The 82,816-nt window shown below is 72.6% G+C and carries 60 protein-coding genes and 1 pseudogene; 27 read left to right on the top strand and 34 right to left on the bottom strand.

Going from position 1 to position 82,816, the window contains the following annotated elements; translation table 11 throughout:
* Positions 1–42 precede the first annotated feature (42 nt).
* From AWQ68_RS08950 to AWQ68_RS08960, 3 genes are all read left to right on the top strand, one after another.
* Entirely contained in the window at positions 43–885 is an 843-nt protein-coding gene (locus tag AWQ68_RS08950; protein WP_066937528.1) for a MetQ/NlpA family ABC transporter substrate-binding protein, read from the top strand.
* An 81-nt stretch (positions 886–966) separates the two neighbouring features.
* A complete protein-coding gene (locus AWQ68_RS08955) occupies positions 967–2,094 on the top strand; it encodes a Fic family protein (protein WP_066937764.1) in 1,128 nt (375 codons plus the stop codon).
* Between the two features lie 238 nt (positions 2,095–2,332).
* Positions 2,333–3,601 carry a S1C family serine protease gene (locus AWQ68_RS08960; protein ID WP_066937531.1) on the top strand — a complete coding sequence of 423 codons (1,269 nt, stop codon included), beginning with the start codon at positions 2,333–2,335 and terminating at the stop codon, positions 3,599–3,601.
* Between the two features lie 213 nt (positions 3,602–3,814).
* Here AWQ68_RS08960 and cydC read toward each other — a convergent pair whose 3' ends face one another.
* From cydC to AWQ68_RS08975, 3 genes are all read right to left on the bottom strand, one after another.
* Complete coding sequence (gene cydC / locus AWQ68_RS08965) at positions 3,815–5,593, bottom strand: thiol reductant ABC exporter subunit CydC (RefSeq protein ID WP_245655812.1); 1,779 nt, start codon at positions 5,591–5,593, stop codon at positions 3,815–3,817.
* Positions 5,590–7,290: a thiol reductant ABC exporter subunit CydD gene (cydD, locus tag AWQ68_RS08970; protein ID WP_066937534.1), complete on the bottom strand. Its 1,701-nt coding sequence runs from the start codon at positions 7,288–7,290 to the stop codon at positions 5,590–5,592. The genes cydC and cydD overlap by 4 nt, the downstream gene beginning before the upstream one ends.
* A gap of 295 nt (positions 7,291–7,585) precedes the next feature.
* Positions 7,586–9,175 (bottom strand): pentapeptide repeat-containing protein, encoded by a 1,590-nt coding sequence (locus AWQ68_RS08975; protein ID WP_066937537.1) that lies wholly within the window; start codon positions 9,173–9,175, stop codon positions 7,586–7,588.
* Between the two features lie 170 nt (positions 9,176–9,345).
* On the opposite strand from AWQ68_RS08975, the gene AWQ68_RS08980 reads away from it, so the two are divergent.
* Positions 9,346–9,714 carry a thioredoxin family protein gene (locus AWQ68_RS08980; RefSeq protein ID WP_066937540.1) on the top strand — a complete coding sequence of 123 codons (369 nt, stop codon included), beginning with the start codon at positions 9,346–9,348 and terminating at the stop codon, positions 9,712–9,714.
* A gap of 150 nt (positions 9,715–9,864) precedes the next feature.
* Here AWQ68_RS08980 and AWQ68_RS08985 read toward each other — a convergent pair whose 3' ends face one another.
* The 8 genes and pseudogenes from AWQ68_RS08985 to AWQ68_RS45670 all read right to left on the bottom strand — a co-directional run.
* Positions 9,865–11,205: a class II 3-deoxy-7-phosphoheptulonate synthase gene (locus AWQ68_RS08985; protein WP_373281512.1), complete on the bottom strand. Its 1,341-nt coding sequence runs from the start codon at positions 11,203–11,205 to the stop codon at positions 9,865–9,867.
* 87 nt (positions 11,206–11,292) lie between these two features.
* Entirely contained in the window at positions 11,293–12,297 is a 1,005-nt protein-coding gene (locus AWQ68_RS08990) for a phosphotransferase family protein (RefSeq protein WP_066937543.1), read from the bottom strand.
* Positions 12,298–12,316: 19 nt separating this feature from the next.
* Positions 12,317–13,195: an aldose 1-epimerase family protein gene (locus tag AWQ68_RS08995; RefSeq protein ID WP_066937546.1), complete on the bottom strand. Its 879-nt coding sequence runs from the start codon at positions 13,193–13,195 to the stop codon at positions 12,317–12,319.
* 73 nt (positions 13,196–13,268) lie between these two features.
* Complete coding sequence (locus tag AWQ68_RS09000; protein ID WP_306306801.1) at positions 13,269–14,579, bottom strand: GH1 family beta-glucosidase; 1,311 nt, start codon at positions 14,577–14,579, stop codon at positions 13,269–13,271.
* A 28-nt stretch (positions 14,580–14,607) separates the two neighbouring features.
* Positions 14,608–15,843 (bottom strand): 2-oxo acid dehydrogenase subunit E2, encoded by a 1,236-nt coding sequence (locus AWQ68_RS09005; RefSeq protein WP_066937552.1) that lies wholly within the window; start codon positions 15,841–15,843, stop codon positions 14,608–14,610.
* Positions 15,840–16,817: an alpha-ketoacid dehydrogenase subunit beta gene (locus tag AWQ68_RS09010; protein WP_066937554.1), complete on the bottom strand. Its 978-nt coding sequence runs from the start codon at positions 16,815–16,817 to the stop codon at positions 15,840–15,842. Before AWQ68_RS09010 ends, AWQ68_RS09005 begins: the two co-directional genes overlap by 4 nt.
* The gene (locus tag AWQ68_RS45665; protein ID WP_281217601.1) at positions 16,814–17,344 is read right to left on the bottom strand and encodes a thiamine pyrophosphate-dependent enzyme; all 531 of its coding nucleotides are present in this window, start codon (positions 17,342–17,344) and stop codon (positions 16,814–16,816) included. The genes AWQ68_RS09010 and AWQ68_RS45665 overlap by 4 nt, the downstream gene beginning before the upstream one ends.
* A 118-nt stretch (positions 17,345–17,462) precedes the next feature.
* Positions 17,463–17,867 (bottom strand): annotated as a pseudogene (locus AWQ68_RS45670) (thiamine pyrophosphate-dependent enzyme); the annotation flags it as partial.
* A 491-nt stretch (positions 17,868–18,358) separates the two neighbouring features.
* Between AWQ68_RS45670 and AWQ68_RS09025 the strand changes: the two are divergent.
* From AWQ68_RS09025 to AWQ68_RS09060, 9 genes are read left to right on the top strand one after another with little or no spacing between them, the layout of a single operon-like run.
* Positions 18,359–24,013, top strand: a complete 5,655-nt coding sequence (locus tag AWQ68_RS09025; protein ID WP_157545043.1) for a non-ribosomal peptide synthetase/MFS transporter — start codon at positions 18,359–18,361, stop codon at positions 24,011–24,013.
* Positions 24,010–25,551, top strand: coding sequence for a class I adenylate-forming enzyme family protein (locus AWQ68_RS09030; RefSeq protein WP_066937562.1), 1,542 nt, complete (start codon positions 24,010–24,012; stop codon positions 25,549–25,551). Before AWQ68_RS09025 ends, AWQ68_RS09030 begins: the two co-directional genes overlap by 4 nt.
* A 1-nt stretch (position 25,552) precedes the next feature.
* Positions 25,553–27,139 carry a condensation domain-containing protein gene (locus AWQ68_RS09035; protein ID WP_066937565.1) on the top strand — a complete coding sequence of 529 codons (1,587 nt, stop codon included), beginning with the start codon at positions 25,553–25,555 and terminating at the stop codon, positions 27,137–27,139.
* On the top strand, positions 27,133–27,408 hold the full coding sequence (locus AWQ68_RS09040; RefSeq protein ID WP_066937567.1) for an acyl carrier protein: 276 nt from the start codon (positions 27,133–27,135) through the stop codon (positions 27,406–27,408). Before AWQ68_RS09035 ends, AWQ68_RS09040 begins: the two co-directional genes overlap by 7 nt.
* On the top strand, positions 27,405–28,835 hold the full coding sequence (locus tag AWQ68_RS09045; RefSeq protein ID WP_066937572.1) for a condensation domain-containing protein: 1,431 nt from the start codon (positions 27,405–27,407) through the stop codon (positions 28,833–28,835). The genes AWQ68_RS09040 and AWQ68_RS09045 overlap by 4 nt, the downstream gene beginning before the upstream one ends.
* A gap of 1 nt (position 28,836) precedes the next feature.
* Positions 28,837–29,025, top strand: coding sequence for an MbtH family protein (locus AWQ68_RS09050; protein WP_066937575.1), 189 nt, complete (start codon positions 28,837–28,839; stop codon positions 29,023–29,025).
* Complete coding sequence (locus AWQ68_RS40595; RefSeq protein ID WP_169808882.1) at positions 29,022–30,482, top strand: condensation domain-containing protein; 1,461 nt, start codon at positions 29,022–29,024, stop codon at positions 30,480–30,482. The genes AWQ68_RS09050 and AWQ68_RS40595 overlap by 4 nt, the downstream gene beginning before the upstream one ends.
* A 45-nt stretch (positions 30,483–30,527) precedes the next feature.
* Positions 30,528–32,456 carry a non-ribosomal peptide synthetase gene (locus tag AWQ68_RS40600; RefSeq protein ID WP_084463780.1) on the top strand — a complete coding sequence of 643 codons (1,929 nt, stop codon included), beginning with the start codon at positions 30,528–30,530 and terminating at the stop codon, positions 32,454–32,456.
* The gene (locus tag AWQ68_RS09060; RefSeq protein WP_066937578.1) at positions 32,453–35,611 is read left to right on the top strand and encodes a non-ribosomal peptide synthetase; all 3,159 of its coding nucleotides are present in this window, start codon (positions 32,453–32,455) and stop codon (positions 35,609–35,611) included. The genes AWQ68_RS40600 and AWQ68_RS09060 overlap by 4 nt, the downstream gene beginning before the upstream one ends.
* Before the next feature lie 29 nt (positions 35,612–35,640).
* Here AWQ68_RS09060 and AWQ68_RS09065 read toward each other — a convergent pair whose 3' ends face one another.
* Positions 35,641–39,111 (bottom strand): indolepyruvate ferredoxin oxidoreductase family protein, encoded by a 3,471-nt coding sequence (locus AWQ68_RS09065; protein WP_084463781.1) that lies wholly within the window; start codon positions 39,109–39,111, stop codon positions 35,641–35,643.
* Positions 39,112–39,266: 155 nt separating this feature from the next.
* Between AWQ68_RS09065 and AWQ68_RS09070 the strand changes: the two genes are divergently transcribed.
* The gene (locus AWQ68_RS09070) at positions 39,267–39,779 is read left to right on the top strand and encodes an Lrp/AsnC family transcriptional regulator (protein WP_084463782.1); all 513 of its coding nucleotides are present in this window, start codon (positions 39,267–39,269) and stop codon (positions 39,777–39,779) included.
* 47 nt (positions 39,780–39,826) lie between these two features.
* Here the strand turns inward: AWQ68_RS09070 and AWQ68_RS09075 are convergent, their stop codons facing one another.
* The 9 genes from AWQ68_RS09075 to AWQ68_RS09115 form a co-directional block, all read right to left on the bottom strand.
* On the bottom strand, positions 39,827–40,846 hold the full coding sequence (locus tag AWQ68_RS09075; RefSeq protein ID WP_066937581.1) for a LacI family DNA-binding transcriptional regulator: 1,020 nt from the start codon (positions 40,844–40,846) through the stop codon (positions 39,827–39,829).
* A 28-nt stretch (positions 40,847–40,874) separates the two neighbouring features.
* Positions 40,875–42,311 carry a GH1 family beta-glucosidase gene (locus AWQ68_RS09080; RefSeq protein ID WP_245655813.1) on the bottom strand — a complete coding sequence of 479 codons (1,437 nt, stop codon included), beginning with the start codon at positions 42,309–42,311 and terminating at the stop codon, positions 40,875–40,877.
* Positions 42,308–43,192: a carbohydrate ABC transporter permease gene (locus AWQ68_RS09085; RefSeq protein ID WP_306306802.1), complete on the bottom strand. Its 885-nt coding sequence runs from the start codon at positions 43,190–43,192 to the stop codon at positions 42,308–42,310. The genes AWQ68_RS09080 and AWQ68_RS09085 overlap by 4 nt, the downstream gene beginning before the upstream one ends.
* Positions 43,189–44,163, bottom strand: coding sequence for a carbohydrate ABC transporter permease (locus AWQ68_RS09090; RefSeq protein ID WP_066937584.1), 975 nt, complete (start codon positions 44,161–44,163; stop codon positions 43,189–43,191). Before AWQ68_RS09090 ends, AWQ68_RS09085 begins: the two co-directional genes overlap by 4 nt.
* 84 nt (positions 44,164–44,247) lie before the next feature.
* Positions 44,248–45,597, bottom strand: a complete 1,350-nt coding sequence (locus AWQ68_RS09095; RefSeq protein ID WP_084463783.1) for an ABC transporter substrate-binding protein — start codon at positions 45,595–45,597, stop codon at positions 44,248–44,250.
* 330 nt (positions 45,598–45,927) lie between these two features.
* Complete coding sequence (locus tag AWQ68_RS09100; RefSeq protein WP_066937587.1) at positions 45,928–47,391, bottom strand: sulfatase family protein; 1,464 nt, start codon at positions 47,389–47,391, stop codon at positions 45,928–45,930.
* A gap of 113 nt (positions 47,392–47,504) precedes the next feature.
* Positions 47,505–48,323, bottom strand: a complete 819-nt coding sequence (locus AWQ68_RS09105; protein ID WP_066937591.1) for an aldo/keto reductase — start codon at positions 48,321–48,323, stop codon at positions 47,505–47,507.
* Positions 48,320–48,919, bottom strand: a complete 600-nt coding sequence (locus AWQ68_RS09110) for a TetR/AcrR family transcriptional regulator (RefSeq protein WP_066937594.1) — start codon at positions 48,917–48,919, stop codon at positions 48,320–48,322. The genes AWQ68_RS09105 and AWQ68_RS09110 overlap by 4 nt, the downstream gene beginning before the upstream one ends.
* Before the next feature lie 51 nt (positions 48,920–48,970).
* The gene (locus tag AWQ68_RS09115) at positions 48,971–49,873 is read right to left on the bottom strand and encodes an oxidoreductase (protein WP_157545047.1); all 903 of its coding nucleotides are present in this window, start codon (positions 49,871–49,873) and stop codon (positions 48,971–48,973) included.
* A gap of 150 nt (positions 49,874–50,023) precedes the next feature.
* Here AWQ68_RS09115 and AWQ68_RS09120 point away from each other — a divergent pair, with 150 nt between their 5' ends.
* Positions 50,024–51,103 carry a hypothetical protein gene (locus AWQ68_RS09120; RefSeq protein WP_245655814.1) on the top strand — a complete coding sequence of 360 codons (1,080 nt, stop codon included), beginning with the start codon at positions 50,024–50,026 and terminating at the stop codon, positions 51,101–51,103.
* 5 nt (positions 51,104–51,108) lie between these two features.
* Positions 51,109–52,368 (top strand): DUF6716 putative glycosyltransferase, encoded by a 1,260-nt coding sequence (locus tag AWQ68_RS09125; RefSeq protein WP_245655820.1) that lies wholly within the window; start codon positions 51,109–51,111, stop codon positions 52,366–52,368.
* 33 nt (positions 52,369–52,401) lie between these two features.
* Here AWQ68_RS09125 and AWQ68_RS09130 read toward each other — a convergent pair whose 3' ends face one another.
* The 6 genes from AWQ68_RS09130 to AWQ68_RS09155 form a co-directional block, all read right to left on the bottom strand.
* Entirely contained in the window at positions 52,402–53,784 is a 1,383-nt protein-coding gene (locus AWQ68_RS09130; protein ID WP_169808883.1) for a DJ-1/PfpI family protein, read from the bottom strand.
* A gap of 138 nt (positions 53,785–53,922) precedes the next feature.
* The gene (locus AWQ68_RS09135) at positions 53,923–54,894 is read right to left on the bottom strand and encodes a GlxA family transcriptional regulator (protein ID WP_245655815.1); all 972 of its coding nucleotides are present in this window, start codon (positions 54,892–54,894) and stop codon (positions 53,923–53,925) included.
* Between the two features lie 149 nt (positions 54,895–55,043).
* Positions 55,044–56,339 (bottom strand): polysialyltransferase family glycosyltransferase, encoded by a 1,296-nt coding sequence (locus AWQ68_RS09140; protein WP_066937608.1) that lies wholly within the window; start codon positions 56,337–56,339, stop codon positions 55,044–55,046.
* A gap of 13 nt (positions 56,340–56,352) precedes the next feature.
* Positions 56,353–57,306: a glycosyltransferase family 2 protein gene (locus AWQ68_RS09145; RefSeq protein ID WP_066937610.1), complete on the bottom strand. Its 954-nt coding sequence runs from the start codon at positions 57,304–57,306 to the stop codon at positions 56,353–56,355.
* Between the two features lie 40 nt (positions 57,307–57,346).
* The gene (locus AWQ68_RS40605; RefSeq protein WP_084463784.1) at positions 57,347–59,413 is read right to left on the bottom strand and encodes an N-acetylneuraminate synthase family protein; all 2,067 of its coding nucleotides are present in this window, start codon (positions 59,411–59,413) and stop codon (positions 57,347–57,349) included.
* A 145-nt stretch (positions 59,414–59,558) separates the two neighbouring features.
* Positions 59,559–61,016 (bottom strand): ATP-binding protein, encoded by a 1,458-nt coding sequence (locus AWQ68_RS09155; protein ID WP_066937613.1) that lies wholly within the window; start codon positions 61,014–61,016, stop codon positions 59,559–59,561.
* 421 nt (positions 61,017–61,437) lie between these two features.
* Between AWQ68_RS09155 and AWQ68_RS09160 the strand changes: the two genes are divergently transcribed.
* Both AWQ68_RS09160 and AWQ68_RS09165 read left to right on the top strand, forming a co-directional pair.
* Positions 61,438–61,851, top strand: a complete 414-nt coding sequence (locus AWQ68_RS09160; protein WP_066937616.1) for a DUF488 domain-containing protein — start codon at positions 61,438–61,440, stop codon at positions 61,849–61,851.
* Positions 61,852–62,093: 242 nt separating this feature from the next.
* On the top strand, positions 62,094–62,753 hold the full coding sequence (locus AWQ68_RS09165; protein ID WP_066937619.1) for an ACT domain-containing protein: 660 nt from the start codon (positions 62,094–62,096) through the stop codon (positions 62,751–62,753).
* A gap of 34 nt (positions 62,754–62,787) precedes the next feature.
* On the opposite strand, the gene AWQ68_RS09170 is transcribed toward AWQ68_RS09165, so the two are convergent.
* On the bottom strand, positions 62,788–64,062 hold the full coding sequence (locus AWQ68_RS09170) for an ABC transporter ATP-binding protein (RefSeq protein ID WP_084463785.1): 1,275 nt from the start codon (positions 64,060–64,062) through the stop codon (positions 62,788–62,790).
* A gap of 587 nt (positions 64,063–64,649) precedes the next feature.
* On the opposite strand from AWQ68_RS09170, the gene AWQ68_RS09175 reads away from it, so the two are divergent.
* The 6 genes from AWQ68_RS09175 (at position 64,650) to AWQ68_RS09200 (ending at position 71,533) form a co-directional block, all read left to right on the top strand.
* Complete coding sequence (locus AWQ68_RS09175; RefSeq protein WP_066937791.1) at positions 64,650–65,942, top strand: extracellular solute-binding protein; 1,293 nt, start codon at positions 64,650–64,652, stop codon at positions 65,940–65,942.
* Positions 65,943–65,945: 3 nt separating this feature from the next.
* Positions 65,946–66,962, top strand: a complete 1,017-nt coding sequence (locus AWQ68_RS09180) for a carbohydrate ABC transporter permease (RefSeq protein ID WP_066937624.1) — start codon at positions 65,946–65,948, stop codon at positions 66,960–66,962.
* Positions 66,959–67,825, top strand: coding sequence for a sugar ABC transporter permease (locus AWQ68_RS09185; RefSeq protein WP_066937626.1), 867 nt, complete (start codon positions 66,959–66,961; stop codon positions 67,823–67,825). Before AWQ68_RS09180 ends, AWQ68_RS09185 begins: the two co-directional genes overlap by 4 nt.
* A 76-nt stretch (positions 67,826–67,901) precedes the next feature.
* Positions 67,902–69,530, top strand: coding sequence for a glycoside hydrolase family 13 protein (locus AWQ68_RS09190; protein WP_066937629.1), 1,629 nt, complete (start codon positions 67,902–67,904; stop codon positions 69,528–69,530).
* Between the two features lie 10 nt (positions 69,531–69,540).
* Positions 69,541–70,563: a LacI family DNA-binding transcriptional regulator gene (locus AWQ68_RS09195; RefSeq protein WP_066937631.1), complete on the top strand. Its 1,023-nt coding sequence runs from the start codon at positions 69,541–69,543 to the stop codon at positions 70,561–70,563.
* 34 nt (positions 70,564–70,597) lie between these two features.
* Positions 70,598–71,533: a carbohydrate kinase family protein gene (locus tag AWQ68_RS09200; protein ID WP_084463787.1), complete on the top strand. Its 936-nt coding sequence runs from the start codon at positions 70,598–70,600 to the stop codon at positions 71,531–71,533.
* A 115-nt stretch (positions 71,534–71,648) separates the two neighbouring features.
* Here the strand turns inward: AWQ68_RS09200 and eda are convergent, their stop codons facing one another.
* The 4 genes from eda to zwf are packed head-to-tail and all read right to left on the bottom strand — an operon-like array spanning position 71,649 to position 76,813.
* Positions 71,649–72,260 (bottom strand): bifunctional 4-hydroxy-2-oxoglutarate aldolase/2-dehydro-3-deoxy-phosphogluconate aldolase, encoded by a 612-nt coding sequence (eda, locus tag AWQ68_RS09205; protein WP_084463788.1) that lies wholly within the window; start codon positions 72,258–72,260, stop codon positions 71,649–71,651.
* A gap of 43 nt (positions 72,261–72,303) precedes the next feature.
* The gene (locus AWQ68_RS09210) at positions 72,304–73,281 is read right to left on the bottom strand and encodes a glucokinase (RefSeq protein WP_066937637.1); all 978 of its coding nucleotides are present in this window, start codon (positions 73,279–73,281) and stop codon (positions 72,304–72,306) included.
* Positions 73,278–75,170: a phosphogluconate dehydratase gene (edd, locus tag AWQ68_RS09215; RefSeq protein WP_084463789.1), complete on the bottom strand. Its 1,893-nt coding sequence runs from the start codon at positions 75,168–75,170 to the stop codon at positions 73,278–73,280. The genes AWQ68_RS09210 and edd overlap by 4 nt, the downstream gene beginning before the upstream one ends.
* Complete coding sequence (gene zwf, locus AWQ68_RS09220; RefSeq protein WP_218006813.1) at positions 75,167–76,813, bottom strand: glucose-6-phosphate dehydrogenase; 1,647 nt, start codon at positions 76,811–76,813, stop codon at positions 75,167–75,169. The genes edd and zwf overlap by 4 nt, the downstream gene beginning before the upstream one ends.
* A gap of 144 nt (positions 76,814–76,957) precedes the next feature.
* Here zwf and AWQ68_RS09225 point away from each other — a divergent pair, with 144 nt between their 5' ends.
* Positions 76,958–78,112, top strand: coding sequence for an ROK family transcriptional regulator (locus tag AWQ68_RS09225; protein WP_066937643.1), 1,155 nt, complete (start codon positions 76,958–76,960; stop codon positions 78,110–78,112).
* Between the two features lie 271 nt (positions 78,113–78,383).
* Here AWQ68_RS09225 and AWQ68_RS09230 read toward each other — a convergent pair whose 3' ends face one another.
* A complete protein-coding gene (locus AWQ68_RS09230; protein WP_066937646.1) occupies positions 78,384–79,358 on the bottom strand; it encodes a DUF2470 domain-containing protein in 975 nt (324 codons plus the stop codon).
* 62 nt (positions 79,359–79,420) lie between these two features.
* Between AWQ68_RS09230 and rpsD the strand changes: the two genes are divergently transcribed.
* Positions 79,421–80,035 (top strand): 30S ribosomal protein S4, encoded by a 615-nt coding sequence (gene rpsD, locus AWQ68_RS09235; RefSeq protein WP_066937800.1) that lies wholly within the window; start codon positions 79,421–79,423, stop codon positions 80,033–80,035.
* A 283-nt stretch (positions 80,036–80,318) separates the two neighbouring features.
* On the top strand, positions 80,319–81,107 hold the full coding sequence (locus tag AWQ68_RS09240) for an ion transporter (protein ID WP_066937651.1): 789 nt from the start codon (positions 80,319–80,321) through the stop codon (positions 81,105–81,107).
* 736 nt (positions 81,108–81,843) lie between these two features.
* Here AWQ68_RS09240 and AWQ68_RS42230 read toward each other — a convergent pair.
* Positions 81,844–82,425 (bottom strand): HNH endonuclease signature motif containing protein, encoded by a 582-nt coding sequence (locus tag AWQ68_RS42230; RefSeq protein WP_157545051.1) that lies wholly within the window; start codon positions 82,423–82,425, stop codon positions 81,844–81,846.
* Between the last annotated feature and the right edge of the window lie 391 nt (positions 82,426–82,816).

Genomic DNA, 82,816 nt, shown 5'->3' on the forward strand with positions numbered 1-82,816 from the left:
CGGTTTTCCGCACACACCGACCCACCAAGGAGTGGTCACACCATGCGCAAGTTGTTCGGGCTCGTGCTCGCCGTCGGGCTGTCGCTCGGCCTGGCGGCCTGCGGCTCGTCGTCGTCCCCGTCCTCGTCCGAGGCGACCGCGTCGGGCACCGCCGCCGCGAGTGAGCCGCTCAAGGTCGGCGTGAGCCCGGTGCCGCACGCGGAGATCATGAAGTTCGTCGCGGACAAGCTGGCCCCCGCCGCCGGGCTCAAGCTGGAGATCGTGGAGTTCAGCGACTACGTCCAGCCGAACCTCCAGCTCCAGGACGGCCAGCTCGGGGCGAACTACTTCCAGCACAAGCCGTACCTCGACGACTTCAACGCCTCCAAGGGCACCAAGCTGACGTACCTCACGTCGGTCCACCTGGAGCCGCTCGGCCTCTACTCCAAGAAGATCAAGGACGTGGCCTCGATCGGGCAGGGCGCGACCGTGGCCGTGCCGAACGACGCCACCAACCTCGGCCGCGCGCTCAAGCTGCTCGCCGACAACGGCCTGATCACCCTCAAGGACGGCGTCGGCACCGCCGCGACCGAGCGCGACGTCACCGGCAACCCCAAGCAGATCAAGTTCCAGCCGCTTGAGGCCGCCCAGCTCCCGCGCTCCCTGGAGGACGTGGACGCCGCCGTCATCAACGGCAACTACGCCCTCGAAGCGGGCCTGAACCCGAGCGGCGACGCGCTGGTCCTGGAGAAGGCCGAGGGCAACCCGTACGCCAACGGCCTGGTCGTGGCCGAGGGGCACGAGAGCGACCCCCGGATCGTCACGCTCTCGAAGCTGCTGACCAGCCCCGAGGTGAAGCAGTTCATCGAGGACAAGTACAAGGGCGCCGTGATCCCGGCGTTCTGATCGCCGCTCACAAAGCCGACATTCATGGGCGAATCATTCGGTCGCTTGACCGAATGATTCGCCCATGCTGTTATGGGCTGCATGCTGTACGGAACGCCGGACCTCGAACCGGCCGATGAGAAGATCCTCGGCGAGGTCGAGGAGATGCGGCGGGACCTGAAGTACCGCCTGGCCGAGACCCATCGCTGGGACGGCCAGCTGCGCCGTCAACTCCAGGCGCGCGCCATCCAGGGGTCCAACTCCATCGAGGGCTATCGCGCGAGCGTCGAGGACATCGAGTCCATCATGGTCGGCGAGGAGCCGCTGGAGGCCTCCGCCGCGGTGGCCCGGGAGATCGCGGGGTACCAGCAGGCGCTGACCTACATCTCCCTGCTGGCGAAGGCGTCGTCCTTCCGGTTCGACGTCGGCCTGCTCAACGCGCTCAACTTCATGATGATCGGCCACCACGTCGACAAGACGCCGGGTACCGTCCGCCCCGGCGGGATCTACGTGCGCAACGCCGCGACCGGCGAGGTCGTCTACGAGGGGCCCGACCACGAGGCCGTATCGGCCCTGCTCGACGAGCTGGTGGACTGGCTGAACGCCGGCGACCTTGACGCTCCCAACTACGTCCGCGGCGCCATGGCCCACCTGAATCTCGTGAAGATCCACCCGTGGAGGGACGGCAACGGGCGCATGTCCCGCGCGCTGCAGACCCTGGTGCTCGCCCGCGACCAGATCACCATGCCGGAGTTCTCCTCCATCGAGGAGTGGCTGGGGGAGGGGCGGACGACGTACGACTACTACGACGTCCTCGGAGAGGTGGGCCGTGGCCGCTGGAGCCCCCACGGGGACACGCTTCCGTGGGTGCGGTTCGTGCTGCGCTGCCACCACATGCAGGCGCAGCGCGTCCAGCGGCGGCTGGCCGAGGCGGGCGAGGTCTGGATGCTGCTGGAGGAGCGGGCGGACGCGGAGGGGCTGCATCCCCGCTGCGTCTCGGCGCTCTACCAGGTCTTCGTCTCCCGACGGCTGCGCAGGAGCATGTACCAGGCCGACGAGTCCCTCAGCCAGGGGCAGGCGGCCCGCGACCTGCGTGAGCTCGCCGCGCACGACTGGCTCAGCCCGTACGGCGAGACCAAGGGACGCTTCTACGCCCCCGGGCCCAAGATGCTGGCCATCCGGGAGGAGTTCGCGGGCCGCGCCGTCCCCCTGCGCGACCCGTACGCGTAGTGCGGCGTGCCGATCCGCGGCGGGGCGGGAACAGTCGGAGAACGGCAAGGGTTGGGAAGGGCAGGCGGTCGGACCGCCGAAGCCGGACGAGCGCCGGAACCCCGCTGTCCACAGGCATGAGGGCGCGGAAGTCCCCGGCTCCCGCTGATCGCTTAGCGTGACCTTACAGGTCGTTTGGCATGGTTGAGACGTACCGGAAAAAGAGACCGGAAGACCTGGCAGCACGAGGGGGAAGACGATGAGCTCCGAGGAGCGGACGCCCGAGAACGAGAGCACGACGGGCCACGGATGGAGCCAGTTCGGCAGCACCCCGCCGCAGCACGGACAGTACGGCACCTACGGCGGCCGACCCCAGCAGGGCGACACGGCGGCGTTCGCCGCGCCCTCGCTCCAGCAGCCCGTGAAGCAGGGATGGACCGGCGGGCAGAAGGCGATCGCCGGGCTCGCCCTCGCCGCGGTGGCCCTGGGCGGCGGGGTCGCGGGGGCCTTCGTCGCGACCGGTTTCAGTGGAAGCACGACCGTCGTCTCCTCGCCGGTCCTCCCCGTGTCGAACAGCTCGGGGAACAGCATCGCGGCGGTGGCCAAGGCCATCCAGCCGTCGGTGGTGTCGATCAAGGTCAAGACCCGGACCGGCGGAGGTGAGGGGTCGGGCGTCATCCTCTCCGGCGACGGTCTGATCCTCACCAACAACCACGTGGTCGCCGAGGCCGGGCAGGGCGCGATCGTCACCGTCAAGTTCAGCGACGGGAAGACCGCCTCGGCCACGATCAAGGGCACCGACCCGGCCACCGACCTCGCGGTGATCCAGGCGCAGGACGTCTCCGGCCTCACCCCGGCGAGCCTCGGCGACAGTGACCGGCTCCAGGTGGGCGACTCGGTTCTCGCGATCGGCAGCCCGCTCGGCCTGGAGGGCTCGGTGACCTCGGGCATCGTGAGCGCGCTCGACCGTACGCTGACGGAGGGCGGCCAGGAGCAGCAGCCGCAGTTCCCCTGGGGGCAGGAGCAGCAGCAGCCGGCCCAGCAGGTGACCATCGGCGGCATGATCCAGACCGACGCGGCGATCAATCCGGGCAACTCCGGTGGCGCGCTGGTCAACGCGGCCGGTCAGGTGATCGGCATCAACACCGCCATCGCGACCTCGGGCTCCAGCTCCGGCAACATCGGCGTCGGCTTCGCCATCCCGATCAACACGGCCAAGCAGGTGTCCGAGCAGCTCATCAAGACGGGCAAGGCGACCCACGCCTGGCTCGGCGTGAGCGTCGCTGACGCGACCGGCGAGGCGGCCGGCGCGGTGATCGCGTCGATCACCAAGGGCAGCCCCGCCGACAAGGCCGGCCTCAAGGAGGCCGACCTGATCACCAAGATCGACAACACGCTCGTCGGTGACGCGGAGACGCTGGTCGGCGTCATCCGCCGCCACCAGCCGGGCGACGAGATCACCCTGACCTACACCCGGAACGGCCGGCCCTCCACCGCCACCTTCACCCTCACCGAGAACAGCAACTGACCGGACCCCATCGATTCGTCCCCGCCCGGGCTCCGCGCCGACCTCCGAGGTCCGGCTGCCGCCCGGGCGGTTTTTCGTCGTCCCCCGGTGACGGCCGGAAGGGGACCACGCGGGGAAGTCCGGGCCGACGGAGCTCGCCTTCCCGCCGAGAGCGTTCCGAGCGGACGACGCGCGGGACCAGGCGCGCACCGGCGTATCGGGACGCAGCCGAGGTCAGCTGTCGGAGGCGCGGGATGACGCGATCAGGGTCTCGGACTCCCACAGATCCCGGTAGTAGCCGGGTGCCGACACCAGCTCGGCGTGCGTGCCGCGCTGGGTCACCCGGCCGTCCTCCAGGACCACGATCTCGTCGACCTGCTCCAGCCCGCGCAGCCGGTGGGTGACGAGCAGGGTCGTCCGGCCCCGCGTCGCGTCGAGCAGGTCGGCGGTCAGCGCGTCGGCCGTCTCCTCGTCCAGAGCCTCCGCCGGCTCGTCGAGCAGCAGCACCGACGGGTCGAAGAGCAGGGCCCGCGCGAGCGCCAGACGCTGGAGCTGGCCGCCCGACACGGTCCGGCCGTCCTCGCCGAGCACCGTGTCCCAGCCGGTGCGGTCCGCCCACGCGTCCAGCCGTGCCCGCCGTACGGCCTCGGCCAGCTCGCCTTCGGACGCCTCCGGCCCGGCGAGGCGCAGGTTGTCGCGGAACGGCGCCTGGAACACGTACGGATCCTGGGTCAGCCCCGTCATCACCGCGCGGACGTCGTCCGTGGCGTAGGAACGGATGTCCGCCCCGTTGATCCTGATGGTTCCCGACTCGACGTCCACGGTGCGCATCAGCGCGGACAGCAGGGTGCTCTTCCCGGCTCCGCTCGGCCCGACGACCGCCATCCTCCGGCCCGGGGTGAGGGTCAGGCTGACCCCGTCGAGCGCGGGGGCGCGGTCGCCGTGGCGGACGACGAGGTCCGCCACCTCCACGGTCAGCGGCGCCTCCGGCGGCGGCGCGGGCGCGTCCGGTTCGGTCACCGCCACCGGGGTCGCCCGGATCTCCGCCAGCCTGCGCAGCGCGGCGGACACCCCCGCGAAGCGCTCCCCGGCCGCGGCCAGCGGCAGCACCGGCTCGAAGGAGACCAGCGCGGTCAGGGCGAGAACGGCGGTCGCCACCTGGCCGAGCCCGGCGGACTGGGCGATCAGCGTGATCGCCGCCACGGTCGATCCCTGGAGAAGGACGCCGAGACCGAGGGCGGTCGCGTTGATCCTGGACTGCCCCCGCTCCAGCGCGGCGAGACGGGCGTCCGCCGCCATGCCCTCTGAGAGCGCCCGCTCCTTCGCCCCGTACGCGGCGAGGTCGGCCGCGCCGTGGACCAGGTCGGCCACCCGGGCCGCCAGCTCGGCTCGCGCCGGGGCGATCCTGGCCGACCAGCGGCGGGCGGCGGCGGCCGTGCCCGCGGGGAGGAGCACGCCCGCGACCAGCAGCCCGAGGGCGAGCACGAGCGCGGCCACCGGCAGCAGGAACGCGCCGATGACGACGGCCGCGACCCCGGTGAGCAGCGCGGCGATCGCGGGCAGCAGGCAGCGGACCAGCAGGTCCTGCACCGCCTCGGTGTCGTCCACCATGCGGCTGAGCAGGTCGGCGCCGCGCTGGCGGAGCGGCCCGGCGGGGATCAGCGACTCGTACAGCCGCTCCCGCGTGGCCGCCTGCGCGCGCAGCGCGACGTCGTGCCCGGTGAGGCGCTCCGCGTAGCGCAGCACGCCCTTGCCGGTCGCGAACGCGCGCACTCCGACGATCGCGACCGAGAGCGCGGCCAGCGGCGGCTGCTCGGCGGCCCGGGTGATCAGCCACGCCGCCGACGCGATCAGCGCGACCCCTGCCAGGTCGGCGGCCGAACCGGCGAGCGCGGCGACGACCAGCCTGCGGGCCATCCCCGGGCCGAGAAGCGTCCTGATCATCCGGGCTCCCCGGACGCTCCCGCCGGCGCGGCCACTCGCCGTGCCGGTGGTGTCGGTCGTGGCGGTCATCGGGCGTCGCCCCCTTCCGCCGCGAGGGCGTCGGCGTGGCGGTCGTGGACGATCCGGCCCGCCCCGATGCGGACGACCCGGTCGGCGAGGCCGATCATCGCGGGGCGGTGCGCCACCACGATCGCCGTACGGCCCTCGGCCAGGGTGCGGGTGGCCTCCACCACGGCGGCCTCGCTGCGGCCGTCCAGGCGGGCGGTGGGCTCGTCGAGCAGCAGAACCTCCGCCGACGGCCGGCAGAAGGCCCGGGCCAGCGCGACCCGCTGGCGCTGCCCCGCCGACAGGTTCACACCGCGCTCGCCGAGCACCGTCTCGTAGCCCTGCGGCATCGCCTCGACGAAGCCGGCGGCCTGCGCGGAGGCCGCCGCCGCGCGGATCTGCTCGGGGGAGGCGTCGCCGCCCAGCCCGATGTTGTCCGCGACCGACATGGCGAACAGGTGCGGCCGCTGCGGCACGAAGGCCAGTCTGCGGCGCCATTCGTCCGGGTCGAGGGTGGCGAGATCGACGCCGTCGACCAGCACCCGGCCCTCGGACGGCGTGACGAACCCGAGGAGCAGGTGGAGCAGCGTGCTCTTCCCGCCGCCGCTCTCTCCGACGAGCGCGACCCGCTCGCCGGGCGCGACGACGAGGGACACGTCGTCGAGCGCGGGCTCTTCCCGGCCGGGATAGCGGACGGTCACGTGCTCAAGGCGGATCTCCGGGGGCCGCGTGCCTTCGCGACGGGCCTCCCGGGGCCGGGCGTCCCGCGTCCCCGCGGCCCGGTCGTCCCGGTCCCCGGACGCCGGGGTGAGCAGGGCGAACGCCTCGTCCGCGGCCGCCACACCTTCGACGGACGCGTGGAACTTCGTGCCCATCGCCCGCAGCGGCAGGTACGCCTCCGGAGCGAGCAGGAGGACGAGCAGGGCCGTGTCGAGGTGGAGCGAGCCCGACAGCAGCCGGAGCCCGACGGGAACGGCCACGAGGGCGAGCGAGAGCGAGGCGACGAGCTCCAGCACCAGGGACGACAGGAACGCCACCCGCAACGTGCGCATCGTGGCCGCCCGGTGGGCGGCGGCGACCTCGCGGATCACCGTGGACTGGTAGCGCGCCCGCCCGAAGGCCCGGAGCGTCGGCAGGCCGCGCACCACGTCCAGGAAGTGCCCGCCGAGCCGGGACAGCGCCCGCCACTGCCGTTCGGTCACGGTCTTGGTCGTCCACCCCACCAGAGCGCCGAAGACCGGGATGAGCGGAAGCGTGACCAGGACGATCAGCGCGCTGGCGAGGTCGGCGACGAAGAGCCGGGCCAGCACGGCGATGGGCACGACGGACGCGACCGCCGCCGCGGGCAGGTACCCGGTCAGGTAGGGATCGAGCGCGTCGAGGCCGCGGCCCACGAGCGTGACCAGCTCACCCGAGCGCGATCCCGCCGGTCCGGACTCCTGGAACCGCCGCATCAGCCGGGCGCGCAGGACCGACTTGACGCCGGTGGCCGTACGGCCGGCCGACACACCCTGGAGCCAGCCGAGCGCGCCGCGCACGACCACGACCCCGACCAGGGGGAGGAGGGCCGCCACGGCGAACCTCCCGGACAGCACGCCCGAGAGCAGCTCGGCCTGCGCGAGCACGAGCAGACCGGCGAGGACGGCGGCGGCGAGGCAGACGGCCAGATGGCGCCGCACGGCCGGTTCCGCGCGGGCGAGCCGCAGGAGATCTTTGTGCATATATCCTTCAGTATTCCCGAAAGCCCGCAGTGCCCCCGACGTGCGCGATCTCGTGAGCCGGAGAGAGCGTGCACGATCGCCACGGCGCCCGGGCGGCCTCTCGGACGGAAACGATCGAGGCCGCGGGACCACCATGGCATCCGGTGGGGCCGGTGCCGATTTCGGGGCGGGCGTTGCACCGCCGTCGCCGCCGAGGTGAGCCGGTTCCCGATGATCCCGAGACCGTGGTGCGCAGCACGTGGTGCTCGACGGGATCGCGGCCGGAGGTAGCGGCCGTCTCGGTCAGGGCCGGAGGTCAGGGCCGCGGCCGGGGAAGATCGCCGGAATCGCCGGGCCGGCGCGCCACCCGGGCCGTCAGATCGGCGCGTACGGCGACGCCGGAGCGAGTGGGACGCGTACGGGACACAGTGCCACGGACGGCGGATGCCCCGGCACGCGGGCGGGGCACGACGGCGCGCGCGCCGGGCGGCGGCGCCTGCGCGGGAACGCCGCTCCCCGTCCACGGCGGGCGGCGGGCCACGTGCTGGGGAGCCGAGGACGACCACAGCAGGCTCCCGGCGGCGACCGCGGCGACGAGGACCAGCCAGGCGAGCGCGCGGCCGGTCCGCAGGCCGTACCCGCACAGCAGCCAGTAGACGCCGAGGACGGCCCGGGCGGCGGGACCGGCGGCGGCCATCCGGCGCATCTCCATCGCGCCGAACGCGAAGTCGGTCGCGGTGCGGTCGTCGTCCACCCGCAGGCCCGTGTACAGATGTTTCAGACGGCCGGGATCGAGCGCCGGCCGGGCCGGGCCGAAGCGCCAGGCGTGCTCGTCGGCGAGGATCTGGCGCCTGCTCCACCACCGGACGGGCGGCCAGCTCAGCCGGAGCTGGACGCCGCGCGGGGTGGTGGCGAACACGCAGCCGGACAGCCGCAGCCGTCCCGGGTCGGGCACCCCGGCGAGGTGGCATCCGCTCAGGTCCGCGCCCGACAGGGTCAGCCGGTCGACGTCGAGCCGTTCCAGGGACAGCACCCGCACCCGGCCGGAGCGGCGCACGACGCTCGCCTGGCCGCGGGAGACGAGGCCGTGCAGGTCCACGTCGGCGTCGTCGAGCCGGAGCGTCAGCCGTCCCTCGGTCCGGGCGTTCCTGAGGTCGACCAGGCAGCCGGACGCGTCGATCTCCAGCTTGCCGTCGGCCCGCGCCCCCGCGAGGTTGAGCCGCCCGGCGACCGATCTGGGAGACAGGAACGCCCCGTCCGTGAACCGCGCGCCCTCGAACGCGGCGGCGCCGTCGAACCAGGCACGGGACAGGGAGACGGCCCGCCGGAACCGGGCGCCGCGAAACCGGGCCTCGCCGTGGAACAGGGTGCCGTCGAACGAGGTGAACCCGCGGAACTCGGCCCGGTCGAAGGACGCCGACGACAGGCAGGCGTCGCCGAAGAGCGCGTCGCTGCCCACGCTGGACCGGTCGAACGAGGCGTGGCCGTGGACGCGGGAGCCGTGCATGGTCAGCTCGCGGGCGAACACCGCCTCGCCGAAGGAGGCGTTGCCGGTGAACCGGGCGCCGAAGAACGAGGCCAGGCCGTCGAAGCGGGCCCGGTCGAACGTCGCGTCGCCCAGGAACTCCACCCCGGCGAACCGCGCGGGACCGGTGAAGCGGGCCAGGTCGAAACGGGCCCGGCCGAGGCGGCGGCCGGCCGCGTCCAGCACGAGGTCGAGCAGTTCGGCGCTCACCGCCGTGCCGCGCAGATCGACGGCGTGTCCGGGGGAGAGGGCCCGGAGCGCGGACTCCAGCTCGCCGGGGTCCAGGTGCGCCAGACAGCGTCCGTACGGCGGATGCGCGGCGCCGGGGCAGTCGTCGCGCGCGCACGTGATCCAGCCGACGTCGAGAAGGCTTGGGGGCATAGGAGAGACATACCCGCATTCGCCGGTGTACAGGACGTTCGCGGTGAGTGAGGCTTCGGTCCCGGAAAGGTGAGGTGGTCGGTCGCCGTGCGCGCCGGGGGCGGCCGGATGGAATGCTGGGCGGTGGGCACGTGGTTATGCGGGCGAAAACGCAGACGAGAGGAGTCGCCGTGGCGACCATCGAGGTAACCGAGAAGAACTTCAACGACATCGCCGACAAGGGCATCGTCCTGCTGGACTTCTGGGCGTCGTGGTGCGGCCCCTGCCGTTCGTTCGCGCCGATCTTCGAGAAGGCGTCGGAGCAGCACTCCGACATCACGTTCGGCAAGATCGACACGGAGGCCCAGCCCGCTCTGTCGGAAGGGTTCGACATCACGGCGATCCCCACGATCATGGCGATCCGGGACGGCATCGTGGTCTTCGCCCAGCCGGGGGCGCTGCCCGCTCCGGCGCTCGAGGACCTGATCAAGCAGCTCCGCGGGCTCGACATGGACGCCATCCGCGCCGAGATCGCGGCGGAGGTGGAGCAGAAGAAGTAAGGCCCGTACCGGCCCGCGTGCGCGCGGGCTGGTGGCCGGGCCGTCCCGAGCCGTCGGCGAAGATCCGACGGCCCGGCGAGGGCCGCCGGTTCACGAGCGGTGCTCGGAACCGGCGGTTCGGCGTCGTACGGCGCCGCCGAAGCGCACCGCTCAGTGCTGCGAGCGGTAGAGCTCCGCGACGCGGAAGGCCAGATCCAGCGACTGGCCGCGGTTGAGGCGCGGGTCGCAGGCGGTCTCGTAGCGCAGCGCCAGGTCCTCCTCCACTATCGGGTGGCCGCCGCCCACGCACTCGGTCACGTCGTCACCCGTGAACTCGATGTGGATGCCGCCCGGGTGGGTGCCCAGCGCCCGGTGCACCTCGAAGAACCCGGCCACCTCGTCCAGCACGTCGTCCAGGTGGCGGGTCTTGTGGCCGCTCGGGGCCTCGAAGGTGTTGCCGTGCATCGGGTCGCAGATCCACGCCACCGAGGCGCCGCCGGCCGTGACCTTCTCCACCAGCGTCGGCAGCGCCTCGCGGACCTTGCCGGCGCCCATGCGGCTGATGAAGGTGAGTCGTCCGGGCTCGTTGTCCGGGTTGAGCTTCTCGACCAGCGTGAGCGCCTCCTCGGGCGTGGTCGTCGGCCCGAGCTTCACCCCGATCGGGTTCTGGATCTTGCTGAAGAACTCGACGTGCGCGCCGTCGAGCTGCCGGGTGCGCTCGCCGATCCACACCATGTGCGCCGACACGTCGTACGGCAGGCCGGTCCGGGAGTCGATGCGGGTGAGCGCGCGGTCGTAGTCGAGGATGAGCGCCTCGTGCGAGGAGTAGAAGTCCACCGTGTGGAACTCGGCCGGCTCGGGGCCGCAGGCCCGCATGAACGCGAGGGCCTGGTCGATCTCGCGGGCGAGCTGCTCGTACCGCTGCCCCGCCGGGGACGCGGCCACGAAGTCCTGGTTCCACGCGTGGACCTGGCGCAGGTCGGCGTAGCCGCCCTTGGCGAACGCGCGGGCCAGGTTCAGCGTGACGGCCGAGGAGTGGTAGGCGCGCAGCAGCCGGTCCGGGTCCGGCGTGCGGGCCTCGGCGGTGAACTCGAAGCCGTTGACCATGTCGCCGCGGTAGGCGGGCAGCTCCACACCGTCGCGGACCTCGGTGTTCTTGGAACGCGGCTTGGCGAACTGGCCCGCCAGCCGGCCGATCTTGACGACCGGGACCTTCGCGGCGTAGGTGAGCACGATCGCCATCTGGAGCAGCGTCTTGAGCTTGTTGCGGACGTTGTCCGCGGTGGCGCCGGAGAAGGTCTCCGCGCAGTCTCCGCCCTGCAGGACGAAGGCCTCGCCGCGGGCCACGGCGGCCAGGCGCGCCTTGAGATCGTCGCACTCCCCGGCGAACACCAGGGGCGGGAGCCCCCGCAGCTCGGCCACGACCTTGTCCAGTTCGGCACGGTCGGGCCAGTCTGGCTGCTGGGCCGCAGGCAGGTCACGCCATGAATCGAGATTGTTTGCGCTCACGATATACCAGGCTATTGCACACGGTCGGTGAATCTCACCGCCCTGTCCACGGAATGAGATCACGTCGCGGACGGCCGCGCCGGGCCGGCGTCACCGGCCGCGAAGGACGTCGAGCGACCGCGCGAGACACTCCGCCGTGCGCGCCCGGACGGGCGCGTACGACTCTTCAGGATACTGCCGGGGGCCGTCCTCCACGAGCATGATCAGATACAGGTACGCCCGGTAAAGGGCGTCGCGGATCGGCGCCTCCGGATCCGCGGGCACGATCCCGCCCGCCTCCCGATAGCCCGCCAGCATCGGGTCGTCGTCCCGCAGGTCCTCGAACAGCGTGGGCGTGACGAAATCGGCGAGCGGATCGCCCCAGAACGCCCGTTCATGGTCGATCAGGGCCTGGATCCGCGGCGCCCCGCCACCGGCGTCTCCCGTGCCGGTGAGGAAGACGTTGCCCGGCCAGACGTCGAAGTGGACGAGCGCGGGCCGGGTCACCCGGTCCAGCGCGTACGCGTTGGCGTGGACCAGGCCGGCGATCTCCAGGAGCGAGGCGGGCAGCGGCGTCCCGTAGCGCACCGCGTCGTCGAGGATCGCCCCCACCATGGCGAGGAACGCCTCCCGCCAGCTCCGCCCGGTCAGCCCCGCGTACGGGTAGCCGAAGACGCCGTCGCCGGGGATCGTGTGCAGGCGGGCGAGGTGGCGGCCGAGCTCGAACCGTAGGTCGCTCTCCTGTTCAGGAGAGAGCGAGGCGCGGTTCCAGGGCACGCCGTCGAGCGCCGTGAGGATCAGATAGTCGCCGCCGACCATGGGGTCGTCGTAGCGCGCGTGCAGCAGGGTCGGGAGGGGCAGGCCCGCGGCCGAGGCCAGGTGGTAGACCATGGCCTCGGTCCGCAGCAGGTCCCGCTCGTACCTCAGCAGCTCCAGGTCCGGGGGAGGTCCGACCTTGAGCACCACGTCGCGGCCGTCGTCCAGCCCGAGCCGCCACACGGCGTTGGCGAAGCCGTCGGGCAGCTCCCGCGCGGACACGACGCCCGCCCCGAGCGCGTGGAGCACCAGGGTGCTGAGCTGAGCGGGGGAGAGCCTCCGCTTCGTCCTGCTATCCATTTGTATTTCCTGAAGGGGGTTAGAGGGCGGTTATCGTCCAGGCCGCCTCGTGCGTGTCCCCCGGCTTGAGCACGACGAGGTCGGTCCCCGAGTTGAAGGCGTCCGGCGGGCAGCTCATCGGCTCCACGGCCACGCCCCGGTGGCCGAGCCCGGTGCCCGTGCAGACCTGCGCCCACGGCATCGTCGCCGTGTCCCAGGAGATCTCGACCCCGCCCTCCGGCCCGCGCAGCCGCACCCGGCCCTCGGTCAGGCCGGTGAACGCGTGATCGATCGCGGTGGCCCCGATCGGGCGGGGCCGCCGGAAGTCGTACGGCGTGGCGGAGACGTCCGCCAGCTCGCGCGGGCGGAGCAGGTCGTCCGTCAGCAGCACCCGCCCGGCGGGCAGGTCGAGCTCGTACGCCTCGACGTCCGGGCCGGCGAGCAGCCAGGGGTGCGGGCCGCAGCCGTACGGCGCGGCGGTGTCGCCGACGTTCTCGGCGGTGAGGGTGGTGGTCAGCCCGTGCGCGGAGACCTCGTGGCGCACCTGGAGGGCGAGGCGGAAGGGGTAGCCGGGCGTCGGCTCGACGGTGTGGGTCAGCCGGACGAAGCCGTGGTCGTCCTCGGCCCGCAGCAGCTCGGCGACCGTCCAGGCGACGTCGGCGACGAGCCCGTGCAGGGCGTTCCCGCGGTCGGGCTCGTTGACGGGCAGCTCGTGGCGCGCGCCCTCGAACTCGTACGCCGCGCCCGCCACCCGGTTGGGCCACGGAGCGAGGATCGTGCCGCTGTAGAAGGGGATGGGCCCGTCCTCCGGCCAGCTCGTCACCAGGTCGCGGCCGCCGTGCCGGAGCACCCGCAGGGCGGCGCCCAGGGGGCTGATCTCGGCGTGGTAGCCGCCGCCGATGATTTCGTACTGGGCCACAGGGGGTGTCCTTTCGCCGGAGGGACGGTCATATCAGCGTAAGCGAGCCAAAACCGCGCGGTCGGGCCGTCCGTCAGCGGACCTCGCCCGACTTGATGACGTCGCGGTACCAGAGGGCGCTGCCCTTCGGCGTGCGGCGCTGGGTCGCGTAGTCGACGTGCACGATGCCGAACCGCTGGCTGTACCCCTCGGCCCACTCGTAGTTGTCCAGCAGCGACCACACGTGGTACGCCTCCACCCGGGCGCCCTCCGCCATCGCGTGGTGCATCGCGCGCAGGTGGCCGTGCAGGTAGGCGATCCGCTCGTCGTCGCGCACCCGCCCGTCGGCGTCCGGTTCGTCCACGGTCGCCAGGCCGTTCTCGGTGATCACGAGCGGCACGCCGTCGTAGTCCCGCCTGAGCCGGACCAGGATGTCGTGGAAGCCCTCGGGGTAGATCTCCAGCCACTCGGCCTGCGCCCTCGGGTTGCTGATCACCCGCTCGCCCGCGCCGTCCACGAAGATCGGCGTGTAGTACTGCACGCCGAGCAGGTCGATCGGCTCGCTGATCACGGCGAGGTCGCCCTCCCGGATGTGCTCGGGCATCGGGCTCCGCTCCGCGATCCAGGCCAGGGTGTCCTCGGGGTAGCTCCCCTTGAGGATCGGGTCGAGGTAGAGGCGGTTCTCCACACCGTCCTGGTGCCGCGCCGCCGCGAGCGCCTCCGGGCTCTCGTCCGCCGGATAGCTGGGGTGCAGGTTGAGCGCCGGGCCGATGCGCCGCCCCGGGTGGGCGGCGTGCAGCCGCCGCGTGGCGAGCCCGTGGCCGAGCAGCAGGTGGTGCAGCGCGACGAAGGCCCGCGCGTCGTCCTGCACGCCCGGGGCGTGGCTGCCGTTCCGGTAGCCGCACTCCACGACGGTCTTCGGCTCGTTGATGGTGAGCCAGTCCCTGACGTGCAGTGCGTCGAACACGATCTCGGCGTAGTCGGCGAAGCGCTCGGCCGTGTCCCGGTTCTCCCAGCCGCCCCGGTCCTGGAGCTCCTGCGGCAGGTCCCAGTGGAACAGCGTGGCCATGGGCCGGATGCCCCGCTCCACCAGGCCGTCGACCAGCCTGCGGTAGAAGTCCAGACCCTTCTGGTTGGGCGCTCCGGAGCCGGTCGGCTGGATCCGCGGCCACGCGACGGAGAACCGGTAGCTCTGCAGTCGCAGCTCGGCCATGAGGTCGAGGTCCTCGGCGTAGCGGTGGTAGTGGTCGGCCGCCGTCTCCCCGGTGTCGCCGTCGCGCACGTTGCCCGGCACCGCGCTGAAGGTGTCCCAGACGGACACGCCGCGGCCGTCCTCGCGGGTGGCCCCCTCGATCTGGTACGCGGCGGTGGCGGCGCCCCAGACGAAGTCCGAGGGAAATCTCACCGGTGAATTCATCAGGCTCGTCCAATTCTCATGTCGTGAAATGTCCGGGGGTTTCGAGCGCCGTTCGGATCGCGGCGAGGAATTTCGCGGCCTCGCGTCCGTTGACGAAACGGTGGTCGTAGGAAAGCCCCAGTCCACAGACCTTCCGTACGGCGAAGCCGGCGCCGTCCTGGACCACCTCGGAGCGGGGCGCGGTGAGCGCCAGCGCGCACGTCTGGCCGGGAAAGACGATGGGGGTCGCCACGGCGACGCCGTCGTGCGTGTGCAGGGTGAGCGTGATCACGCCGCCTCGGAGATCGCTCTCCCGGAAGGCCCCCTCCAACGCCGTACGGCGGAAGCCGGTGAGGTCACGGGCGATCTCGGCGAGGGAGCGGCCGCCCGCGTCCCGGACCACCGGGATGAACAGGCCCCGGCCCACGTCCACCGTCACGCCCACGTCGGCGGCGGTCGCGCGCCGGGCGCGCAGGCCCTCCGCCGGAGCGGCGAAGAAGAGCGGGAAGGCGTCGAGCAGCCCTCCGACGGCCTTGACGACCAGCTCCGGCAACCCGACGAGGGCCCGGAGCCGCCGGGTGAGGTCGCGGGTGAGCGGCAGCGCGTCGGTCACGTCGACGTTCACCAGGGTGAAGGCCGAGGGGATCTCGCGCCGGGACCGCTCGACGACCTCCGCCGTCCTGAGCTGCGCCAGGGACAGGGAGATCAGCTCCCCCGCCGCGCCCCCGTCGGGCTCTTTCCTGTCCTCGCCGCCGCGGATCGCCGGGAGGCCGGGCGTGGGCGACCGCCCGGGCTCCGCCGGCCCTCCGGGCGGCGGAGCCTCCCGCGAGCCCCCGGCGGCGAGGTGCTCCAGATCCGCTCGTCTGACGACCTTCCTGCCGAGCGCGCGGATCTCGTCCGGGGAGACGCCCAGCTCGTCGATCAGCTTCCGGGCGGGAGCGGTGATGACGATGTCGCCGGGCATCGCGGCGTCCGGCGCCGTGCCGGGGGAGTGCCCGGCACCGGGTTCTACGCCGGGTTCGGCATCGGTCGCTTCGGCGCCGCGGGCGAGCAACCGCGCGATGGCCTGCCCGGGGACGCACTCGGCTCCCGCCTGGAGCAGCCGCCGCAGCACGCCCGCCTCCTCGGCGGCCAGCTCCTCGACCGCCTTGGACGTCTCCACCGTCACCAGCGGATCCCCGGCCCGTACGGCGGCGCCGTCCTCGGCCAGCCACTCCAGCAGCACGTACGCCGAGTCGTTGTTGTTGAGCTTGGGCACCCGGAACTCGCTCACGACACCGCCTCACGTACGGCGGCGCGGATGCGGTCGGCCTGGACCAGGACGTCGCGTTCGAGGTGGGGAGCGGCGGGGATCACCGCGTCCGCCGAGTTGACCAGGGTGATCGGGCGGCGCAACCTGCCCCACAGGCGTGGATAGAGCACCCGGGCGACCTCGGCGCTCCAGCTGCCGCCCTCGCCGCCGTCGTCGATCACGCAGACGTGCCGGGCGTTCTCCAGCCCCGGCAAGTGCGGAACCGGATAGAGCCGGGCGGGCACCAGCAGCTCGCAGACCACCTCGTCCTCCACGAGGAGCGTCCGCATGGCGTCGAGCGTCCGGTGGACCAGCCCCCCGTGCGTGACGAGCGTGCAGTCGGGCTCCGCCGCGCCGCCGACGAAGACCCGCGCGGTCTCCCCGGTCAGCTCGAACCGGAACAGGTCGTCCAGCCGGTGCATGTGCCGGGTGTAGAGCACCTTGTCCTCGAAGAACAGGCACGGGCGGCTCAGCGCGAACATCCGGGCGAACAACTCGCCCGCGTCGTGGAACGGCGTCATCTCGAACAGCGAGAGGCCGGGCACCCCGATGAAGTGCTTCTGGAGGCTCTGGCTGTGCGTCGGGCCGTATCCGCGGTTGCCGCCGGTCGGGCAGCGCACGATGAGCGGCACGGGCACCGCCCTGCCGTACATGGCGGTGGACTTGGCGGCGAAGTTCGCGATCTGGTCGAACGCCAGCGTCACGAAGTCGGAGAACATGATCTCGACGACGGCCTTGTCCCCGGCGAGGGCCAGCCCCGCGCCGACGCCGACGATGCCCCCTTCGCTCAGCGGCGTGGACCTCACCCGGGAGCCGAACCGGTCGGACAGCCCTCGTGTGATCTTGAACGCGCCGCCGTACGGGTCGGAGACGTCCTCGCCGAGCAGGTGCACGGCGGGGTCCGACTCCATGAGGTCGTGCAGCGCCTGGTTGAGGTGTTCGGACACCCGGGTCACGACCGCCGTCCCGTCGCGCCGGCGGCGATCCGGCTCGACTCCTCCGCGAGCGCGGGCGGAACCGCGAGCGCGGGCGGAGCCGCGGGGGCCGCGAGCGGGCGCGCGGCGACCTCGGCGACGAGCCGGTCGACGAACGCCCGCTGCTCCCGGTCGATCCGGGCGAACCGCTCCGGGTCGGCCGCGGCGTAGCGGGCGTGCCAGTCGGACCGGCGCGCCCGCTCGATCTCCGCCAGGGAGCGCGTGTCGTCCCCCTTGCTGTGCGGGCCGATCCGGTGCGTGACGAACTCGGCGACCAGCGGCGACGGCTCGGAGCGTACGGCGGCGACGAGCGGGGCGAGCTCGGCCCGGATCTCCTCGACCTCGGTGGACGTGATCCGGTGGTGGCGGACGCCGAACGCGGCGGCCCGCGCGCCGATCGTCCCGGCGAGCTGCGCGGACGTCGGCGTCGACTGCGCGATGCCGTTGTGCTCGACCACCACGAGGAGGGGGAGCCGCCACAACGCGGCCATGTTCAGCGCCTCGTACACGGCGCCCTCGCCCCACGTGCCGTCGCCGACGTACGCGCAGGCGAGCGCTCCGGAGCCGGCGCTTCAGCGCCACGCCGGTCGCCACGGGCAGGCTCTCGCCCTGGACGCCGGTGGACAGGAACCGCCGGTGGTAGACGTGCTGGCTGCCGCCGACTCCGCCGCACAACGCGCCCTCGCGCCCCATGATCTCCGCGAGCAGCCCGTACGGCTCGGCGTGGCGGGCGAGGAAGTGCCCGTGGCCCCGGTGGTTGCTGAACACGAAGTCCTCGTCGAGGAGCAGCGGGGCGAGCGCGACGGGGATGTACTCCTGCCCGAGGCAGGTGTGCGTGGTGCCGCTGACGGCGCCCTGCTCGAACAGCCGGAGCAACGCCAGCTCGAAATGCCGGATGAGCAGCAGCGACCGCAGGTCCTGATCCGAGGGGGGTGGCCGCAGGCTCTGAGGAGATGCAGCGGTGACGATCACGGGTGATGCGCTCCTGGGGGCGTCGGCGATCGAACGTGCGCTCAACCGGGCATTGGCCATGTCTTTTGGGAGCGCTCCCACCGGAGCGTAGATTCGCGCCTGTTCGCTGTCAATCCCGGTCGGAGAGTCGGAGGGTGTTGAATCCGCACGATCCGCCCGCTGAAGTGCGTAAATATTAGAATCTTTCACAGTAATTCACTAATAACGGCGTGAAACCTGCATGACTCTTGACGAATCAAAGTCGTCATCTCTAGCCTCCATTGACGTGGGAGCGTTCCCACTAACTTCCGGCAGTCCGGGACCGAACACGAGCGGCGGCGGCCTCAGCGCCCCCGCGGATCGGCCCGGCGCCGGCGGCATCACCATGGCTCCCGCCGGTGTGGCACCACGATCCGGCTCGCCATGACGACTCCAGCACCACTACGCGCGAACGCCACCCGGGCCGGATTCACCGCCGCCCGCTTCGCGGCGTCATCGCGGCCCGCCGACGGATCCGGTCGCAAGGGGAATGTCATGTCAAGAACGCTGGAACCCGCCGAGACGGCGGCGCCATGACGCGGAGCGCCCTCTCGCCGGCGAAGCAGGCGCTGCTCGCGCAGCGGCTGAACGCCGCGAAGGCCGCCGCCGTGACGGTGCCGCCGCGCCCGGCCGGAACCCGCCCGCCGCTCTCCCACGCCCAGGAACGCCTCTGGTTCCTGGAGCAGTACGCCCCCGGCACCACCGCGTACACCGTCGCGTTCGCCGTACGGCTGGCGGGCGAGATCGACGAGGACGCCCTCGACCGGGCGCTCATCGAGGTCGCCCGCCGCCACGAGAGCCTGCGGACGAGATTCGTCACCACGGACGACGGCACGCCCGAGATCGTCGCCGACGCGGAACCGGTGGCCGAACTGCGGCTGTCGGAGGACGCCGGCAGCGTGCGCGAGGAGATGGCGCGGCCCTTCGACCTGGAGACCGGCCCGCTGCTGCGCGCCCTCCTCGTCCGGCTCGGCCCGGCGGAGCACGTTCTGCTGCTCACGATGCACCACGCCGTCACGGACGGCTGGTCCTGCGACATCGTGATGGAGGAGCTCCTCGCCCTGCACGAGGCGTACCGGACCGGAACGGACGCCGGGCTGGCGCCCCCGCCCCTCCAGTACGGCGACTACGCCGTGTGGGAGCGGGGACGCTCCCACGACGACGACATCCGCTACTGGCGGGACCGGCTGGCCGGGCTGCCGCCGCTGGAACTGCCCACCGACCTGCCGCGCCCGCCCGAACAGGGCTGGGACGGCGCCGCGCACGGCCTGGAGCTGGACCGCGAGCTCTGCGACGCGCTCGCCGAGCTGGGCCGCGCGCACGGCGCGACGCCGTACATGACGCTGCTCGCGGCGTTCCAGGTGCTGCTCTCCCGCCTCTCCGGCCAGCGCGACTTCGCCGTCGGATCACCCGTGTCGGGGCGGGAGCTGCCCGAGCTGGAACGTGTGGTCGGGCTCTTCGTCAACTCGCTGCCGATGCGGGCGGACCTGTCCGGCGACCCTCCCTTCACCGAGCTGCTCGCCCGCGTACGCGAGACCGCGCTCGACGCGTACGCGCACCAGGAGCTGCCCTTCGACCGGCTCGTGGGCGAGCTGGGCGTCGAGCGCGACGTCAGCAGGTCGCCGGTGTTCCAGGTGATGTTCGCCCTGCAGAACTACCGCTCCGCGCCGCTGCGGACCCAGGGCCTGGCCATGTCGGCCCACCCGATCGAGGTGTCCGCGAGCCGGTTCGACCTCGCCCTCTACCTGATGGAGACCGGGGACGGGCTGCGCGGCAACTTCACGTACCGGACCGAGCTGTTCACGCCCGAGACCGTCCGGAGGACGGCCGCCTGCTTCGAGCGGCTGCTCCGGTCGATCGTCGCCGACCCCGGCGCGCGGACGTCCGAGCTGGAGATGGTCCCGCCGGAGGAGCTCCGTGAGGTGCTGGCCTTCGGCGCGGCCGCGCCGGCGCTTCCGGAGCCCGGCGCCCCGGACGGCGCGCTCCTGCACGAGGTGATCGCCGCGCAGGCCGCGCGCACCCCCTCCGCCACGGCCGTCGTCTCCGGGGACGTCTCCCTCACGTACGCGGAGCTGGACCGGCGGGCCGAGCGAATCGCGCGCCGCCTGCGGCGGCTCGGTGTGGGGCCGGACGACCGGGTCGGCATCTGCCTGGAGCAGTCCGCCGGCCTCGCGGTCGCGGTCCTCGGCGTGCTCAGGTCGGGCGCGGCCTATCTGCCGCTCGACCCCGAGCACCCGCCCGATCGGCTCGCGTACGTGCTGGCCGACGCCGGCGCCCGGATCGTGGTGACCGGCGGCGACCTGCGGGACCGGCTTCCCGCCGACGTGACCTCCGTCCTCCTCGCGCCCGACGGGATCGTGGACGACGCCGACGACGAAAGTGACGGAGCCGCCGCCGTCCGGGGCGCTCCCGGCGACCTGGCGTACGTGATCTACACCTCCGGGACCACCGGCCGGCCCAAGGGCGTCGCGATCCAGCACCACGAGGTCCTCGTCTACCTCGCGGGCGTCCGGGAACGGCTCCGCGTAGAGCCGGGTTCGTCGTTCGCCCTGCTGCAGTCGCTCGCCTTCGACTTCGGCGTGACGGTGTTCTACCTGTGCCTGATGACCGGCGGGACGCTGCACCTCGTCCCGTCCCGTACGGCCGGGCCCGAGCTGGCCGACGCGTTCCGCCGGGTCCCGATCGACTATCTCAAGATCACCCCGTCGCATCTGGCCGCCCTGCTCGCCGACGCCGACCCCGCCGAGCTGCTGCCGCGCAAGCTGCTGCTTCTCGGCGGGGAGGCCGCGCCACGCGGCTGGGCGGCCGAGCTGGCCGCCCTGGGCAGGTGCCGGGTGGTCAACCACTACGGCCCCACCGAGGCGACGGTCGGCGTGACCACCTACGAGGTCGCCGCGGAAGGCGAGGATGTCCCCTTGCTCGGACGCGGCGGCGCGGCGGGCCTGCCGATCGGGTCGCCGCTTCCCGGGGCGCGCGTCCATGTGCTCGACGAGCGGCTGCGCCCGGTCCCGATCGGCGTCCCCGGCGAGATCCACCTGGGCGGGGAGCGTCTGGCCCGCGGCTACCTCGGCCGGCCGGGACTCACCGCCGACCGTTTCGTCCCCGACCCGTACGGCCCGCCCGGCGCGCGGATGTACCGCACCGGCGACCTCGGCAGGTGGCTGCCCTCCGGAGAGCTGGAGTTCCTCGGCCGCCGCGACCTCCAGGTGAAGATCCGCGGCTACCGGGTCGAGCCGGGCGAGGTGGAGTCGGTGCTCGTGGAGCACGCCGACGTGGCCCAGGCGGTCGTCGAGCCGCGCGGCGAGAGGCTCGTCGCCTATCTCGTCGGCCACCCCGACGCCGGGCCGGACGCCGTCGCCGCCCGTCCGGACGCGACGGAGCTGCACGCGTGGCTGGCCGACCGGCTGCCCGCGTACATGATCCCGGCCGCGTACGCCTGGCTGGACGAGCTGCCGCTCAAATCGCACGGCAAGGTCGACCGCGCCCGGCTTCCCGAGATCGGCGCGCAGACCCCGGCCGCCGCGTACACCGCCCCGGCCACTCCCGCCGAGGAGGCGGTCGCGGGCGTCTGGGCCGAGGTGCTCGACCTGGAGCGGGTGGGCGCGCTCGACGACTTCTTCGCGCTCGGCGGCCACTCCCTGCTGGCCATGCGGGTCGTCGCCCGGCTGCGCCGGGCCTACCCGCGGCGGGCGGTCACGGTCCTCGACCTGTTCAAGCACCGGACGGTCCGCGCGCTGGCGCTGCTCCTCGAATCCGAGGACTCCGGGCCGCGCGCGCTGCTGCACCGGCTCACCCCGGCGCGGAAGGCCACGTCCACGCTGGTCTGCGTGCCGTACGGCGGGGGCAGTGCGGTGGTCTACCAGCCGCTCGCCGACGCCCTGCCCGCCGGCTGGGCGCTGTACTCCGTCGCGGTGCCCGGCCACGAGCTGGGCGAGGAGGCCCGGCCGTTCGACGAGGTCGTCCGCGACTGCGTGGCCGAGATCGTCGAGATCACGGACCAGGCCCCGGGGCCGCTCGTCCTCTACGGGCACTGCGGGCTCGGCGTCATGCTCGTCACCGAGATCGCCCGCCGGCTGGAGGCGGCCGGACGCCCGGTGGAGGTCGTCTACCTGGGCGGCATCTTCCCCTTCGCCCGGCCGGGCCGCGGTTTCGGCCGGCTCGGCACGCTGATGGACCGGCTGACCAGTGACCAGGGCAGGGTCAACGCCCTCACCGCGGCCGGGCTCGACGTCGAGGACCTCGGCCGCGACCAGATCCGGCTGATCGTGGAGAACCGCCGTCAGGGAACCCGCGCGGCCGAGCGGTACTTCACCAGGCTCTTCGAGGAGGAGGGCGGACGGCTGCGCGCCCCGATCATCTCGGTGGTGGGGGAGCGGGACCCGGCGGCCGAGTTCTACCAGGAGCGCTACCTCGAGTGGCACCGGCTCACCGGCACGGCCGCCTGCGCGGTGATCGACGAGGCCGGGCACTTCTTCATGCGGTACCGCGCCGCCGAACTCGCCGAGATCGTCACCGGCACCCACGAGGCCATCGAGTCGGGCCGCACCGCCCCGCTGGAGCGGTCACCGGACGGCGACGACCGGACGTGGTGGCTTGAGGCTGTGTCCCGCGAGCCGGCCGATCCGGTCGAACCGGCGGCTTCGGACGAACCGGACGAACCGGCCGCCGCAGGACCGGCGCGGCGGCAGGGCCCGCCGCCCAGCATGCGGCGGTTCCTCGTGGTCGCGGCGGGACAGCTCATCTCGATCACCGGCTCGGCGCTGACCGAGTTCGCCATCCCCATCTGGATCTATCTCACCACCGGGTCGCTCGCCCGGTTCGCGCTCTTCGCCGTGCTCGGCCTGGTGCCCGGAATGCTGGCCGCGCCGCTCGCCGGCGCCATCGTGGACCGGTACGACCGCAGGAAGGTCATGCTCGCCGGCGACGCGGGGGCGGGCGGCACCCAACTGGTGCTGGGGATCCTGCTCTGGACCGGCAACCTCCAGATCTGGCACATCTATCCCCTGCTGGCCGGCCTCTCCGTCGCGCTCACCTTCCAGCGCCTCGCGTACGGCTCGGCCATCCCGCAGCTCGTGCCGAAACGGTTCCTCGGGCACGCCAACGGCGTCGTCCAGATGGTCACCGGAACGGCGCAACTGGTCGTGCCGCTGATCGCGGTCGGCCTGATGTCGGCGATCGGGCTGGAGGGCATCCTCGCGATCGACGTCGTCAGCTACGCGCTGGCCACGCTGGCCGTCCTCGTCGTCCGGTTCCCGGCGGCGATGGCGTGGCGGCGGCGGGAGAGCGTGCTGGCCGAGATGGCGGGCGGCATCCGGCACTCCTGGGGCAACCGGGGGTTCCGCGCGATGCTCGTCTACTTCGCGGTGCTGAACGTCTTCCTGTCCCCGCTGTTCCTGATGATCTCGCCGCTGGTGCTGTCGTTCGCGTCGCTGGCGGACGTGGGCCGGGTGTCGTTCGCCGCCGGCCTCGGCGTCTTCCTCGGCGGGCTGGCGATGACCGTGTGGGGCGGCCCCCGGCGCCGCCGCCTGTACGGCGTGCTCCTGGCGACGCTCGCGCTCGCGGTGTTCTGCCTGCTGACCGGGCTGCGCGCGAACCTGGTGACGATCGCGGCCGGCGCGTTCGGGATGTCGCTCTCGCTGACCCTGCTGAACGGCGTCTACGCCACGATCATCCAGGTCAAGGTGCCGCAGCGCTTCCACGGCCGGGTCATCGCGCTCAACACTCTGGTCGCCTGGTCCACGCTGCCGATCGGGTTCGGCCTCGGCGCGCCGTACGGCGCCGCGGTGTTCGAGCCGCTCCTCGCCCCGGACGGACCGCTCGCGGGCACGGCCGGCCTGCTCCTCGGCACCGGCGATGGACGCGGGATCGGCTTCATGTACGCCTGCTTCGGCCTGGCGATCGCCGCGATCGCGCTGGTCGCCATGCGGACCAGGGCGCTGCGGCGGTTCGACGCGGAGGTGCCCGACGCCCTGCCGGACGACCTGGTCGGGTTCCAGGCCCTGGGGAAGCGGGCCCGGCGCGGGACCGCCCCGGCGTCCCGCTCCGACTCCACGCACGATTCCGGCTCCACGCACGATTCCGACTCCACGCACGATTCCGGCTCCACGCACGATTCCGGCTCCGCGCCCGATTCCGGCTCCACGCACGATTCCGGCTCCGCGCACGAGGCCGAGGAGGTGCCCGTATGACGGGCGCGCCCGCGTACACCGTCCCTGACCTGCTGCGCATCCGCGCCGAACAGGAGCCGGACGGCGTGGCGATGATCGTCGACGGCCACGGGGCCATGACGTTCGCCGAGTGGGAGCGGCGCTCCGCCCTCGTGGCGTACGGGCTGACCCGGCGCGGCGTCGCGCCCGGCGACCGGATCGGGCTCCTCTTCGGCAGCCGCGACTGGATCGACTACGCCGTGGCGTTCTGCGGGGTGCTGAAGGCCGGGGCGGTGGCCGTGCCGCTGTCCGACCGGCTCGCGCCCGCCGAGACGCGCTACATGCTGGAGCACTGCGCCGCAGTGGCCGTGCTACATGGCCGCGACCTCGTCGCGCCGCCCGGCGGTCGCTGGACGGCCGCGCCCGCCGACCTGGAAGCCGGTTCGGAAGCGGCGCGGGGAGCCGGGCCGGGAACGGGCTCCGCGCCGGCGCCGCCCGCCGAGGCGCGGGTCCGGCCCGGCGACCTGGCTCAGATCCTCTACACGTCGGGCACCACCGGGCGGCCCAAGGGGGTCGGCGCCTCCCACGCCAATCTGGCGTACGGATGCGTCACCCGGCCGCACCGGCGCAGGTTCGCGCACTCGCGGCACCTGCTGCACGCCTTCCCGATCGGGACCAACGCCGGGCAGACCATGCTGCTGAACGCCCTGGACGCGCGGCCCGCCGTGCTCACCCCCGCGAGGTTCACGCCGGGCCGGTTCGCCCGGCTGATCGAGACGTACCGGCCGGGCACCGTGTTCATGGTGCCGTCCATGGCGATCGAGCTGCTCAACGCGGGGCTGCCCGAGCGGCACGACATGTCGAGCGTGCTGCTGCTCGGCTCCGCCGCCGCGGCGCTGCCGCCCGCGCTCTCGGAGCGGCTGGCGGCGGCGTTCCCCAACGCGACGCTGACGAACTACTACACGTCCACCGAGGCCGCCCCGGCGCAGACCATCATGATCTACGACCGGGAGCGGCCCGCCGCGCTCGGACGGCCCGCGTTCGGCGGCGCGCTGCGCGTCACCGACGAGGCGGGGAACCCGCTGCCGCCCGGCGAGGTCGGCGAGATCTGGATGCGGTCGCCCACCGCCCCCCGCTCCTACTACGGCGACGCCGCCGCGAGCGCGCAGGCGTTCCGGAACGGCTGGGTGCGGATGGGCGACCTCGGTCACGTCGACGCGGACGGCTACCTCTACCTGGTCGACAGGGAGAGCGACGTGGTCAAGACCGGAGCGTTCAAGGTCTCCACGCTCCAGGTCGAGGCGGCGCTGTACGAGCATCCGGGGGTCGCGGAGGCGGCGGTCTTCGGCGTGCCGCACCCGGTGCTCGGGACCGCGCTCGCCGCCGCGATCGTGCCCAGGGACGAGGGGATATCGGCGGCCGAGGTGCGCGAGTTCCTGAGGGACCGGGTGGCCGGGCACGAGCTGCCCGAGCGGGTGATCGTCCTGGACGACCTGCCCCGGAACCGGTCCGGAAAGGTGATCAAGAGGGAGTTGCCCGCGCTGCTCGGCGACTCCAGGCTCCATACGGAAGGCGACTGAGATGTCAGTGACGCTCGTCGGCGAGGGAGAACAGGCCTCCCTCGCGCAGCACGGCATGTGGATCACGGAGCGGATGGGAGCGGGCGGCCGGGTCTATCACATGCCGGTCGCCATGTGGTTCGACGGTCCCCTCGACACCGACCGGCTCCTGGCCGCGTGCGACGCGGTCGTCGAGGCGCATCCCGCGCTCGCGATCGCCCTGGTCGAGCGGGACGGCGCGCCGGCGAGGGTGCCGGCCGCCGTGGCGCCCCCCGTCCGGTTCGAGGACGTGTCGGGGCGCGACCCGGCCGGGCTGATCGAGCGTGAGACGGCCCTCGCGCTGGACCTGGGCACCGGGCCGCTGGCCCGGTTCACGCTCCTCCGCCTCGCCCCGGAGCGGCACGTCCTCGTGTTCGTCGCCCACCACGCCGTCTTCGACGGCATGTCCAAGGACATCCTGGTCCGGGACCTCGCCGCCGCCTACGCCGGCCGTCCGCTCCCCGCCGCGTACGGCGACGCCGTGGCGGAGGAGAACGCGCTGGTCGCCGAGCTGCTCGACGCGGCCGCCGAGTTCTGGCGGAGCCGCTGGCGGGACCGGCCGGGACTCGCGCTTCCCGGGCTCGTCGCGCCCTCCGTCAGGGCGGCGGCGGGAGAGGTCGTCGACTTCTCCATCGGGCCGGACGTCGCCGCCGCCGCGGAGCGGATCGGCGTCACCCGGTTCGAGCTGGTGCTGGCCGCGCTGCACACCCTGCTCCGCGCGTACGGGAACGACGGGGCGGCCGTGGCGGTGGACCTGTCCACCAGGACCGAGCGGACCCGGGACCACATCGGGCTGTTCGTCAACGAGCTGCCGGTGACCGTCCCGTCCGCGGGCGCCTTCGACGGCACGTTCGCGGATCTGGCCCGCGCGGTGCGGGAGGAACTGCGCGCCGTCTACCGCTTCCGGGGGGTCCCACTGGCCAGGGCGGTCGGCGGGGTGAGCCCGCGCACCGCGCTCACCCCGGTCTCGGTCAGCTACCGCAGGCGCGACGGGGACGATCCCGCGTTCCCCGGCCTGCGCGTCTCGGTGGACCGGATGATGTTCAACCAGGCGGTCCGGGGCACGTTGCACCTCCAGATCGTGGACGGGCCGGACGGCATCGCCGCCCGCTTCCAGTACAACCCGGAGATCCTCGGGCGGGCGCACTGCGAGAGCGTGACCGGTCACCTGCTGGCGCTGCTCGACGCGATCGCGGCCCGGCCCGGCAGCGACATCGCCGATCTGCCCGTGCCCGAGCCGGTGCCCGAGCCGGTGGCCGAGCCGGTGCGGGAGCCCGCGGGGGAGGCCACCGCGGACGCCTCGCTTGCCGGGGCCGCGCCGCCCGCTGGGGAGGTCTTGCCGTACGCCCGGGAGGTGGGCGAGATCTGGTGCGAGGTGCTCGGCCGTGACGTCGGCCCGGACGAGGACCTCTTCGACCTCGGAGGGCACTCCCTGTCGATCACCGAGATCATCGCGAAGGTCCGCGAGCGGCTGGACGTCGAGCTGTCCTTCGACGTGTTCTTCGACGCCCCGACGATCAACGGCGTCGCCGAGGAGATCGCCCGCCTGAAGGAGGAGGAGGGATGCTGAGGGAACGCCTGGCCGAGCTGGTGTCCCGGGCCAGCGGCGGAGAGCTCGCCGCCGCCGACGTCCTCGCCTCGGACCGGAGCCTGCCCGCCCTCGGGGTCACCTCGCTCGTCTATCTACGGCTGATCGACGCGATCGAGGTCGAGTTCGGGTGCGACGTCGATCTCGACGGCCCCTTCCTCGACACGCTGGACGGCCTCGCCGACCACCTGGCGAACCGGCTGGCGGGCCGGCTGGCGGACGCGCCCGGCGGCCGGGCCGGGGACCGATGACCCCGCTCACCCCGGAGACGGTCGAGTTCGCCGGCGCCCGGGGCGGTGAGGCTCCGCTGACCTGGGGCCAGCGGATGATCTGGAGCTCCACCCGGTGGCTGCCCGACGGCGACCCGTACTTCAACCTGTCCTGGACCCTGCCCGTCGCCGGAGCCGTGGACCTGCCCGCCGTGCTGCGCGCCCTCCGCCGTCTGATCGAGCGGCACGAGACCCTGCGCACGGCCTACGTGAAGACGGGGGAGGGCACCGTCCAGCGGGTGGCCTGCGCCGGACGGCTCACCGTCGGCGTGTACGAGACCGCGTCCCGGCCGATGTCGGCGGCGACGACCCTCGCCGCCGAACTGGCCGCGACCGCGTTCGACTACGCCCGGGAGCTGCCCGTACGGTGCGCCGTCGTGATCAGCGGGGGACGGCCGCGCGCGGTCGCGCTCGCGCTGTCCCACCTGGCGGTCGACGGCTGGTCGCTCAACCTGCTCGCCACCGAATGGCCGCGGCTCCTCACCGGCGACGACCTGCCCGCGCCGGGACGGCAGCCCCTCGACCAGGCCGCGTACGAGAGCGGGGACGAGGCGGCCGCGCGGTCCGCGCGGGCGGTGCGGCACTGGCGGGCCGGCCTGGCGCGCGCGCCGCGCTCGATGTTCGACTTCCCCGGGAGGGAGCCGGAGGAGCCGCGGTTCGTCCGGTACGGCATGCGGTCTCTCGCGACGGCGGTCGCCGCCGAGACGCTCGCGGCCCGCTGCTCCGCCACCACCGCCAGCGTGCTGACCGTGGCGAGCGCCGCGCTGCTGGCCGCCGTGACGGGACACCGGACGGCGGCGCTCCAGCTGATCGTCTCCAACCGGCACGACCCGTGCGTTCGCGACATGGCCGCCCCCGCCGCGCTCGACGGGCTCTTCGTCCTCGACCTGGCCGACGGCACCTTCGCCGACGCCGTACGCCGGGGGCACGGGCAGGCGATGGCCGCCTACCGGAACGGCCACTACGACCTGTCGGCGGTCGACGCCGTACGGGCCGAGGCCGCGCGGGAACGCGGCGCGGACCTCGACCTGGACGCGTTCTTCAACGATGTCCGGCCGGACGGCCGCTGGCGGGACCTGCCGCCGGTCGACCGCGGCGACCCGGCCGCGCTCAGGGAGCGGACCAGGACGTTCTTCGTCGGCGGCTATCCCAAGGTCAAGGCGCACGTCTTCTTCGCGACCGGCCCCGCGTCGGCGACGTGCGAGTTCTTCGTCCTGGTCGACACGGCCTTCCTGCCCGGCGAGACGGCCGAGCGGATGCTGCTCGGCCTGGAGACCCTGCTGGTCCGGGCGGTCGCCGAGGAGGTGCCGCTCGACCGGGTGGCCGAGGTCTGCGGCCTCGCCCCCGTACGGCGGCCCGCCGGCTGGACCCGGGTCGGCGACGACTGGATCGAGAACACGGAGAGGTGACATGACGGACTCCCGGATGCGCGTGGTCGTCAACGACGAGGAGCAGTACTCCGTCTGGTGGAGCGACCGCGAGCCGCCGGCCGGCTGGACGGCGACCGGCTTCGAGGGCACCCGCGAGGAGTGCCTGGACCACATCGACACCGTGTGGACCGACATGCGGCCGTTGAGCGTCAGGGGCCGGGACCGGTGACCGTGCCGGACCGGCGCGAGGCGCTGCGCAGGCGGCTCGCCGATCTGCCGCCGGACCGCCGCGAGGCGCTGCTGCGCTCCCTCGGCCGCCTCCCGGACGCGGAGCCCGCCGGGCGGGCCTGGCCGCTGTCGCCCGGCCAGGAACGCCTGTGGTTCCTCAGCCGGTTCGCCCCGGGGGACACCGGCTACCACACCCCCTGGTGCGTACGGCTGCGCGGTCCGCTGGACCCGGGCGCGCTCGAGGCGGCCTTCACCCGGATCGCCGAACGCCACGAGGTGCTGCGGACCCGCTTCCGGATGGTGGCCGACACGCCCGCGCAGATCGTGCTGCCGCCGTCACCGGTCCCGGTCGAACGGATCGCGATCCCCGGCGTTCCGGAGGATCCGGAGCAACCGGACACGGAGGGCGCGGAGGGCGCGGAGGGCGCGGAGGGCGCGGAGGGGGCGCTGGCCGCCTTCGTCAACCGGCCGTTCGACCTGGAGAACGGGCCGCCGCTGCGCGCCGGGCTGATCCGGCTGGGGGAGGACGACACGCTGCTGTGCATCGTCCTGCACCACATCGTCGTGGACGGCTGGTCGCTGGACGTGCTCATGCGCGAGCTGGCCGAGTGCTACGCGGCGCGGCGGGAGGGGCGCGAGCCCGAGCTGGAGGAGCTGCCCACGCAGTACCCGCGTTACGCCGCCCGGGAGCGAGAACGCGACCACACCGCCCACCTGGCGTACTGGACCGGGCGGCTGACCGGCGCGCCCGCGCTCGGCCTGCCGGCGGACCACCTCCGGCCGCCCCGCCGGACGGGGAACGGCGGCAGGGAACACCTGCTGCTGCCCCCGGATGACGTCGCCCCGCTGGAGCGGCTGGCCAGGGAGTCGCGCTGCACGTCCTTCATGGCGCTGCTCGCCGCGTACCAGGCCATGCTGGGCGGGGCGGCGGGGCAGCACGACTTCTGCGTGGGCGTGCCGGTGGCCGGGCGGTCCGCCGGCGAGCTGGCCCCCCTGATCGGCTATTTCGGCAACACGCTGGCGCTGCGCGCCGACCTGTCCGGAGACCCGACCTTCCGTGAGCTGCTGCTGCGCGTCCGCGAGGTCACGCTGTCGGCGATGCGGCACGCGGACGCGCCGTTCGAGGCCGTGCTCGCCGCGCTGCGGGTGCCGCGCGACATCAGCCGGCCGCCGCTGTGCCAGGCGATGTTCAACCTGCACAACCTGCCGAAGGGTGACCTGCTCAGGACCTCGATGGGCGATCTCGACGCGGAGCACCATCCGGCGCCGCCGACCGCCCACACGAAGGCCGAGATCTCCGTGGACGTGTGGCGCGGCCCGGAGGGGCTCGGCGGGGTCCTCGACTACAGCCGCGACCTCTTCACGCCCGCGACCGCGCGGCGCTTCGCCGACGCCTTCGCCCACGTCGTACGGCGGGCCGGGGCGGACCCGGACCGCCGACTGTCCGAATTGGCGTGATTGTCGTAATTAGCGAAGTTCGATGAGTTCAAGCCTGGAAGGCACATGAAGGTGAACGACGGGGTGACCGGTGAGAGCGGCGTGACGGCGCTCGGGCTGATCCGGCGATGGCGCGACCGCACTCCCGACGGCGTCGCGGTGAGCGGCGCCGGAGGCGAGCTGACCTTCCGGGAGCTGGACGACCGGATCGGCCGGCTGGCGGACGAGCTGCTGCGGCGGGGCGTGGGACCCGAGACCCCCGTCGGGCTGTGCCTCGACCGGACGCCCGCGATGATCGTGGCCATGCTGGCCGTATGGGCGGCCGGCGGCGCCTACGTGCCGCTCGACCCGGCCTTCCCGGAGGAGCGGCTCCGGCTCATGCGCGAGGACGCGGGCGTCGCGCTGGTGCTGACCCAGCCGTCCGTGGACGCCCGCCTGCTCGACGGCGTACGGGACGTCGTACGGCTCACGCCGGACGGCACGCCCCTGGACCCGGCGACCGGCCCGGCCCCGAGCACGAGCCCGGACGCGATCCCCGCCGCGCCGTCGTCCCCGGCGTACGTGATGTACACCTCGGGATCCACGGGACGGCCCAAGGGGGTCGTCGTTCCCCACCGTGCGGTCGCGAATCTGCTGGAGTCCTTCGCCTCCCTGCTGGAGCTGTCTCCCGGGGACGCCTGGCTCGCGGTCACCACGCTGTCCTTCGACATCTCGGTCCTGGAGCTGCTGCTGCCCCTGGCCTGCGGCGCCCGGGTGGTCGTGGCCTCCGCGCACGAGACCGCCGACGGCCGCGCGCTGCGGGCCCGCGCCGTCGCCGAGGCGGTCACGGTGATGCAGGCGACCCCGGCGAGCTGGCGGATCCTGCTCGAATCCGGAGGAGTGCCCGAGGGGATCAGGACCCGGCTCTGCGGCGGGGAGGCCCTGCCGCGCGACCTCGCCGACGCGCTCCTCGACGGCAGCGCGCGGCTGTGGAACGTGTACGGCCCGACCGAGACGACGGTGTGGTCCACCGCCGGGCGGGTCGCGCCGTCGCCCGCGCCCGTCGACCTGGGGGAGCCGATCGGCCGGACGACCGTACGGGTCCTCGGCCCGGACGGGCGGCCGGTTCCGCCGGGCGAGGCCGGCGAGCTGCACATCGGCGGTGCCGGGGTGGCCGTCGGATATCGCGGGATGCCCGCCCTGACGGCCGCGCGCTTCCTGCCCGACCCCTTCTCCGGCGTCCCGGGCGCCCGCATGTACGCCACGGGCGACCTGGTCAGCGTCCGGGACGGGCGGCTGCACTACCTCGGCCGGGCCGACCAGCAGGTCAAGGTCCGCGGCTTCCGGATCGAGCTGGGCGAGATCGAGACCGCCCTGCGCGCCGCGCCCGGGGTCGCGAACGCCGCGGCCGGTGTCTGCGACGGCCCGGACGGCCTGCCCCGCCTGGTCGCGTACGTCGTCCCGGGACCGCAGGACCCGGCCGAGCGGGACGATGCCACCGATGGGGCCGGGTCGTGGGCGGCGCTGCGCGAGGGGCTGCGCCGGAGCCTGCCGGAGTACATGGTGCCCGCGCACCGCGTGGTGCTGGACGCCCTCCCGCTCACCCCCAACGGCAAGCTCGACAGGAAGGCGCTGCCGCCGCCCGAATGGACCCGCGCCCGGACGGCTCCGTACCGGCCTCCCGCGTCCGCGCTGGAGGAGGAACTGGTGGCGATGTGGGGCGAGGTGCTCGGCGTCGAGGAGCCGATCGGCGTGGACGACGACTTCTTCGAGCTGGGCGGGCACTCGCTGACCGCCACCCGGATCATCGCGCGGATCCAGGCCCGGTTCACCGTCGCGGTGCCGATCGCGGTGCTGTTCGAGCACCCGACGATCGCTGAGCTGGCCGTGGAGATGAACCGCCTGGACGACGATGACCTCGACCTCGTGGAGGTGGCCGCGCTCCGCGACGAGCTGGACGGCCTCGACGCCGATGAGCTGGCCGCCCTCTTCGACGAACTGGCGCCGGACGCATGAGGCCCCCGGCCTCCCCGGTGCGGGCCCCGCTGTCCCCGGCACAGGAGCGGCTCTGGCTCCTTCAGCGCCTCTATCCGGACGACGCCTCCTACACCATGTACCTCGTCCGGCGGCTGCGCGGGCCGCTCGACCGCGCCGCCCTGGAGGACGCGTTCGCACGGGTCGTCGCCCGGCACGAGAGCCTGCGTACGCGCTTCGCCGAGGTGGACGGGGTGCCCTGGGCCGTCGCTGCGCCACCCGCGACCGCCGTCCGCGCGCCCGGAGCCGATGGGCCGGTCCGCTGGCTGGACGCGGCGGATCGGGAGGCGGCCGAGCGCCTGGTGTCCGAACGCGTCAACGCGCCGTTCGACCTCGCCGACGGCGTGCCGCTGCGCGTCGCCGTGATCCGGATCGCCCCGGACGATCACGTCCTGTGCGTCACGATGCACCACATCATCGGCGACGGCTGGTCCCTGAACGTGCTCCTCGACGACCTGGCGGAGTGCTACACCGCCCGGCTGGGCGGCCGCGAACCCCGGCTGCGGCCGTTGCCGGTCCAGCCCACCGACTACGCGCGCTGGCAGCGCCGCCGGGCCGAACGCGCCGTGCCGTACTGGCAGGAGCGGCTCGCCGACCCGCCGGCGCCGGAGCCGCCCTTCCCCACGGTCGGCGCCGCTGAGACGGAGCGGACCGGCGCCGCGCGACAAGGCGCGTTCCACGTCGTCCGCCTCGGAGAGGAGACGACGCGCGGCCTCGAACGGCTCGGGCGCGAGCACCGGACCACCCTGTTCACCGTGCTCATGGCGGCCTACCAGGTCCTGCTGCACCGCCACACCGGGCGGACCGACCTCCTGGTCGGCACGGCCGTCGCGGGCCGCGAGCGCGTCGAGCTGGAGCCACTCATCGGGTATCTCGCCCAGACGGCGGTGCTGCGCGGCGACCTCGCCGGCGACCCGGCGTTCACCGACCTCCTCGCCCGCACCAGGGCCGAGGCGCTGAACGCGATGAGCCGGCCGTCCGTGCCCTTCGAGCGGATCGGCCATCCGGCCGACGCGCTGATGCCCACCATGCTGATCCTGCACAACCAGGACACCGGCCCGGCCGGGCCGTTCGGCGACCTGGCCGTGAGCCTGTTCCCGGACGGCTTCCGCCAGGCCAAGGCCGACCTGCTCGTCGAGGCATGGCGGGACGGCCCCGAGCTCGCCGTCTCCTTCTGCTACGACGTCTCCCGGGTCGGGGCCGGGGAGGCCGGTCGGGAGACCGTCCGGCGGCTCGCCGACCGTTTCCTGCTCCTGCTCGGCTCCGTCGCGGGTGAGCCGCATCGGCGGATCTCGGAGCTGCGCCTCTGGACGGAGGCCGACCTGGCGGACATCCACGCGCTCGCCGGCGACGGCGCGGACCCGGGCGGACCGCTCGTGCCCGAGATGCTCTCCGAGGCGGCACGGCGCACGCCCGACGCCGCGGCGGTGATCTGCGGCGACACGGCGCTGAGCCACCGGGAGCTGCACGCGCGGGCGGAGGCGCTGGCCGCGGCCCTCGGCGCGGGCGGTGTCCGGCCCGGGGACGTCGTCGGCGTGTGCCTGCCCCGCTCCGTCGACGCGATCACGGCCCTGCTCGCCGTCTGGCGGGCCGGCGCCGCCTACCTGCCGCTCGACCCGGACGACCCGGACGAACGGCTCGCCTTCTCCCTCGCCGACTCCGGGGTCACCCACGTGATCACCCGGCGCGAGCCGCCGGACGGGTTCACCGCGATCGACCCCGGGGCCACCGCCCGGACCGGCTCCCCGATCGCGCCGCCGGCCCGGCCCGCGGACCTGGCGTACGTCATCACCACCTCCGGCTCGACCGGCCGCCCGAAGGGGGTCGCGGTCGAGCACGCCGCCATCGCCTCCCGCGTGCGCTGGATGCGCGAGGAGTACGGGCTCACGCCGGGCGACCACGTGGTCCAGTTCGCGTCGCTGAGCTTCGACACGCATCTGGAGGAGGTGTTCCCGGCGCTCGCCGCCGGGGCCGCGCTGGTCCTGCTGCCCGAGGGCGCGGCCACGCTCCCCGACCTGCTCGCGTCTCCCATCGGCCGCCGGGTCACCGTGCTCGACCTGCCCACCGCCTACTGGCACCACCTGGTCGAGGAGATCGACCAGATCGCCTGGCCGCCGTCCCTGCGCCTGGTGATCCTGGGCGGCGAGCAGGCGTCCGGCGCGGCCGTGGCCCGCTGGCACGACCGGTTCGGAGCCGGGGTCCGGCTCGTCAACACGTACGGTCCGACCGAGGCCGCCGTCATCGCCACCGCGACCGAGCTGGCCCGCGACGACGGCGGCCCGGCCGTACGGCCCCCGATAGGGCGGCCGGTGGGCGCCACCGCGGTCCACCTCCTCGACGGCCGGGGCGCGCCGCTCCCGAAGGGGGCGGTGGGGGAGCTGGTCATCGGCGGGGCGGGGGTCGCCCGGGGCTACCTGGGCCGTCCCGCGCTCACGGCCGCCGTCTTCGTGCCCGACCCCGGCGGCCCGCCGGGAGCGCGCCGCTACCGCACCGGGGACCGGGCCCGGTGGCGCGAGGACGGCAGGCTGGAGTTCCTGGGCCGGATCGACGACCAGCTCAAGGTGCGCGGCTTCCGGATCGAACCCGGCGAGGTCGAGGCCCGGCTGCTCGCCCATCCCGAGGTCGGCCAGGCGTTCGTCACCGTCCGCGCGGAGCGGCTCGTGGCCTACGTGACCGGAACCGCCGGGCACGAGGAACTGCGCGCGCACGTCGCGCGGGCGCTGCCGCGCCATCTCGTCCCGACCGCCTGGGTGACCCTGGACGCGCTGCCCCTCACCGCGCGCGGCAAGATCGACCGGGTCGCGCTCCCGGAACCGGAGCGCGCCTCCTCGCCCGCGGACGTCCCCCCGCGCACGGACGCCGAGAAGCTGGTGGCCGGCATCTGGGAGGAGTTGCTCGGCGTCCCCGGCGTGGGCGCCTTCGACGACTTCTTCGCCCTCGGCGGCCACTCCCTGTTCGCCACCCGGGTCGCGGCGCGGCTGCGCCGTACGACGGGGGTGGAGGTCCCGGTGCGGACCGTCTTCGAGGCCCGGACGGTGGCCGAGCTGGCGTCCGCCGTGGAGGACCTGCTGATCGCCGAGCTGGACGGGATGACCGACGAGGAGGCCGAGCGTCTCCTCGCCTCCCCCGAGACCTGACGTCCCGGGGGAGGCGAGGTGTGCGAGGGTCAGGCGGGTTCGGGGGCGGGCTCGGGGGCGGTCAGCTGCTCCAGGGCGGCCGCGGCCCGCTCGCGGTACTCGGCGACCCGGGCGAGCTTGATGTCCTCGTACCCGCGGATCGCCTCCGGCAGGGCCGCGATCTCCGCGACGGCGTCGGCCGTCGCGGGGGTGAGCCGGGCGAGGGCGTCGCGCACCAGCGCGCGGTATTCGCCGACCAGCTCCCGTTCGACCCGGCGCACCCGGGCGTAGCCGAAGACGTCCAGCGCGGTGCCGCGCAGGACCCGGGCGGCGCGCAGCCCGTGGAACAGCGCGCCCGCCGAGCGCTGCAGTTTGATCTTGCGCTTCATGCCCAAGGCGCGCAGCAGCGGCGGGTGCAGCAGTACGGAGACGACCGCGTCCGCGCCGAACTCGTCCTCGCGCCTGGCCTTCTCGGCCGGGTCCAGGTGCAGCCGGGCGACCTCGTACTCGTCCTTGTACGCCATGAGCTTGTGCAGGGACCGGGCGTAGGCGAGGCCGATCCGCGCCCCGGCCTCCTCGCCCGCCCGCTCGGCGGCCAGGGCGGCCACGCGCCGCACGTCCTCGGCGTACGTGCCCGCGTAGGCGGCGTTCTGGTAGCCGGTCAGGTCGGCGATCCGCGCGGCGAGGACCCGCTCCAGAGTCTCGGTCTCCGATCCCGCGTCCGGGGTCGTCGCCGCTGCCGGGAACGCGGCGGCGAGGACGGCGTCGCGGTCCACGACGGCGGCCCGTCCCCAGCGGAAGGCCGCGAGGTTCTGCTCGACGGCCGCCCCGTTGAGCCGGATGGCCCGCTCGATCGACTCGGCCGAGACCGGGAGGCAGCCGTGCTGGTACGCCGCGCCGACGAGGAGCATGTTGGCCGGCATGTGGTCGCCGAACAGCGCCTCGGCCAGCCCGTGGGCGTCGAAATAGAGGTTGTCCGCGCCGCGCGTGGCGGACTCGATCCGGGTGAGCGCGTCGGCGGGGGAGCCGGGCACCGCGACGCGCCCGGTGACCATGGCGGCGGTCGGCACCAGCGCCGTGCTGACCACGGCGACCGTGCGGTCGGGCGACGCGACGGCGAGGTTGGCGTCGGCGGCCGCGCCGAGCAGGTCGAAGCCGATCAGCACGTCGGCGGTGCCGGGCGTCGCGCGGAGCGATCCGACGACCGGCCCGGTCGAGACGCGCAGGTCGCTGACGACGGGGCCGCCCTTCTGCGCCAGCCCGGTCTGCTCCAGCCCGGCCGCGTGCAGCCCGTCCATGTGGGCCGCCATCTGCAGGATCTGCGAGACCGTGACGACGCCCGTGCCGCCGATGCCCGGCATCCTGACCAGCACCGACTCGCCGTCCAGGCGGCGGGCGGGCTCCGTCACCTCCACCGGCGGCCGCGGCACGAGCCGTGGCGCGGACGCGCGCGGCTTCCCCGAGTCACGAGGCTCGACGAGGAGGAACGAGGGGCAGTCGCCCTTGAGGCAGCTCAGGTCGGAGTTGCAGGACGGCTGGTGGATGCGGGTCTTGCGGCCGTACTCGGTCTCGACGGGCAGGACGGACAGGCAGGTCGAGACGTCGCCGCAGTCGCCGCAGCCCTCGCAGACCCGCTCGTTGACCACGACCTTCGCGGCCGGGGTGGGCAGCTTGCCCCGCTTGCGCAGTCGGCGCTCCTCGGCGGCGCACCGGTCGTCGTGGATCAGCACGGTCACGCCCTCGGCGGCGGCCAGCTCCCGCTCGACCTCGGCGAGGTCGTCCCGATGCCGGACGGTCGCGATGGGCGCCAGCCGCACCCCCCGGTAGCTCTCCGGCTCCGGCGTGGTGATCACGATCCGGCGGACGCCCTCGACGGCCAGCGACCGGGTCAGCGCCGGGACGTCGAGCCGGCCTTCGGCGCGCTGGCCGCCGGTCATGGCGACCGCGTCGTTGTAGAGCAGCTTGTACGTCATCGTCACCCCGGCGGCGACGGCGGCGCGGATCGCCAGGGAGCCGGAGTGGTGGAAGGTGCCGTCGCCCAGGTTCTGCACGAAGTGCCGGTCGTCGGTGAAGGGGGCCAGGCCGATCCACTGGGCGCCCTCGCCGCCCATCTGGGTGATGCCGACGCGGGTGCCGCGCCCGTTCCCGTCCAGGGCGATCATGGCGTGGCAGCCGATGCCGACGCCGACCAGCGTGTCGTCGGAGGTGCGGGTCGAGGAGTTGTGCGGGCACCCCGAGCAGAAGTAGGGCGTGCGCGCGGCCACCAGCGGCAGCGTACGGCGGGGCGCCTTACGGGGAGCCAGGGACTGGAGCCGGACGGCCGCCGCCCGGGGCAGCCGGTCCGCGCCGACGCAGGCGGCGAGCGCCCGGGCCACGTCCTCGGCGCCGAGGGTGCCGCGGGCGGTGAGCAGCTCGCGGCCCACCACGGCGGGGGCGCGCTCGCCGCCGTAGAGCGCCTGCTTCAGCTCCCCCTCCAGGAACGGCACCTTGTCCTCCACGACCAGCACCTTGTCCAGGCCGGCGGTCATGGCGGCGAGGTGGTCGTGGGCCAGCGGGAACGGCATCGCGAGCCGGATCAGCCGCAGGCCGAGGTCCCCCATCGCGTCCTCGTCCAGGCCGAGGTCGGCCAGCGCCCGCCGCACCACCGCGTACGACGTGCCGGACGCGAGGACGCCCAGCGTGGCGCGCGGCGCGTCGAAGGTCACCCGGTTGAGGCCGTGCTCGCGGGCGTAGCGGCGGGCCAGCTCCAGCCTGCGGGTCAGCAGGTCGTGCTCGGCGTCCAGGGCGGCGGGGCCGACCAGGAGGGGCGACGCGCCGCGGTCGGCGTGGTCCGGCGCCGGCACGCCCTCCCGGAGCGGGCCGAGATCGACGGTGGCGGACGCGTCGGCGACGTCCGCGACGATCTTCAACCCGGTCCACAGCCCGCTGAGGCGGGACAGGGCGACCGCGTGCAGGCCGAACTCGATGATCTCGGCGACCGAGCCCGGCGCGAGCAGCGGCATCGACAGGCTCTGGCACATCGGCTCGCACGAGCTGGGCACGGTCGAGGACTTGCAGCCCGGGTCGTCGCCGATCCAGGCGACGGCGCCGCCGAGCGCCGCGGTGCCCGCCAGCGTGCCGTGCCGGATGGCGTCGGCGGCCCGGTCCAGGCCGGGGTTCTTGCCGTACCAGAAGCCGGTCACGCCGTCGTGCCGGCGGCCCGGCACTTGAGCGAGGAGCTGCGTCCCGGCCACCGCCGTGGCCGCGAGCTCCTCGTTGAGCCCGGGCCGGAACACCACGCCCGCCGGTTCGAGGAAGCGGGCGGCCCGGCCCATCTCCAGGTCCACCCCGCCCAGCGGCGAGCCCTGGTAGCCGGAGACGAAGACGCCCGTGTTCAGGCCGCGCTCCCGGTCCAGGCGGCGCTGCTCCAGCGTCAGGCGGACCAGGGCCTGGATGCCCGACATCAGCACCCGGCCGTCCGCGGCCGAGTACCTGTCCTCAAGCGACACCTCTGCCGGACCGGCTGCGGAATTGGGGCGCACGCGAACCTCCTGGCTCCGTTGGGGGAGCCCAAGCACAGCAACGCGTTCCCGACATGCGCAAGCATCTGGCGAGTAGAAGCGGAAAAGACGCAAAAGGTTTGCGGGAAAGCCGCGTTTCGCTAAGGTTCGTTTCGCCCGAGCCGAGGAGTTCTGCCATGTCCGAAATCGATGACATCGACCACCGCATCCTGCGGCTGCTGCGCGAGGACGGGCGCAGGACCTTCTCGGAGATGGCGGCGGAGATCGGCCTGTCGGTGGCCGCCGTCAAGCGGCGGGTGGACCGGCTGCGCGAGCTCGGCGTGATCACCGGCTTCACGGTGCAGATCGACTACGCAAAGCTCGGCTGGGGCATCGAGGCGTTCACCGAGCTGAGCTACCCCGGCACGACGCCGGTCAGCGAGATCGTCCGGACCGCGATCGACGTCCCCGAGGTCCAGGAGGTGTACACGATCGCCGGCGATCCCGACGCGCTGGTCCACGTCCGGGTCCGCGACCTCGGGCATCTCCAGCACGTGATCGACCGCCTGCGCCGGGCGGGCAACGTCACCGGAACCAAGACGCTGATGGTGCTGGGCTCGTGGACCCGCGACGCGCCGGCGCACCGGGTGGCCTTCGGAGCGCCCCCGGGCGCCGCTTCCGGCACGCCGTCCCGGGGGCCCCGCGTGTGATGAGGACCGCAGGGCCCCGCGTGTGATGAGGGGGCCGTACGGCCCGGTTACGCCGAGGCGCGGATGACGAGGTGGGTGTCGAGGATGACCACGGGCTGCTCCAGCGTGTCGCCGTTGATCCGCGCGACCAGGAGCTGCACCATCTGGCGGCCCATCGCCTCGGTCGGCTGGTGGACGCTGGTCAGCGGCGGCTCCGTGTGCAGCGCGAACCGCGAGTCCTCGAACCCGATCAGCGCCACGTCGCCGGGCACGCTGAGGCCGCGCTCCTTCAGCACGTGCAGCGCCCCGACCGCCATCGGGTCCGACGCGGCGAAGACCGCGTCGAGGTCCGGGTGGCGTTCGAGGAGCTCCCGCATCGCCGCCTCGCCGCTCGCCTCGGAGAAGTCGCCGTACGCCACCCGCTCACCGGTGCCGGTCGCGATCAGCGCGTCGCGGTAGCCGGCGAGACGGTCGACGCCCACGCCCATGTCCTGCGGGCCGGCGATCGTGGCGATGCGGGTGCGGCCCTTGCCGAGCAGGTACTTGGCGGCCTGCCGCGCCCCCGCCCGGTTGTCCATGTCCACGTAGCTGTACGGCGTGGGCCCGACCGGCCGGCCACCCATCACCGTCGGCACGCCCATCGCCTCGAGCCGCTCGGGCAGCGTGTCGGCGCCGTGCACGGAGGTGAGCAGGACGCCGTCCACGTGCTGGCCGGTGAGGTAGTCCGCCAGCCGGTCGTGCTCGGCCCGGTTCTGCGCCATCGTCAGGATGAGCTGGAGGCCCGTCTCGGAGAGGGCCGAGCCGATTCCGCGGATGATGCCCGCGAAGAACGGCTCGTCGAAGACCCGCTGCTCGGACTCGGAGACCACCAGCGCGATGGTGTCGGTGCGGTTGGTGACCAGGGTGCGCGCCGCGCGGTTGGGCACGTAGCCCAGATCCTTGATCGCCGTCAGCACGGCGTCGCGGGCCTTCTCGCTCACCTTCGGCGAGCCGTTGATCACCCGTGACACCGTGCCGCGTCCCACGCCCGCGCGGGCGGCGACTGCCTCCAGAGTCGGGCGCGCCCCCTGTCGGCGGTCCCCGTTCATCGTTGCCCCCTCCTGACTTTTCTCGGGCCTATTCTGCTGCGCCCGGCAGCCCACCGTGTCGCGCCGTCTCCGCATACCACAGAGCGCTGTCCTTCAGGACGCGCCGCTGGGTGGGATAGTCGACGTACACCAGGCCGAAACGCTTCCCGTAGCCCCACGCCCACTCGAAATTGTCCATCAGCGACCACGCGAAGTAGCCCTGCAGCGGGACGCCGGCCTCGATGGCAGCATGACATGTCCGCAGATGGGCGTCGATGTAGGAAAGCCGCTCCAGGTCATGGACGCGGCCGTCCCCGGTCAGCTCGTCGTCGAACGCCGCGCCGTTCTCGGAGATGACCAGCGGGACGGACGGGTAGTCCCGCGCCAGCCGGGTCAGGAGCTCGTACAGGCCCGAGTCGTCGATCTCCCAGCCCATGGCCGTCACGGGACGGCCGCCGTTGACGAAGCCGACGTGCTCGCTGCCCACCCACGGCGACCCGGAGTCGGTCGGCGCCGCCGCGGCCGACCGGGCCCCGCCGGGCGCGCCCGACACCGTGAACCTGCTGTAGTAGTTGACCAGCAGCACGTCGAGCGGCGCGCCGATCAGGGCGAGGTCGCCGTCCTGGACGAAGTCCGTGTCGGTGACCGCGCGCAGGTCCTCCAGCACGTCCTCCGGGTACGTGCCCTTGAGCAGCGCGTCCAGGAAGAAGCGGTTCTGCAGCCCGTCGATGCGGCGGGCGGCGTCCCGGTCGGCCTCGCTGTCGGTGGCCGGCGAGACCGCGTACAGGTTCACGCACCCGCCGATCCGGGAGTCGGCCCGCTGCGCCCGCATCGCCTGTACGGAGAGGCCGTGGGCGAGGTTCAGGTGGTGGGCGGCGCGCACCGCCGCGGCCGGCTCGCGCCGTCCCGGCGCGTGCTCGCCCGAGGCGTAGCCCAGGAAGGCGGCGCACCACGGCTCGTTGACCGTGCTCCAGTTCCTGACCCGGTCGGCGAGCGCGTCGTGGACCAGGGCCGCGAAGTCGGCGAAGCGCGACGCCGTGTCCCGCGCGGGCCAGCCGCCCGCGTCCTCCAGGGCCTGGGGGAGGTCCCAGTGGTAGAGCGTCAGCCAGGGATCCACGCCCTGGGCGAGCAGCTCGTCCACGAGCCGCTTGTAGAAGTCGAGCCCCTTGGCGTTGACCGCCCCGGCCCCGTCCGGCTGGATGCGCGGCCAGGACACCGAGAACCGGTACGCGGTGAGGCCGAGGTCGGCCATCAGCCGCACGTCCTCGCGGTAGCGGTTGTAGTGGTCGATCGCGACGTCGGCGTTCTCGCCGCCCACGACGTGGCCCGGCCGCTTGACGAAGGTGTCCCAGACGGACGTGCCCCGTCCGTCCGCGGCGACCGCGCCCTCGATCTGGTAGGCCGAGGTCGCCGCGCCCCAGACGAACCCTGTGGGGAACATCAGTCCGGGGCTGCGGGTCTCGGCCCGAGTCTCCTGCGTGGTCACGCTTTGACCGCACCTTCCATGAGTCCACCGATGATCTGTCGGCCGAAGAGGACGAATACGAGAATGAGCGGGAGGATGGACATGGCCGTCCCGCTGAAGATGAGCACGTAGTCGGTGCCGTACTTCGCGTTGAGCGAGTTGATCGCGACCTGGACCGTCGGGTTGTCGGGGGTCAGCGCGATGAGCGGCCACATGAAGTCGTTCCAGGTCAGCATGAAGGTGTTGATGCCGAGCACCGCCATGCCGGGCCGTACGGCGGGCAGGATGACGTTCCACCAGATCCGCATCGTCGAGGCGCCGTCCACGCGGGCCGCCTCCACCAGCTCTCCCGGCACGGCCTGCTCGGTGTACTGCGTCATCAGGAAGACGCCGAAGCCGTTCAGCAGGTACGGGAGGATCACCGCCTTGAGCGTGCCGATCCATTCGAGGTTGACCATGACCCGGTAGAGGGGCACGATGCCCATCTGCTGCAGCGGCACCATCATGGTGATGAGGACGAGCAGCAGGAGCAGCTTGCCGCCCTTGAAGCGCAGCCGCGCGAAGGCGAAGCCGGCGAAGGTCGAGATCAGCACCACCGACACCGTGACCGTGATCGCGATGATCAGCGAGTTGGTGAGGCCGGTCAGGTAGTGCGCGTCCTCGTTGGCGAGCACGCGCCGGATGTTCTCCCCGAGGTTCCCGCCGGGCAGGAACGGCGGCGGGATGTCGGTCGCCTCCTTGTTGGTACGCGAGGCGATGACGATCATCCAGTAGATCGGGAAGGCCGAGATCACGATGGTGACGACCAGAACGATCTTGGTCCACGGCGTGGCCGACCACATGTCGGACCGCTTGCGTCCCGGCTGGGCGCGACGCCGGTCTCCCGCGGTGAGCGTGGTCACTTGTTGCCCCCGATCCGCCGGATGAGCAGGAAGTTGACGAGCGATCCGACGAGGATCATCAGGAAGAGCAGCCACGCGGCGCCGGACGCGTACCCGTAGTCGAACTCGCGGAAGCCCTGCTCGACGATGAACATCGAGACGGTCTGGAACTGGCTGTTGGTGCCGCCGTGGACGTTGCCGCCGAAGAACGTGGTCGGCTCGGCGAAGAGGGTGAGGCCGCCGATGGTCGAGTTGAGCACCACGAAGATCATGGTCGGGCGCAGCATCGGCACGGTGATCTGCCAGAACTGGCGCCGGCGGGAGGCCCCGTCGATGGACGCCGCCTCGTAGAGGTCCTTGGGGATGGTCTGCATCCCGGCCAGGAAGATGATCGAGTTGTAGCCGGTCCACCGCCAGTCGATCATGGTGGAGATGGCGATCCACGAGGGGATCCGCTGGGCCTTCCAGTCGATCGGGTCGGCGCCGAACAGCTCCAGGATCCAGTTGATCAGACCCCAGTCACGGCCGTAGAGCTGGGTGAAGACGACGGCCACCGCGACGACCGAGGTGACGAGGGGCAGCAGGACGCCCATCCGGACCAGCAGCCGGCCCCTGATCCGCTTGTTCAGGGCGTTCGCGAGCAGCAGCGCCAGCAGGATCTGCGGCACGGTCGCGATGAGGAACATGCCGATCGTGTTGACGACGGCGTTCCAGAAGGCGCCGTCGGACAGGAGCGCGGTGTAGTTGCCGAGCCCCGTCCATTCCTCGGTCCCCGTGAGGTCGTACTTGAAGAGCGAGTACCACAGGGTGAAGCCGAGCGGGAAGATCCCGAATACCAGGAAGAGGAGGAAGTACGGCGAGACGAGCAGGTACGGCGCGGCCTTCAGGTCCAGCCAGGACAGGAAGCCCAGGCCGGAGGAGCGCCGCGGGCGGCTCCTCGGGGGCGGGATCGGCGCCTGGCTGGCGCGTCCCGCGTCGACGTTAACGCTCATGGGTCACCTTTCAGCGGAAGCAGGCGACCGGCCCGCCGGCGGGGTGCCGCTGCGGCGGGCCGGTGCTGATTCGGCGAGCGGGGATCAGCCCGCCGCCTTCACGGCGTCGTCGACGAGCTTCTTCCAGCCCTGCGCGTACGGCACGGAGCCGTCGTCGATCGCCGAGACGACCGACTCGATCGCGTTCTTGACCTGGGCGTGCTTGATGCCGAGGAAGATCGGCTGGAGCGACGAGGCCGACTTCGCGAAGATGTCGCCGACCGGAGCGTTGTTGAAGTACTCGTTCGTGGCGCTCTGGACCGCCGCGTCCTGCTGGGCGAGGGTGTTGCTCGGCATGTTGCCGGCGTAGTTGAAGACGCTGACCTCGCCCTCCTGGCCGGTCAGGTAGTCGAGGACGGCCGCGGCCTCCTTCGGGTGCTTGCTCTGCTTGGGCACCGCGAGCCAGGAGCCGCCCCAGTTGCCGCCGCCGCCCGGCACCGCCGCGACGTCCCACTTGCCCTTGAAGTCGGGGCCGGCCGCGTCGTCGCCGCTGACCACGCCGAGCATCCAGGCCGGGCAGCCGAGCGTCGCGAACTGCGACTTCTTCATGCCCGTCTTCCACTCGTCGGTGAAGTTGCGGAGCTTGGCGGTGAGGCCGTCCTGGCTGATCTTCGCGGCGAAGTCGTAGGCCGCCTTGACCGCCGGGTTCTTGTCGACGATCAGGTTGTTGTCCTTGTCGAAGTAGGTGACGTTGCCGTTCTTGGCGCCCTCCTGCACCAGCACGACGTTGTAGAGCGTGTTGGTGCCGTCGACGAACTTGGTGTCCTTGACCTTGGCCTGGAACTCCTTGCCGACCTTGACGAAGTCGTCCCACGTGGGCCAGAGCTTGCTGACCTCGTCCCGGTCGGCCGGCAGGCCCGCCTTCTCGAAGAGGTCGCGGCGGTAGCACAGGCTCATGCCGCCGATGTCGGTGCCGAGGCCGAACAGCTTGCCGTCGGAGGTCATGCCGCCGTCCCACTTCCAGGCGGCGAAGTTGGCCTGGCGGTCCTTGAGGCCGTACTCGCCGAGGTCGGCCCACCACTCGGGGTGCGCCTTGGCGAGGCCCATGCCGCCCTCGTCGATGCCGACCACGTCACCGGCGCCGGTTCCGGACTGCAGCCACTGGATCATCTGCGGCCAGTAGACCTGCTCGAACTGGTCGGTGAGGTGCTCCTCCTTGATGATGATGTCCTTGTGGGAGGCGTTCCACTTGTCGATCGCCTCCTTGTAGCCGAAGTTCTTGCCACCGCCGAAGGTCTGCACCTTGATGGTGACCGGCTCCGCCGCCGCGGCGGAGCCGCCGTCGCCGGCCGGCTTCTCGTCGTCGCCGGTGGTGCAGGCGGCCGTGACGCCCAGGGCGAGCGTCGCCACAGCGGCGAGCGCGAGCAGCCTGCCGCGGCGGGAGGTGTGCATCATTCCGGACCCCTCTCAGGTGGTATCCCGAAGTCATGGGAGGTGCATCCCGGGCCGTTCCCCGACTGCTCGGTCCGAGATAGGTAGGTTGTTGGGAGCGCTCCCACGAAGGTTGCTCCATCGGTGATGTCGGCGTCAATACGCCGAAACATAACCGTTACGCCGTGGCCAATTTGGCTCATGGAACAGGATCTTAGGGAACAAAGCGCCTAATCAGACGTCTGGGAGCGCTCCCATCCCATAGAGCCCAAAATGCTCACGCAGCGTGACCCGGTCCCCGCATCGGGGCGCCGTGGCCGGCGGTCGCCGGCCACGGCGGTGTGGGCGGCGGTGTCAGCGGGGAACCGCCCGCAGCAGGGCGCGGCTCTCCGCGTCGGCCGTCCGGCAGGTGGCCCCGGAACAGCCCCGCAGCAGCGCGAGCCGGGCGGAGAACGTCCCCACCAGGTACGGGTCCGCGGTGGCGGCGAGGTTCCGCAGCTCGTACGGATCGGTGGCCAGGTCGTAGAGCTGCCGCTCGCCGGTGCCGTACTCGACGTAGCTGTACCTCTCGGTGCGCAGCACGCTGTAGGTCGGCGCCGCGTACGGCGCGTACGGCGGCTGGAAGAACTCCACGAGGACGGCGTCGCGCCAGGGCACGTCCTCCCCGCGCAGCAGCGGGACCAGCGAGCGCCCCTCGGCGAACGACGGCGGCGTCGCCCCGCCCAGCTCCGCGAAGGTGGGCGCGAGGTCCACCGTCGAGCAGAGCCGGTCGATCGTCGAGCCGGGCGCGATGCCGGGGCCGCGCACGACCAGCGGGATCCGGATGTCCTCCTCGAAGGGCGTGGTCTTGCCCGGGTGCAGCCGGTGCTGCCCCAGATGGAAGCCGTTGTCGGAGGTGAAGAAGATGTACGTGTTGTCCAGCTGTCCCGCCTGCTCCAGCGTCGAGACGAGCGAGCCCACCATGTCGTCCACGCCGAGCATCGCGCGCATCCGGTCGCGGTGCAGCTCGTCGATCCGGCGCACCGCCTTCGGCGTCAGCGGGGGTTTCTCGCGTAGCCAGAGCGGCTCCGCCGACATGTCCAGCTCGTCGAAGGACGGCGTCCGCGGCGCCAGCTCGTCCTGGAAGGCGTCCGCGTGCCGCGGCGCGTAGTTGGCCGGCTGGTGCGGCGCCACCGGGGCGAGATAGAGGAAGAACGGCTGGTCGCCCGACGAGGAGACGAACTCGTCGGCCTTGTGGCTCAGCACGTCCTCCAGGTAGTCCTCCGGTGTGTAGCCGTGCTGGGTGACCACGCCGTCGTCGTTGAGCGCGTAGCCGTACTCCTGGTAGAGCCGGGTGACGGGGACGGCCCAGCGGTCCCATCCGGGCGGGATGTAGTGCCGCGACGCGCCGAGCGGGTACTGGTTGAGGTACTTCCCGAGGAGCCCGGTGCGGTAGCCCGCCGACCGCATCCACGTGCCGACCGTGGACTCCTCCAGCGTCCGGAACTTCGGGAAGCCGCCGGTCGGCGGGCGGTTGCTCTCCACCTGGTGGCTGTGCATGTACTGCGACCGCAGGATCGACGACCGAGACGGGCAGCACCACGGGTTGGTCGCGAAGAACCGGGAGAAGACCGCGCCCTGCTGGACGAGCAGGTTCCAGATGTTGGGGAACCGCTGCAGGTCGGTCGCGTCCAGGTCGTCGGTCAGGATGAGCACGACGTTCGGCGGGCGCGTGGAGGTGCTCTGCGGTTGGGCGGCGGCACCGGAGAACGCCGTACACATGAGGAGCGCCACGGCGAGCCAGGGACACCACCGACGGGGCTTTCTGGGGAGCGGCATGGGTCAGATCATTACCTGGCCGCTATCAGCGGAAACGTACGGCCTGTGCCCAGGCAGGCGCAGGCCGTGACGAATCCGTCCAGATCTCACCGAGCGGGGATCGCCCGCCGGGATCAGCCGAAGGTCGCCGGGTCCGGGCCGAGGCGGCGGCCCGCGTCCATGGAGGCGATCTCGGTCATGTCCGCGGGGTCCAGCTGGAAGTCGAAGACGTCGATGTTCTGGCGGATCCGCTCCGGCGTGACCGACTTCGGGATGACGACGTTCCCGAGCTGGATGTGCCAGCGCAGCACCACCTGGGCCGGGGTCCGGTCGTGCTTGGCCGCGATCCGCGTCAGCACGGGCTCGTCGAGCAGGCCCTTGCCCTGGCCGAGCGGGCTCCACGCCTCGGTCGCGATGCCGTGCGCGGAGTCGTAGGCGCGCAGCGCGTCCTGCGCGAGCTGCGGGTGCAGCTCGATCTGGTTGACCGCCGGCACCACGTCCGCCTTGTCGAGCAGCCGGTCCAGCGTCTGGACGGTGAAGTTCGAGACGCCGATCGCCCGCACCCGGCCGTCGGCGTAGAGCTTCTCCAGGGCCTTCCACGTCTCGACGTACTTGTCCTGGGCGGGGGCCGGCCAGTGGATCAGGTAGAGGTCGAGCACGTCCAGGCCGAGCCGCTCCATGCTGGCGTCGAACGCGCGCAGGGCGCTGTCGTAGCCGTGCTCGTCGTTCCACAGCTTGGTCGTGATGAACAGCTCGTCACGCGCGATCCCCGACTCGCGTACGGCCCGGCCGACGCCCGCCTCGTTGTGGTAGAGCTTCGCCGTGTCGATGCTGCGATATCCGGCGGAGAGGGCGGTGGCCACCGCGCTCTCCGCCTCGTCGTCGGCGACCTGCCACACGCCGAAGCCGAGCTGCGGCATGGTGACGCCGTTGTTGAGGGTGATGGTGTTCATGCACCCATGCTGCCCGACCAGCTTTCGGCGAGCGGAAGCAGGACCCCGTCGACGGCGTCGGCCATGAAGGCGTCGTCCAGCGGCTCGCCCAGGACGATCAGCCGCCGCCAGATGAGAGCCTCCGCGACGGAGAACAGCGCGCGCGGGTCGACGGGCCCCGGAAGGTCCCCGCGCTCGACGGCCCTGCCCAGCAGGAAGTCCAGGCCGGACAGGTCCCGGCCCGGCATGTGGTCGCGCACCGCCCCGGCGAGCTCGGGGCTGGACAGCATCGCGGAGACCAGCCCGATGATGAGCTGGTGCCTGCGCCCGATCGCCTCGCAGATGGCGCCGAGCGCCGCGAGCAGGTCGCCGCGAAGTGAGCCGGTGTCCGGGGCGGGAGGCAGGTCGATGTCCAGCCGGTTGCAGACGAGATCGACGACCAGGTCGGCCTTGCCCGTCCACCGCCGGTAGATCGTCGCCTTGCTGGCCCCGGCCCGCCGGGCGATGTGGTCCACCGACATCCGGTCGTACCCGGTCTCGGCGAGCAGCTCCAGCGTGGCGTCCAGGATCGCCTGCTCGCGGGCGGGGTCGAGTCGTCGCGAGGTGGCGTTCTCCATGGGCTCCCTGTCGCTGATGTCCGGTCGCGGATCCGCGCCGCCGGCGTCGGTCTACTCTGCTGCGCCTCGTGGCCGGGGGGTCGCGGCGAGGTCCGGGAATTGTACGTCGGTGAGCTCCTCGGAGACGGTCCAGAGGCGTCGCGCCAGCGCCTCGTCCCCGGCCGCCGCGCTGATCGCGGGCCGCTTCAGCTTCGGCCCGAGGAACTCCCCGCCCCGGATCTCGGGCGACGTCGCGGCGTACAGGGAGGGCAGCGCCCCGGCCTCCGGCGGCTGCATGGCGACCCGCATCAGTGTCTTGAGCAGCCCGCTCAGCGGGCCCAGCTTCACGATGTCCGTCGCGGTCGCGCCCGGGTGCGTGGCCACGCTCAGCAGCCGGGCCCCCGCCCGCCGCTGCAACTCGAACGCGAACAGCAGGTTGGCCAGCTTGGACCGTCCGTAGGCGCTCATCCGCCCGTATCCCTGGCGCAGTTCCAGGTCGTCGAAGTCGAGCCGGCCCGCCTTGTGGGCGTCGCTCGCCACCGTGACGACCCGGGGCCACGGCCGGGCGAGCAGCAGTGGCATCAGGAGGCCGGTCAGCGCGAAGTGCCCGAAATGGTTGGTCCCGAGTTGCATCTCGAACCCGTCGGCGGTGGTCGTCCTCGGGATCATGCCGACGCCGGCGTTGTTCACCAGCAGGTCCAGCGCGTCCAGCCGGGACCCGATCGCCTCGGCGAACGCGCGCACCGAACCGAGGTCGGCGAGGTCGAGCCGCTCGAACTCCGCGTGCGCGCCGGGCGCCCGCTCGAGGATCCGCCCGACGGCCGCCCGTCCCTTGTCCGGGTCGCGGCTCGCGACGATGACGCGGGCCCCGTGCCGGGCAAGTTCGAGCGCGGTCGGGAAGCCGATGCCCGAGTTCGCTCCGGTGACCACCGCGGTGCGGCCGGTCAGGTCGGGGATGTCGTCAACGCTCCACATGGCCATCCTCCTGAGTGTACGAAACGGTTTCGTACACTACATGGTGTCGCCCCGGTCCGCGACACCCGCGCCCGGCGTCGGCGCGTGTTCACCCGGTGTTCGCGAGCGCGTCGGAGGGGCGCCGCCTGCCGCGCGTAGCGTCGTCGCGTCGTGAACGGGTCTTCACCGGACGTGGGCAGCGCGGGTCGGCGCCACGCCGTCGAGCAGGGGCCGGCCATCGCGTGGGTGGAGTCCCCGCTGCAGTTGTTGTGCGTCGCCGAGGCGCACCACGCCGGGCTGCTCGCCCCCGAGACGCTCGTCGTGCCCAGGGCCGGCCAGCGCGCGCTGCGGCTCACCGGCCGTGAGCTGCGCCGGATCGGGCTGCCCGAGGGGCTGCGGCTCGCCGAACCCTCCGCGGCCATGCCGCGTCCCGGCCGCGTCTGGGCCGTCGGCGACGCGTTCTCCGGGCGGGTCCAGGCGCGCGTGCTCACCACCCGCCTCCACCGGGTCGTGCTCGTGGACGACGGCCTCGCCACGATCCGCCTCCTCGAACTGCTCACCGCCCGCCGTCCGCTGCTGCGCGCCCGGGCCACCCACGAGGGCGCGGCCGGGATCGCCCGCTCGATCCTCGGCGCCGCCGCCGGGATGCGGCTGCGGAGCCGCAGGCTCACCGTGTTCACCGCCCTGCCCGTCCCCGCGCCGCTGGCGGGAGCCGTCCGTGATCTGGGCGCCGAGCTGGTCCGGCACGACTTCGGATGGCTGCGGTCCCGGCCCGCCGGCCCCGCGCCCGAGGAGCGCACCGTCGTGCTCGGCACGTCCCTGGTGCGCAACGGGCTCATCCACCGCGACCGCTACCTGCGGTGGCTGCGCGAACTCGGCGAGCCGGTCGCCTACTACCCCCATCGGCGGGAGGATCCCGAGGACCTCGCCCGGGTCGCCAGGATCGACGGTCTCACCGTCCACGACTCCGGGCCGCCGGTCGAGCTGACGCTGCGCGACCTGCGCCCCGGGCAGCGCGTGGTCAGCCTCCCCTCCACCGCGGTGACCTCGCTGCGCGTCCTGCTGTCCGGGCGCGGTGTCTCCGTCGAGGCCGTCGAGGTGCCCGACGAGTGGTGGACGGAGGCCGCCGGGCCCTCGCTGCGCGCCCACCTCCAGATCTTCACCGACGTGCCGGCCCCCGCCGCCGAGGGGGAGAGCCCCGCCCGCGGCCTGCCGGGACATTCCCCCGCCCCTGGAAAGGTAGCTCCTTGATCCGCGTGCTCGCCGTGGCCGACTCCGACTCGTACCTGAAGTGGGCCGCCGGCCTCCTCGACGCCATGCCCTCCGACTGGGTGACCGAGCTGCTGGTCGTGCGCTCCCCGATCGCGCCGTCCGAGAGCCAGATCCAGGCGGCGGTGAGCGGGACGCGGATCGGCCGCGCGGGACGGCCGGCCGTATCCGAAGGCCCGGAGGGGGAGATTGGGGGCGGCCTCCCGTCCGTGCTCGCCGCCCGGCGGCTGCGCCGCGCGGCCGAACGCTTCCGGCCCGACGTCGTGCTGCTGGCCTGCACCGGCCCCGTCGTGGACGTCCTCGCCGCCGAGGTCCTCGCCGACCTGCGACCGCGCCCCGCGTTCGTGTCCGGCCTGCCCGGCATCTCGGTGCCCGCCACCGAGAAGGCGTGGCTGTACCGGAGCGGATGCGAGCTGTTCGTCGTGCACAGCGGCCGGGAGGTGCGGGAGTTCGCCGCCATTGGGGCGGCGCTCGGAGGCGGCGGGTCGGCCGCCGGGGGAGGGGTGGCCCTGGCCCGCCTGCCGTACCTGGACCTCGGCGGTCCCGCGCCGGCGGAGCGCGACCGGGTGATCTTCGCGACCCAGGCGAAGGTGCCGCGGCGGCGCGAGGAGCGCGAGACCGTGCTGCTCGCCCTCGCCGCGCTGGCCGAGGCGCGTCCCGACCTGGACGTCGTGGTCAAGCTCAGGGGACGCGACTCCGAACGCCAGACGCACAACGAGCGGCACCACTACGAGCGTCTCTGGCTCGCGATGGCGGGGGAGGGCCGGGTCCGGATCGACGCGCTGCGGTTCGCCACCGGGCCGATGCACGAGCATCTCTCCCGCGCCGCCGGGTTCGTCACGGTCAGCTCGACCGCAGCCCTGGAGGCGATCGCCGCCGGCGTGCCGCTGCTCGTCCTGTCCGACTTCGGGGTGAGCGCGGAGATGATCAACCTGGTCTTCGAGGGAAGCGGGTGCCTCGGCACGCTCGACGACCTGGCCAAGGGCGGGTTCCGTGTCCCGGACGGGGAATGGTGTCGCTCCAACTACTTCCACGACGACGCGGAGAGCGACTGGCTCGACCGCATCCGCGAGCTGGCCGCGGCCGCCGGCGCGGGAAGCCTCGCCCCCGCCCGCTCCCTGCTCGGCGGGCCGGAGCACGCCGCGGCCCGCCGCCGCGCCCGGCTCCGGCTGGAGGTGCCGCCCCGGGTCCTGCGGTACGGCTACCGCGCCAGGCGCCGCGTCCGCCGCTACCTGAAGGTGCTCTGATCTCGGATCACGAGGCTCCGCCCCTCAGCCGGATCATCGCGTGGCGCCGGCCGTACGGCGGCGGAGGAGACGCGGCAGGGCGACGGCGAACACCCCGACACCGGCGGAGCCGGCCAGGGCGACCGCGAAGAGCACCGTGGAACGCCAGGGCCAGCCGGCCCCGGAAAGACGCAGCTGTCCGACGGGATATTCGGAGAACTTGGCGGTGATACGGGCGGTCACGTCGCCCGAATGGGCGGCGAGGTCACGGAGCATCGGGTCGAAACCGAACTCTCCGTCCCGCCGCCCGCCGCCGGGCGGCTCCGGTGTGAGACCTCGCCCCGACGCCCAGCTCGCGAGCGCCGGCGTCACGTCGCCGCGCACCCCCGGAACCACGAACCGGTCCAGGCGCGGCACCGCCGTACCCGCCGGTTCGGTGAGCAGGGTCACGCCATGCCGCGTGGTGATGGTTCCGATGGCGCTGATCGGGATCGCGCGGGAGCTGAAGGAGACACCGGAGTAGACCTCGAACGCCGCGGCGGCGTCGATCTCCCCCACTCCGTCCTCCAGCCCGATGCCGATCGTGGGGCGCCGCCAGGGGAACGCCGCGTTCAGCGCGTACGGCAGGTCGGACAGGGCGAGGTGGTTCGGGGTGATCGCGGTGGGTCCGTCCAGGCTCCAGCCGGGATAGTGGAGCGCGCCGCCGATCCGCCGGGCCTCATCCGCACCCGCGAGCCTCTCGACCAGGCGGAGCGCGCCGACGGTGCCGGAGGTGATGCCGGCCGTGGTGGTGATCGTGCCGTCCTCCACGTAGCGTTCGCCGCTCTGCCATCGCACTGCGGGGTGGTTCCGCTTCAGGGAGTCGATGTTCGCCCAGAAGGAGGTCGCCCGGCGGCCGTCGAGCACACCGGTGGCCGCGAGGAGTTCCGAGCCCGCGCAGACGCCCAGCAGGCGGGAGCCGTGCCGCGACCGTGCGGCGATCCACTCGCGCAGCGGCTCCTCCGCCGTGCCGGTGGGATCGACGACGGCGGGCACCACCACGACGTCCGGTTCGGGAACGGCGCCGGTCCCGACCTCGTCCAGGGTGTGGTCGGGCAGCAGATGTACGCCGCCGGAGAGCGGGGACGGGGCTCGCCGCGCCGCCACGGTGTAGACGGCGAACCGTCCCGATCGGGCGAACACCTCGTAAGGGGCGAGAACGTCGGCGGAGACCGAGCCGGCGTTGCTGAGCACGACCGCGACGGTGATCCGTCCGCCGGGTATCGCCTTGGCGGCCGGCCAGCCCCGGGCGGGCGGGCGTCGGTCGAACTCGGGGTAGCTCTGACCCATCGTGGTGGCGACACCGGCGGCGCAGATCCCGCCCAGGGAGGCGAGGAACACGGAGGCGCCCAGCAGGACACGCCCGATCCGGCGCACGACGGGCCTGTTCGGACGCACGCTCGGACGGCTTCGGACAGGGGACACAGGAGGCTCTCTTCTTTGTACGGCCATGAATGCATGGCGAAATTCACGGCAGCACAGATCGGCAGTACGCGCGATCGGCGCCGTGCAAGGGGAGTCAGGGGGGTGCGCCGCTCAGCGGGCGTGCTTGCGCGCCTCGGACGGGGGCATCCCGTACCGGGCGGAGAACAGGCGGCGGAAGTGGCGGACGTCGCGGAAGCCGCAGCGGCTCGCCACGGCGTCCACGCCGAGGTCGGTGTCGGCCAGCAGTCTCGACGCCCGTTCCAGGCGCAGTTGCTGCTGGTATTCCAGGGGGCTGATGCCGATCGCCGCGGCGAACGCCCGGCTCAGGCCCCGCGGGGACAGGTGGGCCACGGCGGCCAAATCGGCGAGGGTGTGCGGGGTGTCCAGGTGCTGGGCGAGATGATCCTGCACCCGATGGACGGCCGGATGCAGGTGCGAACGGTGCCGGAGAAAGGGACTGATCTGGGACGCCGAGCCGTTCCGCCGCAGGTAGACCACCAGTTCCCGGGCGGCCGCGGCGGCGAGTGCGGGGCCGTGATCGCGTTCCACGAGCGACAGCGCCAGGTCGATCCCGGACGAGATCCCCGCGCTGGTGCTCACCGGGCCGTCGTGGACGTACAGGACCCCGTCCTGGACCCGGGCCGCCGGGTATCTCCGCCGCATCGCCTCGACGAGCGACCAGTGGGTGGTGCACCGGCGTCCGTCCAGCAGCCCGGCCTCGCCCAGCGCCGCCGCGCCGGTGCACACTGAGGCGATCCGGGCGCCGCGGTGATGTGCCGTACGCAGCCACTGTGTCACCGAGTCGGGAACCAGCGGCTCGCCCGGCCGGAGATCCTTCACCCGGTGTCCCGGCACCAGCACCAGGTCGCCGGGCTCGGTCGACGGCAGACGGGCGAATCCGGCCAGCCGCAGTCCCTGTGCCGACACCGCCTCTTCGGCGTCGGACACGTACTCCAGCCGGTAGTCGGCGCCCAGGTGCGCCGCGGCGTCGAAGACCTGCACCGGACCACCCAGATCCAGCAGGTTCACGTCCGGAAGGACCAGCACCACGACCCGGCCCGTGCTCGCCACTCGCTCACTCACGGCGCCTACGCTAACCGCTCGCACCGGGCTCCGGGAGGGTCGTACGGACCCGCATACCGGACGGATCAGGCACTCGCCCGCGCCCCGAGAGCGCAGCGACGACCGCCGTCCACTGGGGGAGCGGATCCGGATGGGGGCGTCGCCGGGGCTCAGCGGGAGAAGAGGCGGCGCAGCCGGGAGGCCCGGCCCTCTCCCCGGCCCTCGCCCCGGGCGTCCGGCGGCGTCTCGGCCGGTGGCGGTGCGGGTAGCAGGCCCAGCGACGACAGGCGGCGGCGGGTGAAATAGCGCTCCGGTCCGTTCGCCCCGACGTACGCGGCGGCGACCTCGCGCAGGCCCGGGTACGCCGCGGCGCGCATGCAGTACCCGACCGCTCCGACCAGCGCGTCCAGATCCACCGGCGGCGGCTCCGCCAGCGAGCCGTCCGGGAGGAGCCGGGGCAGGGACGCGTCCACGACGGTCGCCGGGATCCGGTTGGCGTTCTCGTACGGCGAGAGCCGTTCGAGCACCAGATCGGCGCCCACGGTCGCGACCGGGATGCCGAAGAGGCGCCGCGCGGTCACCAGAGCCGTGGAGAAGCAGCCGACGACCAGGCGCGGGCGGTGGACGGCGAAGCAGACCTCCGCCGAGGCCGAGCCGTCCGCGACCAGCAGTTCGACGCCCAGTTCCTCGGCCACCGGCCGCAGCTCGCGGGCGTGCCGCCGCCCCGCGGCCGGGTGCGGCTTGAACACCACCGCGCGGTGCCCGCGCGCGGCGAGGCCGCGCAGCATGGCCGCGTGCAGCTCGGCCTCCTCGGCGGCGCTCAGGATCCCGAGGGCGGAGAGGTACTGGCCGAGGACGACGGCCTCCCAGCGTTCCCCGTTTCCGGGCTCGTCGGCCGCCCGCTCGACCACGCCGTGGAACGCGGAATCGGACACGATCTCCGGAGGCACGCCGTACTCGGACAGGAGCAGGGGAGCGAGGCCGGGGACGAGGTCCAGGTGGAGCAGACGGGTGACCCGCCCGCCGATCTCCCCGGGCAGGGGGAAGCGGGTGGGCCCGTAACTCATCAGGTCGTCCGAATAGACCGTGATCGGCACGTCCCGCAGCAGCCCGGCCAGGGTGCGGGCGGGCGGCACCGCGATCGACTCGACGACCAGCTCGTCCGGATCGCCCAGGCGGGCCGCCAGGAGGCGGCCCAGCATCGGGGCCTCCACCGAGCGCGCCTTCCACTCGGAGGGGTGCAGCGGGGCGATGACCGCGTTCCACGACACCACCTCGTCGAACCGGTCGCGGATCCGCGCGAACTCCGGCGACTCGTCCGGCGCCGGGGTGATCTCGGGGATCGCCGCGTTGTTCGACACCAGCAGGATCCGCCGGCCGGGGCCGAGGCGGCCCTCGTCGCAGGCCGCCGCGAGGGTCATCGCCCCGAGCGGCGTCGAGGCGCAGAGCAGCGTGGTCCGTGCCATGTCCCTCCCCAGGTCAGTCGATCCGCGCGGCCGCGTCCCCGGCGACCGGACCGCGCGCGAGCGACGCGACGAGGGCGCGGCGCTCCGGGTCCATGCCGGCGAGGGCCTCGTCGGGCACGCGCCGCAGGATCGCGGCGGCACGCTCCTCGAACGCCGCCCGCAGCTCCTGCGTGAACCGGTCGAGTAGCTCCACGTGGTGCACGAGCAGCCCGGTGAGGTTGCGCGCCGCCTTGAGCAGGAACTCGGGCTCGACCTCGTCGAGGATCGTCTCGTACGCGGTGAAGAAGTCGAGCTGCCGCTCGTCCCCGATCGCGGTCAGCGACCCGGGCACCCCGCGCCGGTAGAAGACGCCCGCCAGGGACACCACGGCGAACGAGCGGGCCCTCCGGTGCAGCCGCCAGATCCACGGCCGGTCCTCCGCCGTGCGCAGGCCCTCCGGGAAGGCGAGCAGCGATCCGAGATCGCGCCGGTAGATCCCGGCCCAGGCGTACGCGTAGTCGACCATGGTCCGGGCGTCGAACGGCAGGATGGCCTCGCGCGGGTCGAGCACGGCGTCCCGCCTGCGCGCCGGCGCGCGGAGCAGCTCCCGCCTGCGCCCCTCGACCTGGACGTGGTCCACCCGCACGAAGTCGCACCTGAGCGCGTCGATCGCGGCGGTCAGCTCGGCCAGGTAGCCGGGCGCCACCCAGTCGTCCCCGTCCAGGAACGTGACGTAGCGCCCGGAGGCGGCGGCGAGCCCGGAGTTCCGCGCGGCGGCCACCCCGGCCGGCGCGGCGTTGCGCAGCAGCCGGAACCCCGGCAGGTCGGCGCGGAAGTCCTCGGCCACCGCCGCCGTCGCGTCCGCCGAGCCGTCGTCGACCACGACCACCTCCATGTCCGGGACCGGGCCGCGGGTGAGCGACGTCAGCGTGTCCGCCAGGTACGGCTCGCCGTCGCGGACCGCCACGATCACCGAGAGCTCGGGCACGGGGCCGCCCCCCTCGCCGGTCCGCCGGTCGTCGGTTCCGTCACTGGGCGGCGACGCGGCGCAGGCGGGCGCGCGGCGCCTCCTCGCCCGGGAAGACGCGCTTGACGCCGTCTCCCATCGCGGACTCGATGACGCGGATGTCCCGGACCAGGTGCTCCAGGCCGCTCGGCTCCAGCGAGGCGGCGTGGTCGGAGCCCCACATCGTCCGGTCCAGGGTGATGTGCCGCTCGACGGCCACCGCGCCCAGGGTGACCGCGGCCAGGGAGATCTGCAGGCCGCGCTCGTGGCCCGAGTAGCCGACCGGCACGCCGTACCGCTCCCGGAGCGTGACGATGGTGCGCAGGTTGGCCTCCTCCGGAGGCAGCGGGTAGGTGGAGGTCGCGTGCATCATGACCAGACCCGAGGTGCCGAGGATCTCCACCGCACGGTCGATCTCCTCGAGCGTGGACATGCCGGTCGAGAGGATGATCGGCTTGCCGGTGGCCGCGAGGGCGCGCAGCAGCTCGTGGTCGGTCACGCTGGCGGACGCCACCTTGTGCGTGACGACGTCCATCTCCTCCAGGAACTCCACGGAGGGGACGTCCCAGGGCGAGGCGAACCAGTCGATGCCGCGCGTGGCGCAGTGCCGGGCGATCTCGGCGTACTCGTCCCGGCCGAACTCGGTCCGGATCTTGTAGTCGAGGTAGGTCATCTCCCCCCAGGGCGTCTGCCTGATCTGGCCGCGCTGCTCGGGCGGCACACAGATCTCGGGGGTCCGCTTCTGGAACTTGACCGCCTGGCAGCCCGCGTCGACCGCGACGTCGATCAGCCTGCGCGCGATGTCGACGTCGCCGTTGTGGTTGATGCCGATCTCGCCGATCATGTACACCGGCAGGCCGGGGCCGACCAGCTCCCCGCCGATCCGAACCGGCTCGCCCTTGACCCGCAGCTCCGGCCGGGGCATCCGGCGCGGCGTCCGCTCGGCGGCGTCCGAGCCCGCGGGCCGCGCCGCGAGCACCCGGTCGCACAGTTCCCGTACGGCTCCCGCCCCGCCGGCGTGGCCGAGCACGACCCGGGCGGCCGCCCGGACCCGCGGATGGGCGTCGGGGACCGCGACCGGCCAGCCGACCAGCGCCATGCAGCCGAGGTCGTTGACGTCGTTGCCGACGTACGCGACGCGGTCCGGGTCCAGCCCCTCGATCGCCAGCCAGTCGCGCAGCGCGGTCTCCTTGGCGTTGAGCCCCTGCAGCACCGGGACGCCGAGCTTGCGGGCGCGGGCCGCCACCACGGGGTTGCGCTCGGTCGAGAGCACGAGCAGCCGGACGCCGGAGCGCTTGAGCAGCGCCACGCCCATCCCGTCGGACCTGCTGACGACGACCATCTCGCGACCGTCGGAGTCGACGTACGCGCGGTCGTCGGTGTGCACGCCGTCGAAGTCGGTGACCACGGCGTCCACGTCGATCGGCAGCGGCTCGTCCACGAACGGCGCGAGCGCCCGCACGATGTCCAGGTCCTCGGGGGTGTCGACCTCCACGGCGTGCCGGGCCGGGACGGGCTGGACGGCCACCTGGCCGAAGAAACGGTGCCCATGTTCGCGCAGCCCCGCCGTACGCATGATGTAGAAGGCGCCGGTCTCGCGGTAGTGCGGCTCGCGGTCCTGCCGCCGCGGTCGGACGGCGGGGTCGTGGTTGACGCCCGCGCCCGCGCCGGTCCACACGAACTCGTAGGTCTCCATGCCGGAGAAGACGACGTCGGCCTCGCCGTCGAGGACGCGGCCGACGGCGGCGTCCAGGTCGTCCGGGTCGACGAACGCGCTGGTGCACTGCACGAGGAGGACCACCTCCGGGTCCTCAGGCAGCGCGTCGAGCGCGTGCAGCACCGCCGACTCGCTGGACGCGGTGGCCCCGCTCAGCTCCGCCGGACGCTCGACGACGCGCGCCCCCGCCTCGCGCGCGGCCGCGGCGATCCCCTCGTGGTCGGTGCTGACCACGACCTCGTCGACGAGCGCGGCCCGCAGGCACGCGCCGACGGCCCGGGACACCAGCGGGACGCCGCCCACCCTCTCCAGGTTCTTCAGCGGCACGCCCACCGAACCGCCACGGGCGGGGACAACGGCCAGGACTCGCACGGGGCACTCCTTCTACCTGCGACGACGCCCCCGAGGCCCCGGGGGTGTCCCAGAACCTAGTCAGGGGGATGTCACGCAGGGGGTGCCCGAGCTGAACGCGCAGGGGCGCCTGACTTAACTTTCCGTACGCTTCGTGCTTCGGGCGTCAGGAGCGGGCGCCGGAGCCGGGGTCGGAGGGCAGGTCGGAGTCCGGCCCAGAGTCCGGCCCAGAGTCCGGCCCAGAGTCCGGCTCGGAGTCCGGCTCGGCGTGCGGCTCCGGCCCGGAGGTCGCCGGCAGCCGGACCACGAACAGCGCGCCGCTGTCGGTGTCCTCCACCCGGATCGTCCCGTGGTGGGCCTGGATGACCTCGCGGGCGATGGCCAGGCCGAGGCCGGTGCCGCCCTGGCCCCTGCCGCGGGCCGAGTCGATCCGGGTGAACCGCTCGAAGATGCGCTCGCGATCCTCCGCCGGGATCGGCTCGCCGTCGTTGCCGACGGCGAGCACGGCGTCGTCGCCCTCGCGGCGGACATCCACCGTGATCAGGCTCTTGGCGTGCCGCTCCCCGTTGTTCAGCAGGTTGACCAGCACCCGGGACAGGTGGGTGCTCACGCCGTTGACGGTCACCCCCGGCGTGATCCGTGCGTCGATCTCGACCGGTGCCGAACGGCGGCGGTTGATCTCGTGCGCGACCAGCGTGCCCAGATCCACCTTCTCCCGTATGGAGCGGTCGGTGGTGCCGATGCGGGCGAGGAACAGCAGGTCGCTCATGATCGCCTCAAGGCGCTTGGTGTCGCGCAGCGCCGCCCTCATGGCCTCTGCGTGATCCTCCGGGTGCGGCATCGCGCTTTCGAGCTGCGCGCAGATGCCGGTGATCGGGGTGCGCAGCTCGTGCGAGGCGTCCGCGGCGAACTGCCGCTGCTGGGTGACCGACCGCTCCAGCCGCTCCAGCGCGTCGTTGACGGTGCCGGCGAGCCGGGCGATCTCGTCCTTGCCCGGGGGTTCGAGCACCCGCGCGCTCAGGTCGCTGCCGCTGATGTGGGCGAGCTGGGTGCGGATGGCCTCGACCGGGCGCAGCGCCCGCCCGGCCACCTTCCACGACACCCAGGCGATGACCGCGGTGAGCAGCGCGACCACGCCGGCGATGAGGAGTTCGAGCAGGTGGGTCGCGATGAGCAGCGGCTGGGGGCGGACGGCGACGACGACCGGAGCGTTCGGCTGCGCCCCGGTCCGCAACTCGACCCCGTTCCCGCACCTTCCCCCCGGGAGGGCACAGGTGGTGAACTCGGCGAACCGGTCGTCCGCCCGTGGCCACGTCCGGGCCAGGGAGGGCAGGCCGCGCGCGGTCGAGGTGGACGCGATGATCTGCCCGGACGGTGCGACGACCTGGATCAGCTCGGATCCCCTGAACGTCCGGATGGGGTCCTCCAGCCCGCCCTCACGTACGTCGGCGGCGATCTTGGAGGCGAGCTGCCGAGTGTCCTCCCACAGGTGCGCGTTGACGGCACGCCGTACCGCGATGTCGGCGCCGATCCCGAGCGGGATCAGCACGAGCAGCGCCACGACGGTCGTCAGCAGTGTCAGGCGAGCGTGTATGGACAGCTCGCGCAGCCAGGGGAGGGACATTTTTTGAGGGTACTGACCGTGATCCCAGGCGGATTCGTGACACCGGAAAGATCTGACTAAACCTGGTAAAAGTGTCATATCTAGGGCGCAGGACTCCGGGGACGCCTGCTTCCGCTTGGGGCGGGGCGGGTGTCCGGGGAGTCCGGTGATCGGCCGCGAAGTGGGGTCGGTTGAAAGATCGGCGACGGAACACCTGAAACTTGCGGCAAGCGTTGTGGTGCCGCGGCCGTCGCCCGGACGCGAGCGCGTACCGCGGTCTCCGCCCCGGTGCGGCGAGAAGTGCCGGGGCCGCGTTCCCGTCAGGGGAGTCCCGTACCACGCCATCGCCGTACCCGTGCCGTCATTTCACGAAAAACCGACTTTAGGCCGATAAAATGGACAAACCTGAGCGCGCGAACTCGGCTTGCCAGGGGGCGCCATCATGACGAACCACCGGACCGGACATCGCGCATCGTCCGCCGCCCGGAAGAGGGCGCGGCCATCGGTCGGCTGCCGGCGCGTCTACGAGGACGCGTCGCCGTCGGACGGCGTACGGGTGCTGGTCGACCGGGTGTGGCCGCGCGGGATGCGCAAGGAGGAGGCGCACGTCGACGAGTGGCTGCGGGATGTCGCGCCGTCCACGGGGCTGCGGCAGTGGTACGGCCACGAGCCGAGCCGCTTCCCGGAGTTCCGCCGGCGCTATCTCGCCGAGCTGGGCGATCCCGAGCACAGGGGGGCGCGGGAGCATCTGCGGGACCTCGCCGGCCAGGGAGAGCTGACCCTGCTCACCGCGACGCGCGACATCGGGCACAGCCAGGCGGCCGTCCTCGCGGAGTGGCTGACGGGGAACACCTGACCCCGCCCCGCGCGGCCCTGCGGACGCCCGGCCGACAGTGCGGTCCGGCCTGAGAGGCCGGACCGAGATGCGGTCTGTGAGCGGGACCGTGCGGGTCGGCCTGCGGGCCGGTCGGCGCGCCGCTCCGAGTGCCGGTCCGGGAGCCGGGCGTCGGCAGCATGTTCGACATCTGCCGAAAACACGCCTGAAACCTCTTTCCGGCACAGTTTGGGGAAGTGTTGGGCCGGAAGAGAGGTAACGGGATGCTGCTGCGGCTACGCGTTTCACTGCCGGACCGGCCGGGGGTGCTGGGCCAGGTGGCGCGGGCCTTCGGCGTCATGGGTGCGGACATTCTGCAGGTCACGGTGCTCGAACGGGACGCGGGACGGGCGATCGACGACTTCACCGTGTCCTGGAGCGGGGTGCTCAGCGCGGAGGAACTGCGCGAGCGCGTGAGCGTCGTCCCCGGCACCAGGGTCGAGGCCGCCTGGCGGACCCGCGAGGTGCCCGGGGCCAATCCGGACTACGACCTGCTCGGCCATGTCGCGGCCGACCCGGGCCGGGCGCTGCCGACCCTGGTGGACGCCGTGCCCGACCTGGTCAGCGCCGACTGGGCGGTCGCGGTGAGCGCCGCGGACGGCGCCCTCGTCCACGGGAGCTGGCAGGCGCCGGAGACATTGTCCTGGCCGGAGGCGTGGGCGGACCGGGGGACGGAGCTGACCGCGATCCGGTCGGCGGCGGTCACGCTGCACGGCCCGCTGCACGTGCTCAGCGTGCCGCTGCCGCCCCTGCCCGGCGTGGACATTCTGCACCTGGTGGTGGCGAGGATCCAGGGACCCGCCTTCCACCGGGTCGAGCTCGACCGGATGACCCGGCTGATGGAACTGGTCAAGGTCCTCGTCCGGGCCGGGGTCAGGGCGTAGGGACGCGAGGGGCGGGAGAGCCCGGCCCGGGGTACTACCGCCGCGGCGGGTCGATCCGGCTCCCGGTCTGCGTGAACAGCATGAGCCGGGACACGTCCACCGCCACCCGGCCGTGCTCGCCCGCCCGCCAGACGGGCCGCCCGCCGAGCCGTACGACCAGGTCCGCCCGGCGGTGGGTGCCGCCGATCGACGGCGCGGGCGTGTGCTCGGCCCCGCTGTCCCCGGAGCCCCAGAGGCGGCGCATCATCGACCGGGCGCGGCTGCCGCCTCCGCCGTTGGCGTACGCGTTGTGCCGCGGGTCGGGCGGCTCGGGCACGTTGACCGCCGGGATCCCGGCCTCCAGGTACGCGAGCCACTCGTGGCCGTGGTACTCCAGGGTCCGGACCCGCCCGAAGAAACTGGGCCCGTCGGTCTGCTCGGGGACCGGCGTCAGGGCGTCCGGGCGGATGCCCACGATGATCTGCGAGCCGGTGTGCTGGGACACCGCGTAGGCGCGTGGATCGCTCCAGGGCATCGTGATCTGGTGCGGGCCGAAGTCGAGCATGACGAACTGGTTCTGCGGGGTCCGCACCGTCGCGGCGAGCAGGTTGAGCTGCTGCGAGCTGAGGAACGCGGCGGTGAACGCGGTGGCCGGATCGTTGTAGACCTGGGCCGGCGTGCCGATGTCCTGCAGCACGCCCCGGTTCATGATGGCGATCCGGTCGGCCAGGGTGAGCGCCTCGACCTGGTCGTGCGTGACGTACACGGTGGTGACCCCGAGCGCGCGCACCAGCGACGAGATCTCCATGCGCATCTCGGTGCGCATGCCCGCGTCGAGGTTGGACAGCGGCTCGTCCATCAGGAACAGGGACGGCTGGCGGACGATCGCGCGTCCCATCGCGACCCGCTGGCGCTGGCCGCCGGAGAGCGTGGCCGGACGCCGGTCGAGGGTCTCGTCGATGTGGAGGGCGCGGGAGAGCTCGACCACCCGCTCGCGGGTCATGCCGGGATCGGCCTTGGCGATCTCCAACGGGAAGGAGATGTTGCCCCGGACGGTCCGGTGGGGATAAAGGGCGCCGTTCTGGAAGACCATGGCCACGTCGCGGTCCCGGGGCGGGAGGTGGTTGGCGAACTTCCCGCCCAGCCACAGGTCGCCGGACGTGATCTCCTCCAGCCCCGCGACCATTCGCAGCAGGGTGGACTTGCCGCATCCGGAGGGGCCGAGGAGCACGAGCAGCTCGCCTTCCTCCGCCCGCAGGTTCATTCGATCGACGGCGAGGAAACCGCCGGGATAAACCTTCGTCACATTGTCGAGGACCACGGCACTCATGACGGCACCCCGGCTGGCCGCCCGTTCATGCAACCGCACGGGCAACGCCCGTCGAATCGCTCAACGCGCTCGCTCATGTGGAGACTCGCTTCTCCTCTGGCACCGGTGCCCGGACCCCGGATATCGGTGTGATTGATGAGGTAGTACATCGTGTCTGGCCACGCGTGTCCATACATGTACGTGAGAAAGAGGGCACCTCCTCGTTACTCACCGGTATCGGATTGTTGCCGCATTAACGGTAAATAGCCAGGTATATGGCGATAATCGACAGCTTTTGGTTACCTAGAGAAAGGTCGCCCTGTCGTTTCCGGCGACTCGAGGGGCCGGCTGAATCTGTCCCGTGCCTTCTGTCCGTCGCCGGTCCGCGCCTCTCGCGCCGCCCTCTGCATGGGCCTCCTCGTGCTTCCTGTCACGCGCCCGGCGAGAGGCCGGCCCGCCGGTCAAGTGGCATATGTAACGAATTTGCAGAAACTTTCTGCAAGGGGTTTCATGTCCGTTCACATCGCTGTTACGTTCCGGCGTACACCCGGCGTGCCGGCCTCCCCACCGCGACGCCGTTCCCCCCTGAGCCATGAGGAGTGCACAACATGCGGCGAGTCATCTCGGCCGCGGCGGCTGCCGCGGCCCTCGCTCTCGCGGTGTCCGCCTGCGGGAGCAGCGACTCCGGCGACGCCGCGGCGCCCGCCGAGTCCGCCGTCGCCGACCCCGCGCAGATCAGTGGAGAGATCACCTGGTGGGACACCACCCGCCCGGACAGTGAGGGCCCGACCTTCCAGAAGCTCATCAAGGAGTTCGAGGCCGCGTACCCGAAGATCAAGGTCAAGTACGTCAACGTCCCGTCGGACCAGGCGCAGGGCCAGTTCCAGACCGCGGCGCAGTCGGGCACCGGGGCTCCCGACGTGATCCGCTCCGAGGTCGCGTGGACCTCGCAGTTCGCGTCCCTCGGTTACCTGCAGCCGCTGGACGGCACCCGCGCGGTGGACAACGAGAGCGACTACCTGGCCGGCCCGCTGAGCAGCACCAAGTACAACGGCAAGACGTACGCGGTGCCGCAGGTCACCGACACCCTGGCGCTGCTGTACAACAAGCGGATCCTCAAGGAGGCGGGGTACGAGGAGGCGCCCAAGACGGTCGAGGAGCTGAAGAAGGTCGCCCTCGACGTCAAGGCCAAGACCGGGGTGAACGGCCTGGCGCTGAACGTGGACTCCTACTTCCTGCTGCCGTTCATCTACGGCGAGGGCGGCGACCTGCTCGACGTGCAGAACAAGAAGATCGTCATCAACTCCCCGCAGAACGCGAAGGCGATGGCGGAGGTCACCGATCTGGTCGCCTCGGGGGCGGCGGCCAAGCCCGCGCTTCAGGACAGCTACGTGAACGCGATGACCGCGCTGAAGGACGGCAAGGCCGCGATGATCTACAACGGTCCGTGGGCGCTGTCGGAGGTCTACCAGGGCAAGGAGTTCAAGGACAAGACCAACCTCGGCATCGCGCCGGTCCCGGCGGGGTCGGTCAAGGCGGGCGCGCCGACCGGCGGCTGGAACCTGGCGATCTACGCCGGCTCCAAGAACATCGCCGCGTCGTACGAGTTCGTGCGCTTCATGAGCTCGGCCTCCTCCCTCGCCACCGTCTCCGGCGACCTCGGCCTGCTGCCCACCCGGGCGTCGAGCTTCCAGGACCCGAAGGTCCAGGGCAACCCCGACGTGGCGGTCTTCAAGCCGATCCTCGACACCGCGGTCGGCCGTCCCTGGATCCCGGAGGGCGGCCAGCTCTTCCAGCCGCTGCTCGAGGGCTACCAGGCGCTGCTCGCCGGCACCAAGCCGGAGGACATGCTCAAGCAGGTCGACGAGCAGTACCACGGCATCATGAAGGACTGGAGCTGACCCGTGGCCGCCTCGACCGGACCCGTCACTGAGACGGCCGGGGGCCCGGACCGGGCGGCGGGCGCCGGAGGCGCCCCCGCCCGGCGCGGGGCCGAGCCGGGCCGGATCCGCCTGGCCATGGCCCGGCACTGGTACGCGTGGGCGATGACCGCCCCGGTGATCGTCGTCGTCGGCGTGCTGGTCGGCTGGCCGCTGGCCCGCGGTGTGTACCTGTCCCTGACCGACGCCACCGAGGCCAACGTCGGCCGCACCATCGGCGTGAACGTCATCCCGGCCACCTACCAGTTCGTCGGCCTGGACAACTACCTGTCCATCCTGTCCAGCGGGCTGTTCTGGGAGCGGCTCGGCTGGACCGTGGTGTGGACCGCCGTCTGCGTCGGTCTCCACTACGGCATCGGCCTCGCCCTGGCGATGATGCTGCACCGCAAGGTCCGCGGCCGCTCCGTCTACCGCGTGCTGCTGATCCTGCCCTGGGCCATCCCCGGCTTCGTCTCCGCCTTCATCTGGCGCTACCTGTTCAACAGCGACTTCGGCGTCATCAACGCGATGCTCAAGGCGGCCGGGTTCGGCGCGGTCGGCTGGCTCGACGACCCCTTCACCGCCAAGATCGCGGTCATCGCGGTCAACGTCTGGCTCGGCGTGCCGTTCATGATGGTCGCCCTGCTGGGCGGCCTGCAGTCCATCCCGGCCGAGCTGTACGAGGCGGCCGAGGTGGACGGCGCCACCCCGTGGCAGCGCTTCCGCCACATCACCGTCCCGGGGCTGCGCTCGGTGTCCAGCACCGTCGTGCTGCTCGGCACGATCTGGACGTTCAACATGTTCCCGATCATCTACCTCGTCACCAAGGGTGGGCCGGGCAACTCCACCGAGATCCTGGTGACCTACGCCTTCCGCGAGGCCTTCACCGGCGTGCGCGACTACTCCGGCTCGGCCACGTGGGGCGTGCTCATCCTCGCCCTGCTCGTCGTTCTGGCCGCTATCTACCGCCGCGCGCTGCGCAGGCAGGGGGAGGTCTGGTGAGCACCGTCACGGCGACCCCGAAGGCACGTCCCCGCGGCGAACGCGGCCCGCTGGCGTCGATCCTGCTGCACGGCGCGCTGATCGCGGCGACGCTGATCTCGCTCTTCCCCGTCGTCTGGCTGGTGCTGACCTCGCTCAAGCCCCGCGACGGCTGGCTGTCCTCCGAGCTGGAGATCTTCAACCAGCCCTCCCTGGACAACTACGTCCGCGTGCTGGGCGAGACCGAGTTCCCGACCTGGCTGCTCAACTCGGTGCTGGCCGCCGCGCTCACCACCGTGCTCGGCGTGATCGTCGCCTCCACCACCGGATACGCGATCAGCCGGTTCCGCTTCCCCGGCCACCGGGGGGTGATGTGGCTGCTTCTGATCACCCAGATGTTCCCCGTGGCCATCCTGATCGTGCCGCTGTACAACCTCATGGCCGGACTCGGGCTGCTCAACCAGATCCCCGGCCTGGTCATCGCCTATCTCACCGTGGCCGTGCCGTTCTGCGCGTGGATGATGAAGAGCTACTTCGACACCATTCCGCGTGAAATCGACCAGGCGGGAATGGTGGACGGTCTCACACCGTTCGGCACGTTTTGGCGGGTGGTGCTCCCGCTGGCCCGCCCCAGCCTGGCGGTGACCGCGTTCTACTGCTTCATGACCGCCTGGGGCGAGGTGGCCTACGCCACGGTGTTCATGTCGCAGGAGGAGAAACGCACCCTCGGCGTCGGCCTCCAGCAGTTCGTCGGGCAGCACTGGTCCGACTGGGGACTGCTCACCGCCTCGGCCGTGCTGATCGCGATCCCCGCCGCGGCCGTCTTCTTATTCGTCCAGCGGCATCTCGTGACCGGCCTCACCGCGGGTGCCACCAAGTCCTGACCCACCGTCGGCGTCCCGGAGCGACCGGTACGCCGGCGGAGATATTTCGCAAGATTCGCAAGATCGGGGGAACCCAATGACCGAGCTCGTCGAGGACGTCGCCGCGTCGGAGACCGCGACCCGTTGGTGGCGCGACGCCGTGATCTACCAGGTGTACGTCCGCAGCTTCGCGGACGGCAACGGCGACGGCGTCGGCGACCTGCTCGGCGTGCGCAGCCGGCTGCGCTACCTGGCGGAGCTGGGCGTGGACGCCATCTGGCTCACACCGTTCTTCACCTCGCCGATGGCCGACTTCGGGTACGACGTGGCCGACTACCGCGACGTGGACCCGATCTTCGGCTCCCTCGCGGACGCCAAGGCCCTGCTCGACGACGCGCACCGCCACGGTCTGAAGGTGATCGTGGACGTGGTGCCGAACCACACGTCCGACCGGCACGCCTGGTTCCAGGAGGCGCTGGCGGCGGGACCGGGCAGCCCCGAGCGTGAGCGCTACATCTTCCGCGAGGGGCGCGGCCCGCGCGGCGAGCTGCCGCCCAACGACTGGGAGTCCATCTTCGGCGGCGCCGCCTGGACCCGGGTGCCCGACGGGCAGTGGTACCTCCACCTGTTCGCCCCCGAGCAGCCCGACCTGAACTGGGAGCACCCCGAGGTCCACGCCGAGTTCGCCGACATCTTCCGCTTCTGGCTCGACCTCGGCGTGGACGGCTTCCGCGTCGACGTCGCCCACGGCATGGTCAAAGCCGACGGCCTGCCCGACGTCGGCCACAGCGACCAGGTGCGGCTGATCGGCGCGGACATCGTCCCGTTCTTCGACCAGGACGGCGTCCACGAGATCCACCGATCCTGGCGCCGGATCCTCGACTCGTACGAGGGGGAGCGGATCGGCGTCGCCGAGGCGTGGGCGCCCTCACCGCAGCGGCTGGCCAACTACGTCCGGCCGGACGAGCTGCACCAGGCGTTCAACTTCCACTTCCTGACCACGCCGTGGGACGCGGCCGCGTTCCGCGAGGTTATCGGGGTCTCCCTCGAGACCGTGACGCTCGTCGGCGCGCCCTCCACCTGGGTGCTGTCCAACCACGACGTGAAGCGGCACGTCACCCGGTACGGCGGGGGCGAGATCGGGCTGCGCCGGGCGCGGGCGGCCACCCTGCTCATGCTCGCGCTGCCCGGCTCGGCCTACCTCTACCAGGGCGAGGAGCTCGGCCTGCCCGAGGTGCTCGACCTGCCCGAGGAGTACCTCCAGGACCCGCAGCGGCTACGCGACCCCGACAGCGGCCGGGACGGCTGCCGCGTGCCCATGCCGTGGACGGCCACCGACGAGCCGCCGTTCGGTTTCGCCCCTCCCGGCATCTACGAGAGCTGGCTGCCGGTGCCCCCGGCCTGGCGCGGCCTGAGCGTCGAGGCCCAGCTCCGGGACTCGGCGTCCACGCTCAGCCTGTACCGGTCGGCGCTGCGGATCCGGCAGGAGCACCCGGCGCTCGGCGACGGCGCGATCTCCTGGCTGGACTCCCCGGCCGGCACGCTCGCCTTCACCCGCGACGGCGGCTTCGCCTGCCTGATCAACATGACCGCCGAGTGGGTCGAGGTGGAGCGTCCCCTCGGCGCGGCCGGGCCGCTCCTCGCGAGCGCCGACCCCGTGATCTCCGGCGATCGGGTCCGGCTGGCTCCCGATTCCACCACGTGGTGGACCCTCGAGAATGTCTAAAGTTGTGCCCATGACCAACGCGCGGCTCGCCGACATCGCGGTCCAGGCAGGCGTCAGCGAAGCGACGGTGAGCCGGGTGCTCAACGGCAAGGCGGGCGTCGCCGCGGCGACCCGGCAGGCCGTGCTGACGGCGCTCGACCTGATGGGATACGAACGCCCGCAGCGGCTCCGACAGCGCAGCAACGGTCTGATCGGCCTGGTGATCCCCGAGCTGGGCAACCCGATCTTCCCCGCGTTCGCGCAGGCGGTGGAGAAGGCGCTGACCCAGCACGGGTACACCCCGATCCTGTGCACGCAGGAGCCCGGCGGCGCCCCGGAGGACGAGTTCACCGAGATGCTGCTCGACCGGGGCGTCTCGGGCATCGTGTTCGTCTCCGGGCTGCACGCCGACACCACCGCCCGGATGGACCGGTACACCCGGCTCACCGACCGCGGCCTGCCGATCGTGCTCGTGGACGGCTACAACGAGAGCATCGACGCCCCGTTCATCTCGCCGGACGACCGGCTCGCCGCCCGCCTGGCCGTCCAGCACCTGGTCGATCTCGGGCACGAGCGCGTCGGGCTCGCGCTCGGCCAGCGGCGCTTCGTCCCGGTGATCCGCAAGATCGAGGGGTTCCGCCAGGCGATGGCGCAGCTTCTCGGGCTCGGCGACGTGGACGACCTGATCCAGCACTCGCTGTTCTCCGTCGAGGGCGGGCAGGCCGCCGCGTCCGCGCTGATCGAGCGCGGCTGCACCGGCATCGTCTGCGCGAGCGACCTGATGGCCCTCGGCGCGATCCGCGCCGCGCGCGAGCGCGGTCTCGCCGTACCGGCGGACGTGTCGGTGGTCGGGTTCGACGACTCGCCGCTGATGGCGTTCACCGACCCGCCGCTCACCACGGTGCGCAAGCCGATCGGCGCGATGGCCTCCGCCGCCGTCGAGACCCTGCTCGAGGAGATCGGCGGCACGCCCGCCAAGCACCTGGAGCTCGTCTTCCAGCCCGAGCTCGTCGTGCGCGGCTCCACCAGCTCGGGCCCCCTGGTCAACCGCTGACCCGCGCCACGGCGCGGCGTGCCCCGGAGGTCACGTGACAACGATCCAGCACGACGTGGTCGTGCTCGGCGGCACCGGCGTGGACACCACCGTCTACGTGCCCGAGCTGCCCCTGCCGTACCGGGACACCTACCACGTGCCGCCGGTGGTCGACCGGATCGGCAACACGGGCTCCGGCGTCGCCCTCGGATGCCGGGCGCTCGGGCTGCGGGTGAAGCTGGTGGACCTGATCGGCGAGGACCCGCAGGGCCGGCTGGTCCGCGACCACCTCACCGCCCGGGGCGTCGATCTCGCCTGGGCGCCGTCCGCCGCGGGCACCATCCGCAGCGTCCTGCTGGTCGGGCCGGACGGCCGCCGCCTCTCGCTGCACGACCCGCGCGCGACGCCGGGGGAGCGGCTGCCCCACGACCTCTACCTGCCCGCCGTACGCGCGGCCCGGCACGTCCACGTCTCCATCGTCGGCTCCTGCCGGCACGTCTACCCCGACATCCCGGACGGCGTGACCACCTCCACCGACCTGCACGACTGGGACGGGACGAACCCCCACCACGAGGACTTCGCGTACGCCTCGGACGTGGTCTTCATGTCGGCGGCGGCCCTCGGCGACCGCAGGGACGCGGTCATGCGCGCCATCATGAGCCGGGGGCGGGCCTCGCTCGTCGTCTGCACGGACGGCGCCGACGGCTGCCACGTCCTCGCCGCGGAGTGGGACGGCGTCCGGCACTTCCCGGCGCAGCCGCTGCCCGGGCCCGCGGCCGACAGCAACGGCGCGGGCGACGCGTTCGTCTCCGGCGTGCTCTACGGTCGCCTGCGCGGCCTCCCCCTGGAGGAGTGCGTACGGCTCGGCGCCCTCGCCGGGGCGCACGCCTGCACCGCCGCCGGCACCCACGAGGACCCGATCACCCTCGCCGCGCTCCTGGAGCGGGCAGGGGAGGACGGGCAGAAGAATGGGCTCGTGACCAACGGGTGAGGAGGTCACGAGCCCGGATTTCCATGAACGTGTTCACCGGGTTGCGGTCACGAACATGGCCGTCAGCTCCGCCGAGGGAGGATGGCTCGGCTGACGAGGTTCTGGGACGGCCCGGTCAACGCAGCGCGGACGCCTCGAGGGCGAGCTTCTCGATGCGGCCGTAGTCGCCGGCGGCCAGCGCGTCGGCCGGGGTGAGCCAGGTGCCGCCGACGCACCCGACGTTCGGCAGCGCGAGGTAGGCGGGCGCGGTCGCCGGCTTGATCCCGCCGGTGGGGCAGAAGCGCACGTCGGCCAGCGGGCCGGACAGCGCCTTGAGGTATGGGACGCCGCCCGCGACCTCGGCCGGGAAGAACTTCATCTCCGTGACGCCGCGCTCGCGGACCGCCATGGCCTCCGACGCGGTGGCCACGCCGGGCAGGAACGGCACGCCGCCGTCGAGCAGGGCGTCCAGGAGCGACGGGGTGGTGCCCGGGGAGACGAGGAACCGCGAGCCGGCCGCGACCGCCGCCGCGATGTCGCCCGCCGAGCGCACCGTGCCCGCGCCGACCACCGCGTCCGGCACCTCGTCCGCGATCCGCCGGATCGCGTCGAGCGCGGCGTCCGTGCGCAGGGTGACCTCGATGACCGGAAGCCCGCCCGCGACGAGCGCGCGGGCCAGCGGCACCGCGGTCGCGGCGTCGTCCACGACGACGACCGGCACGACAGGCGCAAGATCGAGCAGACTCATAGATTCCTCCAGGCGCGAAGGTAACATTCGCGCCGATACTCGGTCATACCAGCTCAACATTACTTGCCCTCTGGGCGAGCCAGGCGGCGGCACCGACCAGAGCGGGCTGCTCCGCCACGATCAGCGACGTGGCGATCGCGGAGATGTAGCCGGACAGCGCGGGCACGGTCATCTCGAACCGCGCCCGGAACGTGCTCGCCCTGGCCCGTTCGGAGATGCGCGGCAGCACCCCGCCGCCCAGATAGACCCCGCCGCGCGCGCCCAGCGTCAGGGCCACGTTCCCGGCGAAGCCGCCGAGCAGCGCGAGGAAGACCTCCACGGTCTCCACCGCGAGCGCGTCGTCCGACGCGACGATCTCGGACGCGGTCACGGCCTCCGGCGTGACGCCGCGCACCATCGACAGCCCGCGATGGAGCCGGGGCAGCCCGGTGCCGGACAGCAGGTGCTCGGCGTCCACGTACGGCACGCCGTCCGCGCGCAGCGCGCGCACGATGTCGATCTCCAGGTCGGTGACGGCGGGGACCGCCGCGTGGCCGCCCTCCCCGGGCACGGCGATCCATCCGGACCCGGCGGGGACCAGCCCGGCCACCCCGAGCCCGGTCCCGGGGCCCAGCACCGCGCGTACTTTGCGCACCGTCCCGTCCACGGGCTCGGGCCCGCCGAGGGACAGCAGGTCGTCCCCGGCCAGGTGCGGCAGTGAGATCGCCAGGGCCTCGAAGTCGTTGAGCAGCTCCACGTACGGGACGCCCAGCTCGGACACCGTCCCCGCCCAGTCCGCGTTGGTCAGCGCGTACCGGTCGTCCTGCACCGGCCCGGCGATCGCCAGGCACGCCGCCTCCGGCCGCACTCCGCCCCCATGCCGATCGAGATAGGCGGCTACGGCATCCGGCAGGCTCGGGTGCTCCGCGACACGCAGGGCGGCGACGCTCTCGGGCTCGTCCCCCGGCCGGTTCACCAGGCCGAAGCGCGCGTTCGTGCCGCCGACGTCGGCGACCAGCCACGGCGTCGCCGGGGGCGTCACCCGCGGCTCCCCGCGTCGACGGTGTCTCCGGACCCGGCTCCCATGACGCTGGAGGTCGCGCCGAACACGCTCGCGCCCCGCTCCGCCGGTCCGACCGTACGGCGGAACGCCTGGAACAGCTCCCGGCCGGTCCCGGCCCACTGGGCGTCGGAGAGCGGCGCGCCCTCGGGAGTACGGCCGGACAGGTCGGCCAGGACGGTCAGCGTCCCCGCCGCGGAGTCCAGCCGGATCAGGTCGCCGTCCCGGACCAGGGCGATCGGCCCACCGTGGGCCGCCTCGGGGGACAGGTGGATCGCCGCCGGCACCTTCCCGGAGGCGCCCGACATGCGGCCGTCGGTCACGATCGCCACCTTCTGCCCCCGGTCCAGCAGGACCGCGAGCGGAGGCGTGAGCTTGTGCAGCTCGGGCATCCCGTTGGCGCTCGGCCCCTGGTAGCGGACCACCGCGACGAAGTCCTGGCCGTCGAGCTCGCCCGCCTCGAACGCGCGCAGCAGGTCGATCTGGTCGTCGAACACCCGGGCCGGGGCCTCGATGACGAGGTGCTCCGGTTTGACCGCCGACACCTTGGACACCGCGCGGCCGAGGTTGCCGTCCAGGATGTGGATGCCGCCGTCGGGCGAGAACGGCTCGGCGACCGGGCGCAGCACCTCCGGGTCGCCGCTGCCGGCCGTACGCTCCTCCCAGACCAGCGACCCGTCCTTGAGCGAGGGCGCCGACCGGTACAGGTCGAGGCCCCGCCCCGCGACCGTGAGCACGTCGCCGTGGAGCAGGCCGGCGTCGAGCAGCCCGCCGATGAACACGGCCATGCCGCCCGCGGCCTGGAAGTGGTTCACGTCCGCCTGGCCGTTGGGGTACATCCGGGTCAGCAGCGGCACGACCCTGGACAGGTCGGCCAGGTCGTCCCAGGTCAGCGTGATCCCGGCGGCGGCCGCCATGGCGACCAGGTGCAGCGTGTGGTTGGTCGAGCCGCCGGACGCCAGCAGCGCGACGCACGCGTTGACGATGGCCTTCTCGTCGACCACCTCGCCCAGCGGCGTGTACTCGTCGCCGTGCGCGGTGATCTCCACCGCGCGCCGGGCCGCCGCCTCGGTCAGCGCGTGCCGCAGCTCCGTGTGCGGATTGACGAACGTCGCGCCGGGCAGGTGGAGGCCCATCACCTCGATGAGGAGCTGGTTGGAGTTCGCCGTGCCGTAGAAGGTGCAGGTGCCCGGTGAGTGGTACGACTTCGCCTCGGCGTCGAGCATCTCCAGCCGGGTGATCTTGCCCTCGGCGAACTCCTGCCGGGTGCGCGCCTTGATCTTGTTGGGCAGGCCCGAGGTCATCGGCCCGGCGGGCACGAAGATCGCGGGCAGGTGCCCGAAGTGCAGCGCCCCGATGAGCAGCCCCGGCACGATCTTGTCGCAGACGCCGAGCAGCAGCGACGAGTCGAACATGTCGTGCGACAGCGCGATCGCGGTCGCCATGGCGATCACGTCCCGGCTGTAGAGCGACAGCTCCATGCCGGCCCGGCCCTGCGTGATGCCGTCGCACATGGCGGGCACGCCGCCCGCCACCTGCGCCACGCCGCCCGCCGCCCGGACCGCCCGCTTCAGCTCCGGCGGGTACGTCTCGTACGGCTGGTGCGCCGACAACATGTCGTTGTAGGACGTGACGATGGCCACGCCCGGCTTCGCCGTACCGCGCAGGTCCGCCTTGTCGTCCGGCGCGCAGGCGGCGAAGCCGTGCGCGAGGTTGGCGCAGCCGAGCTGTCCGCGCGCCGGGCCGCGGTCGCGCAGCTCCCGCCCCGCCGCCGCGGTCCGCTCCAGGTAGGCCGAGCGCCCCTCGCGGCTGCGCTCCCGGATCCTGTCGGTGACCGTCGAGACGACGGGGTCGATCGCGTGCGCGTTCACAGGTCCTCCTCGTGCCAGGTCCGGCCGCTGCGGGCCAGCAGCTCACGGGCGCCCGCCGGGCCGGCCGTCCCGGCGGGGTACGGCTCGGGCACGGCCCCGGAGCCCTCCCAGGTCTCGATGATCGGATCGATCCAGCGCCAGGCGGCCTCGACCTCGTCGCGCCGCATGAACAGGGTCGGGTTGCCCGCCATCACGTCCATGAGCAGCCGCTCGTACGCGTCGGGCACCCGGCTCTGGAACGTCTCGGCGAAGCTCAGGCTGAGCGGCACCGGCCGGAGCGTGACATCGCCCGCGCCCGGCTCCTTGGCCATGAGCAGGAGGTGGATCCCCTCGCTCGGCTGGAGCCGCAGGACCAGCCGGTTCGGCGTCGCCCCCGGGAAGATCGCGTGCGGGACGTCCTTGAACTGGACCACGATCTCCGACCGCCGGGTCGGCATCCGCTTGCCGGTGCGCAGGTAGAACGGCACGCCGGCCCAGCGCCAGTTCTTCACCTCGGCCCGGATCGCCGCGTACGTCTCGACCCGGTGCGAGATCTCTGTCGGCGGGGTGCTCGCGGGTTCGTCCAGGTAGCCGGGGACGCCGTCGCCCGCCGTGTACTGCCCGCGCACGGCGAAGCGGTCCACCTCGGAGCCGACGATCGGGCGCAGCGACTGCAGCACCTTCACCTTCTCGTCCCGTATCGACTCGCGGTCGTTGCGCGACGGTGGCTCCATGGCGACCAGGCAGAGGAGCTGGAGCAGGTGGTTCTGCACCATGTCGCGGAGCGCGCCCGCGTGGTCGTAGTAGCCGCGACGGCCGGGCGTTCCCACGGTCTCGGCGACGGTGATCTGGACGTGGTCGATCCAGAGCGAGTTCCAGACCGGCTCCAGGAAGGCGTTGGCGAACCGGAGCACGAGCAGGTTCTGCACCGTCTCCTTGCCGAGGTAGTGGTCGATCCGGAAAATCTGCCGCTCGTCGAAGATGGCGCCGACCTCGTCGTTGATCGCCTGGGCGCTGGCCAGGTCGCGGCCGAGCGGCTTCTCCAGCACGACCCGGGAGCGCGGCGTGACCAGCCCGGCCTCGTGCGCCTCGCGGCAGAACGGCCCGAACGTCATAGGCGGGCTGGCCAGGTAGAAGACGCGGTCGCGGTCCTCGTAGCCGGCCAGCAGCCGGGACAGCGCGCCCCACCCGCTGCGGTCGGAGCCGCCGACATCGACGGACACGTGGTGCAGCCTGCGGAGGAACCGCTGCCAGCCCTCGTCGTCCTCCCCCTGCGGGACCGGGCGCGCCTCGGCGTCGACCTTGCCGCGGAAGTCCGCGTCGGTGAGGCCGCCGCGGGACAGGGCGATGATCCGCGTCTCGTCGGCCAGCCGGCCGTCACGGTCGCAGTGGTAGAGGGCGGGGATGAGCTTCCGCATGGACAGGTCGCCGGTGCCGCCGAACACGATCAGGTCGGCCGCGTGCCGGGGCGTGGCGTCGGTGTCGTCGGCGGCCGGGAACGTTTCGGAGGCCGTACGGGCAGCCCCGGAGGCCGGCGTGGCGGTGCCGCCGAGCGGGCCGGTGAGCGGGCCGGTGAGCGGGCCTGGTGTGGTCGATGGGGCCGGACCGCCGTCGGGCGCGGCGATCTGCGGTGCCGTCAGGGGATTGCGGGGGGACACAGACATCTTGTGGCCGTTGCTCCTGCGGAGGCTGAAACGAGGACAAGTGGGACAGTAGCCGGAAGTTAGGCACAACATCAACCGAGTTTTGTAACTCCAGATGAATAAGTCGTTGTACTTAGGTGCCTAGATGTGCTTCACTTTTGCACGATGTCACGACTTGCTACTACCGGTGAAGTCCTCCAGCTCATCCGGAGCGGGGAGGCGGTGACCCGTGCCGAGATCGGCCGCGTGACCGGGCTGTCCCGTCCCGCGGTGGCGCACCGGGTCGCCGAACTGCTGCAACGCGGCCTGATCGTCGAGGACGCCGAAGGACCCTCCACGGGCGGCAGACCGCCCGTGCGGCTGCGCTTCAACGCCGCCGGAGGCGTGGTCCCGGTCGCCTCACTCGGCGCCCAGCGCACCCAGATCGCCATATGCGACCTGGCCGGCGAGGCGCTGGTGCGCACGGACGTCGAGATCGACGTCGAGGAGGGGCCCGACGCGGTCCTTCCTCTCGTCATGGACACCTGGCAGAAACTGCTCGACGGCAGGACCGACGTCGTCGGCATCGGCCTGGGCGTCCCCGCCACCGTCGAGTTCGCCGCCGGGCGCACGGAGAGCGCCCGCGTCATGGCGAGCTGGACCGGTGTGGTGATCCCGCCCGTCATCGCGAGCAGGTTCCCCGTACCGGTCCTGGTCGACAACGACGTGAACGTCATCGCCATGGGCGAGCACCGCATGGCGTACGCCTCCGAGCTCGACGACCTGCTCTTCGTCAAGGTCTCCACCCGCATCGGCGCCGGGGTGATCTCCGGCGGCGGCATCCTCCGCGGCGCGCTGGGCGCGGCGGGCGAGATCGGCCACATCCCGGTCAGGGACGGCGGGGGAGTGCTCTGCCGCTGCGGCAACGTCGACTGCGTCGACTCGGTGGCCAGCGGCACCGCGATCCTGCGGGACCTGCGTGAGAAGGGCCGCGAGGTGTCCTCGCTCGCCGACGTGACCGCGCTGGTCCGCGCGGGCGACGCCGAGACCATGGCCGTCGTACGGCAGGCGGGCCGCAGGCTCGGCGAGGTGATCGCCACGGCGGTGAACCTGCTCAATCCGGCCGTGGTCGTGCTGGGCGGCGACGTCGCCGAGATGTTCCAGCCGCTGGTGTCGGGCGTTCGCGAGGTCGTTTACCAGAGGTCCACCCAGCTCGCCACCCGCAGCCTGCGCATCGAGCGCAGCCGCCTCGGCCCCGGTGCCGGCATCACCGGCTGCGCCCTCATGGTCATCGACCACGTCCTGTCACCCGAGGCGATCGACGCCCCCCGCACGCTCTAACCCCGCCACCGCACCCAGGAACGCCCCGTCCCCTGCCGAGCCGCCCTCTGCGGCCGGAACTCCCCATAGCCGGGAGCGTCACCCCACGCGCCAGGGAACACCTGCCTGGCACTGGGGACGGCCCCATAGCCAGGAGCGCCGGCAGCCAGGAGCGCCGGCCCGAGCCCCGTGTAGCGGCTCGTCCGCCGAGCAGGTCCTTCTCAATGCCGCGGCCTCAATGCTGCGGCCTCAATGCTCCGGCCGGACCCTCGCTCGCGCCGCACAGCAGTGTTCATCCCTGGCGGGGGCACATGACGCAGCTCAGGGCGTGCTCCATTTCGGCGGCGCTGGCCGCCGGGGAGGGCCAGGGTAGCCGGATCAGCCGGTCGGGGGCCGCCCACACCGTCGCGCCGTAGCGGTCCAGCTCCCACAGCCACACATCGGTGTTCACCGGCTCCCCGAGCAGATGCGCGATCGCGAGGGTGAGTTGCCCGCGGTGCCACTCGTTGACGTGGCAAAGGATCCGCTCGGCCGCGTCGAGGAACGGGTCCGGGGACGCGTCGAGGTAGTTCTCCGCGTCGAGCACCCCCGACTCCTGGCCGGTCAGGTAGACGACCTGGGCCACATCCACGCGGAGCAGGCGCGGGGCCGGTCCGGAACCGGACGAGGCGGGCACGTCCGAGGGGCCGGACACGATCTCCCGCTCGGAGACGCTCGCCGGTTCGTCGATGTTCGGTTGCCGTGTGGTGTTCCGCTGCGAGATGTCTGACGGCTCCGGAACAAGCGACGGCCGCAGGAAGCCGGAGAGACTCGACGGCTCCGGGGCGACCGGCGGCCCGGGAACCAGCGGTGGCACGGGCGGTTCGGGGGCATTTGTGGGCCTGGGAGGTGTGCGCTGCTCCGCCGCGTCGACGGCGGCGAGGAGATCGTCATCGGGGCACCGATCCGCGATCGCCACCGCCGCGGCTCTCACCTCCCCGTCCGGCACGGGCTGGGCCCATCCCTGGACCTTCAGCAGCCCGCGTGGCCGATCTCTCCCACCCGTGTCGCGGATCGCCACCAGGTCGGCGGTCACCACGACCTCGTCGGCGATGTCGTACAGGACCTCGCCGGGCTTGACGAGCAACACCGGGCGGCCCGCCGCGTCCACTCCGCCGCGCGCCGCGCCGGACAGGGGGGCGCCGGCGACGGACACATGTGTGGGGGCGGCCACGGCCGCGAGCGTGCGGATCCGCTCCGCGATCGGGGGAGCTTCCACGGGGTGCATGACCCTCCTTGTTAAGGTTAGGCTTGCCTTAATTAGGCTTACCTAACCACAGGAAGGTGAACGTGCGCTACACAGGTCCCAAGGTGCGGCTTTCCCGCCGGGCCGGCGTCCCGCTGACCCGCAAGGCGGTCCGGTACTTCGAGGCCCGGCCGTACCCGCCGGGCGAGCACGGGCGTAAGACGAGCCGGCGCAACGTGGGCGACTACGGCATCCGGCTGCTGGAGAAGCAGAAGCTGCGCTGGTACTACGACGTGTCCGAGAAGCAGCTCCGCCGCTACTGGGATCTCGCGCTGCGCCGCCCGGGTCGGTCCGGCGAGGAACTGGTCGTCATCCTCGAGACCCGGCTGGCGTCGCTCGTCCTGCGGGCGGGACTCGCCCCGTCGATCTACGCCGCTCGGCAGTACATCAGCCACGGACACATCACCGTGGACGGCCGCAAGGTCGACATTCCGAGCTATCTGGTCAAGCCCGGCCAGGTGATCGGCGTCCGCGTCCGATCGCGCGGGATGCAGCCCTTCGTGGCGGCCTCCGAGGGGGTGTACGCCGACGACCGGATCCCGGCATACCTGTCGGTCGATCACAAGGAGCTGCGCTTCACCCTCGTTTCCCAGCCTGTCCGCGAGCAGATAGCGATTCCGGTGGACGAGCAGCTCGTCGTCGAGCACTACTCACGTTGACCGGACCGCTCTTCCTGCACCGAGCTGATCGCCTCGCGGGTTGACGCTGACCTGCTGGGGAGTTGCTCGACCGAGCGTGGTGCCGAGGAAGCCCGCATCCCGAGGCGAGGGGGCCGGGCCTGCTCGGCGGCGACTCTTGCGCAGAACGCTCCACCCGCCCCGGCGTGCCTTACGGCCAAGGCGCGCCGAAGGCGGTCGGCCACATATGGGCATGTCGATCACTCGCACCGGCCGTGTCCGTTATGCTCTCGGGCGATCTCGTGTCGTACCCCCAGGAGCATGTGTGCGTGAGCGCGTCCGCCTAGTCATCGAGTCACGGCGGTTCCAGCAGGCGATCATCGGGGTCATCCTCATCAACGCGGCGACCCTGGGAATCGAGACGTCACCGTCCGCCGTCGCCCGTTATGGCGGCCTGCTGCACATCGTGGATCACTGCGCGCTGTACGTCTTCGTGGTCGAGTTGCTGGCCAAGGCGTACGTGTACCGGCTGCGCTTCCTGCTCGACCCCTGGAACGTTTTCGACGCACTCATCATCGCCATCTCCTTCCTGCCGACGGCGAGCGGGCTGTCGGTGCTCCGTGCCCTGCGTGTGTTGCGGACGCTCCGGCTGATCTCCGTCGTACCGTCCCTGCGGCGGGTCGTCTCGGCGCTGCTCAACGCCGTACCGGGGATGGCGTCGATCGTGCTCCTCCTCGGGCTCGTGCTCTACGTGGCCGCCGTCATGGGGACCAAGCTCTACGGCACCGCCGCGCCCGAGTACTTCGGCGACCTGCCGAAGTCCCTCTTCTCGCTGTTCCAGGTGATGACCGGCGACGCCTGGTCCGACATCGCACGACCCCTCATGGAAATGTATTCGTCGGCCTGGCTGTACTTCGTGGTGTTCGTGCTCATCTGCACGTTCGTGGTGCTGAACCTCTTCATCGCCGTCGTCGTCAGCGCGATGGAGGAGGAGAGCCGTGAAGAAAGCCGTAAAGAACGCCACGACGAGCCGGACGTGCTGAGTGAGGTGGCGGCCCTCCGCCAGGAGATCCAGAGCCTTCGGGAGCTCCTCGCCGAACGTGTCCCCTCCTGACAGCGGAGGGGCCGTGCTTGCGGCACTTTCGCCGACCCGCCGACCCGCCGACTCCTGGTCCGCCGCCGACCCGCCGTCGATCCGCCGACCGCCGATCCGCCGATCCGCCGATCCCTCGATCCGCGAACCCGCCGAACCGCTGATCCGCCGAACCCCCGGTCCGCCGACCTGCCTATCGCCCCGCTGACCCGCCGACCCGTCCATCGCCCCTTCGACTTGGCGTGTTCACGCCGTGCAGTACGCCTGGGCCCCTCTCGCGTCCGGAGCCCAGGAGGCTCTGCTTCGCCCGGTCCGCCCAACTTCACCTCAGCGGCTCCGCTTCGCCCAGTCCCCCAACTTCGCCCCGGCGGCTCCGCATCGCCCAGTCTGCCCAACTTCACCTCGGCGGCTCCGCATCGTTCCTTGTCGGGGCGCTGCGCGGTCGGGGCATGCGGTTCAGCGGTGGGGATGCTCCCTCTCTGCGCCCGCGTCGCCCAGCTCCAACCTGCTCGCATGGCACCGTGCCGCTCCAGTCTCCGTCTGGTTGCCGGGTACCCGGAGAGCCCCAGTCTGGCTTCCGCATGCCCGCAGCGGACCCCCGATTTCAGTCAGCGGCCCTGGGGTTTCAGCAGCCCCGTCAGTAGGTCTCTCCTCGCGTCGCAGGCCCCTGAAGCGGACATGCCACGGCGATCTTCCTGGTGGCCGTCGTGCTTACGGGGAGGGAGCCTCGCGATCTCGTCCTGGATAGGGAAGGTCATCACCCTTTTGACCGTGTGCCGATGTAGGTGAAGCCCCAGCGGTCCTTGCCGACGCGGTGGAGCCGGTAGTGCTCAGGGTGCCGGTAGCGGTCGCGGTTGTGGAACTGGCAGGTGGGGCCGAGGTTGTTCAGGTCGGTGGCGCCGCCGTCGGACCAGTTGCTGATGTGGTCGATCTGGCAGAGGTGGGCGGGCATGGGGCAGTGGTCGACCATGCATCGGGTGTAGCGGGCGAGGATGGCGCAGCGTTGCCGTCGGGTGGCGCGGCGGGCGGTGCGTCCCACGTCGAGGACGCATCCGTCGGCGTCCATGACCAGGCGGGTGAGGCCGGAGGTATGGGCGAGCCGGTGGATGTCGGTGACGGGGAGGAACTGTCCGGTGGCCAGCAGCAGCCCGGGCAGTGTGCGTCCCGAGATGAGCCCGCCGGGCGTCGCCCAGTCCGCACCGCATCCTTGTCCCTGTCGCTGTCCCTGTCGCTGTCCCTGTCGCTGTCGCTGTCCCCGTCTCCGCTGTCCGCCATCGCGGCGCCCGGGCACCCCGCGTTCCGGTGAGCCGGACGCGTCGGCCGACGAAGAGGCGGACACCTCACCGCTCGTGAAGGTGGACGTTGCGGCTGGCGAACGGTCGGATGTCTTGGAGCGCGCGGGATCGGACGCCTTGCCGCGCGCAGAAGTGGCCGTTCCGGCCGGAGTGGAGTCGGACCCCTCACTGCGCGAAGGGCCGGATGTCTCGGGGTGCCCAGGGGCCGACGCTTCGGCTCCCGTTGGGGCGAACGTCCTGGCTGAGGAGGAGGTGCGCTCCTCTGAACGACCAGAACCCGACGCCCCGACTCGCGCAGGAGTGGAGGACCCCTCACTGGACGAAGGGCCGGATGTCTCTGAGCGTGCGGGATCGGACGCCTCGGGCCGCGTGGGAGCGGGTGTTCCAGCCGATGAGGAGGCGGACGTCACGCTGGGCGAGGAGGCAGGAGGATCA

The organism is Microtetraspora fusca (assembly GCF_001570365.1).
GTDB classification, from domain to species: domain Bacteria; phylum Actinomycetota; class Actinomycetes; order Streptosporangiales; family Streptosporangiaceae; genus Microtetraspora; species Microtetraspora fusca.

Excerpts from the sequence above, each read along its gene's own strand:
- AWQ68_RS08960 (WP_066937531.1), top strand. The coding sequence starts at position 2,333 with ATGAGCTCCGAGGAGCGGACGCCCGAGAACGAGAGCACGACGGGCCAC.
- AWQ68_RS09035 (WP_066937565.1), top strand. The coding sequence starts at position 25,553 with ATGTCAGTGACGCTCGTCGGCGAGGGAGAACAGGCCTCCCTCGCGCAG.
- AWQ68_RS09050 (WP_066937575.1), top strand. The coding sequence starts at position 28,837 with ATGACGGACTCCCGGATGCGCGTGGTCGTCAACGACGAGGAGCAGTAC.
- AWQ68_RS09110 (WP_066937594.1), bottom strand. The coding sequence starts at position 48,919 with ATGGAGAACGCCACCTCGCGACGACTCGACCCCGCCCGCGAGCAGGCG.
- AWQ68_RS09230 (WP_066937646.1), bottom strand. The coding sequence starts at position 79,358 with ATGCACCCCGTGGAAGCTCCCCCGATCGCGGAGCGGATCCGCACGCTC.
- AWQ68_RS40600 (WP_084463780.1), top strand. The coding sequence starts at position 30,528 with ATGAAGGTGAACGACGGGGTGACCGGTGAGAGCGGCGTGACGGCGCTC.
- AWQ68_RS09140 (WP_066937608.1), bottom strand. The coding sequence starts at position 56,339 with ATGGCACGGACCACGCTGCTCTGCGCCTCGACGCCGCTCGGGGCGATG.
- AWQ68_RS09025 (WP_157545043.1), top strand. The coding sequence starts at position 18,359 with ATGACGCGGAGCGCCCTCTCGCCGGCGAAGCAGGCGCTGCTCGCGCAG.
- AWQ68_RS09100 (WP_066937587.1), bottom strand. The coding sequence starts at position 47,391 with ATGCCGCTCCCCAGAAAGCCCCGTCGGTGGTGTCCCTGGCTCGCCGTG.
- AWQ68_RS09095 (WP_084463783.1), bottom strand. The coding sequence starts at position 45,597 with ATGATGCACACCTCCCGCCGCGGCAGGCTGCTCGCGCTCGCCGCTGTG.
- AWQ68_RS08950 (WP_066937528.1), top strand. The coding sequence starts at position 43 with ATGCGCAAGTTGTTCGGGCTCGTGCTCGCCGTCGGGCTGTCGCTCGGC.
- cydD (WP_066937534.1), bottom strand. The coding sequence starts at position 7,290 with ATGCACAAAGATCTCCTGCGGCTCGCCCGCGCGGAACCGGCCGTGCGG.
- AWQ68_RS09040 (WP_066937567.1), top strand. The coding sequence starts at position 27,133 with ATGCTGAGGGAACGCCTGGCCGAGCTGGTGTCCCGGGCCAGCGGCGGA.
- AWQ68_RS09170 (WP_084463785.1), bottom strand. The coding sequence starts at position 64,062 with ATGAGTGCCGTGGTCCTCGACAATGTGACGAAGGTTTATCCCGGCGGT.
- AWQ68_RS09160 (WP_066937616.1), top strand. The coding sequence starts at position 61,438 with ATGACGAACCACCGGACCGGACATCGCGCATCGTCCGCCGCCCGGAAG.
- AWQ68_RS08955 (WP_066937764.1), top strand. The coding sequence starts at position 967 with ATGCTGTACGGAACGCCGGACCTCGAACCGGCCGATGAGAAGATCCTC.
- AWQ68_RS09045 (WP_066937572.1), top strand. The coding sequence starts at position 27,405 with ATGACCCCGCTCACCCCGGAGACGGTCGAGTTCGCCGGCGCCCGGGGC.
- AWQ68_RS09115 (WP_157545047.1), bottom strand. The coding sequence starts at position 49,873 with ATGTGGAGCGTTGACGACATCCCCGACCTGACCGGCCGCACCGCGGTG.
- AWQ68_RS08990 (WP_066937543.1), bottom strand. The coding sequence starts at position 12,297 with ATGGATAGCAGGACGAAGCGGAGGCTCTCCCCCGCTCAGCTCAGCACC.
- AWQ68_RS09165 (WP_066937619.1), top strand. The coding sequence starts at position 62,094 with ATGCTGCTGCGGCTACGCGTTTCACTGCCGGACCGGCCGGGGGTGCTG.
- AWQ68_RS09175 (WP_066937791.1), top strand. The coding sequence starts at position 64,650 with ATGCGGCGAGTCATCTCGGCCGCGGCGGCTGCCGCGGCCCTCGCTCTC.
- AWQ68_RS09070 (WP_084463782.1), top strand. The coding sequence starts at position 39,267 with ATGTCCGAAATCGATGACATCGACCACCGCATCCTGCGGCTGCTGCGC.
- AWQ68_RS09075 (WP_066937581.1), bottom strand. The coding sequence starts at position 40,846 with ATGAACGGGGACCGCCGACAGGGGGCGCGCCCGACTCTGGAGGCAGTC.
- AWQ68_RS09225 (WP_066937643.1), top strand. The coding sequence starts at position 76,958 with ATGTCACGACTTGCTACTACCGGTGAAGTCCTCCAGCTCATCCGGAGC.
- AWQ68_RS09060 (WP_066937578.1), top strand. The coding sequence starts at position 32,453 with ATGAGGCCCCCGGCCTCCCCGGTGCGGGCCCCGCTGTCCCCGGCACAG.
- AWQ68_RS09105 (WP_066937591.1), bottom strand. The coding sequence starts at position 48,323 with ATGAACACCATCACCCTCAACAACGGCGTCACCATGCCGCAGCTCGGC.
- eda (WP_084463788.1), bottom strand. The coding sequence starts at position 72,260 with ATGAGTCTGCTCGATCTTGCGCCTGTCGTGCCGGTCGTCGTCGTGGAC.
- AWQ68_RS09155 (WP_066937613.1), bottom strand. The coding sequence starts at position 61,016 with ATGTCCCTCCCCTGGCTGCGCGAGCTGTCCATACACGCTCGCCTGACA.
- AWQ68_RS09030 (WP_066937562.1), top strand. The coding sequence starts at position 24,010 with ATGACGGGCGCGCCCGCGTACACCGTCCCTGACCTGCTGCGCATCCGC.
- AWQ68_RS08975 (WP_066937537.1), bottom strand. The coding sequence starts at position 9,175 with ATGCCCCCAAGCCTTCTCGACGTCGGCTGGATCACGTGCGCGCGCGAC.
- AWQ68_RS09195 (WP_066937631.1), top strand. The coding sequence starts at position 69,541 with ATGACCAACGCGCGGCTCGCCGACATCGCGGTCCAGGCAGGCGTCAGC.
- zwf (WP_218006813.1), bottom strand. The coding sequence starts at position 76,813 with ATGTCTGTGTCCCCCCGCAATCCCCTGACGGCACCGCAGATCGCCGCG.
- AWQ68_RS09090 (WP_066937584.1), bottom strand. The coding sequence starts at position 44,163 with ATGAGCGTTAACGTCGACGCGGGACGCGCCAGCCAGGCGCCGATCCCG.
- AWQ68_RS09190 (WP_066937629.1), top strand. The coding sequence starts at position 67,902 with ATGACCGAGCTCGTCGAGGACGTCGCCGCGTCGGAGACCGCGACCCGT.
- cydC (WP_245655812.1), bottom strand. The coding sequence starts at position 5,593 with ATGACCGCCACGACCGACACCACCGGCACGGCGAGTGGCCGCGCCGGC.